Consider the following 115,343-nt stretch of genomic DNA (forward strand, 5'->3'; position numbering starts at 1 on the left):
GCCACCACGCTGTTGGGGATCGCAAACTCAAGCCCTTCGCTTACCGCGCGCGGCACTGAGGTGTGCGACCCGCCGGCCGGCGTGCCGTCAGCGCCAGTCCAGGTGACGCTGATTGCATGGTTTGGCAGCAACGCGGTGTTGTCCGGCACCACGATGGTCAAGGTGTCCCTGACCAGCAGCGGGTTGAGTGCGCTGTCGCCGTTGTTTTCCTTGATCGAAGGGGCGAGCAGTTCCAGCGCGACGCCCACGGTGAACACCAATGGGTTCGAAAGGCTGGTCTCATTTGTGGCATGGCGCCAGAGCTGGTAGCGGACGGTGATCTTGCTGCCGCGGTTGGGTTCGATGTGTTGGGCGACGAAGGCGGCGTCCAGGTTGATGACCCAGTCTTGCTGGGCGGTTACGGCATTGAATGTGCGGGACCCGGGCTCCTCGCCGGAGATGTCGCCCACCCACTTCCAGGTGGCCTCGTCGTTGGCTACCCATGGCTTCACCACAGGCCTGGGGATGGTCAGTTTACTGGTACCGCCGGGCAGTGTGGCCGGGTCGAGGAAGCCGTTCGCCACCCCGAGGACAATGGGGGCGTCCAGCTCGAATTTCGGTTCACCCACATTGAGCAATTTCGTGTGCAGCGACTCCCGTCTGAGGATCTCGTCGCCTTCGGCTATCAGCAGGTCGTACCACCCCTTCAGGGTTCCGCCGTCAAGGAGCTTGAGGTTGTAGTCATTGACGGTGATGACGAAACCTTCGGGATTCTCGACTTCATACTCCTCCGGAATGTGCCACTCCAACTCAGGCAGGAAGGTGCTGCCGTCCGGACTTTTACCCAACAGGAACAGCTCAATGCCCATGCCGTACTCGATGGCCGGATCGAACGGAATGCGGACGTTGATGGGGGTCTTCGTGGGATCGATGAAGTCACCCTCGGCTTCTTCGATGATCGGTGCGGCCAGGCGGTGGGCTGCGCCGGTGACTTGTACAAACTGCCCTTTTGAGCGTAACGGGTCACTGCTGCCGCTGCGTTCCAGCCGATAGAAGAAACTGACCTGGGTATTGACCAGTTTGCGCACGGCCGCAATGGACAGCTTGAACTCGTAGTTATGCGGAATATTGTCGACGGTCTGGGGCAGGGCGGTGACTTCGACTTTTTCGCCCTCCAGGGTGGTGCCGAGCATGGTCAAGTGAATGATGTCACCCATCTCGAAGTCTGGCTGGGTGGCCGTGACATGCACCGTAATGTCGTTATCGCCCTGTTTATCGGCGTCGAGTTCATTATTGACAGCCTCCTGAACAATCGGTGCGGCCAGCAGGTCGATGCCGGTGGTGACGACGATGCGGGTTGCCTTGCACCAGTCTTCCGATTCATTGCCAACGATGTCGCGCACTTTGAAGGTGACCGCCAGACCGAAGAGGTCGGTGTTACCAGCCCGTTCAATGGTGGCTTTGGAGACCGTGATTAATATCGGGTTTGCCGCTGGATCGTTGATCTGCTCCAGGGTCACCGGTGTGGAATACTCAAAAAAGCCCCCCCAACTGAGATGAATGACGTCGCCCTCCGCAATGTCGGGGTAAGGCAAGCCGCTGCCGGCCGCGGACCTGATGACAATCGGCACTCCCGCTTCGGCAACGTCTTTGTCCACACCGCCGTTGACGATTTCCGGGGGAATGTACATGTACAGGTTGGAGTGACCAGGGCCCGGGTCGATGTCCTGGCCAGCGGGGAGTTCCAGTTTGACGAAGAGGTTGAGGGGCTTGTCCGGACGCTCTTCTTTTTGATTGGGCTGTTTGATTTCGTAGGTGAGTTCGTAAGGACCTGTCTGCAGATGACGAGGAGCCACCCACAAGAGGGTCGGTTGCTTGAGCTCGGCCGCGTCAATGATGGGACGCCCGTCGACCTCACGGTCATTGAGCAGCAGCTTGACGGTATCTCCAACGGCCTTGCTGGCCCAGGCGGGGATCACGACTTGCAGACCGTCATCGGGAAAGTTGAGCAGCGCCGCCGCCCGGTTGATCCCCCACTGGCCGGAAGGCAGGAGGCGCCCGGGGACTAACGGGTCCAGCAGTGAATGGGGAGCAGAGATTTTCTTCTTGGGCTGAACGAGCATGGACGGAACTCCGTGCGAACTGTCGGAAGACAAAGGGCGTGGAGTTATTCAGCGCTGAAGATGACGGCTGTGGCTACTGTCAGAAATTACAGGTGAGGAGGTATTTGCGATGAACGGTCGTGAGCCATAGCCACTTGCTCGCCGCATATCAATGTGGGAGCGGGCTCGCTCGCGAATACGCCGGCACATTCAACATCACAGGTGACTGAACCGACGCTTTCGCGAGCAAGCTCGCTCCCACAGGGGATGGGTGCTTCAGATGAAGACAATTTCGTAGGGCAGGCGCATGCGTTCCAGGATCACCGGCGGTAGCATCGGCGCGATGCCGATCGCCGGTTCGCCCTTGAGCTGGCTGGCATAGGCGTGGGTGGCGTGGCTTTTGCGCGCCACGGTCCAGGTGTCGAGGCGCAGTTTGCGTGCACGATCCCAGGGGATCAGGCTCTGTTCGCGCTCCGGCCAGTGCCAGGCCCAGACCGCCACGTCGTGATAGGTGGCTCCGGCTTGCGCCGCCGCTTTGGCACTCGCACGTCCGACCGCTTCGTGGTCGTCGTTGCCGTCGTTGCGCCAGGTGCTGAACACCACGTCGCCGGGGCGCAGATAACGCGCGATGAAACTGCTGATTTCGGTCTCGCGTTCGAGCAGCGCGTTGTCGGTAAATCCGCCGCGCACCCATTTCAGACTGTGCATCGGCAGGCCGAGCCGACGCAGGGCTTCGACGCTCTCTTGCGGACGGAACACGCTCAGGCGTTTTTCCGACCACTGTCGCGAGCCGGGATGGCTGGCGCTGCCGTCAGTGATCGACAGCAGTTGCAGCGGATGGCCGAGGCTGGAGAGCAATTGCAGGAGGCCGCCACAGGTCACCACTTCATCACCCGGATGCGGGGCGACGACGACGGCGCGAGCACCGCGGGGAACGAGGCTATGGGTGTTGATGACGGGAATGTTGTCCAGCTGCGGGGCACTGTTCCAGATCTGTACCGGCGGCGGGTTTTCGTTGAGGAATAACGGTTTCATGGGTGCTACGTCCTTGTCGAGTCAGGCCCTCAGCCGAATCTGCACCGTGCAAAAGCAGGTGCGCTCGACCCGTGAAGGCGAATGGATTGCTGTGCGACGCTCCCAACCCTGGATTGCCGCGCAGCAGAGTATTGCTCATGAAAACCGGTTCGTCGCGTTACAGATCAATCTGATCCGCTTTTTTTATGTCTAACTGTACCAATTTTCGCAGGTAGTCCCCGAAACCGCCCCGGGCACGGCTGTCCAGACGGGCGCTGGTGTGCACTTGCGGACGATGGCTCCAGGCGATGTCGGCACCGAGCAATTCCAGTTGCCGCACCAGTTGCACGTCCTCATCGCAGGTCAAGGGCGCGAATCCCCCGGCCCAGCGATAAGCATCGGCACTGACCCCAAGATTGGCGCCGTGGATATGGCGATGCCCGTCCCGCGCCTGATAGTGACTGTGATAACGGATTTGCGCGCTTTCGTCGAATGTCGGATCCCAATGTTCGACGGTCACCGTGCCGCACACCGCGTCCGCACCCAGCCCCAACTGCGCCACCAGCCAGTCATCGGCCACACGGCTGTCAGCGTCGGTGCAGGAGATCCAGCGCGCGCCACGCTCCAGCAACACCTGCGCGCCGGCGGCACGGGCCTGGCCGACGTTGCGGGCGTCGATGTGCAGGCTCAGTACCGGAAAGCCGCTGACGATCTGCGCCGAGCGATCGGTGCAGCTGTCGAGCACCACCAGCACTTCGACCGGTTCGCCGGCCAGCAGCCCGTGTTTGCTGGCGCGCACGGCGGCAGTCAGGCACTGTTCGAGCAGGTCTTGCTCGTTGTGCGCGGGAATCAGAATGCCGATCATCGCAGGCCCTCCAGTGCGGCCACCGAGCGTGGCTCGCGGCTCCAGACCTCAAGGATGAAGTCCGCTTCCTGATGCAAGGCCAGACGCGGCAGCGGTAATTGCTCGTGGATCAGGTCGTGCACCTGACGGGCATTGAGCGGGCAGCCGTCGATGGGCGGGCGCCAGTGGCAGGCCAGCAACTGGCCGTCCGCGGTCAGGGATTGACTGATGCGCCGGATCACTTCTGTCAGATCCTGGGCATCGAGGTAGTAGCCGATTTCGCTAAATACAATCAGGTCGAATTTTTCCTCCGGCCAGTCGCCGGGCAAGCGACTCTGACGCACTTCGGCGTGGTCAAACAGGCTCAATCGGGTACGCGCCAGGCTCACCGCGGCACTGGCGGTGTCGCAACACAGCAGGCGGTCGCAGCGCTCGGCGAGTTCCGCGCTGAGTTCGCCATTGGCGCAGCCGGGCTCGAAGATCGCCCGATAATGCGCACGGGGCAGGGCGGCGAGGGTGATCGCGCGTTTGCGCTGTTCGTACCAGCGCTCGCGGAAGGCCCAGGGATCATCATTGGCGCTGAACAATCCGTCGAAGTAACGATCATCGACGCTCATAGGAACACCACTTCGAACGGTTGCAGCAGACGATCCAGCACATACGGCGCCAGTACCGGTTGCAGGCCGGCTTGCGGGTCGCCCTCCAACTGACTGGCGAAGGCATGGATCGCGTGGCGTTTGCGCGCCACTTGCTCGGGTGACAACAGAATCTTGCGCGCGCGCTGCCATGGCACCGAGGCGTCTTCGGGTGAGGCCCAGTGCCAGGTCCATACCGGCAATTCGTGGCAGGTGGCGCCGACCCGCCGCGCGGCTTCGATACTCGCGCGGCCGGCGGCTTCGTGGTCGCAGTGGCCGTCCTCGCACCAGGTGCTGAACACCACGTCGCCGGGGCGCAGGTGGCGTTCGATGAAGGCGACCAGCGACGGCTCATCCGCAGCGACCTGGCTATCGCTGAAACCGCCGCGCAGCCATTTCATCCGGTGCAGCGGCACGCCGAGGCGGCGCAGGGCTTCGGCTGATTCCTGCGGCCGCACCACGCTCAGACGTTCGACCGGCCAGCGCTCGGAGCCGGGATGACTGGCGCTGCCATCGGTGACCGAGATCAACTGCAACTGGCGCCCGGCGGCGGCCAGCAACTGCAACATCCCGCCGCAGCCGAGCACTTCGTCGTCCGGGTGCGGGGCGACAATCACCGCCCGCGCGCCCGGTGGCACCAGACTGAGGACATCGACGCTGTCCAGCGCCGCGAGGTGCCGGGAATGTTGCCATTGCAGCAGCGAAGTGCCTTGGTGGCCGATGATCGGATCGGGTTTGTTCACGGCATTCATAGCGTCCAGGCCTCCTCGGGGTGTTCAGCCAGCGCTTGGCCAAGGGCCGCCAGATCACGCTCGGCATGGCTCTGGCGCAAAAACACCGGCAGATCGGCGCTCAACCAGGCGAAGTGTCGATCCTTGCAGAACGGAGCGGCACCCAGCGCCCGACCGGTCTCGCGCATCACTTGCTCAGCCGATTGCTCGACCACGGCGCGGGCACGCCGGGCCAACAGTTCGGCATCGGCTTCGGGATGCGCATCAATGTGCAACGCACTGAAACGCAGCACATTGGCCGCTGCGTACAGCGCCGCATCGACCGCACCGAGGTGGGCGAGGGCATGCGGCTCCTGGCGTTGCGCGCAGTGTTGACGCAACGCCTCGGCGATCTGCCGCGCCGCGCCGTACCAGCACGCGGCAATGCCGATCCCGCCTTGCCAGAAACCCGGACGATTCAGGTAATCCCCGGGTTCGCCAATCGCCTGAGCCTCGGCGCCGTCGAACAGCACTTCGACGCTGCCGGTGGCGCCCATGCCGACCGCTTGCCAGCCCTGATCGGTAATGTTCACACCCGGTTGATCAAGCGCCACCGCGACCAGTTGCTGACGATCCTCGGCGTCCCACGCGGTGAGCAGCGCATGGCTGAGCACCGCCGCCCCGGAGCACCAGGCCTTGCGCCCGTCGAGGCGCACCATGTGCCCGGCCGGGCGCACCTGCACCCGCGCCTGCGGTGGTTCCGCCGCCCACATGCCCCAGGTGCTGCCCGGCGTGGGCGAACCACCGAGCTGTTCGATGATCGCCAATGCGTCGGTGTGGCCTTCGTAGAGTTTGCACAAGCCCAGATCATGTCCGCCGACTTCAGCCAGACGCTGAAAACGCTCCAGCGTGCGGCCGCTGCCCGGTAACGGCAACTGATCCAGACCGGCCTCGACCAGCGCCCGCAGGCAATGGCCGAGTGCGGCGGTATCGTGATAGTCCGGCGGGCGGCGCGCCAGATAACTGTGCAGGTCCATATCAGTCTTCTTCTTCGCGTTGCAGTTCGAACAGCAGCAGCGAACGCCCGGTGACCGAATACTCATGGCCGAACTCGAAGCGTTCCTGACCGCGAATCGACGGCTGATTGGTGTCGATCATGCAGGTCCAGAAACTGCCTTCCGGCACTTCCGGCAGGCTGAAATTGACGATGTCGTGATGGGCGTTGACCACCAGCAGCAGCGTCGCATCGGCACCTTTGCGGCGGATCCCGGTTTCCTGCGCGCGACCGTCGAGCAGCATGCCCAGGCAACGGTTGTGCGCGTCATGCCAGTGCTCGGTGGTCATCTCGGTGCCGTCCGGCGCCAGCCAGGTGACGTCCTTGACGCCGATGTCCTCGTTGTACTCGCCGACCAGGAAGCGCCCGCGACGCAGGATCGGATAAGCCATACGCAGCTTGATCAGGCGTTTGACGAATTTGAGCAGCGCCTTGCCGTCCTCGCTCAGGTCCCAGTTGACCCAGCCGATCTCGCTGTCCTGGCAATAGGCGTTGTTGTTGCCGTCCTGGGTGCGGGCGAATTCGTCACCGGCGACGATCATCGGCGTGCCCTGCGACAGCAGCAGCGTGGCGAAGAAGTTGCGCATCTGCCGATGGCGCAGTGCATTGATCTCCGGGTCGTCGGTCGGGCCTTCGACGCCGTGGTTCCACGACAGGTTGTTGTTGCTGCCGTCCTGGTTGTTCTCGTCGTTGGCCTCGTTGTGCTTGTCGTTGTACGACACCAGATCGTTGAGGGTGAAGCCGTCATGTGCGGTGATGAAGTTCACCGACGAGTACGGCCGCCGTCCACGCTGATTGAACATCTCGCCGGACGCGGTCATGCGACTGGCGAAGTCGGCGACCTGGCCGTCGTCGCCTTTCCAGAACGCACGCACGGTGTCGCGGAATTTGTCGTTCCACTCGACCCAGCCCGGCGGGAAGTGGCCGACCTGATAGCCACCGGGGCCGCAGTCCCAAGGCTCGGCGATCATTTTCACCTGACGCAGCACCGGGTCCTGCCGGCAGGCGACGAGGAAGCTGTGACGCTCGTCGAAACCGTCGTGATAGCGCCCGAGAATCGTTGCCAAGTCGAAGCGGAAGCCGTCGACATGCATCTCGCTGGCCCAATAGCGCAGCGAGTCGGTGACCATTTGCAGCACGCACGGGTGACTGAGATCGAGGGTGTTGCCGGTGCCGGAGTCGTTGATGTAATAGCGCTTGTCGTCCGGCATCAGGCGGTAGTAAGAGGCGTTGTCGATGCCGCGCATCGACAGGGTCGGACCTTGTTCGTTGCCCTCGGCGGTGTGGTTGTAGACCACGTCGAGGATCACTTCCAGATTGGCCTCGTGCAGGTGCGCGACCATCTCCTTGAACTCGGCGATTTTGCCGCTGGCCAGATAACGCGGATCCGGGGCGAAGAAGGCGATGCTGTTGTAGCCCCAGTAGTTGGTCATGCCCTTTTGCAGCAGGTGCTGGTCGTTGACGAAAGCATGGATCGGCAGCAGTTCCACACTCGACACGCCGAGTTTGCGGATGTGCTCAAGCACGTCGTCGACCATCAGACCGGCAAACGTACCGCGCACGTTCTCCGGCACCGAAGGGTGACGCATGCTGATGCCGCGTACGTGGGTTTCATAAATGATGGTTTTGTCCCACGGCACGCTGACGCGGTGGTCGTTGCCCCAGGTGTGCGCCGGGTCGATGACCTTGCACTTGGGCACGAACGGCGCGCTGTCGCGTTCATCGAAACTGAGGTCGGCGTCGGGGTGGCCGATGGTGTAGCCGAACAGCGCCTCCGACCATTTCAACTCGCCGACCAGTTGTTTGGCGTACGGATCGATCAGCAGTTTGTTGTGGTTGAAGCGATGGCCGTTGGCCGGGTCATACGGGCCATACACGCGGTAGCCGTAGATCAGCCCCGGGTGGGCGTCGGGCAGATAGCCGTGGTAGATCTCGTCGGTGTACTCCGGCAGTTCGATGCGTTCGAGCTCGACTTCGCCGGCATCGTCGAAAATGCACAGTTCAACCTTGGTGGCATTGGCGGAAAACAGTGCAAAGTTAACCCCCAGACCATCCCAGGTCGCACCGAGCGGGAAGGGCAGGCCTTCACGGATTCTCGAAGGTTCAGCGTGCGCTGCGGGCTCGGTATTCTTTGGACGGGTCATGATTGCTCCTGCAAAACGGGGAAATTCTCGGCTGATACAAAACCTTGTAGGAGTGAGCCTGCTCGCGATAGCGGTCTGCCATTCGATCTCGATTTCGCCTGATACATCGCTATCGCGAGCAGGCTCACTCCTACAGGGAGGTTGTATGTTTCTTGAGGACGAGTTAGTCCTCGGTGGCGAGCGAACCCGCCACACGGTCATTCAGTTCAATAATCCGGTTGTGTCAGTTGGCCGGGGGCTTGCGTGGGGCGCGGGGCTTTTTCTCGGCGGCTTTTTCACCCGGCGGTACGACTTTGGCGGCGCCGGCCGGCTTGGCCTTCGCGGCCGCTGGCGCCTTGGGCTTGGCCGCCGGGGCCTTGCTGTCGGTGCCTTTGCCGGCGGTCTTGCTGCCCGCCGCTTTCGGTGATTTCTTCGGCGCCAAAGCTTCGGCTTCAGCCAGTTTGCGCGCCATCTCCCAATGACGGGCTTCGTGACCTTCCGGCTTACCTTCCGATTCCCAGATCTGATAGGCGAACTCGCGGATGCGTTTATCGTCGGTACTCATCGCAATGCTCCTGAACTGAACTCGTCGTTACGTAAAGAGTTGGATAAAGAGATTGACCGGGATATCCCCCAGCGCGGCGCTGACGTTCAGCTCCCTGTTTTTTGTGACTGCGCTGCTGTGAAAAAGTCCCTTCAGGTTTGTGTCGGAGGCGGCGAACGGTAAAACCACCCGCGTGTCGCCCCAGTGCAGCGCATCGACCTGAGGGATGGCACTGTTTTCCAGCAACGTCGCACAGCGGACCGGCACGATCACGATGGCGTAACGGCCCTCGTGCTCACGGGCGAATGCGAGCACGTTGTGCGCCTGCTCGCCCAGCACCTCCAGGGCCTGATACGTGCCCCGGCGAAACAGCTCGGCGTGTTCGGCGCGCAGGTTCAGCACTTGAGCGATCAGCGATTGCTTGATGCGCCCGTCACGCCAGTTCGCCAGCAGCTCCGGGAGCGGTGCGTGTCCGTCCAGAGCCTGCGCGCGCGCGGCGTAATCCACCGGCCGGCGGTTGTCCGGATCGACCAGGCTGAAGTCCCAGAACTCGTTGCCCTGATACAGATCCGGCACCCCCGGCACGGTCATGCGCAGCAAGGTTTGCGCCAGACTGTTAAGGGCGCCGGCTGCCGCGATGCTGTTGACGGTCTTGCTCAGCGCGGCGCGCAGCAGCTCACCTTCATCACCGGTGAGCAGGCGTTGGGTGAAGGTTTGCGCAGCATTTTCATAGGCTTCATTCGGCGCACTCCAACTGCTTTGCAGCTTGGCTTCGCGCAGGGCTTTCTGTTGCCACTGCCAGATGCGTTCGGCGTAGTCGCTGAAACCTGACTGATCGTCATCGCTCAGTTGCAGCGGCCAACTGCCGAGCAACGCCTGATACAGGATCAGTTCATCACCGGACGACGGCACTTGGTCATCGTCGCGCAACGGCCGGGCGAGGGCGCGCCACAACTCCACCTGTTCGGCGTACCAGTGGCTGCGTTCACTGAGCACCGCCAGTCGTGCGCGGGTGTCTTCGCCACGTTTGTGGTCGTGGGTGGCGGTGGCCAGCAAGTTGTCGGGGAACGCCGCCAGCCGTTGCTGATTGACCGCGTGGAAATCACTGACCGGTGCGCTGAACTGCTCGGTGTTGTAGCCGACGTCATTGCGCGACAGCAGCACCGCCGAGCGATACAGCGCGGTGTCTTCGACGGCTTTGGCCGCTGCCGGCGAAGTCAGTTGCTGGAAGCGTACGCAGGCGTGCTTGAGAATTTTGCGCGAGCGTCCACGCGGCTTGTGCCGCCAAGGTGTGCCACCGAGCCAGGCCGCCACACAATCGAGCACCGGCCAGTCGCCTTCGCCCAAGGTCTGGCGGGCACCGTCCATGGCCTGCTGGAAAAACTGTTCATCCTGCGCCGAGCGCCCGAGCGCGCTGATGTAAGTGCGATACACCGGGAAATGCACGATCAGCGCCTGCAACACCCGGCGGATTGCGCCGAGGGTCAGGTCGCGGGTCATCAGGTCATCCCGGGCCACTTGCAGCAGCGCCTGGGCGACGCTTTCGAAGTCACTGGCCAGCGAGCCGTTGAGGATCTGCTGACGCGCCAGTTGCGCTTCTTCGATGAACGCCGCCGGACGCTCGGTGCGGCGTTGCCAGAGGTCGCCGAGGACGTGTTCGCCATCCGGGTCGTGTTGCAGCAACGACAGCTGATTCATGAACTCGTAACCGGTGCTGCCATCCACCGCCCAATCGGTGCGCAGGGTTTCGCCTTCGCCGAGAATCTTCTCGACGTAGATCGGCAAGTGCCGACCCGGCGCAAGCAAATCGAGGCGCCGGCGTAACTTGCGGCAGTAACCGCGCGGATCAGCGAGGCCATCGATATGGTCGATGCGCAAACCGTCGACCAGGCCTTCGGCGATCAACTGAAAGATCTTGCCGTGAGTCGCTTCGAAAACGGCGGGGCGTTCGACGCGCAGGCCCCCGAGCTCGTTGATGTCGAAAAAGCGCCGCCAGTTGATGTCGTCCGCAGCGGTACGCCAACTGGCCAGACGGTAGCTCTGGCGTTCGAGTAACTGGTGCAGCTTGTCGAAGCCTTCTGCAGTCGTGGAGTCGTAATGCGCAAGACTTTCCTCGATCGCGGCGAGAATCTGCGGATCGCTTGCCAGCTCTTTCAGTTCAGCCTTGAGCGGCATCGCCAGCGCATGCGCGTCGGTCTGGTAGCTCAGGGTGCTGAAACGATCGGCCAGGGATTTCAGCGCTTCGACCGGTTTGAGCAACTCGCCGTAGTCATTCGGGCAGATCGGAAAGTGATGCTCGTAATGCTCGACGTGGAAGCGACCTTGCTGCGCATCGAAATGCAGTTTCAGCGTGCCTTCCTGCAGCGCCACACCGTAATCGCTACCGAGAAACGGCAACAGCAACTGGCCTTCCATCAACGGATCGGGCGAGTGCCACTGGATGTCGAAGAACTCGCCGTACGGACTCAGGCGGCCCCATTCGAGCAGATCGAGCCACCACGGGTTGTCACCACCGCCAACCGCCATGTGATTGGAGACGATGTCGAGGATCAGGCCCATGTTGTGATCGCGCAGGGTGCTGACCAGACGCCGCAGCGCCGGTTCGCCGCCGAGTTCCGGATTGACCTGGGTCGGGTCGACCACGTCGTAGCCGTGCATCGAACCGGCGCGGGCCGCGAGCAGCGGTGAGGCATAAATGTGGCTGATGCCGAGGCGGGCAAAGTACGGCACCAGCGGCACCGCCTGTTCCAGAGTGAAACCCTTGTGAAATTGCAGGCGCAGGGTGGCGCGCAGGGGTTGGATGAGGGTCTGGTTCATTGGTCACGCTCGGCAGCTTGCAGGCGGGCACAGGCCAGCAGTTCCAGACGGCGCGCGGCATCGGCGCCATCAAGCAAGGCTTCGCTGTTGCCGGGCAGGCGTCGCGACCAGTTCGGGTGGCTGTCGATGGTGCCCGGCAGGTTGGCCTGCTCGTCGATGCCCAGCGCATCTTCCAGCGGCAGCAACACCAGCGGTGCGCGGGTATGACCGAGGAAACGCACGCTGGCATCGACCACTTGATCGACTTCATGGGACTCTTCGCGGAAGTTTTGCGGGTCTTGGCTCAAGGCCCCGCGCAGGCCTTCGCGCTCGCGCTGGCGATGGCGACGCCATTCGATTTCACCGTTGGGGTCGACAAATTCCAGACGCGCGTTCCAGTCGATATCGCGGCCATGCCACCAACCATTGAGCGTCGGCAGGTCGTGGGTGCTGGTGGTCGCCAGCGCGTTGTCCGGCCAGTCGAGGATCGGTTTGAAATACGTGTTGTCCTGTTCGAACAGCAGCACGCGCATGCCGAGGATCGCCCGCGCACTGAGTTTTTCCCGCAGACCGTCGGGCACGGTACCGAGGTCTTCGCCGAGGACGATCGCCTGATGCCGATGGGACTCAAGGGTCAACAGGCGCAGCAGATCGTCAAACGGGTAATACAAATAAGCGCCATCGGCCGGGGCCGCGCCATTGGGGATCACCCACAGGCGTTGCAGGCCCATCACATGGTCGATGCGCAGCCCGCCAGCGTGGGCGAAGTTGGCGCGCAGCATGTCGATGAACGCACGGAAGCCGTTGCGGATCAGGCCTTCGGGGGAAAACGCGGAAATCCCCCAGCCCTGCCCGGAGCGATTGAGAATGTCTGGGGGGGCGCCAACGGTGAGCGAGGCGAGCAGTTCGTCCTGAAAGCTCCAGGCCTGACTGCCGGCGCCGTCGGCACCGACCGCGAGATCGGCGATCAGGCCGATGCCCATGCCGGCACTGCGCGCAGCCGTTTGCGCACGTTCCAGGCAGCGGTGGATCAGCCATTGGCAAAAGGCGAAGTAACTGATGCGTTCGGCGTATTCCTCGGCAAAGGCTTCGAGGGCGGCGCCGCGCGGGTCATGCCAGTGTTCCGGCCATTCGCGCCAGTCGAGGCTTTCGCCACGGGCGGCGCGCATTTCCTGAATGGCTTCGAAACGGCAGTGGTTTTCCAAGGCTTCGCCACCGGCATGGCGGAAACTGGCGAAGTCCGGATGCAACGGGTGCTCGCCCGCGACGAAGCCGTCGTACAAGGCTTGCAGCAATTTCTGTTTGGCGTCGGCGGCGGCGGGCCAGTCGATCAGCTTCAAGTCTTCCAGTTGCCGGAATTGCTCGGCCAGACCGCTGGCGTCGATCGCATCACGCAGCGCGCGTTCGCCAAGGATGGCGCCCGGTGCGGCGTACAAGGCATTGAGAAACAGGCGGCTGGACGGCGAATAAGGACTGTAGCGCCCGGTGTCGGCGCTGAACATCGCATGCAGCGGACTGATTGCCAGCGCATCGGCACCGCGCTCGCCAGCCACCCGCGCCAGTTCTTCCAGCGCCTGGGTGTCGCCGAAGCCGCAGTCGCCGGGGCGGCGCAGACTGTACAACTGCGCGCTCAACCCCCAGACGCGAGGGATCGGGTTGTCTACCGCATCGCCGACGCTGAAGCAGCGCTCGGGGGCCACGGCCAGGGTGAAATATTGATCGGCGATGTGCACCTGCTGATAACCGACCGGGATCAAACCGGGCAGTTTCGCTTCGGCGTCGAGTTTGAGGTTAAGCCGTGAGCCGTCTTCGAGGTGGATTTCGCAAGGGGTTTCAGGCTCGAAATAGCGGGCCAGGTCAACGCTGACCCCGACATCTGCGGTCAACAGTGGCGGCAGGTGGCGATCCTGCTGCACTTGCTGCAGTTGCAGCAGACTGGCGTCGATTTCCTGTGTGGTATTGGCCGGATGACCCAGGCCGGTGAGAACATTGCGCAGCACCGCCGGGGCGACTTTCTGCGGGCGGCCGTTGGCGTCGATCCAGTCGACGGCGAGGCCGGCGCGGCTTGCGAGTATTTCCAGTTGCGCATCGCTCATAGGCGCTCTCCATCCAGAGGTTGCAAGGGGGTTGCGGCCGTGAGGCTGACAAGCGCGCAATACGCGGGCAGTACGCCCGGTTCCGACAGGGCAACGGCAGGCGGCTGCTGAAACAGCCACACGGCGTCGGTCTGTGCAGGGTTGACCACTGGCGTATCGCTGAGGTTCAGGTCAATTCGCAGCTCGCTGCCATCACCCAGACGCCAGCGCGCACTGACCGCGCCATGGCCGAGCATGTGCGCCCCAAGCGCCTGGGTGCCGGACAGATGGGGAATGATGTAGCGGTGGCGCAATTGCAACAGTTGCCGGTACAGCGCGAGGGTCTCCCGCTGTTTCGCGCTGCCGCTGCCTGTCAGGCGCGGCTGCGAGGCGTGGAAGGTCTGCTCGGCATTCGGATCGGGAATCTGCTCGCGCTTGTGCGGATCGGTGAAGGCGCTGAACCCGGCGAATTCATTGCGCCGACCTTCGCGCACCAGATCCGCCAGTTCACCGTGGTGGCTGGTGAAGAACAGGAACGGTTGCTCGGCGGCGAATTCGTCGCCCATGAACATCAGCGGAATCATCGGTGACAGCAGCAACAGCACGGTGGCGGCCTGCACCGCGCGTGGATCGGCCAGGTGATGCAGGCGTTCGCCGAAGGCCCGGTTGCCGATCTGGTCGTGGTTCTGCAGGAACAGGATGAAAGCGGTGGAGGGCAGGTGTTCGCTGGGCTCGCCGCGCGGTTCGCCGTGGCGGGTGATGTGGCCTTGAAACACGAAGCCCTGGCTCAAACACCGCGCCAGTTGCTCGGTGGGTTGCAGCGCATAGTCAGCGTAATAGGCGTCGGTTTCGCCGGTCAGCAGCACGTGCAGGGCGTTGTGGCCGTCGTCGTTCCACTGCGCGTCGTAATCCTCTTCGAGCAGGCTCGACTGATTGAGCTCGTTTTCCACGGTGAGCCAGACGTGGCGGCTCGGATCGATCTGCTGACGAATACGCTGCGCCAGTTCGGGCAGGAAATCCGGGCTTTCGATCGCGTGCACCGCGTCCAGGCGCAGCCCGTCGAAGCGGTATTCGAGCACCCACATCAGCGCGTTTTCAATGAAGAAGTCCCGCACTTCACGGCGGCGGAAGTCGATCGCCGCGCCCCATGGCGTGTGCTTGTCTTCGCGGAAAAAACCTTTGGCGTAGCGCCCGAGGTAATTGCCGTCGGGGCCGAAGTGGTTGTAGACCACGTCGAGAATCACCGCCAGACCATGGCCGTGGGCGCTGTCGATCAGATGTTTGAGTTGTTCCGGGGTGCCATAGGAGGCTTGCGGTGCGAAAGGCAGCACGCCGTCATAACCCCAGTTGCGTGTGCCGGGAAACTGCGCCAGGGGCATCAGTTCGATGGCGGTAATGCCCAGCTCGACCAGACGCGCCAGATGCTGCTCGACTTCGGCAAAGCCGCCGAGCGCGCCGACATGCAGCTCGTAGATCACCGCTTCGCTCCACGGCCGGCCGTGCCAGGTGGTATGTCGCCAGTCGTAGGCCAGCGGATCGACCACCACGCTGTGGCGGTCAAGGTCGCCGTCCTGGGCGCGGGAGGCCGGGTCGGGCACCTCCAGTTCACCATCGATGTTGAAGCGGTAGCGGGTGCCCGCCGGGCACCGGGTCTTGATCACGAACCAGCCATCGGCCTGCGGCAACATCGGCAGGGACTGGCCGGTTTCAAGTTCGACACTGACGTAAAACGCATCCGGTGCCCACAGCGCAAACTGAGTGTGTTCGGCGTCCTGCATGATCGCGCCGTGGGGCCAGTTTTCTTGGGTCCGTAACGGCATTGTGAAAAGCTCCCTGAGTTATTTGTGGCCGGCTTTACCCAGCGCCTTGGCGACCAGTTGTTCGTAGAGTTCGGCGTAGGGTTCGACCGCTTTGCACCAGTTGAACGGCGCAGCCATCGCCCGGCAGCGCATGGCATTGAGCAGTTCGGGGAAGGCAAAGACCTTGAACGCGCGGCTCAGGGCTTCGCGGTAGCTCTCGACAGTGGATTCGTCGAAGAGGAAACCGGTGACGCCGTTTTCGATGGTGTCGGCCAGGCCGCCGGTATTGCGCGCCACCGGCAACGAGCCGAAGCGCTGGGCGTACATCTGGCTCAGGCCGCAGGGTTCATAACGCGACGGCATCAGCAGGAAATCGCTGCCGGCGAACATGCGCCGGGCGTCGGTTTCATTGAAGCCGATGCGCACGCCGATCTGCCCGGGGAAGCGCAGCGCCAGTTCACGCATGGCTTGTTCTTCTTCCGGCTCGCCACGGCCGATGATTGCGATCTGGCCGCCGTTCTGCACAATGTATTCGGACACCGCTTCAGTCAGGTCCAGGCCTTTCTGATAAACCAGACGCGAAACCACGGCGAACAGCGGGCCGCTGGAATCTTTCAAGCCAAACAGTTCACGTACATGGGCGGCATTGATCGCTTTGCCTTCCCAGTCGCCGATGGCGAACGGCGCGAACAGGTGCGGATCAGTCGCGGCGTCCCAGCTCTCGTCGATGCCATTGGGAATGCCGCTGAGCAAGCCTTGCTGGGTCTTGGCGGCGAGAAAACCGTCGAGACCGCAGCCGAAATCCGGGGTGGTGATTTCCTGCGCATAGGTCGCGCTGACGGTGGTGATGTGGCTCGAATAGGCCATGCCGGCCTTGAGGAACGACATCTTGCCGTAGAACTCCATGCCTTCCTGTTGCAGGGCGTGGGTCGGAATACCCAGCTCCGGGCACGAGCCGAGGCTGGTCACGCCTTGATAGGCGAGGTTGTGAATGGTGAACAGGGTCGGCGTGCGCTGCCCGCGCCAGTGCATATAGGCAGGGGCCAGACCGGCCGGCCAGTCGTGGGCGTGCACCAGATCCGGGCACCAGTGAATTTGTGCGAGGTTGGCGGCGATGTCGGCAGCGGCCAGACCCAGGCGGGCGAAACGGATATGGTTGTCCGGCCAGTCGCGACCGTTGTTCGCGCCGTAAGGCGAGCCTTCACGCTCATACAGTTCAGGGCAGATCAGGACGTAAATCACCAAGCCGTCCGGCATGTCCATGCGGCCGATCTTGCACGGAGGCAACGCGGCATGGCCGCCGAGTTCGCCGATGATGTGGATCGGGTTCTCGCTGTGCATCACCTGCGGGTAACCGGGGATCAACACGCGCACATCGTGCAGGTGCGCCATGGCGCGGGGCAGGGCGGCGGAGACGTCCCCCAGACCACCGGTCTTCACCAGATCGGCGATTTCCGAGGTCACGAACAACACTTTCTTCTTGTTGGGATTCTGGCTGGCGACCGGCGTCAGCGTTTTGGTGCCCGGGACGTTGATCGACCGGCTGCCGGGAAGACTCACCGTGCTCGATTCACCAACCGCCTGCTGAGCACGCTCTCCCTGAATATCCAATGCCGCACTGATCATATGAATCTCCCGTGTCGTTGATCTGATTCTTGTATCGAACAAGCTGTGGCCAAATCCTGTGGCCGGGCGCAAACGCGCCACGCATCGGTGAGCAAACGCTACCCAACACGTGCAAGCAGAATGGGTGAAGGGGCCGTTGCAAGGATTGCACCACTCGCGTTGACCCTGCCTTTCAGATGACCCGCCGCCATCTGCAAAAGTTTCGACAATTTTTCGGGTTTGTGACTGACCGGTTTTAACCCGCGAAAATCAGTCTAGGCCAGATCCTAGAGCGGGCGGCAGCAAACGGGTAAATTGTTCGACAATCGGTTGGCAGGCAGCGAAATCCGTGGTGTTCAAGCAGGAACGCACCGACGAAGGGCAGTTTTTTTTGAGGGAGGGGGCTAAAACGGTGACTGATCGGTCACGATTTTGTGCTAGCGGAAAGGCAGGGCGCACTGTTCTGGTGCGGGCAATTTGTTGATGTGTTGTCTATTAAGGCCCCTTCGCGAGCAAGCTCGCTCCCACAGTTGATTTGTGTACGACACTTTTCCAATGTGGGAGCGGGCTTGCTCGCGAAGGCGTCAGTCAATTCACCGCAGTCGAATAGTTGTGATCAATTCAACAGGCGCAGCGGGCTCCCGGCGGCCCACCCCTGAATATCCTCGATCATCTGCGCAAAGAACTGCGCATAGTTCTGCCGGCTGACATACCCCACATGCGGTGTCGCCAGCACATTATCCAGTGTGCGGAACGGGTGCAGTGCAGGCAGCGGCTCCTGATCGAATACATCCAGCGCCGCCCCGGCGATCTTCTGTTTCTGCAGCGCCTTGATCAGCGCTGCCTCATCGACGATCGGCCCGCGGGCGGTGTTGACCAGCAGCGCAGTGGGTTTCATCCAGTCCAGCGCCTGCGCATCAACCAGCCCGCGACTGCGCTCGCTGAGCACCAGATGCACCGACAGCACGTCAGCCTGTTCGAACAATTGCTGCTTGCTGACCCAGGTCACGCCGGCCTGCTGTGCGCGTTCAGCGGTGAGATTCTCGCTCCAGGCAATCACGCGCATGCCGAACACCTGGCCGAATTGCGCGACCTTCTGACCGATGCTGCCCAGACCGAGGATGCCCAATGTCTTGCCGTGCAGGTCACCGCCCAGCCCTTGCTGCCAGCCACCGGCGCGCAGGGAGCTGGCTTCGTTCAGCAGATTGCGCGTGGCCGCCATGATCAAGGCCCAGGTCAGTTCCGGCGCCGCGTGTTTGTAGCTGTCGGTGCCGCAGACCTTGATCCCGAGGCTGGCGGCCGCCGGCATGTCCAGCGCTGCGTTACGCATGCCGCCGGTGACCAGCAGCTTGAGGTTGGGCAGGCGCTGCAGCAGGTCCTGATCGAAACGCGTGCGCTCGCGCATCACGCAGATCACCTGGTACTGGCCCAGACGTGCGGCCAAGGTGGCGTTGTCCGCCGGGTAGTCATGCACAAACGTCACTTCGCCGATGCTGTCGAGCTGCGACCAGTCGACCACCTCCCGCGCCACGTCTTGCCAGTCATCGATCACTGCAATCTGCACCGCCATCAGCCTTACCTCATCAACGAACGGGATCGGGGTTGTTCAGCCAGCCGAGCAAGGCCTGGTGAAACTTCGCCGGTTCTTCCATCTGCGGCGCGTGGCCCATGCCGGGGAATTCCACCAGTGTCGATTGTGGAATCAGCTTGGCGACCTGCTTGCCGAGCACCTCATAGTGGCCGATTTTCGCCTTGACCTCGGGGGACGCGAGGTCCTTGCCGATGGCCGTGGTGTCCGAGGTGCCAATCAACAACAGGGTCGGCATCTTCAGGTCCTTGAACTCGTAGTACACCGGCTGGGTGAAGATCATGTCGTAGATCAGCGCCGAGTTCCAGGCCACCTGGGTCTTGCCCGGGCCGTTGCTCAGGCCGGCAAGCATGTCGACCCAGCGGTCGAATTCGGGTTTCCAGCGGCCGTCGTAATAGGTGTTGCGCTCGTAGTCGCGAATGCCTTGGGCAGTGACTTTCAGCTCGCGCTGATACCACTGGTCAACGGTGCGATACGGCACGCCGAGGGCTTTCCAGTCCTCCAGACCGATCGGGTTGACCAGCGCCAGTTGTTCGACCTGATCCGGGAACAGCAGCGCGTAGCGAGTGGCGAGCATGCCGCCGGTGGAGTGGCCGAGCAGGGTGGCTTTCTGGATGCCCAAGGCCTTGAGCAGTTGTTGGGTGTTGGTCGCCAATTGCTGGAAGCTGTACTGATAGTGATCGGGTTTGCTGGAGGTGCAGAAGCCGATCTGATCCGGCGCGACGACCCGGTAACCGGCCTCGCTCAAGGCCTTGATCGAACTGTCCCAGGTGGCGGCGCAAAAGTTCTTGCCATGCATCAGCACCACGGTGCGCCCGTTGGCCTTGCCGTGGGCGGCGACGTCCATGTAGCCCATCTGCAGGGATTTACCCTGGGACTGAAAGGCAAAGTGCTTGAGCGTGTAGGGGTATTGGAAACCTTGCAGCTCCGGGCCATAAGTCGGGGCATTGTTCGGGACTGCAGCGGGCGCTGCTTCAGCGGGTGCGGCGGCGTGGGAAAACAGCGGCAGCGCGGCGCTGAGGAACAGGCCGGGCAGCCAGCGAGACAGGGTGACGGACATAAGGGCAAACTCCATGGAAATCGGCCGATGCTGGAACGCCCGGATTAGGGCGACGTTAACCACAGGCAACGCGATGGCCGGAATGTTCAACCGAGCCAGCCCAGGGTCAGCATCGCCACCACGGCGTAACGCGCGCCTTTGGCCAATGTGACGATCAACAGAAAGCGCCCGATTGGCTCGCGCATGACGCCAGCGATCAGGGTCAGTGGATCGCCGATCACCGGCAGCCAACTGAGCAGCAGTGACCAGTGACCGTAACGCTCGTAATGTTTGCGCGCGGTGGCCATGTGTTTCGGACTGACGGGAAACCAGCGTCGATCCTGAAAGCGTTCGAGGCCGCGCCCCAGCCACCAATTGACCAGCGAACCGAGGACATTGCCCAGCGTCGCCACGCCCAGCAGGCCCCAGAGCCAGTAACGGTCGCTGGCGATCAGGCCGACCAGCAGCGCTTCGGATTGCAGCGGCAACAGCGTCGCAGCGCCGAACGCGGCGGCGAACAGCCCGACGTAAGCGGCAGGCATCAGTGAGCCGGGTAGTCCGCCACCACTACATCTGTGCCGTCCTTTTTCAGGCCGATCACTTGATAGGCATCACTCATGCCGTCCATTTCCATGCCCGGCGAACCCATGGGCATGCCTGGTGCGGCGATACCCAGCAGATCGTCGCGCTTGCTCAGGGCCAGCACTTGTTCAGCCGGCACATGACCTTCGACGAACTTGCCGTTGATCAGTGCGGTATGGCACGAGCCCAGGCGCGGTGGCACGCCGTGTTGCTGCTTGAAGCTGCTCATGTCGCTTTCGACGTGGTCTTCGACTTTGAAACCGTTGGCTTCGAGGTGGCTGATCCATTTTTTGCAGCAGCCGCAATTGGCGTCGCGATGCACTTCGATCGGGATCAGATCGGCGGCCTGGGCCAGGGATGACAGGAGCAGGGCGCTCAGGGCGGCCAGTCGCAGGGAGGTTCGCATGGTGGGCTCTCGACAAGGATGACGGTCAAAAAGGAAAGTATTTTGACCGGATTATCCTGCCGGGCATCAACGGAGTGTTTCAAGTTGATACAAGGCAGACTGGCAGGATGATCATGGATCAAGCCTGACAGCCTGCTGAGCGAGAGATTACAAATCTGTCAGATAAAACACGACCCCTGTAGGAGCTGCGGCACGCTGCGATCTTTTGATCTTGGTTCATAAAATCAAAGTCAAAAGATCGCAGCGTGCCGCAGCTCCTACAGGAGAATGGTGGGTCACCGGACTTTGAACCGCCCCATGATCGCGCTCACCCGGTTGTTGGCCTCCAGCAACTGGCGGGTGTTGCGCTCGCTGACCTCGCCGCTGTGCACCAGTTCTTCGACCATGTGGCGGATCTGCACCATGCTGCGGTTGATCTCTTCGGTCACCGCACTTTGCTGTTCGGCAGCGGTGGCGATCTGCGTGCTGAGGCTGTTGATGTGGCTGACCGAACCGGCCATTTCATCCAGACCCGAGTTGACCCGCGCCGTGGCGTCGGCGGCGGACTGGCAGCTGGCCTGGGTGTTTTCCATGGCGCTGACTGAGGAGCTCACGCCTTGGGTCAGGCGGCTCAACATCTCGTTGATTTCCGAGGTGCTGGCCTGAGTGCGGGCGGCGAGGGCGCGGACTTCGTCGGCGACCACGGCAAAACCGCGACCCTGTTCACCGGCCCGGGCGGCTTCGATGGCGGCGTTGAGGGCCAGCAAGTTGGTCTGGCCGGCGATTGCGCCGATCACTCCGAGAATCTCGGTGATGCGCTGCGCGTCTTGCTGCATGTTCTCGACTTTCTGGGTGGCGCTGGCCACTTCGTCGATCAAGGCCACTACGCTGTTGGTCGCTTCACCGACCACCACCCGTGAGCGGTCGGCGTTCTCGTTGGCGCGCTGGGTGAACGCTGCGGTTTCTGCGGCGTTCTGCGCGACGCTCTCGGCCGTCGAACTCATTTCGGTGATGGCGGTAACGGTCTGATCGGTTTCCGAAGCATGGCGCAGCAGAATCTGGCTGGTGTTGGCCGACGTACGCTGCAGGTCGTCCAGGCTCGAAGCCATGGCGCCGGTGGCCTGGGTCACTTCACCGATCATGTTCTGCAGGTAGGCAATAAAGGTGTTGACCGAGTGGCCGATGGCGCCCAGTTCGTCTTCGGCACGGATGGTGATGCGCCGGGTAAGGTCGGCATCGCCGCTGGACAGCAAGTCGATGTTGGCCTTCAGCGCTTTCATGCGCGAAACCAGTTGGCGAATCGCATACACCTGCAACAACACCAGCAGGATCACCAGCGGAATCTGCAACAGGCTCAGGCTGCTGAGCACGTCGTCACGCTGGGCGGTGAGCATTTTCGTTGGCAGGGCGGTGGCCAGGAACCACGGCGTGCCTTCGATCGGGCGCATGAAGAAAGTGCTGGCTTCGCCGTTGTTGTCGAACTCGACGCGTTGCGCCTGATCACGGTTCTGCAGGCCGGCCTTGACCTGACTGGCGAAGGTCGAACCGGCGGCCAGTTCGCTGATGTTCTTCAGCACGATCGGGCCGCTGATGCGCGAGCTGTTGCTGATGATCTTGCCGTCGGCCTCGACGATCAGCATTTCGGCGTTGAGGTCTTTTTCCTTGCGCGCCACCAGATCATTGAAGAAGCCCAGCGTCACGTCGATGGTCGACACGCCCCACGCTGCACCGTTTTTCTGGATCGCCATGGCGCAGTTGGTACGCGGCTCGGCACTCGCATCATCTTTATAGGCCGCAGCCCAGGCGCACTGGCCGCGCGGGGTCTGCATGCCGCCCTTGTACCAGCTCTGATCGTAGTAGTTGGGCGCCGCGTCGCTGTTCCAGAAGGTGTTCACCGCCAGTTTGCCCGAGGCATCGCGGTGCCAGAACGTGCTGAACTTGTTGCGCCCGGCCTCACGCTGACCCGGCAGTGGCCAGATCCCGCCGCCGAAGACTTTCAGCTCGCCGTACTGATCCACCAGGCCCGGCAACACCGTGTCAATGGCCGCGCTGTCGAGCAGGGGAATGGTCTGGGTGATGCTGCGCTGCTGCGCCTGGACTTTGTTCAGTTCGCCCTGGATCTGTTCGGCGACTTCGGCAATCCGGTTGAGCACCACCTGTTCTTCGGTATGCCGCAGCTTGGGTGCGACCAGTTGGCTGATACCGACCACGGTCAGCACCGACAGCAGCAGGATGAACAGAACCAGAAATAACGTGTAGCGAGCCTGAATGGTGCGGAATGCGGGCATGGATACCGGTCCTTGAACTGCGATTTTTATTGTGGGGTCGGGGGAAAACGGCGGGGTCACACCAGCGTATCGTCGGCGAAGCGGGAAGCTTTAAGTACTTTGGTGCAAGAAAGTGTCGGGCTGACGGAAGGGGTGTGTCGACTCCGATACAAATGAATCGAGCCTCTCGTCAGCTGGCGCAAAAAAGCATCGGATGCAATCGTCAAACTGCCATGAAACCGCGACACAGTGAGCTTCTGGCAATTTGTATCGAGAATGTACAAAAATTGTAAGCGACTGCACTAAAAGGGTTGGTGCCACCAGTTCGCCGGTAGATACTTCCCGGCATTCAAGTAGTCCAGCAAGGACATTTCATGGTTATTTCACAGGGAGTCTTCTCATGACGATCGGCATTGTCGGCGGCTGGGAGAGCAAAGCAGGGGTGCTGGTTCGCAATACAGGCGCGAAGAAGGAGGTCAAGCAAAGCCTCAAGGTGCAGCAGATGCTCGCCAAGGTCGGCACCAATCCGACCGCGCTGAACACTGCCGAAATGGACAAGCAGGGCCTGCGCAAAAATATCAAGGGGTTCGATCCGGCGAATGTCTCGGTCAAGCAACTGAGCAATCTGAGTGTTTTCCTGCGTGAACGCGGACTGATTTCCGACATCACCTCCTTTACATTGCTCAATGCCGGCGACAAGTTCGACCGTTTCGGCGTGACCAAAGACCCTGATGCAAAATTCAATGCGCTGGAGTATTTCGCCACCCAGCTCGACGCCATTCAGAACAATGGCCTCAATGGCAATGCCTACGGCAAAAACCTGATCCCCGAGTACAAGAAGGCGATCTACGTGCTGCAGAATCTGAAAACCTACGGTGAAGGCAACGCGGCGAAACCTGTGGATCAAGGCGTCAAGTCCAAGGCCTGAGCCGGTCACCCACGGCCCACCCATTGATTGGGTGGGCCGTTTTCGTTTTTAGTCCTGATACCTTTCGCCGGCCTGCTGGGCCTGATCCTGCAGGTGCTGCATGTGTGGACAGTGCAGGCTCAGCGTTGAGGCCTGGTAGCCACGATGAAACAGTGCCAGCCAGCCGTCGCTGTAGTCATCGGGGACAATCCCGGTGAAAGCGAATCCGGCATCGGCCAGTTTGTGCAGCGCGCTGGAAAACCCTTGGGCGAGTCTGAGTCTGATCGAAATCAGCCAGTGCGCCGGCAGTTGTGCCAATTGCTCGAGCAGGTTGTCATCGAGGGCCTTTAGCAGCAAATCATAGCGCCCTGATACGTGATCGAAGCGGATCTTCGGGCCTTTCCACTGCACGGCATTGTCGGTGGTACCAAACACCGCCTCCAGACGCGACATCAGCTCGCGGCAATCCTGCGGCCAGGCGAGTGCCGGCAGCGGGCGCTGATAACCGTCGATGCTGCAGTGACCCACAACAATCGTCTCCCGCCCGGTTCCACCGAACGGCGAGGGCGCGTAATCGGGCAACAGACCACAGCTGTGAAACCCCAGGCCGGCGGCCATGCGCTGCGTATACGGGTGGTGCGTGACCTGCTTGATCGTCACGCCTCGGCAATCCAGCGCCTGGGCATGAATCAGCAGCTGCTGGCCCAATTGCGTGGCGATGTTTTGCCCGCGAGTGTCCGGGTGCACCACGGTCAGGGCCAGCTCCGCCAGTGCGCTTCGGCCAGATTGGCGAAACAACGTGGCGTGCCCGCAGATATGCTCGTTGACCACCGCTACCAGCGAGTGCCAGCGACCGTCACTGTGGTTCTGGCTGATCATCCAGGGCAGATACACGTGGGGTTGAGGATAATGAACGCCGTAGATTTCTTCGAACAGGCGGCTGACTGCCGGCGCATCGGCGACGCGATAGCGGCGGATGATCGTCGTGTCCATCACGCTTGCCCCTGTTGCGGATGGTCGTAAACCCGTCGATCCACGACCCGCTGATGTTTGCCGGAGCGTGGATGACAGGTCAGTTCATCGTTCGCACAGGCGATCACGTTCAGCTCCAGCAATTGATCGGACTGCAGCTTCTCGATCAGCGGGTATTGGTCGATCAGCGCACGGCGCAGGGTTGAGCTTGCCTGGCTGATGTCAGCCGTTCGCGTGCAGGGTACCCACTTGAGGCTCAGCAGATCCTGGCTGGCTCGCTGTTCGATGAGCAGTTGCCAGTCATCGCTGGCGGCGATCTTGCGCACCAGCTCGCCGATGTCACCGGTATCCAGACTCAACACGCTCACCCGCACGCGCTGGCTGTTCATGCTGCGGCCCATCAGGGCGAACTTGCGCATCGGCGTCCCTGCCGGTTCACGCCAGCAGGCGAGGTCGCCGACCGGATAGCGGATCACCGGCATCAAGCGCCGGGTGAGGTTGGTCAGGACCAGCCTGCCGTTACGGTTGCATTCTTCGATGACGTCACCGCTCACCTCGTCGATGATCTCCAGCACGCTATGCCGCTCCAGCATCCGGTGTTCGCCCAGGCTGCAATCGCGAGCGCTGACGCCGATCAGTCCGGCATCGACGCTGGCGTAGCCGATAGAGGCAATGCGTGCGTTCGGGAACACCCGCTGGAGCGTTTGCAGTTGGGCGGCGAACAGGCTTTCGCCGCCGTAGAGCAGGGTTTCGACGCCCTCCAGGATCCGTGACTGGCGCTCAAGCCAGGCGGCGAATTTGAGCATTTGCGCTGGCAGACCGGCCAGCACATTGATCCGGTACGCAACGATCGACTCGGCCAGTACGGCGCTGTCGACGGCCCCGGTGAAGGGAAATTCGCTGACGGGGGTCTGGACATGGGCCAGCGCGTCGTGGAGAAAAATGAAGCTGGCATACAGGTCGCCGACGAAGAACAGATTGGCAACCCGGTCGCCGGGGTTCAGTTGCGCCGTGAGGTGGCTGCCGAAATCGCGCACCAGGGTTTGCCATTCTGCGCGGGTAAACAGCGAGAGTTTTCCCGAGCCGGTGGTGCCCCCGGTCTTGAAGACCATCGCGTCTTCCAGCGGGCCTGACAACACTGGCCACCGGTGCGGATGCTGACTGTCACGCCAGTATTGTTCCGGGTCGATCAGGGGCAGTTCGGTCAAGGCGCTGATGGGGGCCGCGACATCTCTGAAGTGTTCGCGGCAATAGGCCGAATGTTGCCGGGTAAAACCGAGCAAGTTGTTCAATTCAATGAGCGTGTTCATGATTTCTTCTTGTATGAAGTGGCGATGGGCCGCGTGCAGGTTTCTGCTGTCAGCGGCGTGTATCAATCAGTAAAGGTGTCTTGCCGCTGTGCCGGTTTCGGGCGAACTGCTCGACGGCACATTGCTCGACGTCCAGCGTGAGCAAACCGGTCTGCACCAGCGTGGTAAGCGTCGAATAATTCTGCAGCTGTCGATGGGCCTCGGCCGGTTCCAGAGGGCAGCGCAGGCGCATGCGTTCCAGGCCGTCAGGGCCATGATCGAGAACCAGCTGAAACGGCGCCTGAAGATGCTGCTCCAGGATCACCAGCGAAATGAAATCGGTGCCGATGCGCAGCAGGTTGCCGTGGCGTTGCAGCAGTTCGAAGCGCGGTGAAGTCAGACCGCAGGCACACGGGCCGGGTAGCCAGCGTCCGCTGTCGCCAATGTCATAGCGCTGCACGGACTGGCCCTGACGCCCACGGGAGGTCACCAGCAGACGACCGGATTCGCCGTCACTGACCGGCGCGTCGTGTTCAAAATCGACAATTTCCAGGTGCTGGATGTCGCTCATCAGATGGAACACGCCATCCGCCGTGGCCCGGCAGGCATGCCCCAAGGGGCCGGCATCGACGCTGCCGTAAATCGCCGAGCGGATCAGGCTGACGCCGCAACTTTGCAAGAGCTCGCGGGTTTGCTCACTCAGGTGTTCGCCACCGAGAAAGACTTTGTCGACGCCACCATAGCGCCGGAGTATTTGTTGTTCGTTGATAAACAACCGATGCAGGGTGCCGGGCATGCCGATCAGCACGGTAATCCGTTGAGCCTCGATCATCTGCGCGATCTCACGGTAATCGTCGTCCGCCGGGGCGCCCATCGGCCAGTGTCGGGCCTGCAGTTGTTCCAGCACTTTGGCAAAACTGGAAAAGCCGCCGTACAGCCCGCCGCTGAAAAACAGGTTCATGACCCTGTCCTGCGCCGGGTCCAGTCCGGCCGCGAGCAAGCCATCGGCGGCCGCCTGCATCTGGCGCTGGAAGTCGTGGTAACTGAAGCCGGAAAGCACAGGTGCGCCACTGCTGCCGCCGGAGCGAAAGAACAGCTGCGCCGCTGAAGTCGGCGGCTGGCCGACGAATTGTCCTTTGTCCATGATCGCCAGACCGGTCAGTGGTGGTGGGGCAGGCAGCTGATCAAGCGTGGAGTGGCTGGTCAGCACGTTCGCCGGCAGACTGACCGACACGCGCCGACTCAGGCGCTGCAGCGCATAAACACCGTCGTGAGGTTCGCCGTCGTAGCCATCGTGAATAGTCTCGATCGGGGTAATGCGCGTCACACCGGCGGCAATCAGCGTTTGCGCCAGTTCGGCGATCTGCGCCTCGGGGCACAGCAAGGCGCAGCTCTGCAGTACGTTGCGCCAGGGCAGCAACGTGGCGCTGAGCCGCTCGCGGGGCAGGGGTTTGAGCAACAAGCTGCGAAACAGCGCAGAAGGTTCGAGCTGGCGATCATGACTCCAGATCACCCGCCAGCCCGGCGCACTCCAGACCCGGCCGGTCTGCCCGGCAAAACTCTGGGCCAGCCGGGCCATCGCCGTGCAGGTGGTGATTTGCGAAGCCTCCTCAAGCGTCGGTGCAAGGGCCGGCCATTGTCCGGCACGGCGTTCGAATGCGGCGGCCAGTTGCTCCCCGATATCGTTCAGTACGCTCGCGTCGTCGCTGTCCACCAGCAACCACTGCGGGCTGGAGCAGGCTTGCTGATCGAGGCGGCAGACTTCATCGACAATCGCATCGAGCACGGCGGGCGATGCCGCGTCCGGGGTCAGATAGGCGAAGCTGATGCGGTGCCCCCAGTCGATCCAGCGACAGCCTGGCGGGATCTGCTGGCGGATGGCGTGCAGCGCGGTTTCGCCGCCCCACGCCGCGACACCGTTGGCGTGCCTGCACAGCTGGCCGATCTGTTCGGTGCGGGTCGGCAGCACCGCCACGTAACCATTGAGTTGTCCGCTTGCATCGCAGGCAACCAACGCCTGAAGCAGGCGCGCGGTGAAGCCAGCGTCACTGCTGCTGGGGCGCAGCCAGTTGACGTTGCCGCTCAGCAGACTCTCGATCACCGCACAGAACGCCAGCAGCGGCGCGTTGGCCGGAGTGATATGCACCACCAGGCCCAGCGGACTCCAGCGCTCGAAGCGTGACTGTCGATAGTCGATACGGCGCAGCGATTCGGGGCGCAAGCCCAGTTCACGATCCAGCTTGGCTTGCAGGGCGGCAGGCTGGCAGAAATCGATCAGTGCCTCGCGCTGACCGGGAGCCAGTGGCAGTTCCGTTTCTTCTTGTTGCAGACGTTCGGCGAAGGCCTTGGCAGTGGCAAGCAGAGTGCTGGTTTGCAGTGGAATCTGCAGCCTTCGTGGCAACTCCAGCTGAAGTTGGTGCAAGGCGCTGTCGAGACTGCACTCGGTGTGCAACTGACCGTTGATCAAGTACATATCAGTGCCTCCCCAGCAGTTCGGACGCGGCCATGGCACAGCTCCTCGCGGCCGTGGTGCCGGCGCGGCCATGCAACTGGAACCAGTCGCTGGCCAGGCCGCAGGCACAACTGGTGCCCGGATGCAGCGTGGCCAGATCGCTCATGACCACGGCATGGGCCGGGCTTGAGGAAATGTAGGGTGAGACCAGATTCAGCAGGCCTCGCTGGCCATAGGGCAAGACTGAAAAATCCACCGGGCTGCGTACGTATACTTTTGCGTAGACCGGTACGTGAAAGTGATGGTGGGCACATTCGACGTAAGGCACCGCGTGTTCGACGGCGCCATAACCGTCGCGACAGTCTTGGGTCGCGATGCCCAGTTGTTGCTGGATCCGCGCATACAAGGCTTGTCTGGGGACTTCTTCGGCGGCACGGGTTTTCCAGCCGCCGCCGAAAAATGCCAGCGATCCGGCCGCCAGTTGCAGGTCCGCCACGCCGGTCGCGCGCATGCGTTGCAGGGTTTCCCAGAGAAAGGCGGGAAAGCCGAAGATGCGCACCGGCAGACCTTCTTCGGCAAAGGCCTGCAAGGCGCTGATCACGCCGAACAGATCAAACTGGTGGCCGTCACCATTGCGACGCAGGGCGTAAACCACCCGATTGGCGGGAGCAAAACTGCACAGGAACTGATCGGTGAAGGACGTGCCCAGGGAGTTTTTCTGCTCGGGCTCATAGCCGAGCAACAGGTAGTTGCACGGGGCATGCGGGGTAATCCAGCCATATTGGGCGAAAATCCGTTCGACCATGTACTGCGCGGCGCCGAGGCTGCGCGCGTCGTAGCGCATGCGGCTCTTCTGCCCGCTGGTGCCCGAAGAGGTCAGCTCCAGAGCGTCCTCGCCCGTGGGACTGAGCAGCATTTGCTGCTTGAAGAAACTGGCGAAAATCGGTGGCAATTGCGACCAGTCGTCGAGCGTGTCCAGGTCATCGACAGCGATTGAATGGGCGCCAAGCCAGTGCTCGTAACCGGGCGTATGGCGAGCGTGGAACCGGGTGATTTCGCTCATGGCCTGATTGAACAGCCCCTTGGGCACGGCATCCGCGCAATAGGGCTGCGGCAATGCGCAAAGCGCATCGCTGTGGGGAAACTGAGTCATCGAATATCCTTATTGATGTGTGGTGGGTGCGGCGAGTGCCGCAGAAGGCGGTAGAGCAGGGGCAAGCACAGCAGGCCACCGAGGCCTGCCAGCAGGGAGAAGGATTGCAGGCTCGAACCACCGCCGATGACGGCGATGAGCGAGCCGCCGCAGCCCATCACGGCAATCGACAGCATGCCGATCATGGCCGAGACCAGCCCCTTGCCCGCATCGCTGGAAAACAGCGCCAGGCGGTACAGCGCGGCGTTACTCATGCCAAGCCCCAGTGCATACACGCCCAGTGCGCAAACGGCCAATGGCAGCGCAGCCGAACTCAGGGCAGCAGCGATCAGCCCCAGCAGTCCGAGGCAAAACGGCCACTGGGCCAGACCGATCACCTGGGCGAGCGTGTGCCCGACGAGCAATCGATCCAGTAGTAAATTGCCGAGAATCACCGCCGCGAACACCGGGATCTGCCACAGGCCATATTCCAGCGCAGACAGCTCCAGGCGTTGCATGAGCAGCACCGGTGCCAGTCCGATCCAGGCAATCAGCGGCAGGCTCATCAGGCCCAGTGTCAGACTGGCGCCGATGAATCGGCGGTTGCGCAGCAGTGCGAGGTAACCGAGGCCGATTTGCCTGAGCGAAAACGCCGCGGGAGCCTGTCGCTGGCCGTCACGGCGCATCACGCCGATCGTTTCCGGCATCCAGGCAAACAGACCGAGCCAGATAACCACACTCGTTGCCGCCAGCCCCAGAAACATCTGTCGCCAGCTCAGCCATTCCAGCAGCAGGCTGCCGAGCAACGGGCCGAGCAGCGGCGACAGCAGCGCCACGTTGCCCAGTAATGCCATGAGACGCACCGCATCCGCCTCGCAGAACACTTCCTGCAGGGTCGGGTAGCTGACGGCGACCACAAAGCCCAGGCCCATGCCCTGGATCAGGCGCAACGCATTAAAGGCTTCAATGCGCTGCGTTACGACTGCGGCGCTGCACGCCAGGCCGAACAGCGCACAACCGAGCAACAGCAAGCGACGCCGGCCGTAACGGTCGGAAAGGGGGCCGATCAGCCATTGCAGGCATACGCCGCCAATCAGGTACAGGTTGAAGGCGTTGGCTACATGCCGGGTATCGGCGTTGAACTCGCCGGTCACCGTCAACATGGCCGGCATGATCATGTCGCTGGCCATATAGGTGAGCAGCTCAAAAGCGGTAATGGCCAGGCAGAAGCCGATAATCTGCACGGGCGCCATTACGATCAAGGTTCTCTGCATAAACATCCCTGTTTCAGTAAGCGAGAAAAGTTCGCAGAGACTAGAGGCAGAGTTGGCGCGGCAGCCAATGCTTTGCTGCGACATGAAATTTCAAATACTTACAGCGTATTTACTTTCCCCCGCAGGCCGATCGACAAGGCGTTTGCGAGCACAGGCGCGCCAACAAAAATGCCCGCTGGCGGGCGGGCATGGTTGGCATTGAAAAGGCTGGTGAGGTATCCCGACCGGTATTTCAGGCGTACCGGCGGGCGAACGGTCCTGTTCTATCGATGGTAATAACCGGAGCCTTCCTGATAACGATGGTGGCCGTCATGCCAGCCGCCGTGGGGGAAAATGATGCAGCCGCTCAAGGTCAGTACGGCAAGGAGGGGAATCAGCCAGGTGATTCGACGGAACATTTCAGAAATCCTCATGGTTACGCCGTCATGAAGCCAAAACTCTTCATCGGCTGTAACATGAGACCGCGTTCGGCCAGGCCCATCCCCGCAATACGGTATGTGCATGGCATGCAACCGGATACAGACCGGATACATTTGAAAGTTTCAGGAACCCGCAATGACTCAGAAGCAACGTTTGAAATACTCGATACTGATCGCCCTGTCGGTGCTGGCGATCATGCTCGGCCTGTCCTGGCTGCAAAATGCCGGGATGATCAGTGAGAAAATGTTCCAGTACATCGCCATCGGTGTGGCGGTGGTCGTGGTGGTGATCAACGGGGTGATGCGCCGCAAGGTCAAACCCTGACGGCGATCGCGGGACGCTTCAATCGTGATTGAGCACTGCAGCAGCCTGTGGATGCAGGCTGTAACTCTTGTCCGGGTTGAAGGTGACCACCCCTTCGGCGCATAGACGCTTCAACACTTCGCGCACGCTGAGAAAGGACAACGGAATATCCAGGTCCAGCAGTTGACTGTGCACGCCGCGCACGCCCAGGCGTCGATCGCTTTGTGCGGCGACCAGCAGGGCATCGATGACTTTCAGACGAATCAGGCTGGTGCGCAGGCCGAAGCTTTTCAGCAACAGACGAATCCGCTCATTGCCCTGGCGCTCGGGGCTGGGGGCGAAGCTGCTCGCGCGGGAACTCATGGAAGCTCCTTGTGACGCCTGGCTACCGTCCATTGGTAGTTGCGAGTTGTACATGGGATTACTCCTTTTCAGAGCCCGATCAGGAAACGTTTTGACTGCTCTCAGTAAACAAGACGTTTCAGCACGACAAATCATGAAAGGAAATATGTAGAAATTTTGTCGGTTATTCGTTGTTTTCCCGTAATCAGTGGATTGCACCCCCGTCAATCGGGCTAAATTTTTTTTCTCGCATTCGTTTCCTGAACAGCCGTCTTGCGCCCAGGCGCATGAATCAATTTCAGAGCGGATCCGGCGCAAGCGCCGATCCTTGTCTTGTCGTTCAGGAGCGAGTGTGATTATTTCCCGACAGTTAACCGGACTGGCCCTCGCCGGTGCGTTTCTCGGACTCAGTCTGTCCGCCCATGCCTTCAGTCCCGCTGCACAAGCCAGTGCCGATATCCGCCGCACCTCCTTTGGTGTGCCGCACATCCGCGCGGAAAATGAACGCGGACTGGGTTTCGGCATCGGTTACGCCTACGCGCAGGACAACCTGTGCCTGCTGGCCAACGAGATCGTCACGGTCAACGGCCAGCGCTCGCGTTATTTCGGGCCGGAGCAGTTCACCGTCGAACAACGCGAGAATCGCGTCAGCGACCTGTTCTTCACCTGGCTCAATACGCCTGCAGCGGTGAAGGCGTTCTGGGACGCGCAACCGGCGCAGGTGCACGACCTGGTGGAAGGTTATGCCGCGGGCTATAACCGCTATCTCGCCGAGCGCCGCCAGCTGGGCCTGCCGCAACAGTGCCAGGGTGAGTGGGTGCGTGATATCAGCGCCGAAGATCTGGTGAGACTCACTCGGCGCCTGCTGGTTGAGGGCGGTGTCGGGCAGTTCGCCGAGGCGCTGGCTGGCGCGACACCGCCGCAGGCCACGGCCCAGCTCGGCAGCAATGCCCAAGCCTATCAATTGGCCGACGCGCGCCTGCAGCGCTTCGCTCTGGATCGCGGCAGCAACGCCGTGGCGGTGGGCAGCGAGCGCTCGTTCAACGGGCGCGGCATGCTGCTGGCCAACCCGCATTTCCCGTGGGTGGGCGGCATGCGCTTTTACCAGATGCACCTGACCATTCCGGGCAAACTCGACGTCATGGGCGCTGCCTTGCCGGGGTTGCCGATGATCAACATCGGTTTCAATCAGCATCTGGCGTGGACCCACACCGTGGATTCATCCAAACACTTCACCCTGTATCGTCTGCAACTCGACCCGAAAGACCCGACCCGCTACATGCTCGACGGCAAGTCGCTGCCGCTGAACAAGCAGACGGTCACCGTGCAGGTCAAACAGGCGGACGGCCAGGTGGTGCCGGTTTCGCGCGATGTCTACAGCTCGCAGTTCGGCCCGATCGTGCAGTGGCCGGGCAAGCTCGACTGGGATCATCAGTACGCCTACAGCCTGCGCGACGCCAACCTGGACAATGATCGTGTTCTGACGCAGTGGTACGCGATGAACCAGGCGTCGAGCCTCAAGGATCTGCAGGATTCGGTGCACAAGATTCAGGGCATCCCCTGGGTCAACACCCTGGCCGTGGATGACCAGGGGCAGACGCTGTACATGAACCTGTCGGTGGTGCCGAACGTCAGCGCCGACAAACTGGCCAAATGCAGCGACCCGCGCATCGGCTTGCAGATGATCGTGCTCGACGGCTCCAACAGCGCTTGCGCCTGGGATATCGATCCGCAAGCTGCGCAGAAGGGTATCTATGCCGCCAGCCAGCTGCCGCAACTGTTGCGCAAGGACTTCGTCCAGCACTCCAACGATTCCGCGTGGCTGGCGAACCCGGCACAACCGCTGACCGGGTTCTCGCCGCTGATCAGTCAGGACGGCCAGCCGCTGGGCCTGCGTGCGCGGTTTGCGCTGGAGCGCCTGAGTGCTCTGGGCAAAAAAGGTCCGTTGGCGGTGAAGGATCTGCAACAGATGGTGATGGACGACAACGTCTATCTGGCGACTCAGGTGCTGCCCGATCTGCTGAAGTTTTGCGCCGCGGATCTGGGGGCGGACGCGGCCGCGTTGAAGCCGGTTTGCGCCAGTCTCAAGGGTTGGGATGGCCGGGCGAATCTGGATTCGGGCATTGGTCTGGTGCATTTCCAGAACATCATGCAGGCGCTGCAAGCGTCGCCGGATGTCTGGCGCGTGCCGTTCGATCCAAAAGACCCGCAACACACGCCACGCGGTCTGGCGATCGAGCAACCGGCGGTGAGCAAGGCACTGCGTGAAGCGCTGCTGGCGTCGGCCGCCACCGCGCAGAAAATGGGCCTGAAACCCGACACCCGCTGGGGCGATATTCAGGTGGTGAGCAGCGGCGCTCGACAAACCGCGATTCACGGCGGGCCGGGAACGCTGGGGATCTACAACGCGATCCAGAGCGTGCCGCGTGAAGATGGCAAACTCGAAGTGGTCAGCGGCACCAGCTATCTGCAAGTGGTGACCTTCGACGACAAGGGCCCGCACGCTCAAGGGCTGCTGGCGTTCTCGCTGTCGAGTGACCCTGAGTCGAAATACTCCCGGGATCAGACCGAGGCGTTTTCGAAAAAACAGTGGAGCGTGTTGCCGTTCACTGAGCAGCAGATCGCTGCCGATCCGCAGTATCAGGTACAAACGGTTCGCGAGGTGGCGGGCAAGACTGCCGGAGTGGCTGCGCAGTAAGTTGTCCTGAACGAAAAAGCCGCTGCTCCTTGACAGGAACAGCGGCTTTTTTATTACCCTGAATTTACCTTGGCAGGTGGTGCCCGGTTTCAGGTTTTTGGCGGCTGCCGCGGCATCGAGTTGATCACCGGATCACCGTCGGTGTTACGCGTCAGGTAAACCGGCAATACCTTGGGCAGGGTGTTGACGAGGCCGCCGAGTTCTTTGATGTTGTAGACGCCGCCGACGCGGATTGCGCCGGTACTGGCGTCGGCCAGTTTCAGCGGTTTGCTCAGGTAGCGATTGATCAGCGGCAAGGCTTCGTTCAGTGCCAGGTTGTCGAGCACCAGTTTGCCGCTGCGCCAGGCCAGGGCGTTATTGTTGGCGTAGGTCTGGCTGATCTGTGGCGTGTAGTCGCCATGCCGGTACTGCGCCTGCATGGCCGGCCCCAGGCGCAGACCGTCGCCGGGCAGGGCGGCGTTACTGGTCACCAGCACCGAGCCTTCGATCAGATTGACCCGCACCTGATCTTCGTAGAGCCAGACATTGAAGCGGGTGCCGGTCACGCGGATCTTGCCTTCGCCGGCCCTGACCACGAACGGGTGGGAGAGGTCATGGCTGACTTCGAAAAAGGCTTCACCCTTTTTCAGGGTGACCCGCCGCTCGTCCTTGTAATTGCTGAAGGTCAGCTCGGTGTTGAGGTTGAGCTCGACCTGACTGCCGTCCTTCAAGGTGACCTGACGGACATTGTCGGTGGCTTCGAAGTGCTGATAGCTGTTGGGCAACCAGCCCAAGTTCCAGCCACTGTACGCCGCCAGTGGCAAGGCCAGGGCGCAGACACTCGCGGCAATTGCATAGCGCCGCCAGGCGGGCACCGCATCGGTCAGCGGCACATTGAGCGTTGGTGGCAGCGGCGGACGCGGCAGATGTTCGGCAACGTCCCAGATCTCCAGCATGGCTTCATATTCGAACGCATGCAGCGGATGAGCATCGCGCCATTGCTCGAAAGCCAGACGCTCCTCGACGGAGCAGTCTACGGCGTGCAGACGCATGCACCAGTGCGCGGCGGCATCGGTGATCGCATCGTATTCGGCTTCCGAGAGGGATTCTTGGGTCATTGACTCGTCCTGATTTGCTGCATTCTAACCTTGAGAGCCGGGTGCCGAGAACATCCGTCATGGCAATTGCCCATCAAAGTGGAACTTATTTTTCCGTGTGACGCCAAAATTCAGGACGTCTGACGTACATCATCCACAAATGGAGTGAAAAAATGATCAAAAAAACCTTAGCCGCTGCAATCGCCACTGCCGCCTTGTTCAGCGCCGGTGCCGCCATGGCTGATCGTCCCGGTGCGGGCTGGGTCACCATCGAAAAGGCTATCGAGATCGTGAAAACCAAGGCCGGTTACGTCGAAGTCTATGAAATCGAGGCCGACAATGACGGCTACTGGAAAGGCGAGGGCCGCAAAGCCGACGGTTCGGTGTATGAATTCCGCATCGACGGCGCCTCGGGCAATGTATTGCGTGACCAGAAAGACTGAGTTCACCCAGCGATAAACAATGCGCAGGCCAACCGCCTGCGCATTTTTTTTGCCTCAGTTGAGCCCTCCGTGAGGTTGGGTTACCGGGTCGAGCTGACGGCCCATTTCGCAGATCAGGAAGGCGATCGAATCGGCGTTGCGCAATATCGTGTCGATGCGTGGATGCGGGTTGGTCGGGCTGAGAAACGCCGTTCGCGCGTCCTCAAGATTCCTCGTCCCCGTGGTCTTGAGAACTTCCCTGCGCACATGTTCCATGCCCTCAAACTCGTCGATATCGAGCCACTCCTGAAGGTTGTCGCTCCAGCGCGAAAACAGCTCTTCACGGCGCGTGGACAGTGACAGTGCTTCGCGCTGAAATCGGGTCTGTACCTGTTTGCGGGCAGCTCCGTAACCGGTCGCCGTAGCAATCAGATCAGCAAACGGGCGCCGCGCTTCCAGGGAGGCAATGTCGACGGTCTTGCTGAATTGATGGGAAAACTCGTGGATCAGCGTCGCTGCCCGTGCATGCCCGTCAACATTGAACGGTTCGGTCAGGCCCGTGTTGTACCAATCCAGCCCTTGATTGAAGAACTTTTCGGTGAAATGGACTTTCTTGAGTAAATCGCCACCCAGTACAAAGGCGATTACACCCGAGCTGCTGTGTCTGTTCGAGCCGACCACAAAGCGACTGGTGTTCAACAGGTCTTCTGTTGGATCGACCAGTGCATCACAGATCGGCATGATCGCCTGCTTCAACTTGTCGAGAATGTCGGCATCAATCCGTTGCACACCAAAAAAAGACTTGAGAAAAGTATCGAGGCGGGTACCCGGTACATAGTTTCTCAGTTGGGCAAGATTGTGCAGGCTGTTGAACGCGTAATGCCGGGCCAGATCAATCGCCTCGATCAACATGCGGGCTTTTTCCGGATGGCGGGCGCGGATTTCCTCCATGCCTTGCGCTTCGATATTCAGCATGTACCGCGCCTGGCGATCGGTGGCGTAATGGTTGAACATCGTCGACATGGCCTTGCCGAAATGCACGGTATGGCGATCCGGGTCCAGCACCAGTTGCCGGGAAGCGGTGTGTTGCAGCACCGGGCCTGGCTGCTCGTCGCATTTGATCTGCCAGACGGCTCCCGGCCGCTCCACGGGATAGACTTTGCCGGCGATAGGGGCGTAAGTCGCTTTGGTTTTCAGATTCTGATAAGTGCCCTCGGCAGCATTGCGGGTCAGATCCTTCAGGGCGACTGTTGGAGTCTCGAATGATTGCAGCGAGGTGCGCAGCGGATCGGTCGGCTTTGTCTGCGCAAGGACGGGAGCGCTCAATGTGGTTGGCTGCGGTGGTTGCGGCGCTGCCACGGCTTGAGATTCCAGACGCGATTCCAGTGCCAACCGCCCGAGACTGATCATCTCCGCTGCGCCGGCGATAAAGGTTTCCAGCGCACGTTTCCAGTGGTGATCCTGCAACGCTTCGGCCGAACCCATGAAGTCCTTGAAGCTTTGCCAAAGAAACTGCACATAGGCGAGTTTGCCCGGCAGCAGGCCCCGGATCTGCTGGATGCCGGAACTGAACAGGTGCTTCGCGGCGTCCCAATCCGCCTGCGCCGATGGCAGCGAATGGCTGCTCAGCAAGTGTGGCAACAAGGCCAGATTGTCGTCGAACAACTGCAGCAGCAAGTTGCCGTCGATCGGGGTGGTGGCCAGGGTCATCTCGCTCGTCTGGCCGCTGCTCGCCTTGAACAACGCGCTGAAGATCGAACGTTGACTTTCCGGCAAGCGGCGCAGCAGCAAGTCCTGCAGTGAGCCCGGCGTATTCAGCGCGGCGATCACTGCCGCCTCGTCCTCGAACTCACTGAATGCGTGCTCTCCATGGTAGGGCGCATAAAGCACCTGAGGGCCGGTTTTTTCCGCAGGGCCGATCAAGTACAGCCCCAGCGCTTTGATCGCTGAGGCTCCGGCGGTCTTGATCAGCGCCAACGGCCGGACAATTGCATCTGCCCCTTGCACGGTCGCGCGAGCGACGGCATCGGGCATGTCGAGCACCTGTGAAATCAAGCCGAAGGCCTTCGGCGACAAGCGTTGTTGCAGTTGTAGCTGATGGGCATGCTGCAGCAGTTGCCAGGGTAGTTGCTGGACGAAACGCAGCTTGCGTTGCTCGGCATCCACGTCATTCGCGGACAACGCCGTAGTGATTTTATCGGCAAATGTTGTCGCAACGTTCAAGGACAAAAAAAGGCTTCTGACCGCTTGCTGGTCGAGTCCGGTCGGCAGCGCCCGGTCGTTGCTCGAGCTCAGGGCGAATGCAGTGTCCTGGGCAATATGCGCATGGTTCAAGGCGAAATCGGTCAGGCTCATCGCAGACCCAATCAGGCTCAGCGCCGGGGTGACGGTAATTTGTTCGGGGTCGAGATCCTGCCTGTGCAAGCGGGTGCTCAGCAGCGTCTTGAGGGTCTGCCGGATGTAATCACGCAAGGTTGGCAGCGCGTGGAGATAATCCTCGTCGTCGATGACGCTGTGCCGCCACTGTTCCAGCAGTTCCAGGTGCAACTGCTGATCGTCAAGCCTGGCCATTCCCAGCCAGGCAGGCAGTGAATGCTGTTTAGCGAGGGCCTGCGCCAGAGCGGTGGCGCGTTGCAGGTTGGTTTCCACGACTTGCCCACTCAACATCTTGAGGATCTGATGTTCCCGTGGCTTTGGCCATTGGCGGCCCCGCACCTGTTCACAGCGCTGGAGGAAGTGTTCGATTGCTGATTCGGTGCGATCCTGCAGGACATTGCCGCTGATCAGTTGTAACCGTCCCAGCGCGTAGTTTTGATGGAACCTCTGGTGCAGGGGTGAAAGGTTTTCCAGCAGCACCAGGCGTTTTTGCGGGTCCAGCAGCCGCTGGCTCAAAACCTGTCTGGCTTGCTCGATCGAGCGGAAGACTTCCAGGCCCAGAGCCGGGGTCCACAAAATCGCACGTCCGGAGTGCTGCGTATCGAGGCCACCGCGTTCCGTGAGCAGGACGCAGTTGGCCAGCGGCAGCATTTCGCTCTCACCGGCGACCTGTAACGTCAATGACCAGGCGTCCGGCCGAAACCCGTTGAGTGCCTTGCGGCGGCTGCGATCCGGGTTATCCGGATTGAACACGGTGTCGACCAGGGCTTGCTCATGCCGGCTCAACGTTGCGTTCAGGACTCTCAACCGTGCTTCGCCATTGATGCCGACAGACAGGGCGTGCGCCAGCTTCGCTGCGATACCTTGCAGGTAGGTACGCTGCAGCGCTGTGACGGTCAACGGCTGGGCGGAGAAGTCTGCGACGATGGTTGGCATGATGCTGCCGAATTTGCGCACTTCGGCTGCGGCGGTGTCCGCCAGCACCCTTGAAGGTAGTTGGTTGCCGGTGAGCATCGGCCGGGTGCTCCAGCGCCCGCGGGTATCCAGGGTTACAAGGCGCTCGTGGAGCATCGAACGGATGTCCAGGGCCTTGTCGAACAGTGCGCGGATATCCACCACGCCGTCGCTGTGCCGGTACAACTGCAAGGCATAGTCGATGTTCTGTCGTTGCTTGGTGATGATCAACTCAAGCAGGACGCTGAACACGTCTCCGGCGATCGATTTGCCGGAAACCTGCGGCCGGTCGAAACCGAGGAAGCGCTGGCGCTCGTCGAGACTCAACAGACCATAGAGTTCGTCTTCGTGCCCGGGGCTGGCGAACTTGCCGAGCAGCATGGATTTGAGATCTTCGTAGTCCCTGAGTACCTGCAAGCCGTGCGTCGGGGTATACAGGAAACTGTCGGAATGGCTGATCATCAGCGCGCCGGCCAGCTCCACGAAGTTTGCCTGGTGCTCCCATAACCGCACGGTTTCCACGGCCGCGCGGCGTGCCGGACTTTCACTGAACCCCAGCGAGGTCAGCAGGCTGTCGAATTGGCGCTGATCGATGATGCCGGCCTCGCGCTTGAGCAAAAAGTCCGCCAGCGCCTGTTGCCGAATGATCTGCGCAAATACGTCGCGCCGCGAGGCCCCGTCAGCGCTGGGGCCATTCCAGTAGCGCTCCATTTGCTGGTACAGCAACACCAGCAGTTTGCCTGAAGCCGTGGTGATGGCTGTCTCCCAGTGTTGCTGGTCACTGGCCTGGAAAGTCCGGTCGGGGTGCGAAACCTCATGAGTCTGGCCAACCGCCCATCCGGAGTGGCGATAGTGCAACAGCAACGCATCGCCAAGTGACAGCGCTTCAACCCCGCGCCGTGAAGCAAGGTCGGTCGATGCCGGGCCAGTGGCAGTCGTGGTCGCGTACAGGTTCACGCGCGTGCGTGTCTGGTCGACGCCGCGCATCGTTGGCGTCAGTAGTGCGTCGACGATGGTCTGGAGCAGGCTGCCAAGTTCGGGAAGTTGCATCAATTCATCAAGCATCGCCTGCGCGTTGAGCTGCTGGCAGTCCTCGATGGCGACGCGTTGATCCTCGAAGATATCGCCCTCGACAAGCTGGTAGGTCACGCTGATACCGTGCTGTTCTGCCAGTCGTTTGCGTTGGGAAAGGGCGAGGAACGCCAGCAGCCGGTCGTCCTCGCTGGCGCTGTTCAGATGCTGTTCCAGGTGCGCGGTCAGGGCGGTGAGGCTGGCATGTTTTTTCAGCCCGGCGAAAGGTGTGTACAACAGGATGCCGTGATCATCCGGGGTGGCACTGAGTATGAAGCTGCCGGCCAGAGGCACCGCTGGCGCACCAGCGGTATTGAGCAGGATGCGCTGGGCAAGCATGGGCGGGGTCTGCTGACTGCGTAGTGCGTGGGTCGCCAGTTGCACGTGACTCAGCCATTGGAAGTCAGCAGTCGACAAGTGATGGAGATTGCCGAGTTCGCGCCACGATCCGGGGGAGTTGAGGATGGGCTGGAACAGCAGGGGAGGAATGGGAGCAGGCATCATCGGGTCTCGTTCAGGGCACCGTCCGGTGCACCGGTAAATTGAGACACGAGACTAAAGACCGGATCGATAGCAGAGGTGGTACATAGTTACCGCACCAGCGGCAACGCAATGTGCTTGCTGCGACAGGCAGACACCGCAACGGTTGACAGCACCCATGTCTGACGTGGTTAATCGCTGGGCAAGGTATTCGTACGCTGTTGTTCCCTCCAATAATTAGTCTGGAGCTTCAGATGTCTGCGCCACACGATTGCGTGTCTTCCCCCGTTGCGTCCACACTCTCGCTCGAAGCGCTGACGCAACTGCTTGAAAAGGTTTTCCTGCGTCACGGTACGTCGGCGTCCGTCGCCCGAACCCTGGCTGCCAACTGCGCCGGCGCTGAACGTGACGGTGCGCACAGTCATGGTGTGTTCCGTATCCCCGGTTATGTCTCGACACTCAATAGCGGTTGGGTCAATGGACAGGCTGTGCCGCAAGTCGAGGACGTAGCCTCCGGTTTCGTACGAGTCGATGCCGGCAACGGTTTCGCCCAGCCCGCGCTGGCCGCTGCTCGGCCGCTGCTGGTGGAAAAGGCGCGCAACGCCGGGATCGCCGTATTGGCGATTCGCAACTCCCATCACTTTGCGGCGCTATGGCCGGACGTCGAGCCGTTCGCCGAGGAAGGGCTGGTGGCGCTCAGCGTGGTCAACAGCATGACCTGCGTGGTGCCGCATGGTGCCGACAGGCCGCTGTTCGGTACTAATCCGATTGCCTTTGCCGCGCCCCGGACGGGTGGCGCGCCGATTGTCTTTGATCTGGCGACCAGCGCCATCGCTCACGGTGATGTGCAGATTGCGGCGCGCAAGGGTGAACGTCTGCCTGCCGGAATGGGCGTGGACGGTCTTGGGCAGGCGACTCAGGATCCGAAAGCCATTCTTGAGGGCGGCGCACTGTTGCCATTCGGCGGCCACAAAGGTTCGGCGTTGTCGATGATGGTCGAGCTGCTGGCGGCGGCGTTGACGGGGGGCAATTTTTCCTTCGAGTTCGACTGGTCGAACCATCCCGGGGCCAAGACCCCGTGGACCGGACAACTGCTGATTGTCATCGACCCGAGCAAGTCCGCCGGGCAGAGCTTTGCCGAACGCAGCGAAGAGCTGGTGCGGCAGATGCATGGGGTGGGGCTGAAGCGCTTGCCGGGTGATCGTCGGCATTTGCAGCGGGCCAGATCGCTGGCCGAGGGGGTCGTGCTGGATGAGCAGACGCTGGCGCAGTTGCGCGAATTGGCCGGGGAATAATTGGCAGATAGCCAATGTGGCGAGGGAGCTTGCTCCCGCCGGGTTGCAAAGCGGTTCCCCCCTTTGTCTACTTGAGAAACAGGGGGGACTGCTGCGCAGTCCAGCGGGAGCAAGCTCCCTCGCCACAGGTTTTTTTGTCAGACGTTGATCAACGACGACCGAGCAGCAGGCCCACTACAAGACCGAAACCGGCGGAAATCGCCACGGTCTGCCACGGGTGGCCGCCAATGTAGCTCTCGGTGGCCTCGACCGCAGGTTTGGTGCGCTCACGCACGCTCGACACCGAATCCAGCGCCTGTTGCAGCTTCAGGGCGATTTGTCCGCGCAGGGTCTCGGCTTCTTCGCCCACCAGTGAGGCGCTGCTCTTGAGCAGTTTGTCGGACTCTTCGATCAAAGCCTGAAGTTCGCTGAAGGCTTGATCCTTGATTTGGTCTTCGACGGCTTGCACGCGGGATTTGCGGGCCATTGGGTGACTCCTTGCAGATGGATGAACAGTGATCAATGGAGTGTGGCGCTGACTGAAAAGTTGCACTGATTTTAGGTGCGAAAGAAAAACCTGCGCGGGAGATTTCCGCCGAGCGTGTAAGATGTCGCCATTTTACGCAGCAGGTATTTCCCCATGAGTTTCAATCTGGCCGACAAATCCCTCGCCGAGCGCGCTGCGCTGGAAGACGAGAAATCCCGTCTGTTCGAACTCTGGCAGAACAATCTGGGCAAAGCCAAAGGCGAAGCCGCGCGGTTGTTCGGCGAACGCTCCAAGCGCAAGGGCAAATGGGCCGAGTGGGTGCGCGCCGAGCTTGATGGCATGTCCCCGCCGGAATTCGCCAACATGGTGCGCAGTGAAGTCAATCGACTGATGGCCGCCAACAAGTAACACGCGCCTCAGTCCGCGTTGAAACACCCGACAATTGCCTCACGCACCTTGATCTCCACCGGATCGATCTGCGTGCTGGTGCGCCAGCCCAGTTCGATCGGGTAACGCGGCAACGCCAGCGGGCAGGGCAGCAGCACCAGTCCGCTGAGCTCGGCAATGGCCTGAGCGGCATGGGTCGGGATGGTTGCTACCGCGCCGCTGCCCTTGAGCAGATGCGGCAGGGCGGCAAAGTGCGTGGTCGAGGCGCAGACCCGCCGGCTCAGGCCCAGCGCCGCGAGGCCTTCATCGGTGATGCCGATAAAACCGCCCGAGGACACCAGAATGTGCTCGCGGGCGACGAACTCCGGCAAATCGATGCGCTGTTGGCCGGGCGCCAGACTGCCCGGATCGACCAGACACGCATAATCCCCTTCACCCAACACCTGACGGCTGAGCAGACGCTCGGCGAATCCACCGGCGGTGATCGCCAGGTCGATGCTGCGCTCCATCAGGGCGCGGGCGACAATCTGGCTGTGGGTCTGGCGGAAGATCAGCCGCAGTTTGGGCGCGCTGCGAGCGATGGCATCGATCAGGCGTCGGCCATAGGCAATTTCAAAATCATCCGACAGGCCTATGGTGACTGAGCGGCCGTCATAGTGATGTGCCTCGGGGTCGACCATCGCCAGGCTCTGCCGACATTTATTCAGCGCTTCACTGACCACCGGTTTCAGTTGATTGGCCTTAAGTGTTGGCGCCAATCCGCGACCGGTGCGTACGAACAATTGATCGCCATACATCTCACGCAATCGACGCAATGCTGCGCTGACCGCCGATTGCGTCACGCCCAGACGCAGCGCCGCACGGCTGGCGCTGGACTCCTCATGCAGGGCTTCGAAGACTTTCAGCAGGTTGAGGTCGACGGTTGCGATATTCATTTGGCTCATATCATTCAGCAGTGAGTCGGTCTTTATTCATGATCCCGCGCCGCCGCAGAATCGGCAACAATTGAACCCGATGGAGTGACCGCAATGCCCAAATCAATCGTCGCCGCCCTGCAGATCGGCGCCTTGCCCGGTGGCAAGGGTGAAACCCTGGAACAGATCCTCAGTTGGGAAGACATGATCAGCGAGTCCGGCGCGGCTTTGGTGGTGATGCCTGAAGCGTTGCTTGGCGGTTATCCGAAAGGCGAGGGCTTCGGCACGCAGTTGGGCTATCGCTTGCCCGAGGGGCGTGAGGCCTACGCCCGCTACTTCGCCAACGCCATTGACGTGCCGGGAGCAGAAACCGAAGCACTGGCCGGTTTGTCGGCGCGCACCGGGGCCAATCTGGTGATCGGTGTGATCGAGCGCGCCGGCAGCACGTTGTATTGCACGGCGCTGTATTTCGATCCGCAGGCAGGGCTGGTGGCCAAGCATCGCAAACTGATGCCGACCGGCACCGAACGGCTGATCTGGGGCAAGGGCGATGGCTCGACGCTGCCGGTGCTCGACACACAGGTCGGCAAACTCGGTGCGGTGGTGTGCTGGGAAAACATGATGCCGCTGCTGCGCACGGCGATGTACGCCAAAGGCATTGAAGTCTGGTGCGCGCCGACCGTGGACGAGCGCGAGATGTGGCAGGTCAGCATGCGCCACATTGCCCATGAGGGCCGCTGCTTTGTGGTCAGTGCCTGTCAGGTGCAGGCCTCGCCGAACGAGTTGGGTGTGGAAATTGCCAACTGGCCGGCGGATCGTCCGCTGATTGCCGGCGGCAGTGTGATTGTCGGGCCGATGGGCGATGTGCTGGCGGGGCCTTTGCGTGGCGAGGCCGGGTTGCTGACGGCTGAGATCGATACTGATGAGCTGGTGCGGGCGCGGTACGACTATGACGTGGTTGGCCACTATGCGCGGCCGGATGTGTTTGAGCTGAGTGTCGATGAGCGGGCCAAACCCGGCGTGCGTTTCACCGCATAACTCGCGCACCGACCTGTAGGAGTGAGCCTGCTCGCGATAGCGCCAGATCAGCCAATACCTTTATTGACTGACACGATGCTATCGCGAGCAGGCTCACTCCTACAGTTAAGTGGGTTACCAGGTCGCGGAAGTGGCCTTTGGCAAACTCAGCTTGCCGCTGTCGACAAAACGCATGGTGCCGAACACCCCGCCCGCGAGTTTGCCGCGCAGCACGTAAGGCAGGTTGTCGAGGGTTTGTGTCTGGCTCAGGCCAAGGGTCTGGCGTAACACCGAGAACGCGGACACGCTGACCGGCACGCTGACCACGGTTTCCGAAAAGCGCGGGATCGAGCCGACCTGATCGCTGACGCCCGAGGCCAGTGGACGGCCATTGACCTCCAGATCCAGAGCGATGCCGTTGTAATCGATGGCCGTTTCATTGGGGTTCTGCACCCGCAACTTGATCGCGAAACGCACTTCCAGATCCTGGCTCGGCAACGGTTCGAGGCCGACCACGTTGATGTTCACCGGATCTCGGTTAGGAAACAGCGCGCAGGCGCTCAGGGACAACAGCAGCAGGGACAGGATGACGGCGTGGGCGCGGCGCATAAACAGTCTCTCAACGAAAAAGGGCTGAACCGTTGCCGGCTCAGCCCTTTTTTCATGGCGCAGCGTCAGCGGTTCAACTGTGCGACCGCCGCTGCCGTTGCAGGTTCAGCTTTGGCCGGCAGATCGGGGTTTTCCATGACCTGCAGAATCGACGCTTCCGGATCGAAATCGTCTTCTTCCAGCTCAATGAATTCTTCCGGCAGGAAGATATTCAGCACGATAGCGCACAACGCACCGACGGTGATCGGCGATTCGAAGATGTTACGCAGCGCTTGCGGCAACTCGCGCAGCACTTCCGGCACGGCGGCGATGCCCAGGCCCATGCCCACGGAGATCGCCACGATCAACATGTTGCGCCGATGCAGGCCAGCCTCGGCGAGGATCTTGATCCCGGCCACGGCCACGGTGCCGAACATCACCAGTTCAGCGCCACCGAGCACCGGTTTGGGCATCAGTTGCAGCACCGCGCCGATCATCGGGAACAGCCCCAGCAGCACCAGCAGGCCGGCGATGAAGAACGCCACGTAGCGGCTGGCCACGCCAGTCAACTGGATCACACCGTTGTTCTGCGCGAACGTGACCATCGGCATGCTGTTGAACACCGCTGCCATCGCCGAGTTGAGGCCATCGGCGAGCAGACCGGATTTGATTCGGCGGATGTACAGCGGGCCCTTGACCGGTTGCCGCGAGATCATCGAGTTGGCGGTCAGGTCACCGGCCGCTTCCAGCGGCGAAACCAGGAAGATCACCGCCACCGGAACGAACGCCACCCAGTCGAAATTGAAGCCGTACTTGAACGGCACCGGCACGCTGACCAGCGGCACTTCGGGCATCGAGGCGAAATCCACCGTGCCCATCAGCCAGGCGACCACATAGCCGAGGGTCAGGCCGATGACGATAGCGCCCAGGCGCAGGAACGGCACGTCGACGCGGTTCAGCACAACGATAGTGCCGATCACCAGCGCGGCCAGAAACACATGGCTGGCGGCGCCCAGATCGGGTGCGCCGAAACCGCCGGCAATGTCGGTCATCGCCACTTTGATCAGCGACAGGCCCATCAGGGTGATGATGGTGCCGGTGACCACCGGGGTGATCAGCATCCGCAGTTTGCCGATGAACTGACTGAGCACCACTTCGATGAACGCGGCGAAAAAGCACACGCCGAAAATTGTCGAGAGAATTTCATCGGTACCGCCACCCCGGGCCTTGACCATGAACCCGGCGCTGAGAATCACGCTGATAAAGGAAAAACTGGTGCCTTGCAGGCAAAGCAGACCGGAACCGACCGGGCCGAAACGCTTGGCTTGAACGAACGTACCCAAGCCCGAGACGAACAGCGCCATGCTGATCAGGTACGGAATTTCGCTTTGCAGGCCGAGGGCGCCGCCCATGATCAGGGTCGGGGTGATGATGCCGACGAAGCTCGCCAGCACGTGTTGCAGCGCGGCGAAGACGGTGGCGGTGAGGTGTGGACGGTCGTTGAGGCCGTAGAGCAGATCGTTGTTGCGCGGGACTTTTTCAGAGGCGGTCATGGTGTTTTGCGCGCCGCGAGGCGGGGCCGGGTCAGAAAATGGAGGCGCAGGATGCCGGAAGAGGACGGCGAGGGCAACGAGCAAAAATTGCCTGAAAGGTCAGGTTTTATTGGTGTTGGCGGTAATCCGCGCACCCTGCCACACATTGTTGTGGCGAGGGAGCTTGCTCCCGTTCGGCTGCGTAGCAGTCGTAAAACACTATTGACTGGATAATGCAGAGGGCTGCTTCGCACCCCAGCGGGAGCAAGCTCCCTCGCCACAAAAGCTTAGAAGTCATGTAAACGCGCTGAGCAAATCCTCTTCAAACGCCTTCTGCGCATCCCCCGGCACCTGCGCGCGATGCCGGGCCAGATGAAACGCCACTTCGAAACTCAACTCCCCAGGCCGCAACGCGCGTAGCAAGCCCTTGTCCTCCCAGACCCGCGCGTAGTGATCGGGCAGATAATCCACATGCTTGCCGGAAAGAATGAAAGCGAGGGTGCCTTCGACCTGCTCCGAACGCGCGGAAAAGCGCTTGTCCGGAAACGGCTCGCCCGTGCGCATGAACCGATACGGATGATCCACCCGGTCGCAGGCCTGCAACGCCGCGTCATCCGGCGCATCGACGCTGAACAGCGGATGCCCCTGCGCGCAATACAAATGCTGGGTTTCCCGGAACAGCTCGCGGTAATCGAAAGCGCTCTGCACCTGGGAGAAATAACCAATGGCCAGGTCCAGCCGCTGTTGCAGCAACAGGCGCTCCATTTCACCGGGCATCGCGCTGATCAACTCGATGCGCACCGACTCATCGCGCTCGCGGAAGCGCCTGATCGCATCCGCCACACGCAGTAGCACCGACTGATCAACCGCCTCGGACAAGCCCAGCCGCACTTCACCGATCAACCGTCCGGCAACGCCGTTGGATTGATGCCGGAACGTCTCGATGGACTGGAACAGTGCGCGAATCGCGATCAGCAGTTGCTCACCCTTGGGCGTCACACTGAAACCGCCCTTGCCCCGACTGCACAGGCGATAGCCGAGACGGGTTTCCAGTTTGGCCATTTGCTGGCTGATACTCGACTGGCTCAGGCCCAGTTCACCTTGCGCCGCGCTGAAGCCGCCACATTCCACGACCCGCACAAACAGGCGCAGCAACTGCAAATCGAGGTCGTGAAGCTGACCGAGCATTACATTACTCCGGGATAAAGTCAGGTTAACAAGCTTGATATTTCTGCAATGTATCCGACGGCGCATCCTGCCACCACTTCCTCCGGTCAGGTGTTCGTCATGGCTCCCGTGTCCAAACTGTGTTTTCCCGCGCTGTTGCTGTCCGTGGCCCTCAATGCCCAGGCCGAGGACAAATCCCTCAATCTCTACAGTTGGGCCGATTACGTGCCGGCGCAAACCCTGCAGCGTTTCGAGCAGGAGACCGGTATTCATGTGCGCTACGACACCTTCGATACCTCCGAGGTGCTGGAAACCAAACTGCTGACCGGCGGCAGCGGTTATGACGTGGTGGTGCCGTCGTCCAGCGTACTGGCCCGGGGTTTGGCAGCGGGCGCGTTGAAGGAAATCCCGCATCAAGGCCTCAAGGGCTACGCCAACCTTGATCCCGATCTGCTGGAAAAACTCGCCGCCGTCGATCCCGGCAATCGCTACGCCGTGCCTTATACCTGGGGCACGCTCGGGTTGGGGCTGAACGTCGAGGCGGTGAAAAAGCGCTTGCCGGACGTGCCGCTGAACAGCCTCGATCTGCTGTTCAAGCCCGAGTACGCGAGCAAACTCAAGGACTGCGGGATTGCCGTGCTCGATTCGCCGCAGGAAGTCATTGGTCTGGCGCTGCACTACCTCGGTAAAGATCCCTACAGCACCGACAAGAGTGATCTGGCCGCCGCCGAAACCTTGTTGCAGAAACTCCAGCCGTCGGTGTTGTACGTCGCCACCGGCCGGCAGATCAACGATCTGGCCAATGGCAGCGTGTGCCTGGCGCTGACCTACAACGGCGACGTGAGCATGGCTGCCGATCAGGCGCACAAGGCCAACAAAGCCTACGAAGTCGCCTACCGGATTCCGCGCGAGGGCACGCTGATCTGGCAGGACAATCTGGCCATTCCCAAGGACGCGCCGAACCCGCAAGCGGCGCGCACGTTCATCGAATTCATGCTGCGTCCCGAGTCCGTCGCCGATCTGACCAACACGCTGTTTTTCGCCACCGCCAATCAGGCCGCGACGCCGCTGGTGGACGAAGCCGTGCGCAATGATCCGGACATTTACCCGCCCGCCGAAATGCGCGAGCGCTTGTACGCCGACCGCAGCATGAGCCTCAAGGACATGCGTCAGCGCACGCGTCTGTGGACCACTTTCCGTAGCCATCAATAACAAAGGGAGCACACCGATGGACGTGCCGATGCTCAACGACCAAGCCCTGACCCGCGACAGCCTGTACGGCACCAGTGCCGAAAGCACCTACGCCGGGATCACCAGTTTCATGCGTCGCCGCTACAGCCGTGATCTGCGCGGCGTCGACGTGGCGGTCAGCGGGGTTCCGTTCGACACCGCCACCAGCAACCGCCCGGGCGCACGCTTCGGGCCACGGGGGATCCGCGCCGCGTCCACCGGGATCGCCTGGGAGCGCCACTGGCCGTGGGCGTTCGACCCGTTCGATCATCTGGCGGTGATCGACTACGGCGATTGCGACTTCGATTACGGCTCGCCGCACACCATCCCGGAAAGCATCGAGGCCCACGCCGAGCGCATTCTTGATGCCGGCAGCGCGATGCTGACGTTTGGCGGCGACCACTTCATCACCTATCCGCTGCTCAAGGCCCATGCGCGCAAACACGGCGCGCTGTCGCTGATCCACTTCGATGCGCACAGCGACACCTGGCCGGACGAGGGCGGCAAACGTGTCGATCACGGCACCATGTTCTGGCACGCGGCCAGGGAAGGGCTGGTAGATCCGGCGCGCTCGGTGCAGATCGGTTTGCGCACCACCAATGACGATCATCAGGGCTTTGCCGTGCTCGACGCCCGCCAGGTGCATCGGCGTGGCTGCGAGGCGATTGTCGAGGCGATTCGCGCGCGGGTCGGTGATCACCCGGTGTACCTGACGTTTGATATCGATTGCCTGGATCCGGCCTTTGCCCCGGGCACTGGCACTCCGGTGTGTGGCGGGTTGAGCACGCTGCAGGCGCTGGAAATCCTCGGCGGTTTGCGCGGAATCAATCTGGTGGGCATGGATGTGGTGGAAGTGGCGCCGGCTTATGACCATGCGGACGTGACGTCACTGGCAGCGGCAACCCTGGCGATGGAAATGCTCTGCCTCTATGCCGCCCGACACAAAGTTGACCTTTAAAACACCACAAAGCCAATGTGGGAGTGGACTTGCTCACGAAAGCGGTGTGTCATTCAACGATGATGTTGGCTGACTTGACGCCTTCGCGAGCAAGCCCGCTCCCACAGGAGGTTGTATTCCAGGCAGTTGCTGCACGCTGTTTTGAGGTCGCGAGATATACAGTCGATCTTTGCCCCCCACAAAACCCATGTGGGAGTGGGCTTGCTCACGAAAGCGGTGTGTCATTCGACGGTGATGTTGGCTGACTTGACGCCTTCGCGAGCAAGCCCGCTCCCACAGGAGGTTGTATTCCAGGCAGTTGCTGCACGCTGTTTTGAGGTCGCGAGATATACAGTCGATTTTTGCCCCCACAAAACCCATGTGGGAGTGGGCTTGCTCACGAAAGCGGTGTGTCATTCAACGATGATTTTGGCTGACTTGACGCCTTCGCGAGCAAGCCCGCTCCCACAGGAGGTTGTATTCCAGGCAGTTGCTGCACGCTGTTTTGAGGTCGCGAGATATACAGTCGATCTTTGCCCCCCACAAAACCCATGTGGGAGTGGGCTTGCTCACGAAAGCGGTGTGTCATTCAACGATGATGTTGGCTGACTTGACGCCTTCGCGAGCAAGCCCGCTCCCACAGGAGGTTGTATTCCAGGCAGTTGCTGCACGCTGTTTTGAGGTCGCGAGATATACAATCGATCTTTGCCCCCCCACAGAACCCATGTGGGAGTGGGCTTGCTCACGAAAGCGGTGTGTCATTCGACGGTGATGTTGGCTGACTTGACGCCTTCGCGAGCAAGCCCGCTCCCACGGAGGTTGTATTCCAGGCAGTTGCTGCACGCTGTTTTGAGGTCGCGAGATATACAGTCGATCTTTGCCCCTCACAAAGCCCATGTGGGAGTGGGCTTGCTCACGAAAGCGGTTTGTCATTCAACGATGATGTTGGCTGACTTGACGCCTTCGCGAGCAAGCCCGCTCCCACAGGAGGTTGTATTCCAGGCAGTTGCTGCACGCTGTTTTGAGGTCGCGAGATATACAGTCGATCTTTGCCCCCCACAAAACCCATGTGGGAGTGGGCTTGCTCACGAAAGCGGTGTGTCATTCAACGATGATGTTGGCTGACTTGACGCCTTCGCGAGCAAGCCCGCTCCCACGGGGATCTGTGTTTCAGGCAGTTCCTGGCAGGGCAGTATTTCCCTGCTTCGTGGCATACTGCCGCGCATGACTTTCGACTCCCCTTTAAGCGCCTGGCAGCACGCGATCGAGCACAAGGGTTTCATCCAGGATGAAGCCCAGGAGCATGCGGTCTGGGCCTTGCAAAAATGCCATGAAGCCTTGCACGCCGGCGCCCGTTCGGTCACCGGCGTGTACTTGTGGGGCCCGGTCGGGCGCGGCAAGACCTGGTTGATGGATCAGTTCTATCAGAGCCTGCGGGTACCGGCCCGACGGCAGCACTTTCATCATTTCATGGGCTGGGTGCACCAGCGCTCGTTCCAGTTGACCGGGATCGCCGATCCGCTGCGGGCGCTGGCCAAGGAGCTTGCGGCGGAAGTGCGGGTGCTGTGTTTCGATGAGTTGTTCGTCAATGACATCGGCGACGCGATCATCCTCGGTCGGCTGTTTCAGGTGATGTTCGACGAAGGCGTGGTGGTGGTCTGCACCTCCAACCTGCCGCCGGATGAACTGTATGCCGATGGCTTCAACCGCGACCGGTTTGTCCCGGCGATTGCCGCGATCAAGGCGCATATGCAAGTGGTGGCGGTGAACGGCGCCGAGGATCATCGCCTGCATCCGGGCGCGGGTCTGCAGCGGTATTTTGTCGCGACGCCGGGGCAGGACAGTGCGCTGCAGCAAGTGTTCCAGTCGCTCAACGCCGGGCAGCCCGCCAGCGCGGAGCCGGTACCCGTCGGCCATCGCATATTGAACGTGGTGCAAGCAAGCGAATCGGTGCTCTGGTGCCGCTACGCCGATCTCTGCGAGCAACCGTTTGCCGCGATGGATTTCATCGCACTGTGCGACAGCTATCGGTCTATTCTGTTGAGCGACGTGCCGAACCTCAGCGCGCAGAAACGCGAAGGGCGCATCGCTCGCGGCACGGAGGACGGCTCGGCGCAGGTGGTGGCCGGTGACCGTGAGTTGCCGCAACTGTCGGTGCACGACGACGGCGTGCGTCGTTTTATTGCCTTGGTCGACGAGTGCTACGACCGTAAAGTCCCGCTGTACATTGAGGCGCAGGTGCCGATGGACGCGCTGTACACCGAGGGTTATCTGGAGTTCCCGTTCCGGCGTACCCTCAGCCGGTTGCAGGAGATGCAGTTGCAGCGTTTTGCCGAATCCTGAGCGAAGAGGGCGCGAGTATGAGCCAACCGCTGTCGCATCATTTACTGACCATGGCCTACCAGAACGCGTGGGCCAATCATCGCCTCGGCAAAGCCTGGAATCAGCTCGACGCCACTGAGCTGGCGGCGCCACGAGTGAGCTTTTTTCCGAGTATCCGCCTCACCCTCAATCACATCCTGACGTGCGACTGGTTTTACGTTGACGCACTGGAACGCGAGTTGCGCGGTGACGAGCCGCATCCCGACTGCTATGTGTTTTTCAACCATGACGAACCGTTCAGCGAGGCCGCAGCGCTGCGTGAAGAGCAGGCGCAGGTTGACCGCCGGTTGATCGCTTATTGCGAACAACTGCGCGATGCCGATCTGGGGCGGATCGTCACCATCGCCCGGGAAACGCCGCAGCATGACAGTCGCCTGCGTATGCTGTCGCACCTGTTCGAGCATCAGATCCATCACCGGGGGCAGGTGCATGCGATGCTCAGCGCGACCTCGGTAAAACCGCCGCAACTGGATGAGTTTTTCTGCGTCGGTGAGAGCGGGTTGCGTGCTCAGGATTTTGCCGAGCTGGGGTGGACGGAAGAGTTGATCTGGGGACATTGATGTTTGAAAGTCAAAAGATCGCAGCCTGCGGCAGCTCCTACAAGTATTGTGGCGTCGCCTGAAAACAGTGATCCGACGATCTTTTGAATTCTCGGGTTGTGGCCCGCAACATCCTCGCGGTAAGGTCGAGCAGCCTTTCAGGTGCGCACCTTGCACGCCGGGGCCATGATCGGGGATGGAAATGGATTCCGCAGAAATTCTTGTGCTGCAAGCCAGTTACAGCAATCCAGTGCATGCCGAGGCCATCGGCATCGTGCTCAATCACTACGCAGAAGATCCCATGGGCGGCGGCCATTCGCTTGACCCCGAGCTGCTGCGCCGCCTGCCTGAAGAACTGGCCCGCAGGCCTCACGCGTTCAGCGTGCTGGCGTTCGTCGGTGGTGAGCCGGCGGGGCTGGTGAACTGCTTTGAAGGCTTCTCGACGTTTGCCTGCAAGCCGCTGGTCAACGTCCATGACGTGGCGGTGATTTCGAAATTTCGCGGCCTCGGCCTGAGCCAGAAAATGCTGCGCAAGGTCGAGGAGATTTCCCGCCAGCGCGGCTGCTGCAAGATCACCCTGGAAGTGCTCGAAGGCAACGAGGTGGCACAGAACTCCTACCGCAAGTTCGGCTTCGCCCCCGGCATGTTCGACCCGGAACATGGCCGCATGCTGTTCTGGATCAAGGATCTGCAGGCATAAAAAAAGGCGCCCCGGACAGGGCGCCCAACTGTCGTCTCCGAGGCCAGAGCGGAGCCATCGGAGGTCCATCGGTTGCTCGGTGAATCAGTTGCGATAAGTCTCGGTGACTTGCGCGGTCTGATCGTCCGGAACCTTCAGTTCCGTGGCTTTGCTGTCGGTCGGCTGTTCGCTTGGCGCGTGGTGGACCGGGAAGTTGTCGTAGTAATGCCGCATGCGTTCGGCGCCGCCCTCGGCAAAGGCGCTGGCGGAACCGAGGGCGAGGAGCCCGGCGAGAATGACGGTAGTGGTTTTCATGGTGCCTCCTACTGAAAAACGTGGGAGCCGTTCGTCCATGAAGCAGATCTCGGGGCACAGTTTCCCGTCGGGGAATTAACTCGGGGTTAACAGCAGTAGTGAGGGGATTTGGTGACGCATTGCGCGTCACCTTGCGAGTGGGCCGCTTCGCGACCCATCGGGGATGAATCCCCTCACTACAGGGGTTTTGTTGGACCGGTGCGCTCAGAGTTTCCAGTCCAGGCTCAGCGTCACTGTGCGCGGGTCGCCCCAGTACACGCCGTTGTAGAAGCCGACGTTGTCGTAATACTTCTTGTCGAACAGGTTATCGACGTTGATCGACGCCGATAGATGCCTGTCGAATTCATAGCGCGACATCAGCCTGACCACGGTGTAGGCCTCCTGATTGATCCGCGACCGCTCGGTGATGATCCGGCCATTGGCGCCGCGCCCGACCGGGCGGTTGGCCGCGCCATAGACGTCACTCTGCCAGTTCACCGCGCCACCGACGGTCAATGCGTGCCAGTTGCCCGGCAGGCGATAGGCCGTGGACAGCCGCAGCATGTTCAGTGGTTGAGCGGTGTTGCTGCGCTGTTTTTCGCCGTCGACTGAGTGGGTGTAGGTGTAGCCGGCGGTCATGTTCCAGCCGCTGAGAATTTCCCCGGACACTTCGGCCTCGAAGCCATTGACCTTGTTACCCTTGCCGCCGGACTTGAAAAACTCCTCGCCGCTCACCGGGTCTGGCGGTACCGAGTTGTCGCGCTCGGCGACGTTGTCCTGCTTGCTCCAGAACACTGCCGTCGCCAGGTTCAGGCGTTCGTCGAGTAGGCTGCCCTTGAGCCCGACTTCGTAGTTGCTGCCAACCACCGGATCGAGGTAATTGCGGTTGCTGTCGCGGCTACTCTGCGGTTTGAAAATGTCGGTGTAGCTGGCGTAAACCGTGTACTCCGGCGTCAGGTCGTAAAGCAGGCCGGCGTAGGGTGTCCAGATATCATTCTGGCGTTGATGGGTGGCATCGGTGCTGGTCAGTTTTTGCTGCGCGTCATAGTAGTAATCGGTGCTGGATTCATCCCAACTGCCATAGCGGCTGCCGAGTACCGCATGCAGCTCATCGGTCAGGCTCAAACGGGTGGCGAGATAACCGGCTTTCTGCCGGGTGATGCCACGCGAACCCGGCAGGCTGGTAACGGTGTCGGCGAATTTGCCGATATCGCCCATGTATTTCCAGTCGCGGATCTTGCTGTAGTCGGCGGCTTGGGGACTGTTGAAGGCGTAGGGTGAGGTGGAGCGGTTTTCCGCCTCGCCATAGCCGAACATCATCTCGTGTTCGCGGCCGAACAACTGGTACGGCCCTGACAGGTTGAAGTCGTAGACGGCCATTTTCTGCGTGCCGAGCATGTGTCCCATGTAGGCCGTCATGCCGCTGCGGTCGGCTTCGGGATAACCGGCGCCGCCGTAATAGACCTTGCCGTCGGTATCGCTTTCGCGGTGGGTGTAGGCGGCCTTCAGCTTCCAGCCGTAACCCAGTTGCTGGTCAAGGGTGACGAACGCGGTCTTGTCCTTCAGCGGCCAGGAACTCCAGGACGTCGCCATGTTCGTCGACCGCCCGAGGCCGGCCTTGCTGCCGTCGGCGTTCCAGTACGGCACGGTGCCCCAGGAGGTGCCCTGAACCTGCTTGTCCTGATAGTCGTAGCCGACGGCAAGCACGGTGGAGTCGGTCAGGTCAGCTTCGAGAATGCCGTAGCCGACCTCGCGTTGCAGCGCGTATTTGTCGCGGAACGACTGGCTGTCGCGATAGGCCAGCACCGTGCGCCCGCGCAGCCGACCATCGAAGGCCAGCGGCCCGCCGACATCGACATAGCTGTAGTAATTGTCGTAACTGCCACCGCTGACCCCGGCCAAGGCCTGCCATTGGGCAGTCGGGCGTTTGCGCACCATGTTGATCGTCGCTGAAGGATCGCCGGCACCTGTGGTCAGGCCGGTGGCGCCGCGTACGACTTCGATGCGATCGTAGATGATGGTGTCCGAATCCGACTTCATGCGCCCGAAGGTATTGAGCATCCCGTCGATCTGGAAATTGTTGATCGGGTAGCCACGCGCCGAATAGCTGACCCGATCCGAATCGTTGTGCTGCACGACGATTCCGGTGGTCTGGCGCATGGCTTCGGATAATGTACCGAGCTTGAAATCATCCATTTGCTGGCGCGTGACCACCGACACCGATTGCGGGGTTTCCTTGATCGACAGGTTCAGCCGCGTCGCGGTGCTCATCGCGCCAGTGGTATAGGAATCAGTGTTTTCGGTGTTGAGGCCGAGGCCTTCGGCGCTGACACTGGTGGCGTCCAGTTCCAGCGCCTGGGCGGCGGATTGTGGCGCTGTTTCAGGATCGGTTTCAGCCAGCAGATCGGGACTCAACGCCATGCTGAACAAGCCGACAGTCAGGGTCATGGAACGGGTAATGGGCGCGAACATCGCAGCCGACTCCTTGTCTTCGAGGGAAAAAATCCGTTGGTTCAAAGACGAGGTGCAGGCCGGCGATTTAGTCACAAACAAGAAATATTGTTATTTGGAGATGTTTCCCGAGATCGCCGATCCGCGCGAAAAGCTGTGCACAGCGCTTGCCCAATGGACGGCGGCGGGTATGCTGTTGGCCTGCCGAGGAGATAGCAATGGCCTACGATTTTGACCTTTATGTGATTGGTGCCGGTTCCGGCGGTGTACGTGCGGCGCGCTTCGCTGCCGGTTTCGGCGCGAAAGTGGCAGTAGCCGAGAGCCGTTACCTGGGCGGCACCTGCGTCAACGTCGGCTGCGTGCCGAAGAAACTGCTGGTGTACGGCGCGCATTTCGCCGAGGACTTCGAACAGTCGTCCGGTTTCGGCTGGAGTCTGGGCGAAGCGAATTTCGACTGGGCGACCCTGATTGCCAACAAGGATCGCGAGATCAATCGCCTCAACGGCATTTATCGCAACCTGCTGGTCAACAGTGGCGTGACCCTGCACGAGGCCCACGCGAAGATCGTCGGCCCGCACGAGGTCGAGGTCAACGGTGAGCGTTTCACCGCGAAAAACATTCTGATCGCCACCGGTGGCTGGCCGCAGATTCCGGAAATTCTGGGGCACGAACACGCGATCAGCTCCAATCAGGCGTTCTTCCTCAAAGAGCTGCCGAAACGGGTGCTGGTGGTCGGTGGTGGTTACATCGCGGTCGAGTTCGCCGGGATTTTCCATGGCCTGGGCGCGAACACCACGCTGCTGTATCGCGGTGATCTGTTCCTGCGTGGTTTCGATGGCTCGGTGCGCAAGCATCTGCAGGAAGAGCTGAGCAAGCGCGGCATGGATCTGCAGTTCAACGCCGACATCGCGCGCATCGACAAACAGCCAGACGGCAGCCTCAAGGCAACCCTCAAGGATGGCCGCGTGCTGGAAGCCGACTGCGTGTTCTACGCCACAGGCCGGCGTCCGATGCTGGACAACCTGGGGCTGGAAAACACCGATGTGCAGCTCACCGACAAGGGCTTCATCAAGGTCGACGAGCAATACCAGACCAGCGAACCGTCGATTCTGGCGCTGGGTGATGTGATCGGTCGGGTGCAACTGACGCCAGTGGCACTGGCCGAAGGCATGGCGGTGGCGCGGCGCTTGTTCAAGCCTGAGCAATACCGTCCGGTGGATTACAAGATGATCCCGACGGCAGTGTTCAGTCTGCCGAACATCGGCACTGTCGGCTTGACCGAAGAAGAGGCGCGGGAAGCGGGGCATGAGGTGGTGATTTACGAGAGCCGCTTTCGCCCGATGAAGCTGACGCTGACCGAATGCCAGGAGAAAACCCTGATGAAGCTGGTGGTCGACGGCAAGACCGACAAAGTCCTCGGTTGCCACATGGTCGGCCCGGACGCGGGAGAGATCGTTCAGGGGCTGGCGATCGCGCTGAAGGCTGGCGCGACCAAGCGTGACTTCGACGACACGATCGGGGTGCACCCGACGGCCGCCGAAGAGTTCGTCACCATGCGTACGCCGGTCGGCGCTTAAGCGTCCTTCGCTTTGGCTGTGTCTGGCGCTGCCGCAACGGTAGCCGCCAGACGCATGCTTTCCTCGAGGCTGGCCTGAGTTTTGGTCAGTTCCTTTTCCAGTGACTGATTGAGCTGCCGCTGTTCGTCGGCATCCTGTTTCAGCGTCTGACTTTCCAGCAGGGCCACGCGCAGGCGTTCCTGGAGGAGGGTGCGCTCGCTGTCAACGCGAGTGGCTTGTTCCAGCAACTGATCCTGACGCTGGTTGCTGTGCTTGAGCTGATCCTGCATAAGGCTCAGCTCGCGCTGAGTGCCACGGTTTTCCGTGAGCAGGCGTTCGTTGTCGCGATGCAACTGAGTGATCTCGTCCTGACGCACCAGTGCACTTTGTTGCGCCTGGCGCAATTCCATCTGCAACTGCTGCAGCTGTCCTTCGTGACGGGCCTGCTCCTGCTCGCGCTGCTCTTTGGTGGCGTTGCGGTAGTGCTCCAGAGCATCACGGGCGTGCAGGTGTTTCTCTTCCAGCGAGCGGATCTGCTCGTCCTTGTCCTGCAGGCGCAACTCGAAATCGGCCAGCGCCTGATTGAGTCCGGCGTTGCGGGTTTGCTCGGTCTGCAGCATCGAGCGGGTTTCTTTTAGCGCTTCGGATTCCTTGGCCAGCGCCGCGCCTTGAATGTCGTGCTGTTGTTCCAGTTGCTCAAGTGCCTGGCGCACCTGCTTGAGTTCCGCTTCCAGGGTTTCGCGCTGCTCTTCGAACTGCTCGCGCGCTTGTTCGATCGGCTCTTGCGCCTGTTCTTTCAGGCGCTGGGCGAGACGCGAGACCAGTGCGGTCAGTTCGTCATTGATCGGTTCCGCGGACGCTTCGACCGGTTGGCTGCCGTCATCCAGCTCTTTCAGATAGCGATGGATCGTGGTTTTCGAACCGGTGTTGCCCAGTTCGATGCGTACTGCATCGATGCTGGGGTGTTCGCCTCGGGCCAGAATCGCTGCGCGCGCGATCTGCACCACTGCTTTGTTTACGCCACCACGGGCCATGTGAACTCCTACCATTACGTACTGTGGTACATGCCACTAAAGTACGCAGTGTACCACGCTGAAAATAAAGTTAAATGCTTGATTTTTCACAGGCGGGATATACTGGTATTACCCAATGTCAGACCCCTGAATCGGTTTTTTCATCCAGCAATCAGTACGCCTGCGAGAACACTGCCCATGAGCGAGATCGATCGCTATCTGCAAGCCGCCACCCGTGACAACACCCGCCGCAGCTATCGTTCTGCGATCGAGCATTTCGAAGTGAAATGGGGCGGTTTCCTGCCGGCAACCGCTGACAGCGTGGCGCGGTATCTGGTCGAGCATGCCGGCGTGCTGTCGATCAATACCCTGAAGCTGCGCTTGTCGGCGCTGGCGCAGTGGCACAACAGTCAGGGTTTTGCCGATCCGACTAAGGCGCCGGTGGTGCGCAAAGTGTTCAAAGGCATTCGCGCACTGCATCCGGCGCAGGAAAAACAGGCCGAACCGTTGCAGCTGCACGATCTGCAACAAGTGGTCGACTGGCTGGAGCAGGAAGCCAGCAACGCCAGAAAAAATCAGGATCGCCCGCAACTGCTCAAGGCCTATCGCGATCGGGCGCTGATCTTGCTGGGCTTCTGGCGTGGCTTTCGCAGCGATGAGCTTTGTCGTCTGCAGATCGAGCATGTGCAGGCGCACGCCGGCAGCGGCATCACCCTGTATTTGCCACGCAGCAAGGGCGATCGCGACAACCTCGGGCAGACGTATCAGGCGCCGGCGTTGCTCAAGCTGTGCCCGGTGCAGGCTTATATCGACTGGATCACCGAGGCAGCGCTGGTGCGCGGCCCGGTGTTTCGCGGCGTTGACCGCTGGGGCCATCTGAGCGAGGAGGGCTTGCACGCCAACAGCATCATTCCGCTGCTGCGTCAGGCGCTGGAGCGCGCCGGCATCCCGGCCGAGCGCTACACCAGCCATTCCCTGCGTCGCGGCTTCGCTACCTGGGCGCACCAAAGCGGTTGGGATTTGAAATCGCTGATGAGTTACGTCGGCTGGAAGGATATGAAGTCAGCCATGCGCTATGTTGAAGCCAGCCCCTTTCACGGGATGGCTCGGATTACGGATAAGCCGGCTTCGTCGTAGATATGGTTTTCTTCTATTAATACTGTCTGCTAATAGCGAAAACAAATCAGCAGCATCAGGTTTGCCAATGAGCCATCCGTCGAGTGAGTGGGTAGGATTCACCCATCGAATTCACAACCCTGACGGAGAGTCATCAATGCCTATCATCAACAGCCAAGTAAAACCGTTCAAAGCTACCGCGTTCAAAAACGGCGACTTCGTACAAGTCTCGGACGCTGACCTGAAAGGCAAATGGTCCGTAGTGTTCTTCTACCCAGCCGACTTCACTTTCGTGTGCCCAACCGAGCTGGAAGACCTGGCCGACAACTACGCTGCGTTCCAGAAACTGGGCGTGGAAATCTACAGCGTTTCGACCGACACCCACTTTGCCCACGCTGCCTGGCACAACACTTCGCCAGCCATCGGCAAAATCGAATACACCATGATCGGCGACCCGACCCACGTCATCTCCCGCAACTTCGACGTGCTGATCGAAGAAGCTGGCCTGGCTGACCGTGGCACCTTCGTGATCAACCCTGAAGGCCAGATCAAAATCGTTGAACTGAACGATGGCGGCGTTGGCCGTGACGCTTCCGAGCTGCTGCGCAAGATCAAGGCTGCTCAGTACGTTGCTGCTCACCCAGGCGAAGTTTGCCCAGCCAAATGGAAAGAAGGCGAGGCCACTCTGGCTCCGTCCCTGGACCTGGTCGGCAAGATCTGAGTCTGTGAGACACGCAACACAGGGCGGGACTCCGCACCTACTTCAGTAAGCTGCACCGCCCATTGAAAAAGCCCGGGCGAGATTCGCTCGGGCTTTTTTTCGCCTCAAATAAAGACACAGGAGATCGCCCGTATGTTGGACGCCAATCTTAAAGCCCAGTTGAAATCGTACCTGGAACGGGTCACCCAGCCGATCGAGATCGTTGCTTCCCTCGACGACGGTGCGAAATCCCGGGAAATGCTTGACCTGCTCAAAGACGTTGCCGGTCTTTCGAGCCAGATTACTTTGATCGATAGCGGCACCGATGCCCGCAAGCCGTCGTTCTCGATCAATCGCCCAGGTGCCGACATCAGCCTGCGTTTCGCCGGCATCCCGATGGGCCATGAATTCACATCGTTGGTGCTGGCCCTGTTGCAAGTCGGCGGCCACCCATCGAAAGCCAGTGCCGACGTGATCGAACAGATCCGCTCGCTCAAAGGTGAGTTCAGCTTCGAAACCTACTTCTCGCTGTCGTGCCAGAACTGCCCGGATGTGGTTCAGGCGTTGAACCTGATGGCGGTGCTCAATCCGAATATCCGTCACGTCGCCATTGACGGCGCGTTGTTCCAGGACGAAGTCAACGATCGCAAGATCATGGCCGTGCCGAGCATCTACCTCAACGGTGAAAACTTCGGCCAGGGCCGTATGGGCCTGGAAGAAATCCTCGCCAAACTCGACACCGGCGCCATCGAGCGTCAGGCCGAGAAAATCAGCGCGAAAGAAGCTTTTGACGTGCTGGTGGTCGGCGGTGGCCCGGCCGGTGCTTCGGCTGCGATTTATGCGGCACGTAAGGGCATCCGCACCGGTGTTGCGGCTGAGCGCTTCGGCGGTCAGGTGCTGGACACCATGGCCATCGAAAACTTCATTTCCGTGCAGGAAACCGAAGGCCCGAAACTGGCCACGGCGCTGGAAGAACACGTCAAGCAGTACGACGTCGACATCATGAACCTGCAACGCGCCGACAAGCTGATTCCTGGCAAAAACGGCGAGCTGCACGAAGTCCACTTCGCCAGCGGTGCGACCCTGAAAGCCAAGAGCGTGATCCTGGCGACTGGCGCACGCTGGCGTGAAATGAACGTGCCGGGCGAACAGGAATACCGTAACAAGGGCGTGGCGTACTGCCCGCACTGCGACGGTCCGCTGTTCAAAGGCAAGCGTGTGGCGGTGATCGGTGGCGGTAACTCCGGCGTGGAAGCGGCCATCGACCTGGCCGGTATCGTTTCCCACGTGACGCTGCTGGAGTTCGACGTGCAACTGCGTGCCGACGCGGTACTGCAACGCAAACTGCACAGCCTGCCGAACGTCACCGTGATCACCAGTGCGCAAACCACTGAAGTCACTGGCAATGGCGAGAAGGTCAACGGCCTGCGCTACAAGGATCGCAATACTGACGAACTGCGTAGCGTCGAACTGGAAGGGATTTTCGTGCAGATCGGTCTGCTGCCAAACACCGACTGGCTCAAGGGCACCATCGAGCTGTCGCCGCGCGGTGAAATCATCGTCGACAACCGTGGCGAGACGTCGATCCCGGGGATCTTCGCGGCCGGCGACGTGACGACTGTGCCGTACAAGCAGATCGTGATTGCGGTGGGCGAGGGCGCCAAGGCTTCCCTCAGCGCGTTCGATCACTTGATCCGCACTTCGGCGCCGGCGTAAACGTTAGCCGCTGAAATGAAAAAAACCCATGATCGCTCATGGGTTTTTTATGCCTGACACAATCCAATTGTAGGAGTGAGCCTGCTCGCGATGGCGGCTGCACATTCAAAACATCATGGCCTGACACACCGCTATCGCGAGCAGGCTCATTCCTACAGGAGAAATTTGTGGTCAGTTACAGCGGCGCAGGCTGAATGATTTCAACCCAGTAGCCATCCGGGTCCTTGATGAACGCCAGGCTTTTCATGCGGCCATCGGTCAGGCGCTTCTGGAAATCACAGCCCAGCTCTTCAAAACGTGCGCACGCGGCAACGATGTCCGGCACCGAGATGCAGATATGACCGAACCCGCGTGGGTCGGTATTGCCGTTGTGGTAGGCGAAGTCGGCGTCGTTTTCGGTGCCGTGGTTGTGGGTCAGTTCCAGAATGCCGGGAATCGACTTCATCCACTCGGTGCGAGCAGCGGCGTCGGCCGGGATCTGTGCCTTGTCGACCAGCGCGAGGAAGTACAGGCTGAATTCGGCTTCCGGGAAATCACGCTTCTCGACCAGCGAGAAACCCAGGACGCGAGTGTAGAAGTCCAGCGACTTGGTGATGTCCTTCACACGCAGCATGGTGTGGTTGAAGACGAAGTTGCGGGTTGCGCTGTCTGGAGTGGCGGTGACGCCGGGGAAAGTGTTCAGTTCGTGCAGGCTCATAGGCCCTCCGTAACAATGGGGCGAGTGAATGGGCGCAATGATACGCATGCGGGGCGACATCGCCAAACCGAATGCGCGGCTTGCTCTGTGGGCTGCCGGGCCTCAGACTTTGCTGCTCAATCTGCGAGTGCCTCTGGTAATGATCCGACCGTTCAAAGCGCTGTTCGTTTGCCTTTTCTCATCGCTGCTTGCCGTTCCGGCGCTGGCGGATCAGCCCGGTATCACCTGGCCTGCAGGCTGGGAAGTGGAGGCGCTGCCTGATCAAGCCCCTCAGGTTTCGCGCCAGCGCGCGGTGAAAAACGATGCTGACGGCAATCAGGTGATGGTGATGGAGTTGACCATGAGCCAGGTTGAGGCAGGCCATCAGGTCAATGTGCAGGGTGTCCTGCTGGAAATGCGCAAGTCTATTCAGAAAGACTTCTTCCAGGGCGGCTACCAAAGTGTTTGCAACAAGGTGCACCCGGCGACGCTCGGCTCTTTGGCTGCGCTGGAAACCACCTGCACGATCACTGAAAACGGCCGACATGTGTTGTCGCAAACATTGGTCGCTGCGGCCTCGGCGGGTAAGGCTTATGTACTTTCCTGCGCGGGTCGGGCGGAGGTTTATAAGGCCAGCACTGAAGAAATAGAAGCGGTGAGAAACAGCTTGAAACTTTAAGTGGCTGTTCGCTCTCTGGCAGGATTAGATACCCGAAGGAATTAAGCACAAAGTTTAGCAGCGGTTACAGCTGCAACATCCCGGCGCAAATTGTTTGGCCTCACGTCTTGTGGGTGTTAAAGCGAATTGATAACTAGCGCGGGGGAAATCGTTGCTTTTGTTAGATATTGTCGAAAAAAAAGCCCTGCATACAGCAGGGCTTGTTTATTGACGCAAGATTAACCGCGCAACCAGGAATCGACGGTGGCAGCACCGTACTGTTCCTTCCAGGCTTTCAGGCCGCGGTGGTTGCCGCCCTTGGTTTCGATCAGTTCACCGGTGTGCGGGTTGTGATAGACCTTGACCACGCGAGCGCGGCGGGTTTTCGGTGCGGCAGATACTTGCAGGCCGGACTTGGATGGGTTCGGATCGAGGATGGCGATGATATCTTTCAGGCCTTTGCCATAGGTTTTCATCAGCCCCTGGAGCTTTTCTTCGAATTCGATTTCTTTCTTGAGCCCGGCATCGTTCTTCAGCGATTCCAACTGCTTGAGCTGTTCCTGAAGGGCCTTTTCAGCTGCACGAAATTCAGCGAGTCTGGACAATATCTTTACTCCAATAGTGTGTTTGGCTGATACCAACCGCAAACAAAGCTATAAGCCAAGAGCCTTGAAGCGACTCGGTGATAATGGCTCGCCTGCCAATCTTGCACAGGCTGAAAAAATTGTAGTAGTTAATGCGCCAAGAGTAAATCCTGATCTTGTCGTCATGTAACAACAGTGGTGTTTTGTATCAATTTGGTGCGTCCGGTCGCAGCACCGGGCTTAATTTATTTTTAGTTAATGGTGACTTAATGCATCGATGAAGTCAGCGCCGGGCATGGGTTTTCCGAACAGATAGCCCTGCAGGAAGTTGACGTGGTGTGCGGTCAGATAGTCAGCCTGTGCCGGAGTTTCTACACCTTCGGCAACAATACCCAGATCGAGCTTGGCCGAGAGTTCGATAATCGTGTCCAGAATATGCCGCGATAGCGCATCAATGCCGATCATCGCGACGAAACTCTGGTCGATCTTGAGAAAATCGACATTGAATGTCCGCAGGTAGCCCAGGCTTGAATGGCCGGTACCGAAGTCGTCGATGGCGATCATCACCCCCAGCGTGTGCAACTGCTCGAACAACTGGTGCGTGATATCGGTTGGCTCAATCAGCTCGCGCTCGGTCAGCTCCAGCACCAGATTGATACTGCCGGGGGCAAATACGGCGAGAAACTTGCGACAGTCTTCAACCAGTTGCAGATCCTGGCAGTGGCTGGCGGTGATGTTGATGCCGATGTGGAACGGTTTGTCGAAGTCCGCCGACAATGGACCGAGCAGGGCGGCAGTCTGCTGCATCAGCGAGCGGGTCATGGGCACGATCAGGCCTGAATGTTCGGCAAACGGAATGAACAGGTCCGGACGCACGAGACCTTCCTTGGGGTGATTCCAGCGCATCAGCACTTCAGCACCGGACCATTTCCGGCTGTCGCCATGCACCACCGGCTGGAAGTAGGGAATGAATTCGCCCGCCTCCAGCGCGCGCAGCATTTCATGGCTGGGCGAGGTGGCGCGCCGTTGCAGGACGTGGGCGATAGCGCCCGCAATCACCCCGAAAAACATCAGCAGGCTGAACAGCGGCGGGTATTCGCCGGCCATGTAGCGCCACGTTTGTCCCTGCGGGAAGCCGGCACTGACACTGAAGGCATAGCGCGAAGACGCGAGCATGCTTTGCGCCACCGGCAACGGCGGCAGGGCGCCTTGATGCACCTTGCCATCGACGGACAGCCAGTTATCGCCGACTTGCAGCAACAGCAGCGTCTGCCGGCCGATCAGTCGCAGGATGTTGCTCAGGTGATAACCATCGAGGGTGGTCAGCGCGCCACCGCGACCTTCGCTGAGCCGATACACCAGCAGCGCGGTGTTGGGCGTGACGGGGTTGCCATTCATCAACCACAGTTTGCCCTGCGCATAGTCGCCCGGGTTCACGGCCTCCTTGAACTCCCCGAACAGCGAGCTGCAATAGAGATTGTTGTCCCACACCAGATTGGTCGAGCGCACGAAGGGGCGACGCGTCACCTGTTCACGCAAGGCCAGTTTTACGCTGTCGCAGGGCTGGCCAGCCAATGGCAACAATTCACTGGCGGCCTGGGCGGTGTTGTCGAGCATCAGTTCAAACTGGCGCAACGCCTCCTCGGCAGTATTTTGTGTGCTCTGTTGCAAGGCGCGTCCGGCTTGCAGATACAGAATCCCGCCGCCTAGCAGGACGGGCAAAACACCACAAAGCAGGCTCACAAAAATGCGTACGCTGCGTTTGCGGCGGGGTCTGACGGTCAAGGGCATTGGCGCATCCTGTCGCGATGGGGTGGAACTCTCGAATGCAGGCCTGGCAACGGCGCACCGGTGAAAAACAGCGAAGTCAGAAGGGATGATAGATGGCCGTTGGCGCTTGTGCCGCTCACGGCTGGTTGATCTGCGTGGCGAGTTCGATAAATGCCCGCGTGGCGGGCGAAGCCTGACGCTGATCGAGAACAGCGAGGCCGATCAGGCGTTGTACCGCCGGCAACAGCGGTTTCCTCAGGTAACGCGGCGCTGGATCGTCCGGCAATGAGCCTTCGGCGACGACGGTGATGGCATCGCCCCGGCTGACGACGTCCAGCGTACTGAGCAATTGCGAGCAGCGGTAGCGAATGTTCGGTTGCAGGCGCGCGGCAGTGAACAGACGTGAAACCAGTTCCGATGACCCGGCCTCGGTCAGCACAAAGGGGTCGGCACTCAAATCCTGGAGGCTCAGCGCCGCACGTGCGGCCAATGGGTGATCGAGCGGGAGCAGGGCAACCATCTGGTCTTCGACCAGAGCAAAAGTGTCGAAGCGCTCCTCGGGCAACACCACAAAACCGATGTCGATTCGCCGCTCCTCCAGCCACTGCAGCACCTGCCGGTCCGGTCCCTCATCAATGTGCACTTCAATGCCCGGATGCACTTCGCGATAGCGCTGCAGAATCTTCGGCAGCAACTTGATCGATGACGTCGGGCCGAATGAGCCGATACGCAACGTGCCGGTTTTCATGCCTCGCGCATCGGCCGCTTCCTGGCGCAGGGTGTTGGCCAGACCGAGCATGGCCCTTGCGCGCTGCAGCAGTTGCTCGCCGATATCGGTGAGCTCCACCTGCGACTGGTGCCGCCGCAACAACTCCACGCCCAACTCCTGCTCCAGCGACTTCATCGCGTGGGATATCGCCGACTGCGAAATCCCCAGACGATGGGCAGCGAGGGTAAATCCGCGCAGTTCGGCGACCAGCGAGAAGATCTCCAGTTGTGTGAGGGTCATGAGTGTTTGCTCATTTTACGATGAGAGGGCATGAGGGGAATGATACGCCATCCTTCAACTTCTTTCGTTTGGAACGTCATGCGCAACCTTGAGCAAATCCACATAACGGCCTCCGACCGGTCGGTTTACCTGACGCTGGCAGCGGTGACCATGATTTGGGGCGGGACCTTTGTCGCCGGGCGTTTTCTGGCGGGCAGCCTCAGCCCGTTACTCGCCGCCAGCCTGCGCTTCCTGCTCGCCAGCGTGGCGCTGCTCGGATTTCTGTGGATAGCGCGTATCCCGCTGGCGCGACCGACGCCCCGGCAATGGCTGCAACTGACTTTGCTGGGGCTCTTCGGCATTTTCTTCTACAACCTGTGCTTCTTTTATGGCTTGCAGTACATCAACGCTTCACGGGCTTCGTTGATTGTCGCGTTGAACCCGGCCGTGATCGGTCTGGCCTCGTGGGCGTTGTTCAAGGAGCGCCTGGGGCGGGCGAAAGTCGCCGGTATCGCGCTCTGCATCGCGGGCGCCGGCCTGGTGATTGTCAGCCGTAACCCGCAATTACTTGCCGTGACACCCGATGCGTGGATCGGTGATCTATTGATTTTTGGCTGCGTGTTGAGCTGGGGTGTTTACTCGCTGTTTTCCCGGGGGCTGAACCAATCCATCGGCCCGCTGCAGACCGTGACCTTTTCCGTGTTGATCGGCAGCGCGATGCTGTGGGCGCTGGCAATGTTGCGTGGCGAGGTCAGCGGAGCAGCCTTGATCAGCCTCGGAACGCCACAATGGCTGAGCCTGATTTACCTCGGCGTGTTCGGCTCGGCGCTGGCTTACATCGGCTACTACGATGGCATCCGCAAAATCGGCGCGACCCGATCCGGCGTGTTCATTGCCCTGAATCCGCTGACCGCGGTGGTGCTCGGCGCGCTGCTGCTCGGCGAGCAACTGACGTTGAGCATGTGCCTGGGCGGCGGGTTGGTGCTGGTGGGGATTTACCTGTGCAACAAACCCCTTGCACCGATGCGAAAAAGGCGGATTTTATAGAGAGGGCAGACAACCCTATTTACGCTGTGTAGAATCCGGTTACGCATACAATAATAAACGTCTTCTGGCAGCAGAAGCCTCGCCCGCAAGAGCCTTGGGTCGACAATGAAGATATTCGGGTTTCAACTGATCTACGGTGACTTCCTCGCCCGCAGTGTGCGAGGCATCTCCTGCGCACCTCCCGCCGGTCTCAGCATTACTGACAAATAACTCTGGTTAATTGATAAGAATGATGAGGCGTCACCATGACCGATTTATACGAAAACCCAATGGGCCTGATGGGCTTTGAGTTCATCGAGTTCGCATCGCCGACTCCTGGCACCCTGGAGCCGATCTTCGAGATCATGGGCTTCACCAAAGTCGCGACCCACCGTTCCAAGAACGTGCACCTGTATCGCCAGGGCGCGATCAATCTGATCCTCAACAACGAACCAAACAGCGTCGCCTCGTACTTCGCCGCCGAGCATGGCCCGTCGGTGTGCGGCATGGCGTTCCGCGTCAAGGATTCGCAGAAAGCCTACAACCGTGCCCTGGAACTCGGCGCCCAGCCGATCCACATCGAAACCGGCCCGATGGAGCTGAACCTGCCGGCGATCAAAGGCATTGGCGGCGCGCCGCTGTACCTGATCGACCGTTTCGGCGAAGGCAGTTCGATCTACGACATCGACTTCGTTTTTATCGAAGGCGTTGACCGCAACCCGGTCGGTGCCGGCCTGAAGATCATCGACCACCTGACCCATAACGTGTACCGCGGCCGCATGGCCTACTGGGCCAACTTCTACGAGAAGCTGTTCAACTTCCGCGAGATCCGCTACTTCGACATCAAGGGCGAATACACCGGCCTGACCTCGAAAGCGATGACCGCACCGGACGGCATGATCCGCATCCCGCTGAACGAAGAGTCGTCCAAGGGCGCCGGGCAGATCGAAGAGTTTCTGATGCAGTTCAACGGCGAGGGCATCCAGCACGTGGCGTTCCTCACCGACGACCTGGTCAAGACCTGGGATCAGTTGAAGAAGATCGGCATGCGCTTCATGACCGCGCCGCCGGACACCTACTACGAGATGCTCGAAGGCCGTCTGCCGAACCACGGCGAGCCGGTTGATCAACTGCAATCGCGAGGCATTCTGCTCGACGGCTCGTCGAACCCGGACGACAAGCGCCTGCTGCTGCAGATCTTCTCGGAAACCCTGATGGGCCCGGTGTTCTTCGAATTCATCCAGCGTAAAGGTGATGATGGTTTCGGCGAGGGCAACTTCAAGGCCCTGTTCGAATCGATCGAGCGTGATCAGGTGCGTCGTGGTGTGCTCGCGACTGAGTAATCCGCCACCAGAATGAAAAAATCCCGGCTTGCAGTCATGCACAGCCGGGATTTTTTTGCGTCAGCAAAATTGTGGGAGCGGGCTTGCTCGCGAATTCGGTCTTTGGTTCAAGGTCTTTGTTGACTGAACTGACGCTTTCGCGAGCAAGCCCGCTCCCACAGTTGTTTTGTGGTGCGATTAAGGGCGGCGCTGCCGCATCAGGTGCTTGAAGCCTTCGAAGACCAACACCACCACCGCCAGCCAGATCGGAATGTACGTCAGCCACTCGCCGGCCTTGATACTTTCACCGAGCAACAACGCCACGCCGAGCAGCAATACCGGCTCGACATAGCTGAGCAAACCAAACAGGCTGAACGGCAGCAAGCGGCTGGCAATGATGTACACCACCAGCGCTGAAGCACTGATCAGACCGAGCAGCGGAATCAGCCAAAGCAAGCCCGGGTACTGATCGAACACGCCAAAGCCTTGCTCACCGCCGCGCACGAACCAGTAGGCCACCGGCAGCATCAAGGTCATGTCGACCCACAGACCGCCCAGGTTGTCGGTCTTCAGGCGTTTGCGCAGCACGAAATACAGCGGATACCCGACCACGACCACCAGGGTCGCCCAGGAAAACCCGCCGACCCGATACAGCTCGTTGGCCACGCCGAGAATGGCAAAGAACACCGCGATTTTCTGCAGGTACGACAGGCTGTCGCCGTACACGATGCGTCCGGTCAGCACCATCGCCAGCGGCAGCAGGAAATAACCCAGCGACACGTCGAGGCTGTAGCCGTTGAGCGGGGCCCACATGAACAGCCACAACTGCACGCCGAGCAACGCCGCCGAAACGATCAGGCCGCCGATCAGCTTTGGAGTGCCGGCCACGCGGCGCAGCAACTCCAGCACTCGCCGCCATTCCCCCGACACCAGCATGAACACGGTCATGCACGGTACGGTCAGCAGCATCCGCCAGCCAAAGATTTCCACGCCGCTCAATGGGGTGAGCAGCGAGGTGTAGTAATACATGACGGCAAACAGCACCGAGGCTGAAACCGATAGAGCGATACCTTTAGACAAACTGTCCTCGCGGGTGGGTGATCAAACAGGGCGCGCAGGATACGTGGTTTTTGTGCTGAATATTGGCCGAGTGATCAATATTTCCCACATCTTGAAGATAAGCACAAAACCTGTGGGCGTGATTGAGTTCGCGAAGAAGGGGCAGACTCGAAATCTTTAGTGACGGAGCCAACGCTTTCGCGAGCAAGCCCGCTCCCACAGTGTATTGGTGTCGAATACAAGGTTTGCATCCGGCGCCAATCCCCTGTGGGAGCGGCCTTGCTCGCGAAGCTTTCAGGCCGAGCGCGGTTTACGGCCCGACACAAAATGGCTTACATCGTTGAATCCCGGTGTCGAAGCATGCCCCGGCGTCACCAGCGAGTCGATGAACGCTTCATCCTCCGCCGTGATCTGCACCGCCTGCGCCTTGGTATAAGCATCCCACTGTTGTTCGGTGCGCGGCCCGACAATCGCCGAGGTCACCGCGCTGTTGTTCAGCACCCAGGCAATCGCGAACTCGACAATCCCGACCCCACGGCCCTGGGTGTACTGCTGAATCTGTTGGGCGATGCGCAGCGATTCCACCCGCCATTCGGTTTCCAGAATGCGCTTGTCCTGACGCCCGGCGCGGCTGTTGGCGTCCGGCGCCGCATCCGGCGCGTACTTGCCGCTGAGCACGCCGCGAGCCAGCGGGCTGTAAGGCACTACGCCGAGGCCATAGGATTGCGCGGCGCTGATCTGCTCGGTTTCGGCCTGACGGTTGACGATGTTGTACAGCGGCTGGCTGATCACCGGACGGTCGACTCCGAGCTTGTCAGCGATACGAATCACCTCGGCAATCCGCCAGCCGCGATAGTTCGACAGGCCCCAGTAGCGAATCTTGCCCTGGCGAATCAGATCGCCAATCGCCGACACCGTGACTTCCAGAGGGGTGTTGTGGTCTTCGCGGTGCAGGTAATAGATGTCGAGATAGTCGGTGCCAATACGGCTCAGGCTGGCCTCCAGACCATTGAAGATGTGCTTGCGGCTTAAACCACTGCGATTCGGCACGCCATCCACCGGGCCGAAACCGACCTTGGTCGCCAGCACCCACTTATGCCGATTGCGGGCTATCGCCTCGCCGACGATTTCTTCCGAGCGGCCGTTGGTGTAGACGTCGGCGGTGTCGATGAAATTGATGCCCTGATCCCAGGCCTTGTCGATGATGCGCAGCGAGTCTTCAGCGCTGGTCTGTTCGCCAAACATCATCGTGCCGAGGGTGAGGGTGGACACCTGCAACCCCGAGTTCCCCAGTGTGCGGTAGCTCATGCCGAAATCCTTTGATCGGGTGGGAAAACTCCAATCAAATACCAGAAGCGTCCGACGCCGCAAAGTGAATTATCGGCTCAGCAACCCGCCTGCAATACCTGAGCTTGCTCGGGCATCGTAAAAAGATCGCAGCCTGCGGCAGCTCCTACGCGCAAATACGCGTTTCCCTGTAGGAGCTGCCGCAGGCTGCGATCTTTTGATCTTGAAGCGTGATTAAGCCCGCAGCGTCCGCGTCATGCGCAACGCCAGCAAGCTGCCGCCGACAATCACACCCGCCAGCAGATACAACGCCGCATCGGTCGAACCGGTGCTGTCCTTGACCCAACCCACCAGGTACGGGCTGAGGAAGCCGGCCATCTGCCCCATCGAGTTGATCAACGCCAGACCACCGGCCGCGGCGCCCGCGCTCAACAGGGCAGTCGGCACTGGCCAGAACATCGGCAGACCGGTCAGTGCGCCCATGGTGGCGATGGTCAGGCCGAGGATGGCGATGGCCGGGTTGGCGGCGAAGTTCACCGCAATCAGCAGACCGAGCGCGCCCATCAGCATTGGCACAACTAAATGCCAGCGACGTTCTTTGCGCAAGTCCGCCGAACGCCCGACCAGCAGCATGAATACCGCCGCCAGCAGATACGGAATCGCGCTCAGCCAGCCGATCACCAGGTTGTCGCTGAAGCCGAGGTTCTTGATGATCGACGGCAGCCAGAAGTTAATCGCGTACACGCCGCTCTGGATGCAGAAGTAGATCAGGCCGAACGCCCAGATCGCCGGGTTCTTGAACACCGCGAGCAGCGAGTCCGAGGTGGTTTTCGGTTTGTTCGCCAGGTCTTCGGCTTGATCCGCCTCAAGCACCGCGCGTTCATGCGCAGTCAGCCATTTGGCGTTGGCGAAACTGTCGCTGAGCAGGAAGTAGGCGAGCACACCGAGGATTACGGTCGGGATGCCTTGCAGCAGGAACATCCATTGCCAGCCTGCCAGTCCACCTTGCCCGGCGGCGAAGTGATTGAGGATCCAGCCGGAGAACGGGCTGCCAAGCAGGCCCGAGACCGGGATGGCCGACATGAACAGCGCCATGATCCGTCCACGGCGAAACGTCGGGAACCACTGCGAGAGGTACAGCACCACACCCGGGAAGAACCCGGCTTCGGCCGCACCAGTGAACAGGCGCAGGGTGTAGAACTGGGTCGGGGTGGTGACGAACAACAGGCAGGTCGATAGCGTGCCCCAGGTGATCATCATCAGCGCGATCCAGCGGCGCGGGCCGAATCTGGTCAGGGCCAGATTGCTCGGCACGCCGCACAGCACGTAGCCGATGAAGAAGATCCCGGCACCGAGGCCGTACACGGTTTCACTGAACTTCAATGCGTCGAGCATCTGCAGTTTGGCGAAGCCAACGTTGACCCGGTCGAGGTAGTTGAACAGGTAGCAGATGAAGATGAAGGGGATCAAACGCAGGGTGATGCGTTTGTAGACGGCGTCTTTACCGTCATCGATGGTCTGGGTAGCTGCGGCGCTCTGCGACATAGCGGCTCTCTCTTTATTATGATTTTTTGCGATGCACAGGTTAACGTTGATCGCTGTGAGAGTCTCGGCCACCTGTGGCCGGATTGTCTTTGTGCCTGAGCACAGGGTTTGCCGCCAGACCCTGTGCGGGTGAACAACCGTCCGCCGCCGTTGCTTAAGGATTTTGCCGATCATGTTCGAACTCGATCACGACCTCGCTCAGGATATCGTCGACCGGGCCATGGCCATTTTGCCCTACAACGTAAACGTCATGGACAGCCAGGGCCTGATCCTCGGCAGTGGCGAGCCGGAGCGCATCAACACCCGTCACGAAGGCGCGCAACTGGTGCTGGCCAACGGGCGGGTGGTGGAGATCGACGCGCAAACCGCGGTGCATTTGAAGGGCGTGCAGCCGGGGATCAACCTGCCGCTGCTGCTCGATCAACGCCTGATCGGCGTGCTTGGCATTACCGGCGAACCGGAGCAACTGCGCACCTACGCCGAACTGGTGCGCATGACCGCGGAAATGCTCGTCGGCCAGCGCAATCAACAGGCCGAGCAGCAATGGCGGCGCCAGCGTTGCGACGACCTGCTGGCGTTGCTGTTGAGCGAAGCCGGGGATTCGCCGCGACTGGTTGATGAGGCGCAGCAATTGGGTCTCAAACCACAATTGACCCGGGTGCCGTATCTGTTCGAACTCGGTCTGGAACATGGGCCGGGGCAAACCGTCGAGGCCTTGAGCGCCTGGTTGACTTCGCGCTACCCGGACAGCTGGTGCGTCAGTTCGGCCAAGTCATCGCTGCTGTGGTGCCGGCCCGCAAGTCAGACGGTTGAGCATGATCGTTTGCTGGAAAAGCTTGATGGCCTGGGCTGGAACATTCTGCGCATCGCCGTCGGCGGGCAGGCGGATGGCCTGGCCGGTTTACGCCGCTGTTATCGGCGCGTCGGCGATCTGCTCGCCTATGGCCGGGATGTGCTGCCGCAGTCGCGACTGCTGACGCTCAATCGTTATCGCCTGCCGGTGATGCTCTGGCGCCATCGCAACGATGATGCGCTGGATGAACTGCTCAAGCCGTTGCGCAAAGTCATCGCCAAGGACGGCAATGGCCAGTTGCTCGCGACCCTGCGCAGTTGGTGTGAACACGATGGGCAGAGCCAGGCGTGCGCCGATGCGCTGGGCATTCATCGCAACAGCTTGCGTTATCGGATGGAGCGGATTGCCGAGATCAGCGGGGTGGATCCGCTGCGGCTGGACGGGATGTTGGCGTTGTACCTTGGGGTGCAGTTGTTGCCGCAGACTGACCCGAGTTGATCGGGTGTTTTCAGAGACGCCATCGCGAGCAGGCTCACTCCTACATTTGAAATGCATTCCCCTGTGGGAGTGAGCCTGCTCGCGATAGGGCCAGAACATTCAGCATCAATCCCAAGGCTTTTGTATAAATGAACAACAATCGCCAATCCCGCTTGTGCAGCGGACAGGCGTCAATGCGCAGGCCGACTGGCAGCATGAACGGCATTGGAACTGGAGAATTCGCATGAAGATCGTCATCGCCCCCGATTCGTTCAAGGACAGCCTGAGTGCCCAAGGCGTTGCCGAAGCCATTGCCCTCGGGCTGGCGCAAGTCTGGCCGCACGCGACGCTGGTCAAATGCCCGATGGCCGACGGCGGCGAGGGCACGGTGGAGTCGATTCTTGCCGCTTGCGAGGGCGAACTGCGCCGCACCCGAGTGCGCGGGCCGCTGGGTGCGCCGGTCGACGCCGCGTGGGGCTGGCTGCCGCACAACCACACCGCGATCATCGAAATGGCTGAGGCCAGTGGTTTGCAATTGGTGCCTACGGGGCAGCGCGATGCCTGCATCACCAGCACCTTCGGCACTGGCGAGCTGATTCGCGCCGCGCTGGATGCCGGCGCGCAACGGGTGATTCTGGCGATTGGCGGCAGCGCCACCAACGATGGCGGTGCCGGTGCGATGCAGGCGCTCGGGGTGAAATTGCTCGATGCGCAGGGGCAGGCGCTGGTGCCGGGTGGTCTTGCCTTGGCGCAATTGGCCCGTCTTGATCTGAGTGATCTGGATTCGCGTCTGTCGCAGGTACGCTTCGACATTGCCGCCGACGTCAACAATCCGCTATGTGGCCCGCATGGCGCCTCGGCGATTTTCGGCCCGCAAAAGGGCGCGTCAGCGGCACAGGTGCAGCAACTGGATCAGGCGTTGGGGCACTTCGCCGGGCTCTGCGCGCAAGCGTTGGGCAAGGACGTTCGCGATGAGCCGGGCAGTGGTGCGGCGGGGGGCCTGGGTTTTGCGGCCAAGGCGTTTCTTGGCGCGCAATTTCAGGCTGGCGTCGAAGTGGTTGCCGAGCTGGTGGGCCTGGCCGAAGCCGTCAACGGCGCCGATCTGGTGATCACCGGCGAAGGGCGTTTCGACGCGCAGACCTTGCGCGGCAAGACTCCGCTCGGCGTGGCGCGGATCGCCAGGCAGCACGGTGTGCCGGTAATCGTCATCGCCGGCACCTTGGGCGAGGGCTATCAGGAGCTTTACGGCCACGGCATCGACGCCGCATTCGCCGTCACCAGCGGCCCGATGACCCTGGAGCAGGCGTGTGCCGAAGCGCCGCGCTTGTTGCGCGAACGGGCGACGGACATCGCCCGGGTCTGGCAGATGGCTAAACTCAATAGCTGACGCCCTGAAGATGTTGTGGCGAGGGAGCTTGCTCCCGCTCGGCTGCGTAGCAGTCGTCAATCCGGCTGATGCGGTGAGACTTATGATACGTGGTGGCAGGATATAGGGCCGCTTCGCAGCCCAGCGGGAGCAAGCTCCCTCGCCACAGAAGTAGGCCAAGCTACATGGTGTTTCAGTGGTGAAACACCTTGAAAAATACTTGAGATTTGTACGAAACCTTCCTGAAGAGCCGCCGATACAGAGATCAGGCGCACACAGATTCCCTCGAACAGTGACGCCGTACTGGCCCCGCCCCCCAAGGGCCAGTGATGACGGCAAGGACGCTCGCAGCTACCTCTATCCGAGAGTCCAACCATGTCCTTGCGTAACCTGAATATCGCGCCCCGTGCCTTCCTCGGTTTTGCCTTTATCGCCTTGTTGGTGATTGTCCTTGGTGTGTTCGCCGTCAACCGCATGTCGACCATCCGCCAGGCCTCCCTCGACATGGATACCAACCAACTGCCCAGCGTCACTTACCTTGGTGTGGTGACGGAAAACGTTCTGCGCCTGCGGATTCTGTCGTTCCGGATTCTGGTCAACCGCGACCCGGCAGGTCTGCAAGAAGCGCAAACGCGCATCGGCGTGCTGGTGGACAAGGTGCGCAGTGCTCAGGCCAGTTACGCCGCGTTGCCGGCAGAGAGCGAAGAGCGTGCGTTGTATCAGATGTTCGCGACCACGCTCGACAACTACCTGCAAGCGCAAAACCAGATGATGGAGCTGTCGCGTCAGGACAAGGTCGACGAGATGCGTACGTTGATCAACACGCGGATCAAGGACGGCACCGACCAGATGGGCGAACAGCTCAACAAGCTCATCGCAATCAACGCGGCGGGGGCGAAAGTCGCCTCCACTCAGGCCGGCGAGTATTACGACAGCGCCATCACCGGTATCGTGATCGTCGCCGTGGTGGCGGCACTCGCCACCGTACTGCTGGCCCTGTTGCTGACTCGCAGCATCGTCACCCCGTTGAACCGTGCGGTTCTGGCAGCGCAAACCATCGCCGGCGGCAACTTGACCCAGTCCATCGAAGTCGACGGCAAGGACGAAGCCACACAGCTGTTGCAAGCGCTGGCGACGATGCAGACCAACCTGCGTCAAACCATCGAACAGATCGCCGGTTCCGCCACTCAGCTGGGCGCGGCTGCCGAAGAGCTGAGCGCGGTCACCGAAGAAGCCTCCCGTGGCCTGCAACAGCAGAACAACGAGATCGAACAAGCTGCCACCGCCGTCAACGAAATGACCGCCGCCGTGGAAGAAGTCGCACGCAACGCGGTGTCGACGTCCGAAGCCTCGAATCAGTCGACCCAGGCCGCCCGCGAAGGTCGCGATCAAGTGGTGAAAACCGTCGACGCGATCCAGACCATGACCCATGACGTGCAGAGCACCGCGCAAATGATCGAAGGCCTCGCTGCACAGGGTCGTGACATCGGCAAGGTGCTCGATGTGATCCGCGCTATCGCCGAACAGACCAACCTGCTGGCCCTCAACGCGGCGATCGAAGCGGCGCGTGCCGGTGAGGCCGGACGCGGATTTGCGGTGGTGGCGGACGAAGTGCGTGCCTTGGCACATCGCACCGCGCAATCGACTCAGGAAATCGAAAAAATGGTCGCCGGTATTCAGAACGGCACCGGCGAAGCGGTTTCGTCGATGCAGCAAAGCAACCAGCGTACCCAAACCACCCTGGAAATGGCCCGCGCTGCCGGCGTGGCGCTGGAGCAGATCACCCAATCGATCCATCAGATCAACGAACGCAACCTGGTGATCGCCAGTGCCTCGGAAGAACAGGCGCAGGTCTCGCGTGAGGTCGACCGCAACCTGGTCAACATCCGTGATCTGGCCACGCAGTCCGCCGCCGGGGCCAACCAGACCAGCGCTGCGACCCATGAACTGTCGCGTCTGGCGGTGGATTTGAATGCAATGGTGGCGCGGTTTGTGATTTGAGAAATACGCAGTTGCCTGAAGTGGGACGAACCAGATGAGTGTTCGGCCCACCTCGAAGAGTCAGCGCTTCAAGACAGGTCCACTTTGACTTGCTTAAACGAAGATTGTTGCCCAAGGTTTCCTGCACGATCGCGCAGCCTGTAAAACGCGAACATCGTGCCGGAGCCTATCTCACGGATAATCGCGCCACTCAGTTTGATAACGGTAGGTGAAGTTGCGTCATGCACCGTTTTAATGATGACTGGCTCCGCCGCAAGTGAGCCAAAGTGAAATTCGATGCTGTCGCAGGCTCGCTGCTGCATATAGGTGGCAATGGTTACCAGAACTTCATCATTGTTGGCGGCGAGATACTGCTGGGTGATCCCCTCAATGTCGATTTCTGGTGGAAATTGCGGAGGTTCTCCCGGATTGCCGAAGTTGGGAGCCGTTAGATCGACCGTAATCGGCGTGCTCGCGGCCATGGCTTCATTCCCGCCAATATTGACGATATATGAAACCTCGTGCTCGCCTTCCTGTGCCAGGTAGGTCTCAGGAATATGGGCCGCAAATGGGAAAAGCGCCGGGTCGATGGGTGTCGTAAAAGGATAGTCCGCCACCGGTTTCTCATTTAACAACAGCGTCAACAGTACTTGCACTGGCACTGGTTCAGGAGGTGAACACTGCCAGTCTGGAATCAACACCTTTAGTGGCGATACCAATGCACTCAATGGCAACAGGTTAACCTGACTGCCAGGGAAATCGGGTAGCGCATCGGGGATTTCCGGTGCGTCCAATAAGAGGATTTTTTCATTCAGATTCGTCATCGTTTCAACACTCCGTCGTTTCGATTAGAGGGGGGCGCAGTTGTTTCCTCATGTTGATTAAGCGAGCGTTTGTGAAGTGAGTCTACTGTCAGCTCTGACAGGTAGTCAGCCGACTGCTAATCGACCACAGTACGAAGTTCTTCTTTAAATTCATCCAAAGGACAAAGCGGCTGGCGCGGTTTGTGATTTGACCTAGGGTGAAGGCTGGAGACCGCGCAATCAGGAGACGTGCATGCGCTATTCAGCCTTGACCCAACGCATCGCCGGGGAGGGCGCCGCCGCCTGGCAGATTCATGACCGAGCGCTGGAGCTGCGCGCCGAGGGGGTCGATATCCTGCTGCTGAGCGTGGGCGATCCGGATTTCGACACGCCGTTGCCGATCATCCACGGCGCCATCGACAGTCTGCTGGCCGGCGATACGCATTATTCCGACGTGCGCGGCCGTCTGGCGCTGCGCAAGCTTATCGCCGCCCGCCATCAGCGGCGCAGCGGTCAGGTGGTGGATGCCGAGCACGTGATCGTGCTGCCCGGCGCGCAATGTGCGGTGTATTCGGTCGCGCAATGCCTGCTGGATCCGGGTGACGAAGTGATCGTCGCCGAGCCGATGTACGTGACCTATGAAGGTGTGTTCGGTGCCTGTGGTGCCACGGTGGTGCCGGTGCCTGTGAAGCCGGAGAACGGTTTTCGCGTTGATCCCGCCGATGTTGCCGCGCGGATCACGCCGAAGACCCGCGCGATGTTGCTCAACAGTCCCAATAATCCTTCCGGCGCGAGTCTGTCCCTGCTGATCTGGCAAGAGCTGGCGGCGCTGTGCGTGCGTCACGATCTGTGGCTGATCAGTGACGAGGTTTACAGCGATTTGCTCTACGATGGCGAACACATCAGCCCGGCGAGTCTGCCGGGCATGGCCGAACGCACGGCAACCATCAACAGCCTGTCGAAATCCCATGCCATGACCGGCTGGCGCATTGGCTGGTCGATCGGGCCGAAAGCCTTGGCTGAGCATCTGGTGAATCTGTCGTTGAGCATGTTGTTCGGCCTTCCGGACTTCGTGCAGAAAGCCGCGCAAGTGGCGCTGGAAAGTGATCTGCCGCAGGTGACGCAGATGCGCGAGGAATACCGTTTGCGCCGCGATCTGGTCTGCGAGCGCTTGCGCGGCTGCCCGGGGCTGCAACCGATTCGCCCGGATGGCGGGATGTTCGTGATGGTCGATGTGCGCCAGACCGGGTTAGGCGCGCAGGCGTTTGCCGAGCGCCTGCTGGAAGGTTACGGGGTTTCGGTGCTGGCCGGTGAAGCTTTCGGGCCCAGTGCGGCGGGGCATATTCGCATCGGGCTGGTGCTGGATCGGGTGCAATTGGCGGATGCCTGTGCGCGGATTGCGTTGTGTGCGGTGCAGCTGTTGCAGGCGCGCAGTGCCTGAGAGATGGGTGTTGTTTGAGCCGGCTTTTTCGCGAGCAAGCCCGCTCCCACAGGGGATTGGGTTTTCAGGCGGGCGGGGCGAGGTTGTCGAGGGCGCGGTTGCCGGTCAGTTCGCCGAGCATCACGACTTGCTGAGTGCCCAGCAGGGTCTCGCTGTCGGCGGCTTCGTGGAGTTTTTTTGAGTCGATGGATTCGCAGGGCGACGTCGGGTCTGAGTCCGGGTTTAATTACCGGCCATCAGAACCCCAGCGGGTACTGAATCACCACATAAATCCGGTCGATATCATCCCCGGCCTGCGCCTCGTTGGCCCGGTGCGAGACGTGCGACAACTGCACCGACAGATCCTTCGCCGCACCCGACTGCACGATGTATTTCAGATCAATATCCCGTTCCCAATGTTTGCCGCCTGCGCCCTGCTGCGGCTGATAGTCACCAGTTTCGGCATCGAACGGGTTGTACGCGCCGCCCTTGGGCGCGTGAGTGCCGTCGATGTGGCTGCCGGAGACGTAGCGGGTCATGAAGGTCAGGCCGGGGATGCCGAAGGCGCCGAGGTCAAGGTCGTAGCGTGCTTGCCAGGAGCGTTCGCCGGCGCCGTTGAAGTCGGCGTATTTGATCGAGTTAGCGAGATAGATCGAGTCGCCACCCACAAAGTCGAACGGTGTGTCGCCGTTGATGCGTTGCCAGCCGAGCATGAGCGCGTGCGGGCCGAAACTGTACTTGCCGGACAGGCTGAACGCGGTGTTATCGATCGCCCCGGCCAGCGCGCGACCGGTATCGCGGGTGTGATAGAGGTTGGCGTCGAGCAACAGGCCGGACTGTTTGAAATGCAGATTGGCGTAGTACTGATGCCAGGTGTCAGTCAGGTCTGAGGCGTAAAGCGATCCACCGACCGGACTGTCGCCGAACAGATCGGCGCCGAAAAAACTGATTCCGCCGGCCTCGGTGTTGGCGCCGTAACCATAAAAGTCGCCGCGGCCTGAGGAGCTGTCCTGATTCTTGAATGCGCTGAAGCGGCCGGCCGTGAAGTTAACGTTGTCGATTTCTTGGCTGTTGAGCAGCAGGCCCGTGGCGTATTCCGGTTGCAGGCGCTTGTCCGAGGTGTCGAACACCGGCGTTTCCACCGTCATTTCGCCAAACGCTAGGGTGGTGCGCGAAGCTTTCAGTTTGAACGCGCCGCCAGCGCTGGAGTAGTTCGGTTCACTGCGACCATTGCTGTCGACCGGCAACAGCCCCGTGCCGGAATGTCCTTTGCCGCCATCGAGTTTCAGGCCGAGAAAGGCGTGGGCATCGATGCCGAGTCCGACAGTGCCCGGTGTGTAGCCAGAGGTGAACGTGCCGATAAAACCCTGGGCCCATTCCTGTTTATAGTTTTTGCCGGAGGGAGAGGGCGAGCGGTAGTCGTTGCTCAGGAAGAAGTTGCGGCTGAGCACTTCGGTTTTGGCATCGTTGAAGAAGTCATTGGCGAAAACAGTATCGGTCGCTGCGCACAGCAGGGCCAACAGCGCAAATTGGGGTGTTGAGGAAGCCATCGTGAGAGACCGACAATCAGGGAAAGTCTCCGATGATGGGCACTATCAACCGGGCTGGATTGAGCTGATGTGCTGAGTTCAAGGCATACCTGATTCCGTTGTAGGCCTTCGCCTGCTCGCGATAGCGGTCGATCAGTTTAGATCGATGTTAATGACACACCGCTATCGCGAGCAGGCGAAGGCCTACAAGGGGTATGCGTTACAGCACGCCATACTCGCGGGCGGTGCGATCCACGGCGATCCGTGTTTTGTCGACCAGTTCATCCAGCTCCGCCCGCGTCGCGATCAGCGCCGGGGCCATGATCATCCGGCCCAGCGTCGAACGAATGATCAAGCCTTCTTCAAAGCCAATGGTGCGGCAGCGCCAGGCGATGTCGTTCTCGTTGGCGAAACGCTTGCGGGTGGTTTTGTCTTCGGCGAACTGCAACGCCGCCACCAGTCCGACGCCTTGGATCTCACCCACCAGCGGATGGTTGCCGAACACTTCGCGCAGGCAGTTCTGCAGGTACGGGCCGGTGTCATTTTTTACCTGAGTGACCACGCCTTCATCGCGCAACGCCTTGAGGTTGGCAATCGCCACCGCAGCCGCCACCGGGTGCCCGGAGTAGGTCAGGCCGTGGGCAAACACGCCGCCTTTTTCCACCAGCGCCTCGGCCATGCGTCGCGAAAGGATCAGCCCGCCCATGGGGATGTAGCCGGAGGTCAGACCTTTGGCGATCGACAGCGTGTCCGGTTCAAAACCGAAGGCCTGGTGCGCGAACCATTCGCCGGTGCGACCGAAACCGCCGATGACTTCGTCGGCGCACAGCAACACGTCATATTGGCGACAGATACGCTGAATTTCCGTCCAGTAAGTGGCGGGCGGAATGATCATGCCGCCGGCACCCTGAAACGGTTCGGCGACGAACGCGGCGACCTTGTCGGCGCCCAGTTCGAGGATCTTGTCTTCCAGTTGCCGAGCCGCCTGCAGGCCGAATTCTTCCGGGCTGAGGTTACCTTCGTGGGCGAACCAGTACGGTTCGTCGATGTGCGCGACGTCGGGGATGGTGCCGCCCATTTCGTGCATGAACTTCATGCCTCCCAGCGCCGTCGCGGCGAGGGTTGAGCCGTGGTAGCCGTTCCAGCGGCCGATCATGATTTTCTTCTCGGGCTGGCCCATCACCTGCCAGAACTTGCGCACGGTGCGAATCAACACCTCGTTGGCTTCGGAGCCGGAGTTGGTGTAGATCGCGTGGCTGTAGTGCTTGGGTAGCAGGCTGAACAGCAGCTCGGAGAGCTCGATCACCTGCGGGTGAGTGGTGTGGAAGAACATGTTGTAGTAGGGCAGTTGTTGCAGCTGCGCAGAGGCAGCGGCGGCCAGATCCTTGCGTCCGTAACCGAGGTTGGTGCACCACAGGCCGGACATCCCGTCCAGGTAGCGATTGCCGTCGTTGTCCCACAGCGCCAGGCGATCACCGCTGACCATCACCCGCGGGCCTTCCTCGTTGAGGGCTTTCTGATCGACGAACGCGTGAATGTGGTGGGCGGCGTCGGCGGCCTGGTAATCGCGGGTGCTGCGGGTCGGATCGAATTCGGCGGACATGGCGGTTCTCCAGAGAAACGGGGCAAGTGGGTGCGCGTTCATTCCAGCGGTGCACGGCCAATATTTGTCACTTAAAAATATTTTTGTAAAGAAAATATTTGTCGATGAAAAAAGAAATCCGTAGGCTTCGGAACATCAGCGCCACAGGACATCAGCACCATGAGCGGGCTCAGAGAACGGCAAAAGGAACAGCGCAGAGAAGTCATCGCGCAGGCAGCGCTTGAGCTGTTCATCAGCAACGGTTTCGGCGCGACCACGCTGGAGCAGATCGCCAATCAGGCCGGGGTGTCCGCGCCGACGGTGGTCAATTATTTCGGTGGCAAGCAGGAGATTCTGCTGGCCTTGCTCAAACAGCCGGACGAGCAGGCCATGCGCGATGCCCGCGCCAATCTCGACGACGACAGTGATCCGCTGGAGGCATTGTGTGAGTTCGAAGGCTTGATGACCGACTATCAACTGCAAGCGATGCCGGCCTCGCTGTGGCGTGAACTGGCGCCGTTTCTGCTCACGGGTGAACTGGCTCAGGCCTTGAGCCCGTGGAATGCGGCGGTGATCGAAGAGACCAAGGCGCTGCTCGGGCATTTTCAGGTGCAGGGCAAGGTGCGGGCGACGGTCGATCTCGATGTGGCGGCGACGTTGTTCAACCAGTACGCGAATATGGCGTTTATTCGTCTGGCCACCCAGGAAGTGCCGGACCGGTCTGCGCATGCCTCGCACATGCGCGGGGTGTTGCAGCTGTTGTGTCACGGCATGCTGGAGGGGTGAGCCGGGGGCACTGGCCTTGAGGCCTCATGACTTGCTTTGTCCAGGCACCGGCTCTTTATTGGCCTGGTCAATTAACCGTCCGCCGCTGCTTGCGCTGCGTCACCTGCGAATCGCCGCGTACGACTTGCCCAGATCACTGGCCCAACCATCCAGCACGCCTTTGACGTCATCGGCGGTCAGCACCTGTTGGTCGTTTTCCAGCGGCAGCCCGATGCCCTTGCGCACGACTTCGGCGACCACTTCGCCGGTTGAGCCGTCTTCGAACGAGACTTCGGTGGTGATTTCACTGTCCTGGTCACGGATGCCTGTGGCGGTGCTAACGCCGGCGGCAACCAGGGTCACCGGTAGCCATTCATAAAAGCGCAGGCCCTGGGTGCTGGCGGCGACGCGGGTGATCGCCGGTCTGACGGTCAGGGTGTTCGGGCCGGGTTGCGACACCAGGTGCATGACCTTGCCCAGTTCCAGCCTGAGGGCGGCGTCGTAGTAGTCGGTGACGCCGGACAGCGTGCTCAGCGGGATCCGCTCGGTCGGTGCAGCGCTGGGGTAGAACTGGCTGGGCGCCAGATAGGCCTGAGTGTAACGCCCCCGCGCCAGCGCCGGGCTGACCCAACCCAGTACCGTCTGCCCCGATGGCGACTGGCGCTCGCTGAGCACACTGTAATCGTGCAGAAATCCGGTGTACTTCTGCGGTTCGACGGTTTTGCTGCTGCAGGCCGACAGGCTGAGGGACGCCGTACACAGCACCGACATCAAGCAATGGCTTCTGATCATGCGAATCCTCGTTTTGCGCTTTTGCTCCGCGTCGTTCAAGCGCGGGCAGTGATTGGGGAGGAGAGCGGCGGGGTGTTGTCCGAGCATTCGATGTGCAACTGGCCGTGGCTCATGATCCATTGGATCAGGTCGGCGGTCGGAATCGAATGCACGTACTCCACCCATTGCGAATCGCTGGGGCCGTACTGCTCGAAATAGCGGCGCAGGACGATACGGCTTTGATCATCTGACAGGCCCAGGCAGAACTCCTGGAACAACAGCGGCGTATCCTGCTCAGGCGCGCTGGTGCGCTGGCTGAGAATCAACGGATAGCGGGCGTCGTGGCCCTCGGCGGTATAACGGTTGTGCAATGCGCTCATTGAAAGCCCCCCGGTTGTCGATGGCGTGCAGGGTGCCTGAGGGGTTTTGCCGCAGAATGTCCGCTTGATGTCCGGGACGACGGAATGTTGCTCGATTGAAATATATGACCCGCCCGCCAGAATAGTTTTAGATGCGTTCTTTTTTGGCCTGAGGATCCTGTGCCCGTGAGCAGACTGCTGATCGTCGACGATGACGTGGAAATTCTCGCCCTGCTGAAGAAGTTCTTCGTCCAGCACGCCTACGAGGTCGATGTCGCCGCCGATGGCGCAGCAATGTGGGCGGCGATTGCCCAGCAACGCCCGGACACGATCATTCTCGACCTGATGCTGCCCGGCGAGGGTGGCCTGAGCCTGTGCCAGAAAGTCCGGGCGCAAATGGGCATTCCGATCATCATGCTGACCGCCATGGGCGAGTTGAGCGACCGGATTGTCGGCCTCGAACTGGGCGCCGATGACTACGTCACCAAACCGTTCGCCCCGCGTGAATTGCTGGCTCGCCTGCGCGCCGTGCAGCGCCGCGCCGGTGAGCAGGTCAGCCCCGCGAGCGAGCCGTCACGGCCGGTGATCGCCTTCGCCGGTTGGCATCTGGATATCACTTGTCGCGAGCTGCGTTCTCCGGAAAACGTGATGATTCCGCTGTCCGGTGGCGAGTTCGACCTGCTGGTGGTGTTTCTCGAACACCCGCAGCGCATTCTTACCCGCGAACAATTGATCGACCTGTCTCGCGGTCAGGGCCACGACGCCTTTGATCGCAGCATCGACGTGCAGGTCAGCCGCTTGCGCCGCAAGATCGAGCCGGACAGTAAGCGCCCGGACCTGATCCGCACCGTGCGCAACGGCGGTTACATGTTCACCGCCAAGGTCACTCGTTCATGATCCGTCGCTTCCTGCGCCGTGATCCGCTGAGTCGGCGGATCGCGCTGACCATCGTCGCGGCCATGCTCGCTTCGCTGGCGCTCAATTTTTTGTTCGTGGAGGTTGCCGGGACCTGGGCGCGACCACCGATTGAACGCACCGGGTTGCTGGAGCAGATCGCGGCCACCGTCAAGGTGATCGAGGCTGCACCGGCGCCTTTACGCCCGAAACTGGCGCACGCGGCAACCGGCCCGACGCAGGAGGTGACCTGGAGTGCGCAACGCGACGAACTCGGATTGCCAGCGGGAGGTACGCAGCTCGTCGCCAACAAGACGTCGGGGTTGCATCAGTTGTTGGGCGATGAGCGAGACATTCGGGTGTTCAATCCCGCTGACTGGCCAAGCGACAGCCCGTTGGGCCGCTACGCGGCGCTGATTCAACTGCCGGATGCCAGTTGGTTGCTGTTCTCTTCGCCCGAACGTTCCTGGGGCCTGGACATAGGCACACGCATCGCGATCATCATCGCCCTCGGCCTGATCGCCACCGTACTGGTGGCCTGGCTGGCCACGCAGCAACTGGCCAAACCGCTGCAACGCTTTGCCAGCGCCGCCCGCCGTTTTGGCGGTGATCTGCGTGCGCCACCTATCAAGGTCGAAGGCCCGGACGAGATCCGCCAGGCAATCATCGCCTTCAACACCATGCAGGCGCAGATTCAGCACTACATCAGCGAACGCACTCACATGCTCGCGTCGATTTCCCACGACTTGCGCGCACCGCTGACCCGCATGCGCCTGCGCAGCGAGTTCATGGAGGACTTTGATCATCAGGGCAAACTGATCCGCGACATCGAGGAAATGCAGTCGATGATCAACGCGGCACTGGCGTTCTTCCGGGAAGACACTCAGCCGGAGCAAAGCACCGCGTTCGACCTGTCGGAATTGCTGCAGACGATCATCGACGACTATCGCGACCAGAACATCGCCATCGACTTCCACGGCCCGGCGCATCTGGTCTACGAGGGCCGGCCGCTGGGGATCAAGCGCGTGATCGTCAACCTGCTGGAAAACGCCGAGAAGTACGCGCAGCAGCCGGCCATTGCGCTGAGCAGCGACGGTTACAGCGTCTGCATCGACGTCAGCGACAACGGGCCGGGGATTCCCGAAGCGTCGTTGCAGCGGGTGTTCGATCCGTTTTTTCGCCTGGAAACCTCGCGCAACCGGGAAACCGGTGGTGTCGGGCTCGGGCTGTCGGCGGCGCGGGCGATTGTGCGCGAGCAGGGCGGCGAACTGACATTGAGCAATCGCAGCGGTGGTGGTTTGCTGGCTCGGGTTGAGCTGCCGCTGTAGCACCTCAATCCTGAGGTGCGAAACATCCAGCTGTTACGCCGACCGTGATAACGGGTGAAAACGCTTTGCTGCTTGTCGCTATGAAAATTGTTCTGTAGATTTTCATGAAATTATAAGAAATAAATTTCATGAGGCGCCGAATGTTTCAGCAATCCCAGCAGCATGTCGCCAGCTATTACGCCCACAGTTGCGCCGATATCCTCAGCACACGGCCGGCGCTGGAAGGTGCGCACGACGCTGAAGTGGTGATCATCGGCGCCGGTTTCAGTGGGCTGCACACCGCGTTGCGTCTGGCCCTGGCCGGCAAGCGCGTCACCGTGCTCGAAGCCAGTCGCGTGGCGTGGGCGGCGTCGGGGCGTAATGGCGGGCAAGCGATTCTGGGTTGGTCGTGCGACATGCCGCCGCTGGAAGCCGCGCTCGGACATGAGCGCGCCCGGCGTCTATGGGACGGCATGCGTTGGGCCGCACAGGAGCTGCGTGAATTGCCCGGGCGGCATGGTTTCGATTGCGACTATCGCCCCGGCCATTTGTGGACGTCGGTGATGCCGCGTCGAGTCAGCCTGCTGACTGAGTGGCAACACGAAGCCAGCCACAAATGGGGCCACGACGGTCTGCAGTTCATCCCCCGTGAAGACCTGCCGCAATGGGTCGCCAGCGAACGCTATCAGGCCGGCCTCTACGACGCCGAAGGCGCGCACCTCAATCCGCTGAAACTCGCGCTCGGGCTGGCCGCCGCCATCGAACGTGCCGGCGGGCGTATTCATGAGCAAAGCACAGCGTTGAGTTATCAGCAGGAGGGCAACGGTTTCCGGGTCAATACCGAGCGCGGTTCGGTGAAGGCCGACGTGCTGGTGCTGGCCTGCAACGCTTATCTCGATGAGCTCTACCCGCACCTCTCCAGCTGCATCCTGCCGGTCGGCACCTATCAAGTCGCCACCGCACCGCTGACACCGGAGCAGGCCACTGCGCTGCTGCCGAGCAACGTCTGCGTGACAGACAACCAGTTCGTCCTCGATTACTTCCGTCGCACGCCGGACAACCGCTTGTTGTTCGGGGGTGGTTGCACTTATCTGGGCGGTATGCCCAAAGACATCGCTGCGGCAACAAGACCATTTCTCGAGCGTGTGTTTCCGCAGCTAAAAGGCGTCGAGGTGGAATTCGCTTGGGGCGGGCATATCGATCTGACCATGAACCGTACGCCGGATGTCGGCGGCGAGGGCAATCGTTATTGGCTGCAGGGCTATTCGGGCCACGGCGTGCTGCCGACATTGGCCGCCGCGCGAGCGGTGTCCGAGGCTATTCTCGGCGAGGCTGATGAATTGGCGTTGTATCAGGGCCTGAGCAATGGTCGTTTCCCCGGCGGCAAGCACTTCGCAGCGCCGCTGGAGGCCATCGGAAAGGCCTGGTATCGGCTGCGCGACAGCATTTGATGAGATTTTGACCATGAACAAGCAAGAAGAAATCGCCGCGCTGGCGATCCTGATCCACGACCTGCGCAAGCACAAGAAGTACACCCTCAAAGAGCTGGCCGACAAAATCGGCCGTTCGGTGGGTTTTCTCTCGCAGGTCGAACGTGGCTTGTCGCGCCCGACCGTGGCCGATCTCACCGCGATCAGCGAAACCCTCGGCGTGCCGACCACCTATTTCTACAGTCTGCCCAAGCCCAAGGAGTTACCGTGGGTCACCCGTCCTGACGAACGCCGCACGCTGTATTACGCCAACGGCATCACCGACATTCTGGTGTCGCCGCAGATGCGCGCCTCGTTCTCGATGCTCGAAAGTCATCTGGAACCGGGCGCGAGCAGTGGTGACCGGCACATGAGCGACAGCTCGGATCAGGGCGGCTACGTGCTCGAAGGCGAACTGACTTTGTGGCTGGGCAACGACGACGAGCCGGTGACCTTAAAGGCCGGCGACAGCTTTCAATTCGACAGTCATACCCATTGCCGTTACGGCAACCTCACCGGGCAGCTCACCCGCGTGCTTTGGGTCTACACCTGATAACAACAAAGGATGAACACGATGGACGCTGTCTGCTCTGACCTGCTCGCCGAAGTGCGCGCGTTTCGCCAACGCTACCCCGAGGTGCGTTATGTCGACCTGATTTCCCTGGACATTCCGGGGCATTTTTACGGCAAGCGCTATCCGGTGGACATGCTCGAAAAAGTCGCGGCGGGCAGCGCACTGAAGCTGCCTCAGAACTGTGTGTTGCTGGGCGTGCAGGGCGGTCTGTTCAAGATTGGCGATTACTGCTTCAACGACGGCGACCCGGACGCCGTGCGCCGCTTGGTGCCCGGCACTTTGAAGCCCGTGACATGGGAAGCGCAGCCGCTGGGGCAGATGCTGATTACCTCCGACGGCACCGCCAAACCGATCGAATTCGAACCCCGCGAGGTGCTGGCAAAGGTACTCGACCGACTGGCGGGCAAAGGTATTCATCCGGTGGTGGCCTTCGAACTGGAGTTCTATCTGTTCGACAAAAAACTTCGCGACGGGCTGCCGCAATTCCCTCGGGACGAGCTGACCGACGACGCCGATGATCAGCCGAACATGCACATCGAACGCTTGTCGCGTTTCGCCCCGGTGCTCGACGAAATGGTTGAAGCAACGCGAGCTCAGGGCATCGACGCCACGGTGATCACCGCCGAGCTGGGCCCGGGCCAATTCGAAATCAACTTTGGCCATCTGGACGACGGCTTGCGCGCTGCGGACTGGGCGGCGCTGTTCTGTCGCAGCACCCGTGGGGTCGCGCTCAAGCATGGCTACCGCGCCAGCTTCATGGCCAAGCCGTACGTGGAGCATCCGGGCAGCGGCATGCATGTGCATGTCAGCCTGTACGACGCGGCCGGCAACAACCTGCTGGCGGCCAATCACCAACAGCCGCTGCGCCATGCGGTGGCCGGCTGCCTGGATCTACTGCCGCACAGCATGCCGATCTTCGCTCCAAACCAGAACGCCATGCGCCGCCTGAGCGGCACGGTAAACACCGCGACCAAGGCGAGCTGGGGTTACGAAGATCGCGACGCCTGCCTGCGCATCCCCGAATCAGACACGAAAAACCTGCGCATCGAATACCGTCTGGCCGGCGCCGACGCCAACCCGTATCTGGTGCTGGCGGCAATTCTGGTGGGCCTGGAACATGGTCTGGAGTCAGGCAAGGAACCGATCCCGCCACTCAACGACGATCGCAACAGCGGCATCGATTTCCCGACGGAAATCCTCGACGCGGTGCGCGCCTTGCAGCATCAGCCACAACTGCGCGCAGGACTGGGCGCCGAGTTCGTCGACGTGTATTGCGAGAACAAGCGTCAGGATCACCTGGCATTCATGCAGGAGATCAGTGCGCGGGAGTATCGCTGGTATTTGTGATTGCTGGTTCAGCAACCCCACTTGAGTCAGGTGCGGGGGCCGCGATGACCGGATGGAATTCAGTACCGGTGAATTCCATCCGGTTATCAAAATTGATGATCGAGCCACGAGGGATTTTGAAAACCGGACGTGAAGATGGCGAAAGAACGGCTTGAATGACGTCTGGAGAAAATCCAACGCCATCCCTTGAAATGTCTGCGCTGAGTTGGAAATAGTTAACTTTGGCTGGCAGCTATCGGCCAGAAGCAGTCATTCCCCAAGAGCTGCTTTCGGCCCCAAAATGGCGAATCTATATATGCGTAGCTACCGCTGCACGAAACCCAACCTCCGTTAGGGCTTAGTTCACGCTCAGCTTGTATTTAAATCGACGCCCGAAACGATATCTGCATTATTGAATGCGCTGTTTCCAGCTCCCTGCTTGCGCAGTGACGCCATCTTCAGTCGGCACGAGCGTCCAGATTTTGGCCTCAATTCCATCGTTTTGCAGCTTGCGCAGGAAGTAACGAGCCTGCAGAGCATCATGGGTAGCGATAACGACCTGGAAACCATGATCAACGATGTAGTCTCGCAGCAAATCGAAAACTGCAGAGGCATGTACTAGGTCGTGATGCTGAGTCGGGTCATCCAATAACAGTGCTTTCCAAGGAGACCACTGATGACTCATAGCCATTGAGAGCAGGAAGGTCAGTTGAAGGTCCGTCAACTGTGCCTCACTCGCGATATCAGGTACCGGTACCGCTTTATTGCCAAGCGGTACCGAAACGCCGGCACGATCCTTGTTATACGAGTTGAAGAATTTCAGGCTTGCCTCGTGGAACCTGGACTCTCGTACGACACGCTTGAGCAGCGACTGCCAGCGGGGTACCACCTTGCCAACATGCTTCTGAACGTTCTCAATTTCTTTTTTGAGTGAGCCGTCCAGCAAATCCATCGCGTCCGAGATCAAGGACAACCGCAAGAAGCTGGAGCGTGCCGCTTTGATGCTCTCATTGAGGAACGCTTCGAAGGCCTCTTCTGATCGGTCAAGACGCTGAGCATCAATCAACCGCTGAGCCAGTTGTGATTCGCTCAGCTTGGCCCAAGCAGATATCTCCACCCCAATGCCTTCGAGTGCTGAAACATAGCCCTCCAGGAGGGTCAACGTAGCGCGCAGCGTCGCTTCGCGGGCTTGCGCAGCTTCTGCAAGTGGGTCGCCGGTCAACTCTTGCTCTTGCCAGCTCGCCCGGAACTGAAGAAGGAGCTTTTGAACCCTTCTGATGTCTTCCTCTATCCCTTGGACTGCGGTTGATGACACAACCAACTGATGCTGCTGGGTGTCTAGGGCGGATTGCACAGTCTCAACCTTCCCGTTCAGATCGCTGATCTGCTGTTCCAGCTGCGCTTTTTCTGCAGTGAGTTGCCCAAGTGTATGAGCCAGCGGTTCTCCAGAGGTGAGCGCGGCCAGTGCGGCAACTGCTTGATCCAGTCGTGTAGCCGCTTCGCTTTGTTGAACTCGGGCCAAGTCGAGCATGTGCTGTGCAGAGCTAAAGGCCCCCTCGGTTTGTTCAAAGACTTCTGGGGTAGGGAGAGCGTCCAAAGCCGCTCGCTGATCAGTCAAACGCTTTTTGGCAGGAGCAATACTATCGAGTTGCTGCCTGAGCGACTCCCTTGCTAACGGGAGCGAGTCACTAGCCAAAATCGGATCGATACGAAACTGCGTAACGTGTCGTCCTAGATCCTGGCGGCTGGACTCCAAAGCCCTCAATTCGTCTCGGCTGAGATCTAGTGTTTGCTGCGCTTTCTCAACCGCAACCTCACTGGCTGTCAACGCTTCCACCGCAGCTCGCAATTGCTGCTCAGCTGCGGTCAACCTCGGATTGATCGCCTCAAGGGCTTGAGCCACACGGGACTGAAGCTTGGCTGCACCATGCGGTTCCAGGCAAAGCGGGCATTGATCTTGGTCAGCCGGAAGATGTTGCGCTATGGATGCAACGGCCTGACGGATTGCGTCGACGGAAGAACTGAGCATCTCATAATGTGATCGGGCAGCGGCCTCAGCAGCTTTACACGCCTCATACGAGGAACGTGCGGCATCCCGATCGATGCTCTGTTTATCGATGAGCAATTCGAGAGCGGTGATTTGCTGGGCAACCTCGCTGATCCGTTTCTCAGTGGCTTGCCAGTCGGCAAGCATTACTCGACCCTCGTCCAAGCGTTGCTCGGTCTGGTTGATGCCCTGAAGCTGGATGTCAATCTGAGCATGCTGGTTGCGAACGCGTTGATTGCGCTCATGCTGCTCGCGAAGTACACGAGAATCTTCTTCAGCCTCGCTTAGGGCTGCAATCGCTGATGTCAACGCGTCATTCCGGTGAGCGATCTCCTGTTTGGCTGTGGTTTCTCCAACTAGGCGCTCAAGTTGCTGCCCAATACTGGTAAGTTGTTGCTGCGCAGAGTGGATACTGGCCTGATGCTCCCGCAATGCAGCATTGCCGTCAGCCCTCGTGTTTGCGTGTTTATCGAGCGTCTGACTCGCTGCCGTGAGGTCTTCGTTAAGCTTTTCGAGCTGCTCCTGCGCCGCAACAAAGCTTTCAACAAGATCGTTTACTAAGGCAAGACTTGAAATATGCGCCCGAGTCCGCTCGACTTTCCCTTGCAAAATCTCGGACAGTGCAGAGTGTGCAATCGTCAGCTCCTCCTGGCTGACAGTCCCGGTCAACAAGCCTGGCGGAATTTGACTCAGGCTTTGCGTCTGGTTTGCAACGTCAGAGAGAATGTCCGCAATTCGATCGCGCGGACGCAATGCACCTATTGCACCCGCAGCAGCGAAGTCGCGCTCTTCAAGCAGGCGAATCCACTCGTTCAAATCAGCCTCATGCCCAATGAGCACTTCTTCTGCTCGGGCTTTTTGCTCCGTCAGCGACCGTCGTGCGGCAGCTAGGTTAGCGCGTGCTTTAGAGCCGTCGCGGCCAATCGGCAGCTTCGCCAACTGGGATCCGGCTTCCTTTTCTTCCGCATTGACAATCCACCCATTCTCCCTCTGATCTAAAAGGTGAGTTAGACGCAGCAAGAATGGGATGTCATTTACGGACACATTAGGGAAGACGCTGCTCAAGTCTCCGTCCCGGCTGACCTTGCCCGCGGCAGTCACGCGTGATGTCGCAGTTAGCTCAGAAAAGTTCAGACTGACTGTCGCTGCCGTCTGATCATCACGAATGATGTGAGCAAGGTCGTCACGGAGACGCGCAATTTTTCCGGTTAGACCAAACTCGATCGCCTCGAAAACCGTAGTTTTGCCAGTACCATTGGGTGCGAGCAAAATAGTCGCTCCAGGACTCAGCTCGATGGTGACGTCAGACCCGAATTTGCGCAGGTTCGACAGGGTGATGGAATTCAACTTACTCACGACTGCACCTCGCTTTCACCCAGCGAATCACTAAAAAAACGCACCACATCCGCTCCGTTTTGGTTGCTCAGAAGTTCCGCTTTCCAAGCCGCGATATGTGGAGCAGACCAAGGGTGCGCATTGGACAGCGTGTTCAGCGCCGACACTAATGGATCGCTCAGCGTCTCGACATCGTCAGCAGGATCCAAGGCTGCCAAGAATGTCCGATTAAGAAAATCACCAGCTGCCTCAGATTCGCGCACGACAACCTTGCGGCAAAATCTGTCATCAGTCTCAATCCGCGCAGCGTCATCCTTGGCGATACCGCTGATCATCAGAAACATATAGAGGTCTGCAGTCTCAGGTTCGGGCAGCACATCCCGGACATCGGCAGCCCATTGGTTGGCAGCTTGCAGGGCCGTCAGTGGAAGCTCGATGAGCAGAACCGTCCGCCAGCCTGCCCGTTCGATGTGGGAGCGCTTGAGTCGAAGAACATGCGAGTCGTAGTCGACCTCAGGCAGCATGAGCTCCCTTACTTCCCGGGGACACACGTCGTACCGACCCTCTACACGCTGAATGATTGCGCTAGCCACTTCCTGTAGTGTCAGCATGATCAGTGTCCTTCCCCATGAGCTTCGATTGCTGCTTCGCGCGCGTTGCGCCAAGCATCCCAATGACGTTTGAAATGCAGTTGTAGCTGGGCGAGTGTCCCGGTACGCAGGTGCTTGAGCACCCCAAATCGTGTCACCAGCAATCTGGGCTGGCGCTCTGCAGCCATGCTGTTACTGGTCTCAAAATCATCAGCCATACCGGACTCGAGCAGGCTCGTGGGAGACCCTTCGACACCCGCTAGAATGACTACCGACGCCGGTGAAGGCCCCAAAATGGCCATCAGGTCATCGGCAACGGGCCTAGCGCCGCCATGATCGCCTGAAGCGCCTGACCAGTTCTGCAACGCAATGCTGAGAACATCCCCAACGTCAGGGATTCCGCGCCAATTGCCATCGTCGTTACCGATTGCGACGCAAACCAGAAGCAGCATCAGAATGGCAGTTTCCAGCAGGTCTGCAGTGCGAGGCCCGACGCGCAACGCGTGTTTCCCATCTAAGCCTTCTGTTTTGGGGTACATGAATTGTTCTAACAGTGACTCACGCGCAGCGGCGTCCGCTGTTAGCTCAGCGGCCCAAGAGCGCCACTTCGGTTCCAATGCTGCCAGTAATGACATGTCGGATACCGAGTTCAACCTGGTCGTGATGCGAGCTTGTAGCTGTTCCCACACAAGATCGTTCATTGCCCGATGAAGTGCTGAAGATTCCTCTCGCGTCTCCAGGATCGACGAGATTTCGCGACCCGACGCGCAGGACAGCACCTCTGAATTGTCTATCCAAGGAAGCTCATCAAGGTCACTCTCGCTGATCCCAAGCGTTCTACCCAACTCACTACCAGCGCCTTGGCGCCAAAGCGGTTCATCCAGAAGCAGGCAATGGCTCCCGCTTTTCAAGTGCAAGGCCAGGCGAAGGATGGCCGAGGGGAGGGCCACGGTATTTGGCGTAGGTGGGCAATAGGTAGCGTGCAACCGCAGCCTTCTGTTGTTACCGCCCGCTGTCCAGTGGTGACCGACAACTTCCGTGGCAGCATGGGCCGCTGGCAAGCTCGTCGTACCATTCAAGTTGTGGGTGCCGGCGACCATCCAACTGGATCCAGCCTGCGGTTTCATGAGGTATTGCGTCCAAGTCACAGCATCTGACCGGCGTGCGTCTTTGAGATGGTTGGCCATCGCATGACAGCTGATGGCGTTAACATCCGTGGTACTTGTAGAAATGTACCCCACCAGCTTCTCAAGGGTTGCCCGCGAATTATTAAAGTGCCTTCCTAACGACTCGCACGCACGCTCTTCAAGGTTCTCTTCGCTCCCTACGGCATGGATCGTGAGTGTCCGCATGGTTTGTCGAACATGTTCCCAGTCGGTAAAGCCACACCAAGTCGTCAACCATTTATAGACGTTTTGTGTTGGGGTATCGGGGCGGCTAGATAGGGCAGCCAGATCAAGACCGTCCTGCTTGCAGAGTCGACAAAACTCATGCAGGTGATTGGCGGTGATGAAGTCACTTGGCTTGCCCTTGATGACAACTTCCAAGCCGAGCAGGATGAGTGAAAAAGCGCGGGCTGGCGGCTGCTTAGACTGGGGTGTGATAGTCCAGGCAGACAAGCTCTTCATGGCCTTATCAAGCTCAGAATCGATGGCGCTATCGGGCGGGACAACTGGCGTTGCACTTGCTGCTGTCTTGCTGCTGGCCTTGGGTTTATAGGACTTGATGTAATCGGCTTTATCGATGTGCTTATCGCTGAAGGGGGTCGTCTGCCGCTTGATCTGGAAGTGATCGTAATGCTCATCCGCATGGTAGATGACCACGTCATCCCATTCACCAATACCACCTTGTTCGGCACCGATCTGCAGCGGTGCAGGGCGCCCATCCAGGTAATTGTCCACCATGTCCGACAAACGTTGAGCTATTACCAGCTTCTCGTAGCGGCCTTTTTGCTCAAGCCGGAACCTTCTTATCATTCTGAATCCCTTCAAGCATTTCGGCACCCAAGGCACCAGTGGCAGGTGGCCACATAATAGCGAGAGGATTCGGCCGAAGAAACAGGGCTACCGTCGTCTCCCCGTATTCAATAGTAGCTGGCTTTAGACTCTAGCCAGCGAGCAGTCAACTCAGCGCTGTGAGAAAGCTGCTAGGTTGTTACAACAGGCTGCTTTTGGCCGAAAGCGGTAGCCTGGTACGGCAGGTTTCGGCTAGAAGCGCACTCGACAGCTAGCCGCTGATGTCTCTACGCTGATCGATCTGGTGAAAGCACACCACTAAAAGGAGCAGTCATGTTGGTAGTTGCCATTGATCGAGATAGCGTTCATGCGGGAGATGATCTGGAAAGTCATGCAATATCGATCACACTCGATCAATCAGCAACACTGCGCACCTTGATCGAAGTGATACAAGATATGGACTACCTACCTCGTATCAGTGGAGGCAAGGCCACTTGGGTTGTTTATTCATCTGGCAAACCATTAGGTGTTTTAGCCCAGCAATGGCCAGAACCTAAATTGGTCGTGCGCCCCGAGAGCATCGTGGATCAATATTTCGGAAATATCGAGCCTCGCCTACTTTTCAGATATTGGTGTCAGGCAGATCCAGATGAGGTCTTTTCGGATGCCCAGGCCGGAAATGAACTGCCATCACGATTTTAGAATGGGCAGGAGGCATTGCTTTAGATCAATGCGGTTCAGATTACTGCTGTGGGTCGATAGCTGTCTCCCGTGAACGACTGCTTTTGGCCGATAGCTACCGGTCTCGAATGGGAGATTTCGGCCCAGCTTTTCAAGATAAAACGGAAGCAAGTATCCAACTTACTGCCTGCGAGGTTCGACCCGCATCAGTCGGCCGCTGAGGCGCAGGCCGTCACGCATATTCAGCCCCATTAATGCGATATTGGTGGCCCCTGCGATCAGTTCGATTAACTGTACGAAGTAAAAACGCGTATCGAAGCTCCCCGCCGACGCCCATTGGTTGAGCACAATGGCGCACGGCATCAGAACCAACAGGCCATTGGCGGCAATGAATGGCATGCGTTTCTTCTTCAAAGCGATCAGTCGACCTTGTCGTTTCCGACTCATTAACACTCCACTTGCACCGGTCGCAATGATTGCCGGTACCAGTATCCAAAGCCCGGGACTCACGATCAGCTGCTTAAGTGAGGCTATCGAGTGACGGGATCCGATAACCTCAACACAAATGGTCGACAGAAAGAAGGTGGCGATGCACAGCAGTGCCAGTGTGCTGAAGATCAAATGTAATCGTTTGAGCATTTATCTAATACCGTGGGACAGTTGGTTAATAATCAGGCCGTGCAGATATTCGACACAGCTACCTTGGTAAACAAATGCGGCATGGCCAAGGCGCTTGAGGGATACCGACTCAGGGCGTTGGCGAACTCCGGATGATTGAAAGCATCGCGAAACCGCTCTACCGATTCCCATACGGCGTAATTCAAGAACATGTTGCTGCCACCGATGGCCTGATGGAGCTGCGTGGAGATGAAACCGGCACGTTGCTTCATCCAGTTGGCATCCAGTTCCCACGCGCAAAGCAGGTCAGGTATATCGTCTGCGTCGACAGTGAAGAGGTTGATCAATACCACAGGAGCTTCGCTGCACTGCAGCTGTTGAGTGATGGGAACGATCGGATCAAGGGGGCGAATAGAAAGCATGGCGGCCTCTACATTGTAATCATGATGACAGTTTGGGTTTCACGCTCCAAACCTACTGCGTTTGACAACATGGTGTCAACGTGGAAGGATTCACGCCATGCAAAAGACAAACTACACACCCGCAGGGCGCGCCACGAGCGATCTGGTTCTTGAAATCTTTAGAGCAAGCGCGCGCCTGCTTACTGCAGGCGATCGACTCGTCGCAGAGCTAGGTCTGACAAGCGCCCGCTGGCAACTCTTGGGTACGATTGTGTACGCCGAACGAGCACAACCGGTTTCATGGATTGCTCGCGACATGGGGGCAAATCGGCAAAATGTTCAGCGGATCGTCAACGATCTGGTGAAGGAAGGGCTGCTCGAGTTTCAACCCAACCCACATCACCGCAGGGCGCAGCTGGTTGTCCTGACTGAAGCTGGGAGAAAGGCATTCGATCTGGCGATGCAGCTACAAACGCCTTGGATTAATGAGCTGGCGGAGGGATTGGACATGGAGTCTATCCAGACTGCCCATCAGGTTCTAAAGCACCTGCGCAATAGGCTTGAGGAGGACCCGGCCGAATGACCTGGCCAGCGTCAGCATCATCCAGCTACTCAAAAGTTCAGGCAACAAAAGACTGGGCCAGGTTGTAAACGGTGGTTCGTGGACGTCCGCTTCTAGCCGATTGCTGCCTGGTGTGAGGGGTTGCACCGGTCCGAAGCTGACGGACGGTCTGGCTCAGTTTCAGATTGGGCAAGCCGGTCTCTCCCCCAACCGCTCTACCAACCTTACGAGATAACCGTCGGGATCATGGACGATGAATTCGCGCTGGCCTATTTCTACATTGTCAGCCCGATACCAGGTGTCTTTGCATTCTCGATAGAGTGGACATCCAGCCAGATCCAGTTTTTGGATGATGGGTGCGACAGCCTCAACATCAATCTGTAAGTTGATGCCTCTTCCAAACGGCTTGGCCAACGGCGCAGTCAGCCATTGACCCGTGTCCGAATCAATCTGCTCAAGCATTACTTGCGCACCATTCAAATCAAGATATGCAAATCCATCTTCCGGGCGTTGATAAGCTACTTTGAACCCCAGAAGAGAAACCCAAAATGCCAGGCTTCTATCCAGGTTGGTAACCATTAACTCCGGAACCAGTTTGTTACGTTCGAACATGAGATGACTTCCGTTTCAAAAGGCTCGTTTTTGCGGACGGCCAGGTTCTGCACTGATGGCTTCGATACCACGACGGGATCGTGGGGAGCGCGATGATGCACGCTCGGGTGAGAGTTAACGAGTCGCGTTGACCGGAAGCTGCCCTACGCGAATGGCGGATCAAGAGGAACGTCTGTCGCTCTCGCTTAGCCCAACCTCACGCCAGCGCGTCATCCTGATGTGACAGCGGCTGCACCGCCAGGTGTGGCGTTTCACCGAAGAACTCGATCAGCAGTTCAGTGAGCACACGAATTTTGCGCGCAGGATGCGGACCCGGCGGGCGGATGATGTAGGCACCGGCCGGAGGGGGAGGATGGTTTGTCATGATCGGCACCAGTGCGCCGGATGCCAGGTGTTCATGGGTGAGGCAGTCGGGCAGGTAGGCGACACCGAGGCCTGCGGTCGCGGCGGCGACCAAGGCGATGCCGTTGTCGGCCTTGAAGCGGCCTTGCGGACGGACCGTGATGACTTTGTCGCCATCCATGAATTGCCAGGCTTCGGTGCCCTGCATGAGGGCCTGATGGGCAATCAGTTCATACGGCGTCTGGGGTTCGCCGTGCGCGTTGATGTAGGCGGGGCTCGCGACGAGCTTGGTGTAGACCGGGCCAATCCGTCTGGCAATCAGATTGGAGTCCTGCATATAGCCCACCCGGATGGCGCAATCGTACCCCTCGGCAATGAGGTCAACGAAGCGATCGCTGTAACAGGTCTGGATGTGCAGCTGCGGATGCCGACGCGCCATTTCTGCCAGCATCGGGGCGAAGTGACTCTGGCCGAAGGACAGCGGCACGGCCACGCGCAAGCGGCCGCGGAGGGCGCCGGCGGGCAGGATCGTTTCCTTGGCGATGTCGATCTCGGTGCAAACCCTGGCGGCGTAGTCCCGGAACGTCGCACCGGCCTCGGTAAGCGCCGCCCCGCGAGTAGAGCGTGCCAGCAGTTGCACACCCAGTTCGGTTTCAAGCCGAGCCAGGCGGCGGCTGACGATCGATTTTGACACGCCAAGCCGCAGGGCAGCCTGAGAAATGCCCCCGGCATCAGCCACTTCCACGAAGGTCTGCAGTTCTTCGATGTCCACTCTGGCGTTCCTCTTTTAGCGACACAGCACGTCGCGCAATGCTACTACTGCGTCGAACATGGGAACAGCACAATGGATTTTCCGGGCATGGCGTCATTCGCACGTGTCTCGGAACCCATCACCCGCACAGGCTCCGGCCTGATTCACAAACGTGCGTCACCCATGAAAAGGATTTACCAATGGCAAGCGAGACTCTCCGCAACCCCCATACCGATCAGCTACTGACCCCGGAAAACTCGGCGTTGATCATCATCGATTATCAGCCGGTTCAGGTTTCTTCGATCCGCTCGATGCCGCGTGATGAACTCGTCTTCAACATAACCAGCGTCGCGAAGGCGGCGGTCAACTACAACCTTCCGATCATCCACTCGACAGTCAATGTCGCGACCGGCCGCAACAAGCCGCCGATTCAGGAGTTGCAAAAGGTGATCGGCCATCTGCCGACCTATGACCGCACATCGATCAACAGTTGGGAGGACACGCAATTCAAGCAGGCAGTCAAGGCGCTCGGGCGCAAGAAACTCATCATGACTGCACTCTGGACCGAAGCATGCCTGACATTCCCGGTGCTCGACGCGATCCAGGAAGGTTATGACGTTTATGTGCCGGTCGATGCGGTCGGCGGCACATCGCTCGCCGCGCACGACGCGGCGTTGCGCAGAATGGAACAGGCGGGCGCGAAGCTCATCAGCCGGGTGCAAATGTACTGCGAACTACAGCGCGACTGGGCGCGAGAAGTGACCGTGCCGGGCTTTCTGGGCGTATTCGAGAACTTCGACGGGTTCAACGCTGAAAAAGCGCTGGAAGAGGCGGACAAGAAGGCCTGATTAGCGGGCAGGGGATGAAGGTGTCGCTCGCGAAAGCGGGCGCCACCTGCCTTACGCGGCGGTTGGCGGCCAACGTTCCCCCAGTGCCAGTTGCTATCAGACAGCCCGGTCAGGGATGCCCAACCGGCTAAATGACGCGACCTTTCTTCGGTGATGGGTGAGTGGCAGGCACGGCCCTGGCGCTTTTCAACAACTGCGCAAACGCCGTCTTGTCGATCGGTCGACTCATGAAATAACCCTGCACCTCATTGCATTGATCCTTGCCGAGAATCTCCAGTTGCTCCTCGGTTTCCACGCCTTCGGCGGTCACGGTCAGGCCCATGGCTTTGCCCAGGCCGATGATCGCCTGAACCACCGCCCGATCGTTGGCGCCGTTGCTGATCGAGGCGATGAAGCGTTTGTCGATCTTGATCCCGTCGAACGGGTAGGCGCGCAGGTAGCCGAGGGACGAATAGCCGGTGCCGAAGTCGTCCATGTTCAGGCGCACGCCAAGTTCCTTGAGCGCATTCATCGTGGTCAGCGCGCCGTCGGTGTCGACGAGCATCACGTTTTCGGTGATTTCCAGTTCCAGGCGACTGGCCGGGAAACGGGTCTGGATCAGCGCTTCGCGCACGTCTTCGACGACATCGCTGAGGGCAAACTGCGCCGGCGACAGATTGACCGAGAGCAGAATGTCCGACGGCCAGCTCAGTGCGGTTTCACAGGCTTCGCGCAATACCCAGCGCCCCAGCGCCACGATCAGGTCGGTCTGTTCCGCCAGGCCGATGAACAGATCTGGCCCCAGCAGGCCTTTGGTCGGGTGCTGCCAGCGTACCAGCGCCTCGACCGAAACGATGTGCTTGCCGTCGACGGTGTAGCGCGGCTGGTAATGCAGGATGAATTCGTCGTTCTTCAGCGCACCGCGCAGATCGCTTTCCATTTGCCTGCGGGTCTGAATCTGGTCGTTCATGTGCGCTTCGAAATAGCACCAGGTGTTCTTGCCCTCGGACTTGGCCTGATACAGCGCGATGTCGGCGCAACGGATCAACTCGCTGGGCACGAAGCCCTGACGGCGGCTCAGGGCGATACCGATGCTTGCGCCGACGTGCAACGGGTGATGCTCGAAGACCATCGGTTGATGCAGGCTCTCGACTAGCCGGGTACAAAAGCGGTCGACCTCTTGCCGAGTGTCCATGCCATTGAGCACCACGACGAATTCGTCACCACCCAAGCGAGCGACGATATCGTGCTCACGGGTGCATTCGCGCAGGCGACTGGCGACTTCCTGCAACACCGCATCACCGGCCGGATGGCCGAGGGAATCATTGATCGGCTTGAAGTTGTCCAGGTCAATCACCAGCAGCGACAACGGTGCGGCGTGTTCCTTGAGCAACAGCGCCTCATCCAGATAACGCGCCAACTGGTTGCGATTGGGCAGGCCGGTCAGGGCGTCGTGCATCGACAGGTGCTGGATCTGCGCATGGGCGGCGACTTCGTCGGTGATGTCGCTGGCGGTGCCGCGATAGCCGACCACGGTTTGCTTTTCGATAATCGGCCGCGCTGATAGCCGACAGTGGCGTTGCTGCCCGGCGTGATCGCGGTAGGTGCAGCGCAGGTCGCTGGCATTGCTGTCTTCGGTGAGTTTTTTAAGCCACAGCTCCAGCGGCGTGGTATCGCAGGACACCAGTTGCCCGATGCCTTGCCCCAGCCACTCGGTTTGCGGGTAGCCGGTCACCTCGCTGAAGCGCGCCGAGAGATAGGTCAGGCGCAACTGGTTGTCGACTTCCCAGATCCAGTCCGATGCCGCTTCGGCCACCGCGCGAAACCGCTCTTCACTGGCTTCAAGTGCATGGTTGGCCGCCTCCAGCGCCTGATTCGAGGTCTTCAACGTGCTGAAACTGTGGTCGACGTAGGTCGAAGATCGCACGGCGTGACGCAGGAAATACGCGGTCAGCAGCATCAGCACCGCCAGCACGCTGCCGAGGGTGGGCAGCAATGACCACAACAATTGCAGCCCGGGGCGTTTCAGATCTGCCGTCAAGCTGAAACCGGTACTGTCCAGCGGCACGCGTGGTTGCTCCCCGCTGAGCTGGTCATCCGGCATCAGGGTCAGGTTGTTCAAGCCGTAGGCTACGCCGATCGCCTGCAGTTTGGCGGGCGTCAGCTTGTCAACGAATACCAGCACCGACGTCTGTTGCGGATCGCCCACCGGACGCTCATCGTTGGGCAGAATGGCCGCCGCCGTGACCAGCGCCGGCCAGCCGTCGAACAGCGAGTACGTGCTGACAGGCACGGTCAACTCGGGCTGGTCTTGCACCTGCTCAATCAGCGACGCGGCAGGCACCGCGAGCCAGCGCGAGATGTCCGCGTCTTCCTGCTGTCCCTGCACCACGGCGTATTTTGTGCCCTGCCGATCCAGCACGAACACGCCGTCATAACCGTCAGTGGTGAACAAAGTTTTGCCAATGTTCTGTTGGGTGTACGCCCAGTCGGTATCGACCTGGGTATGCAGGTGCTCATAGGCGGTGGTCCAGTCGGCGTAACTGGTGATGTAGCTCTTTGAGGTGCTGATGCGGTTTTCCAGGGCGCGGGCCGTGTAGAAACGGTTTTGCTCGACATCCTCGCGATCCAGGCGAGCGGCAATGCTGAGCAGGGTGCCGATAGCGGCAATCACCCCGACGAGAAACAGCGTGCCGACCGCAAACGCCAGGCGGCGGGTGATTGCACTTTGCTGAGGCGGAACCGGCGTAGCAGGAGCGAAACTGTCCATATGCTCGTCCTTGGTAGCTTGGGTTTGCTCATCTGGAACAGTGGCCTGGGCGCAATGTTCAATCTGCTGTTGGCGATTGCGCTGCGGCGGATTTCTCTAGCGTAGTGAATGTGTGGGGATTTTGCCTTGAGACTGCGGCGGGCGTGCGATGGCCGGGAGCGCCTGGAGTAGACGACGCTGCTTAACCAGCCGACAAGATCAAACGTCGCTGAGGGGATCTTTGCATAAACAGGATGATGTCGAAGATTCGACCTGGCTCTGTGCTGAGTTCAGGGTAGTTGCTCTGGAGAATTGCCTCGGTCAGCAGCGCTTTATTGTCGCGCCAGCATTGGCCCAAGGAGAATGGTAGATGGCAAATGCGCTGACCAGCGGCTCTGTAGGCGTTTTTTGGTAGAAGGTACTGTGTGCCGCTGAACCCGGATATTCCTGCACGTTGCAAACCCTTTCTGACCTGGCTGTCAAACGCGGGCATGAATCCAGTGATCAGTAGTAAAGCCTTCATTGGATAAGTGACGTTGGTATTGTTGATGAAGAGCGCATGCGCCAACGCCTCGAGGATACTTAGCAATTCAGTATCAAATTGGTTGAGCGAGCTGAAGGGTGTCTCTCGGGTGAAGTTTCGACCGCCCGCAGGGTCTAGATTCAAAGCATCCAGTCCGATGCGGTCGAGGCACACAAACCTGGAGTGCAGCGCCTTGCAGCTCAGCGCTGTCGCGATTTGCCGAGTTGTACGGAGTATCGGAGCCTTGCGTGTACACGCTCCCCAGTTGGCCAATGCGGCGTATAAGGCCTCAGCGAGCTCGCCAGCACGTTCTGTTGAAACATCAGCGGCAAGGTACCGACTGGAAATTTTGCGTACATGAGCATAATCAGCGTGGTAAGAGGCGTTGAACGCATTGATTGCTGATTTGATATCGGTAGTCTGGCCAATCAACTGAAGCATTGTCTTTATCCGAATTGATGTGAGCTGCGGAGCGAACAGAGCATATCGATGCCGCTGATGAGGACAAGTGCCCGCACAGCCTGATCGCCACTTCAGGAGGTGCTCAGGTTGTAAACAGATCCAATTGTTCGTTTTCAGGTAGAACCTTTACTGACGAGCACACACTTTTTCACAAAGACCTCCCGGGATCCAATCAGTGGCAGAATCTCCCTGACTTGAAAGTTCAGGAGAACATCATGCTTCGTGTGTTTGAACGAAGACTCGACCCTTTCCCGCCTGATGAGGTGCCACCGCCACCCAACGGTCTGGCTAAATTTCTCTGGGCCTGCACTCGCGGTGCTCGCGGCTACATCCTCGCACTGGCGTTGCTCAGCGCCGCCGTATCAGTTTATGAAGCGTGGCTGTTTTCCTTCCTCGGCCAGGTCGTCGATCTGCTCTCCACGTGGCAGGCCGGCGGCGAAGCGGCGGTGCAGGAGAGCCGTGTGTTGTGGGGCATGGGCATTGTCATGGTGCTTAGTGTCGGGCTGGTGGCGTTGCGCACCATGGTTCAGCACCAGATTCTGGCGATTAACCTGCCGCTGCGCCTGCGCTGGGATTTCCATCGGCTGATGCTGCGGCAAAGCCTTTCGTTTTTCTCCGACGAGTTCTCCGGCCGGGTCACGACCAAGGTCATGCAGACGGCGCTGGCGGTGCGCGACGTGCTGTTCACCATGATCGAGATCCTGCCGGGGATTGGCGTGTACTTCATCGCGATCATTGCCTTGGCCGGCGGTTTTGCGCTGAAGCTGATGCTGCCGTTTCTCGCCTGGGTCGTGCTGTTCGGTCTGGCCATGTGGTACTTCGTGCCGCGTCTGGGCAAGGTCGGTCAGGAGCAGGCCAATGCGCGCTCGATGATGACCGGGCGCATCGCCGATGCGTACACCAACATCACCACGGTGAAACTGTTCTCCCACTCCAACCGCGAAGCACATTTTGCGCGGGCGGCGATGGAAGATTTCAAGCAGACCGGCTTTCGCCAGATGCGTCTGGTCAGCCTGTTCGAGATCGTCAATCAGGCCTTGGTGGTGGGGTTGATCATGTCTGCCGGGGGCTACGCCCTGTGGCTGTGGCACCAGGGCGACGTCGGCGCCGGTGCGGTGGCGGCGATTACCGCCATGGCCTTGCGGATCAATGGCATGTCGAACTGGATCATGTGGCAGATGACCTCGCTGTTCGAAAGCATCGGCACCGTCCAGGACGGCATGGCAACGCTGACCCAGGGCACCAAGGTGCAAGACGCACCGGATGCCGGCGTGCTGGTCACTTCCGGCGGCGCGGTGACGTTCGACAAGGTGAAGTTCAACTACGGTGGCGAGCGTCAGGTGCTCGATGGCCTGAGTCTGAGTATTCGTCCCGGTGAAAAGATCGGTCTGGTAGGGCGTTCCGGTGCGGGCAAATCGACGCTGATCAACTTGCTGCTGCGCTTCTATGACGTCGACAGCGGCGAGATTCGTATCGACGGCCAGAACATTGCGCACGTGACTCAGGACAGCCTGCGCAGCGCGATCGGTATGGTCACTCAGGACACCTCGCTGCTGCACCGCTCGATTCGCGACAACATCGCCTACGGCCGGCCCGATGCCACCGACGCGCAGATCCGCCGCGCCGCTGCCAATGCGCAGGCTGATGAGTTCATCAGCCAACTCAGCGACCGTCAGGGCCATACCGGCTACGACACCCTGGTGGGTGAACGCGGGATCAAGCTCTCCGGCGGCCAGCGTCAACGGGTGGCGATCGCCCGGGTGATGCTGAAGAACGCGCCAATCCTGCTGCTGGACGAAGCCACCAGCGCGCTGGACTCGGAAGTCGAAGTGGCGATTCAGGAAAGCCTCGATGAGATGATGCAGGGCAAAACCGTGATCGCGATCGCGCATCGACTGTCGACGATTGCGGCGATGGATCGGCTGATTGTCATGGATGACGGGCGCATCATCGAGCAGGGCACCCATTCGGAGTTGCTTGAGAAGAACGGCGTGTATGCGCGGCTGTGGGCGCATCAGAGTGGCGGGTTTCTAGGGGAAGACAAAGGCGTGGTGGAGGCTTTGGATCAGGCGTAAACGGGCAGGGCACATGGCCGGGGAATCTTGTGCGTCCCCGGCCATGTGCCCTGGTTTATTCAAGCCAGATCGGCACTCGCCATCATTCGAACACTGGCAAACGTCGATTCGTTTCTCGCCTGATCCAGCGTTGTCAGCGTGTTGATCGATGACGGCGGCGTTGCCCGTTTACGACTCATTGCAGAACCTGAGCGCTCGTCGCTCGGCGGCACGCCAAAGTGCTCGCGATAGCATTTTGAGAAATGCGGTGTGGAGGCAAATCCGCAGACATACGCCAGTTCCACGATCGACAGGGAGGTTTGCTTGAGCAGTTGTCGCGCGCGAATCAGCCGCAACCTCAAGTAGTAGCGTGACGGCGTGCATTGCAGGTATTTCTGAAACAACCGCTCCAGCTGTCGGCGTGACAGATCGACGTATTCGGCAAGGTTATCCAGCTCGATCGGCTCTTCAAGATTGGCTTCCATCAACGCAACGACTTCTTGCAGCTTGGGTTGATGCGTACCGACCACGTGCTTGAGTGGCACGCGTTGATGGTCCTGCTCGTTGCGGATGCGCTCGTATACAAACATCTCCGAGATGGCGGCGGATAACTCACGACCATGATCGCGGGCGATCAGGTGCAGCATCATGTCCAGCGGCGCTGTTCCTCCGGAACTGGTAAAGCGGTTGCGGTCGAGGGTGAAGAGGCTGGTGCTGACGTTGACGCGTGGGAAAGCTTCCTGCATGGCTGCCAGAAACTCCCAATGCACGCTGCACTCATAACCATCGAGCAATCCGGCTTTGGCGAGTGCCCAGCTACCGGTGCACACACCGCCCAAGCGTCTGGATTGGCGCGCCAGGGCTTGCAGCCAGGATGTGTGCTCGCGGGTGATCACGCTCTGGATGCCGACCCCGCCGCAGACAATCACCGTGTCCGCCACGCCGGGGTTGCTCCACGAGCCATCCGGCGTGATCGGGACCCCGTCGCTGGCCCAAACAGCCGCACCATTGGCGCTGAAGGTATGCCAGCGATACAGCGTTCGCCCCGACAATTGATTGGCCATGCGCAGTGGTTCGACGGCGGATGCCAGCGACATGAGGGTGAATTTATCCAACAGCAAAAACCCGACGGATTGGGTCGTACCGTCGGCCACGGAGGGGGTCGATGACATCATGGCCTCACAGGAATCGGTCTGAGTTGCAGGCGTCGGTCATTCCCCCGGTCTTTGCCAAGGGAACATCAGCTTCGGCGTGAACGCCTAGCCCACCGAGGTTGCGCGTGCCGCCGGGGCAGGGTGACGCGACGTCATCAGGCCGATAAAGGAGATTGCCAGCGCCAAGCCAATGGTGGTGGTGACTTCGGTGCGGTGCTGCGGAGTAATCATCATGACCGCCAGCGCCGCGCAGATGAAGCCGATCACCAGCCACGTCAGCCATGGAAACAGCCACATGCGGAATGTCAGCTCGACCTTGCGCTGTTGCAATATCCGCCGCATGCGCAGTTGCGACACTGCAATCGCCAGGTACACCAGCAGGGCAATCGCCCCGGAGCTGGCCAGCAGGAACTCGAACAGTCCGGCGGGCATGAAGTAGCTCCACACGGTGATCGATGCACCCAGCACGGTGCTGGCGATCACGGCGGCCCGTGGCACACCGGCCGCGGAAGTCGCCTTCAGTGCTTTCGGTGCATCGCCGCGACGGCCCAGCGAGTACAACATGCGTGAGGCAATGTAAATCGAGGAGTTCATGCAACTGGCCACGGCGATCAGGACGACGACGTCGACCATGAACTTGGCGTTTGGAATGTTCATGATTTCCAGGGCGCGCTGATACGAGCCCACCGACGCCAGCAACGGATCATTCCAGGGCACCACGGAGATGACCACGAAGATCGACAGCAGGTAGAACACGCCGATGCGCCAGATCACCGAGCGGGTGGCCTTGGCAATGTTCTGCGCCGGATTATTCGATTCGGCGGCCGCGATGGTCACCGCTTCAGTGCCGATGAAGCTGAACATGATCGTGATGAAAGCGCCGACCACCGCCGACAAGCCGTTGGGCGCAAATCCGCCGTGCTCGGCCATCAGGCCGCTCAACCCGCTGACTTCGCGGTCGGGCACCCAGCCCATCAACACGGCAAAACCGACCCCGATGAAGCCGATGATCGCCACGACCTTGGCCATGGCGAACCAGAACTCGAACTCACCATACTTGGATACGCTGAACAGGTTGGTCACCACCAGCGCGATGATCGATCCCAACGCGAACAGCCAGGCATCGACCTGCGGAAACCATTGGTGCAGCACATGCCCGGCCGCCAATGCCTCGATGGGAATTACCAACACCCAGAACCACCAGTACAGCCAACCGATGGTAAAACCGGCCCAGCGGCCGATGGCCTGGTCGGCGTAGGTGGAGAACGAACCGGTGTCCGGATTGGCCACCGCCATCTCGCCGAGCATGCGCATGACCAGCACGACAAGCAGACCTGAAAACAGATAGGCGAGAAGTACCGCCGGCCCTGCTGCGGCAATGGCGTGTCCTGAGCCGACGAACAAACCGGCGCCGATAATCCCGGCGATGGACAGCATTGTGACGTGACGAGGCTTGAAGCCCTGCGCCAATTGGCTACTCGAATCCATGGAGTTCGGGCTGATCATCGGTATTTTTATTCTCTGCTGATCGACATTTAAGCAATTGAACGGGCACACGATCGGTCACCATCGTTGCCTGCTGAAACTCCCGAAAGAAGCCCGTCCAACCGCCGCAGTTCTTATCAACCCCATGATCTGACCGGGATTGTTTTGATAGGAAGACACGGCACCTTAGCCGGCCTTGCTGTCGATTCAGTAGCCTGATTGCGCCATGGTCGTGTCTGATATCGACATATGAATACCGTGAGGTCGTATTTGAGACCTGTCGGTCACGCAAGGCTCTGGCAATCAAAATCCAGATTGACCAAGTCATGTTCGTTTTTGAGAGGGGGTGCCTGAATTCGACGGTGAAGCCAAACTGGGCCCCACAAGCCAGGCTCTCTATACTGGCCCTCCAGGATGGTAAATAGAGCACAACCTATGCCCGTCGCACCCAATCAAAATTTCCCAGTCATTTTGGTCCCGGCTCAACCAAGCGACTTGGACAATCTTGTAGCCATTCGAATTGAGGCCATGCGCGAAAGTCTGGAGCGTGTCGGGCGATTTGATCCGGTGCGTGCGCGTGAGCGGTTTGTTGGCGGTTTTGAAGCTCGCAATACGCGCTATATCGAGGTATCTGGAGAGAGGGTTGGTTTTGTAGTGGTCAAGCATCACCACAATGAAATCTTGCTCGACCACTTGTATGTGAGACCGAGCGCGCAAGGATCAGGTGTAGGGGCTGCTGTTCTCACTCAGATTTTCAAAGAGGCGGATTCGGCTGCGCTCCCTGTTAAAGTTGGCGCTCTCAAAGAAAGTGCTTCGAATCGCTTTTATACCCGCCATGGCTTCCAATTCACGGAAAGCAGTGAATTCGACAATTATTATGTGCGTCAGAGTGTTCCGGCGAATGGCCCGGCTTGCTAGCTGGGATATGGGAACCGCTTTCGGTTACCTTCTCCACAGCAACCCTTCAACGTCATCAAATTTGCCGGCGACCTTCAAATAAGTCTCAGCCCATCCACTGCTCATGGCCAGCTCCTGTAACGGTCCGGTGGGCGCAAACAACACGGCGACGTCCAGCCGCTCAGGCAAGGTGCCGGTTTTTAATGAGTGGATCAGGGCTTGTAATTCAGTTTTCGCCTCAAGCTCATCAGCCCAATACGACCAGCAGAAATCATTTTCGGGAATCGACACCAGTTCAACAGCGGCCTCAAGTACGAGGACGAGAGACTCGACAGCGGAATTACACTCCGCTGTTCCCTGGAGCAAGAGACGAAGGTGGCGGTTTTCCATGGGGAATTCCAGGGCAGTTTGGACGATAAAAAGTGGGCAAAACAGGATCAAATCACAGTAGGCCGCAACTCCTGCGCCAGTTCGATCAATGCGCGCAACCGCGCGGGCACGAAGCGATGGCCCGAGTAATAGAGCCTCAGTCCGCCAAATGACGGGCACCATGGCATCAACACCGGCACCAGGGTGCCGCTCGCCAGCTCTTCCTGGATGAACCACTCGGAAATGAAACCAATGCCAAGGCCTGACAACACCGCCTGTTTGATTGCCAGCATTTCGTTGGAGGCGAAGCACACCGGCAGATCCATCTGCAGCTTTTGCCCATCGCGCTCCAATTCCCACTGGTAGAGGCCACCATGGGCCATGCGCATGCCGATGCTCCGGTGGGTGAGCAGATCTCGCGGATGTTCGGGTACGCCGTGGCGTTCGAAGTACTCGGGCGTTGCGACCACAAGCATCCGAATGTCACCTGACAGTGCCACGGCAATCATGTCTTGCGGCACGGACTCCGCCAGGCGAATCCCGGCGTCGAAGCCACCGGCGATGATGTCGACCATGCTTGATTCGCTGACGATGTCGATACGTACGTCGGGATAGCGCTGAGCGTACTGCTTCAATAGCGGATCCAGCAGCAGGTAAGCCGCGCCATGCGGTGCATTGATGCGCAATGTGCCGCTGGGCTCGTCGGGGCCGACGCTGGCTTCTTCGCCGGCACTTTTGATCTGTGCCAACGCAGGTGCGATGCGTGCCACATAGCGTTGGCCGATGTCGGTGAGAGCAACGCTGCGCGTGGAGCGATTGAACAGGCGCACTTTCAGGCGTGCTTCCAGACCGGCCACCGCGCTGCTCACAGCAGTTGTGGACATGCCCAGCTCCTGTGCGGCGCCGCGAAAACTGCTGCGCCGCGCCACGGCCAGTACCACTTCCAGCTCGGTCATTCCTGTTCTGTGCATGATCGTCCTGAATATAAGGATGCTTCATCAGCCAAAGGATGGCTTATCGGAATAATGAACCCTTCTTAGACTTCATCACAGAGGCTCGATTCAGACGAGTCGTTTTGAGCGAGGAGTCGCCATGCAACGCATTGAACATATCTATATCAACGGCGAGTTCGTTCTTCCACACGGTCAGGAATGGTTCGACCTTCATAACCCGAGCACCGAGGAAGTCATCGGTCAGGTTCGACTGGGCGATGCACTGGACGCCCAGCGTGCGATCGCAGCCGCCAAGGTTGCATTCCCTGCGTGGGCCCGTACTAGCCGGGAGGAGCGCATTGCGGCACTGCACCGCATGCACCGGGCCGTGGCGGCAAAGGAGGAAGAGCTGCTGGAAGCCATCGTCACGGAATACGGTGCACCTGCGGCTCGCGCGCGCTCGATGGCGAGTTATCCGGCCGACGTGATTGCGCAGGCAATCGATACTCTGGAGGCGTTCGATTTCGAGGAGCAGGTCGGCACGGCCAGGGTCATTCTGACGCCCGTGGGTGTGACCGGTCTGATCACGCCATGGAACAGCAATGCGGGCTTCATCTGCAACAAGCTGGCCACCGCGCTGGCGACAGGCTGCACCGCCGTCATCAAGCCTAGCGAGATGAGCGCGTTGCAGACGCAGGTCGTGGTCAGTGCGTTGCATGAAGCGGGGTTGCCACCGGGTGTATTCAATGTCATCAACGGACGGGGTGATGTGGTTGGCGAGGAGATCGCCGGTCATCCCGACGTTGCCAAAATCTCGTTTACGGGCTCGTCCGCTGTCGGTAAGCATCTGCTCAGAACCGGTGCCGACACCATGAAGCGTGTGACGCTGGAGCTCGGCGGCAAGTCGCCCACCGTGGTGCTTGATGATACTGATCTGCAGGCGGTCATGCCGATGGTGCTGCAAGCCGGATTTCTCAACAGCGGTCAGGCGTGCATCGCGGGCACTCGTATCCTCGTGCCGCGCGGCCGGCTGGCAGAGTTTGAACGGATTGCAAAGGAGGGCGTCTCACAGATCCGATCGGGCGATCCGCGTAACACCGACACCGATATCGGTCCGATGGTGAGCCAGAAACAATGGGAACGGGTGCAGCGCTACATCCGTATCGGCCAGGAAGAAGACGCGAGGTTGCTGGCGGGTGGCGAAGGGCGCCCGGAAGGCTTGCATGCCGGATGGTTCGTGAAGCCCACGATCTTCACTGATGCCAACAACCGGATGCGCATTGCACGTGAGGAAATCTTCGGGCCGGTGTTGACGATCATCCCCTACGAGGATGATGCCGAAGCGATCACCATTGCCAACGATACGGACTATGGGCTGAGCGCCCTGGTACTGGGAAAAAGCGCTGAACGTTGTATGAACGTTGCCCGCCAGATCAATGCGGGACGCGTGCTCATCAACACCCTGACCCACGAACCGCGTGCCCCCTTCGGTGGATTCAAACATTCAGGCCTTGGGCGCGAAATGGGCAAGTGGGGGATGAGCGCGTATTTGGAACCGAAGACGTTGATCGCCATGACACGTTGAAATGACTGGGTCAGATTCCTGTTGCCAACAGGTTCGAGCAACTTGCCGCCTCACGACGGCAAGTTGCTTCAGGCCTTACAGAGTAAATGACAACGCAGAGAAGACCATCCCGCCACTGCCTGCCCAGCCCATGCAAAACTGGCCGTTTTCGGCTTCGCCCCGACTCATCGCATCGAAGATGCCGTAGGGGATGGACGCGGTAATGATGTTGCCGGTCTTATGCCCGACGTGGTGCAGTTTGTGATCAATACCGATCAGTTGCCCAATGTGCTCCCACATCTTTGGCGAACCGGTATGGATAAACACTTTATGAACATCCGCAGCAGAGACGTTTTGCAGATTGAAGACTTTGATCGCTTCATTGCGACCATCTTCATGCAAGGCTGCCGCGTAGGAGTTGAATTGATACTGCCCGCCGGTCGGTGAAATACGGGGAATATCCTCCTCATTGCAGAACAGTTTCCAGTCCGGCAGGGAGATGGTCGACAAGTCACTCAAGTCCGGCCGGTTGATGTACGAGAACTTGAAGTTGCCGGGTGCCTCATGACTGAGGATGGTGACCGTGACGGCTTCGCCAATGGTAAAACTCGGGAACTTGTAAGCCAGTTCCGCCGACGACTGCAAAGAGAAGTTCTTGGGCATCACCGGCCCGCCAGCAGACATGCCAAACTCCATATTGACGATTGCCGCATAGCGAATCTCGCCGGCCTGCATTTTGCTGTTGATGACATCCATGGCGGTCACCCAGCCATTGCAGGCGTCCACCACATCAAAGTTTCTGCAGCTCAGGCCCA

At 60.1% G+C, this 115,343-nt stretch carries 96 protein-coding genes (2 of these 96 cut by a window edge); 36 read left to right on the top strand and 60 right to left on the bottom strand.

The annotated features are described in order from the left end of the window. The 17 genes from ACS4NR_RS07155 to ACS4NR_RS07235 form a co-directional block, all read right to left on the bottom strand. Nucleotides 1-2,102: the 5' portion of a hypothetical protein gene (locus tag ACS4NR_RS07155; protein ID WP_456019527.1), read on the bottom strand. 844 nt of this gene lie to the left of the window's left edge; only the first 2,102 of its 2,946 coding nucleotides appear in the window; its start codon is at nt 2,100-2,102; its stop codon lies off the left edge, out of view. Between the two features lie 255 nt (nt 2,103-2,357). Beyond that, a complete protein-coding gene (locus tag ACS4NR_RS07160; RefSeq protein WP_115984511.1) occupies nt 2,358-3,116 on the bottom strand; it encodes a PIG-L deacetylase family protein in 759 nt (252 codons plus the stop codon). 157 nt (nt 3,117-3,273) lie between these two features. After that, entirely contained in the window at nt 3,274-3,960 is a 687-nt protein-coding gene (locus ACS4NR_RS07165; RefSeq protein ID WP_456019528.1) for a glycosyltransferase, read from the bottom strand. After that, nucleotides 3,957-4,556 carry an SAM-dependent methyltransferase gene (locus ACS4NR_RS07170; RefSeq protein WP_456019529.1) on the bottom strand — a complete coding sequence of 200 codons (600 nt, stop codon included), beginning with the start codon at nt 4,554-4,556 and terminating at the stop codon, nt 3,957-3,959. The genes ACS4NR_RS07165 and ACS4NR_RS07170 overlap by 4 nt, the downstream gene beginning before the upstream one ends. Next, a complete protein-coding gene (locus tag ACS4NR_RS07175) occupies nt 4,553-5,326 on the bottom strand; it encodes a PIG-L deacetylase family protein (protein WP_095135593.1) in 774 nt (257 codons plus the stop codon). The genes ACS4NR_RS07170 and ACS4NR_RS07175 overlap by 4 nt, the downstream gene beginning before the upstream one ends. Further along, complete coding sequence (locus ACS4NR_RS07180; protein WP_456019530.1) at nt 5,323-6,321, bottom strand: acyl-CoA dehydrogenase; 999 nt, start codon at nt 6,319-6,321, stop codon at nt 5,323-5,325. Before ACS4NR_RS07180 ends, ACS4NR_RS07175 begins: the two co-directional genes overlap by 4 nt. A 1-nt stretch (nt 6,322) precedes the next feature. Beyond that, on the bottom strand, nt 6,323-8,482 hold the full coding sequence (gene glgX / locus ACS4NR_RS07185; RefSeq protein WP_095135597.1) for a glycogen debranching protein GlgX: 2,160 nt from the start codon (nt 8,480-8,482) through the stop codon (nt 6,323-6,325). Nucleotides 8,483-8,705: 223 nt separating this feature from the next. After that, nucleotides 8,706-9,026, bottom strand: a complete 321-nt coding sequence (locus ACS4NR_RS07190) for a DUF2934 domain-containing protein (protein WP_095135599.1) — start codon at nt 9,024-9,026, stop codon at nt 8,706-8,708. Between the two features lie 27 nt (nt 9,027-9,053). After that, nucleotides 9,054-11,822: a malto-oligosyltrehalose synthase gene (locus tag ACS4NR_RS07195; RefSeq protein WP_456019531.1), complete on the bottom strand. Its 2,769-nt coding sequence runs from the start codon at nt 11,820-11,822 to the stop codon at nt 9,054-9,056. Next, the gene (gene malQ, locus ACS4NR_RS07200; RefSeq protein WP_456019532.1) at nt 11,819-13,897 is read right to left on the bottom strand and encodes a 4-alpha-glucanotransferase; all 2,079 of its coding nucleotides are present in this window, start codon (nt 13,895-13,897) and stop codon (nt 11,819-11,821) included. The genes ACS4NR_RS07195 and malQ overlap by 4 nt, the downstream gene beginning before the upstream one ends. Next, complete coding sequence (treZ, locus tag ACS4NR_RS07205; RefSeq protein ID WP_456019533.1) at nt 13,894-15,696, bottom strand: malto-oligosyltrehalose trehalohydrolase; 1,803 nt, start codon at nt 15,694-15,696, stop codon at nt 13,894-13,896. Before treZ ends, malQ begins: the two co-directional genes overlap by 4 nt. 18 nt (nt 15,697-15,714) lie before the next feature. Next, the gene (gene glgA, locus ACS4NR_RS07210) at nt 15,715-17,301 is read right to left on the bottom strand and encodes a glycogen synthase GlgA (RefSeq protein WP_095135607.1); all 1,587 of its coding nucleotides are present in this window, start codon (nt 17,299-17,301) and stop codon (nt 15,715-15,717) included. 595 nt (nt 17,302-17,896) lie between these two features. Further along, a complete protein-coding gene (locus ACS4NR_RS07215; protein WP_456019534.1) occupies nt 17,897-18,850 on the bottom strand; it encodes a D-2-hydroxyacid dehydrogenase family protein in 954 nt (317 codons plus the stop codon). A 13-nt stretch (nt 18,851-18,863) separates the two neighbouring features. Continuing rightward, nucleotides 18,864-19,928 carry an alpha/beta fold hydrolase gene (locus tag ACS4NR_RS07220; RefSeq protein WP_456019535.1) on the bottom strand — a complete coding sequence of 355 codons (1,065 nt, stop codon included), beginning with the start codon at nt 19,926-19,928 and terminating at the stop codon, nt 18,864-18,866. A gap of 86 nt (nt 19,929-20,014) precedes the next feature. Next, nucleotides 20,015-20,449, bottom strand: coding sequence for a YqaA family protein (locus tag ACS4NR_RS07225; protein ID WP_253151333.1), 435 nt, complete (start codon nt 20,447-20,449; stop codon nt 20,015-20,017). Continuing rightward, nucleotides 20,449-20,895 (bottom strand): DUF411 domain-containing protein, encoded by a 447-nt coding sequence (locus ACS4NR_RS07230; protein ID WP_095135615.1) that lies wholly within the window; start codon nt 20,893-20,895, stop codon nt 20,449-20,451. Before ACS4NR_RS07230 ends, ACS4NR_RS07225 begins: the two co-directional genes overlap by 1 nt. Before the next feature lie 275 nt (nt 20,896-21,170). Beyond that, nucleotides 21,171-23,162, bottom strand: coding sequence for a methyl-accepting chemotaxis protein (locus ACS4NR_RS07235; protein ID WP_095135617.1), 1,992 nt, complete (start codon nt 23,160-23,162; stop codon nt 21,171-21,173). A gap of 379 nt (nt 23,163-23,541) precedes the next feature. Between ACS4NR_RS07235 and ACS4NR_RS07240 the strand changes: the two genes are divergently transcribed. Continuing rightward, a complete protein-coding gene (locus tag ACS4NR_RS07240; RefSeq protein WP_027612032.1) occupies nt 23,542-24,069 on the top strand; it encodes a hypothetical protein in 528 nt (175 codons plus the stop codon). A 48-nt stretch (nt 24,070-24,117) separates the two neighbouring features. On the opposite strand, the gene ACS4NR_RS07245 is transcribed toward ACS4NR_RS07240, so the two are convergent. The 6 genes from ACS4NR_RS07245 to ACS4NR_RS07270 all read right to left on the bottom strand — a co-directional run bounded on the left by ACS4NR_RS07245 (nt 24,118) and on the right by ACS4NR_RS07270 (nt 31,565). Further along, nucleotides 24,118-25,041, bottom strand: coding sequence for a GNAT family N-acetyltransferase (locus ACS4NR_RS07245; RefSeq protein ID WP_456019536.1), 924 nt, complete (start codon nt 25,039-25,041; stop codon nt 24,118-24,120). Continuing rightward, nucleotides 25,041-26,330, bottom strand: coding sequence for a phenylacetate--CoA ligase family protein (locus ACS4NR_RS07250; protein WP_456019537.1), 1,290 nt, complete (start codon nt 26,328-26,330; stop codon nt 25,041-25,043). Before ACS4NR_RS07250 ends, ACS4NR_RS07245 begins: the two co-directional genes overlap by 1 nt. 49 nt (nt 26,331-26,379) lie before the next feature. Continuing rightward, nucleotides 26,380-28,782 carry an aldehyde dehydrogenase family protein gene (locus ACS4NR_RS07255; protein WP_456019538.1) on the bottom strand — a complete coding sequence of 801 codons (2,403 nt, stop codon included), beginning with the start codon at nt 28,780-28,782 and terminating at the stop codon, nt 26,380-26,382. Nucleotide 28,783: 1 nt separating this feature from the next. After that, nucleotides 28,784-29,914, bottom strand: a complete 1,131-nt coding sequence (locus ACS4NR_RS07260; protein WP_456019539.1) for a LuxE/PaaK family acyltransferase — start codon at nt 29,912-29,914, stop codon at nt 28,784-28,786. Next, nucleotides 29,911-31,167 carry an MFS transporter gene (locus ACS4NR_RS07265; RefSeq protein WP_456019540.1) on the bottom strand — a complete coding sequence of 419 codons (1,257 nt, stop codon included), beginning with the start codon at nt 31,165-31,167 and terminating at the stop codon, nt 29,911-29,913. Before ACS4NR_RS07265 ends, ACS4NR_RS07260 begins: the two co-directional genes overlap by 4 nt. Before the next feature lie 263 nt (nt 31,168-31,430). Then, a complete protein-coding gene (locus tag ACS4NR_RS07270; RefSeq protein WP_456019541.1) occupies nt 31,431-31,565 on the bottom strand; it encodes a hypothetical protein in 135 nt (44 codons plus the stop codon). Between the two features lie 157 nt (nt 31,566-31,722). Here ACS4NR_RS07270 and ACS4NR_RS07275 point away from each other — a divergent pair, with 157 nt between their 5' ends. Beyond that, entirely contained in the window at nt 31,723-31,911 is a 189-nt protein-coding gene (locus ACS4NR_RS07275; RefSeq protein ID WP_025109975.1) for a hypothetical protein, read from the top strand. Nucleotides 31,912-31,929: 18 nt separating this feature from the next. Here ACS4NR_RS07275 and ACS4NR_RS07280 read toward each other — a convergent pair whose 3' ends face one another. Further along, the gene (locus ACS4NR_RS07280; protein WP_027612026.1) at nt 31,930-32,307 is read right to left on the bottom strand and encodes a fe2+ zn2+ uptake regulation protein; all 378 of its coding nucleotides are present in this window, start codon (nt 32,305-32,307) and stop codon (nt 31,930-31,932) included. Nucleotides 32,308-32,584: 277 nt separating this feature from the next. Here ACS4NR_RS07280 and pvdQ point away from each other — a divergent pair, with 277 nt between their 5' ends. Further along, nucleotides 32,585-34,930, top strand: coding sequence for a bifunctional acylase PvdQ (pvdQ, locus tag ACS4NR_RS07285; protein WP_456019542.1), 2,346 nt, complete (start codon nt 32,585-32,587; stop codon nt 34,928-34,930). A gap of 89 nt (nt 34,931-35,019) precedes the next feature. On the opposite strand, the gene ACS4NR_RS07290 is transcribed toward pvdQ, so the two are convergent. Beyond that, nucleotides 35,020-36,027, bottom strand: a complete 1,008-nt coding sequence (locus ACS4NR_RS07290; RefSeq protein WP_095135630.1) for a FecR family protein — start codon at nt 36,025-36,027, stop codon at nt 35,020-35,022. A gap of 152 nt (nt 36,028-36,179) precedes the next feature. On the opposite strand from ACS4NR_RS07290, the gene ACS4NR_RS07295 reads away from it, so the two are divergent. Next, a complete protein-coding gene (locus ACS4NR_RS07295; protein WP_007961867.1) occupies nt 36,180-36,449 on the top strand; it encodes a PepSY domain-containing protein in 270 nt (89 codons plus the stop codon). A gap of 54 nt (nt 36,450-36,503) precedes the next feature. Here ACS4NR_RS07295 and ACS4NR_RS07300 read toward each other — a convergent pair whose 3' ends face one another. Beyond that, nucleotides 36,504-41,330, bottom strand: coding sequence for a hypothetical protein (locus ACS4NR_RS07300; protein WP_456020370.1), 4,827 nt, complete (start codon nt 41,328-41,330; stop codon nt 36,504-36,506). Between the two features lie 233 nt (nt 41,331-41,563). On the opposite strand from ACS4NR_RS07300, the gene ACS4NR_RS07305 reads away from it, so the two are divergent. Then, nucleotides 41,564-42,604, top strand: a complete 1,041-nt coding sequence (locus tag ACS4NR_RS07305; RefSeq protein ID WP_456019543.1) for an Ldh family oxidoreductase — start codon at nt 41,564-41,566, stop codon at nt 42,602-42,604. Between the two features lie 148 nt (nt 42,605-42,752). Here the strand turns inward: ACS4NR_RS07305 and ACS4NR_RS07310 are convergent, their stop codons facing one another. Then, entirely contained in the window at nt 42,753-43,070 is a 318-nt protein-coding gene (locus tag ACS4NR_RS07310; protein WP_007961870.1) for a DUF883 family protein, read from the bottom strand. A gap of 153 nt (nt 43,071-43,223) precedes the next feature. On the opposite strand from ACS4NR_RS07310, the gene ACS4NR_RS07315 reads away from it, so the two are divergent. Continuing rightward, nucleotides 43,224-43,478: a hypothetical protein gene (locus ACS4NR_RS07315; protein ID WP_003224595.1), complete on the top strand. Its 255-nt coding sequence runs from the start codon at nt 43,224-43,226 to the stop codon at nt 43,476-43,478. Between the two features lie 8 nt (nt 43,479-43,486). Here the strand turns inward: ACS4NR_RS07315 and ACS4NR_RS07320 are convergent, their stop codons facing one another. Continuing rightward, nucleotides 43,487-44,401, bottom strand: a complete 915-nt coding sequence (locus ACS4NR_RS07320) for a LysR family transcriptional regulator (protein ID WP_456019544.1) — start codon at nt 44,399-44,401, stop codon at nt 43,487-43,489. A gap of 84 nt (nt 44,402-44,485) precedes the next feature. Here ACS4NR_RS07320 and ACS4NR_RS07325 point away from each other — a divergent pair, with 84 nt between their 5' ends. Continuing rightward, nucleotides 44,486-45,409 carry a carbon-nitrogen hydrolase family protein gene (locus ACS4NR_RS07325; RefSeq protein WP_166495677.1) on the top strand — a complete coding sequence of 308 codons (924 nt, stop codon included), beginning with the start codon at nt 44,486-44,488 and terminating at the stop codon, nt 45,407-45,409. Between the two features lie 114 nt (nt 45,410-45,523). Here ACS4NR_RS07325 and ACS4NR_RS07330 read toward each other — a convergent pair whose 3' ends face one another. The 3 genes from ACS4NR_RS07330 to ACS4NR_RS07340 all read right to left on the bottom strand — a co-directional run bounded on the left by ACS4NR_RS07330 (nt 45,524) and on the right by ACS4NR_RS07340 (nt 48,696). Further along, a complete protein-coding gene (locus tag ACS4NR_RS07330; RefSeq protein WP_095135640.1) occupies nt 45,524-45,997 on the bottom strand; it encodes an LEA type 2 family protein in 474 nt (157 codons plus the stop codon). 65 nt (nt 45,998-46,062) lie between these two features. Continuing rightward, nucleotides 46,063-47,529: a nucleobase:cation symporter-2 family protein gene (locus ACS4NR_RS07335; protein WP_095135642.1), complete on the bottom strand. Its 1,467-nt coding sequence runs from the start codon at nt 47,527-47,529 to the stop codon at nt 46,063-46,065. 273 nt (nt 47,530-47,802) lie between these two features. Further along, nucleotides 47,803-48,696: a LysR family transcriptional regulator gene (locus tag ACS4NR_RS07340; RefSeq protein WP_456019545.1), complete on the bottom strand. Its 894-nt coding sequence runs from the start codon at nt 48,694-48,696 to the stop codon at nt 47,803-47,805. Nucleotides 48,697-48,795: 99 nt separating this feature from the next. Here ACS4NR_RS07340 and ACS4NR_RS07345 point away from each other — a divergent pair, with 99 nt between their 5' ends. The 5 genes from ACS4NR_RS07345 (at nt 48,796) to ACS4NR_RS07365 (ending at nt 54,463) form a co-directional block, all read left to right on the top strand. Further along, nucleotides 48,796-49,887 carry a polyamine ABC transporter substrate-binding protein gene (locus tag ACS4NR_RS07345; RefSeq protein WP_456019546.1) on the top strand — a complete coding sequence of 364 codons (1,092 nt, stop codon included), beginning with the start codon at nt 48,796-48,798 and terminating at the stop codon, nt 49,885-49,887. A gap of 16 nt (nt 49,888-49,903) precedes the next feature. Beyond that, the gene (gene speB / locus ACS4NR_RS07350; protein WP_456019547.1) at nt 49,904-50,863 is read left to right on the top strand and encodes an agmatinase; all 960 of its coding nucleotides are present in this window, start codon (nt 49,904-49,906) and stop codon (nt 50,861-50,863) included. Nucleotides 50,864-52,066: 1,203 nt separating this feature from the next. Next, nucleotides 52,067-53,185 carry a cell division protein ZapE gene (gene zapE / locus ACS4NR_RS07355; RefSeq protein WP_456019548.1) on the top strand — a complete coding sequence of 373 codons (1,119 nt, stop codon included), beginning with the start codon at nt 52,067-52,069 and terminating at the stop codon, nt 53,183-53,185. 17 nt (nt 53,186-53,202) lie between these two features. Next, on the top strand, nt 53,203-53,784 hold the full coding sequence (locus ACS4NR_RS07360; RefSeq protein WP_456019549.1) for a DinB family protein: 582 nt from the start codon (nt 53,203-53,205) through the stop codon (nt 53,782-53,784). Nucleotides 53,785-53,965: 181 nt separating this feature from the next. After that, on the top strand, nt 53,966-54,463 hold the full coding sequence (locus ACS4NR_RS07365) for a GNAT family N-acetyltransferase (protein ID WP_095136747.1): 498 nt from the start codon (nt 53,966-53,968) through the stop codon (nt 54,461-54,463). A gap of 84 nt (nt 54,464-54,547) precedes the next feature. On the opposite strand, the gene ACS4NR_RS07370 is transcribed toward ACS4NR_RS07365, so the two are convergent. Both ACS4NR_RS07370 and ACS4NR_RS07375 read right to left on the bottom strand, forming a co-directional pair. Further along, nucleotides 54,548-54,757: a hypothetical protein gene (locus tag ACS4NR_RS07370; RefSeq protein ID WP_253151405.1), complete on the bottom strand. Its 210-nt coding sequence runs from the start codon at nt 54,755-54,757 to the stop codon at nt 54,548-54,550. Nucleotides 54,758-54,961: 204 nt separating this feature from the next. Beyond that, nucleotides 54,962-57,208: a TonB-dependent siderophore receptor gene (locus tag ACS4NR_RS07375; RefSeq protein ID WP_456019550.1), complete on the bottom strand. Its 2,247-nt coding sequence runs from the start codon at nt 57,206-57,208 to the stop codon at nt 54,962-54,964. On the opposite strand from ACS4NR_RS07375, the gene ACS4NR_RS07380 reads away from it, so the two are divergent. Together ACS4NR_RS07380 and gorA are read left to right on the top strand one after the other, a co-directional pair. Next, nucleotides 57,195-57,422, top strand: a complete 228-nt coding sequence (locus ACS4NR_RS07380; protein WP_115984554.1) for a hypothetical protein — start codon at nt 57,195-57,197, stop codon at nt 57,420-57,422. The two genes, ACS4NR_RS07375 and ACS4NR_RS07380, sit on opposite strands and share 14 nt — an antisense overlap. Continuing rightward, a complete protein-coding gene (gorA, locus tag ACS4NR_RS07385) occupies nt 57,406-58,764 on the top strand; it encodes a glutathione-disulfide reductase (protein WP_456019551.1) in 1,359 nt (452 codons plus the stop codon). The genes ACS4NR_RS07380 and gorA overlap by 17 nt, the downstream gene beginning before the upstream one ends. On the opposite strand, the gene ACS4NR_RS07390 is transcribed toward gorA, so the two are convergent. After that, nucleotides 58,761-59,777, bottom strand: coding sequence for a DNA-binding protein (locus ACS4NR_RS07390; RefSeq protein ID WP_456019552.1), 1,017 nt, complete (start codon nt 59,775-59,777; stop codon nt 58,761-58,763). The two genes, gorA and ACS4NR_RS07390, sit on opposite strands and share 4 nt — an antisense overlap. Nucleotides 59,778-59,954: 177 nt before the next feature. On the opposite strand from ACS4NR_RS07390, the gene ACS4NR_RS07395 reads away from it, so the two are divergent. The 3 genes from ACS4NR_RS07395 (at nt 59,955) to ahpF (ending at nt 63,288) form a co-directional block, all read left to right on the top strand. Continuing rightward, complete coding sequence (locus tag ACS4NR_RS07395; RefSeq protein WP_456019553.1) at nt 59,955-60,893, top strand: site-specific integrase; 939 nt, start codon at nt 59,955-59,957, stop codon at nt 60,891-60,893. Between the two features lie 136 nt (nt 60,894-61,029). After that, the gene (gene ahpC, locus ACS4NR_RS07400; protein ID WP_003224621.1) at nt 61,030-61,593 is read left to right on the top strand and encodes an alkyl hydroperoxide reductase subunit C; all 564 of its coding nucleotides are present in this window, start codon (nt 61,030-61,032) and stop codon (nt 61,591-61,593) included. Nucleotides 61,594-61,725: 132 nt separating this feature from the next. Continuing rightward, nucleotides 61,726-63,288 carry an alkyl hydroperoxide reductase subunit F gene (ahpF, locus tag ACS4NR_RS07405; protein ID WP_456019554.1) on the top strand — a complete coding sequence of 521 codons (1,563 nt, stop codon included), beginning with the start codon at nt 61,726-61,728 and terminating at the stop codon, nt 63,286-63,288. Between the two features lie 175 nt (nt 63,289-63,463). On the opposite strand, the gene gloA is transcribed toward ahpF, so the two are convergent. Continuing rightward, nucleotides 63,464-63,985 carry a lactoylglutathione lyase gene (gene gloA, locus ACS4NR_RS07410; protein ID WP_007963339.1) on the bottom strand — a complete coding sequence of 174 codons (522 nt, stop codon included), beginning with the start codon at nt 63,983-63,985 and terminating at the stop codon, nt 63,464-63,466. A 139-nt stretch (nt 63,986-64,124) separates the two neighbouring features. Here gloA and ACS4NR_RS07415 point away from each other — a divergent pair, with 139 nt between their 5' ends. After that, nucleotides 64,125-64,643: a DUF4946 domain-containing protein gene (locus ACS4NR_RS07415; RefSeq protein ID WP_456020371.1), complete on the top strand. Its 519-nt coding sequence runs from the start codon at nt 64,125-64,127 to the stop codon at nt 64,641-64,643. Nucleotides 64,644-64,861: 218 nt separating this feature from the next. Here ACS4NR_RS07415 and ACS4NR_RS07420 read toward each other — a convergent pair whose 3' ends face one another. The 3 genes from ACS4NR_RS07420 to ACS4NR_RS07430 form a co-directional block, all read right to left on the bottom strand. Further along, the gene (locus ACS4NR_RS07420) at nt 64,862-65,227 is read right to left on the bottom strand and encodes a histone-like nucleoid-structuring protein, MvaT/MvaU family (protein ID WP_095135678.1); all 366 of its coding nucleotides are present in this window, start codon (nt 65,225-65,227) and stop codon (nt 64,862-64,864) included. Between the two features lie 234 nt (nt 65,228-65,461). Continuing rightward, nucleotides 65,462-66,997 carry an EAL domain-containing protein gene (locus ACS4NR_RS07425; RefSeq protein ID WP_204894711.1) on the bottom strand — a complete coding sequence of 512 codons (1,536 nt, stop codon included), beginning with the start codon at nt 66,995-66,997 and terminating at the stop codon, nt 65,462-65,464. Nucleotides 66,998-67,112: 115 nt separating this feature from the next. Further along, nucleotides 67,113-67,985 (bottom strand): LysR family transcriptional regulator, encoded by an 873-nt coding sequence (locus tag ACS4NR_RS07430; protein ID WP_456019555.1) that lies wholly within the window; start codon nt 67,983-67,985, stop codon nt 67,113-67,115. A 78-nt stretch (nt 67,986-68,063) separates the two neighbouring features. On the opposite strand from ACS4NR_RS07430, the gene ACS4NR_RS07435 reads away from it, so the two are divergent. Then, nucleotides 68,064-69,011: a DMT family transporter gene (locus ACS4NR_RS07435; protein ID WP_456019556.1), complete on the top strand. Its 948-nt coding sequence runs from the start codon at nt 68,064-68,066 to the stop codon at nt 69,009-69,011. A gap of 245 nt (nt 69,012-69,256) precedes the next feature. Next, nucleotides 69,257-70,333, top strand: a complete 1,077-nt coding sequence (gene hppD, locus ACS4NR_RS07440; protein ID WP_095135686.1) for a 4-hydroxyphenylpyruvate dioxygenase — start codon at nt 69,257-69,259, stop codon at nt 70,331-70,333. Between the two features lie 177 nt (nt 70,334-70,510). Here hppD and rarD read toward each other — a convergent pair whose 3' ends face one another. The 3 genes from rarD to ACS4NR_RS07455 all read right to left on the bottom strand — a co-directional run bounded on the left by rarD (nt 70,511) and on the right by ACS4NR_RS07455 (nt 74,203). Further along, nucleotides 70,511-71,392 carry an EamA family transporter RarD gene (gene rarD, locus ACS4NR_RS07445; protein ID WP_095135688.1) on the bottom strand — a complete coding sequence of 294 codons (882 nt, stop codon included), beginning with the start codon at nt 71,390-71,392 and terminating at the stop codon, nt 70,511-70,513. A gap of 273 nt (nt 71,393-71,665) precedes the next feature. Next, nucleotides 71,666-72,679 carry an aldo/keto reductase gene (locus ACS4NR_RS07450; protein WP_456019557.1) on the bottom strand — a complete coding sequence of 338 codons (1,014 nt, stop codon included), beginning with the start codon at nt 72,677-72,679 and terminating at the stop codon, nt 71,666-71,668. Nucleotides 72,680-72,892: 213 nt separating this feature from the next. Beyond that, nucleotides 72,893-74,203 carry an MFS transporter gene (locus ACS4NR_RS07455; RefSeq protein WP_456019558.1) on the bottom strand — a complete coding sequence of 437 codons (1,311 nt, stop codon included), beginning with the start codon at nt 74,201-74,203 and terminating at the stop codon, nt 72,893-72,895. Between the two features lie 172 nt (nt 74,204-74,375). Between ACS4NR_RS07455 and ACS4NR_RS07460 the strand changes: the two genes are divergently transcribed. The 3 genes from ACS4NR_RS07460 to ACS4NR_RS07470 all read left to right on the top strand — a co-directional run bounded on the left by ACS4NR_RS07460 (nt 74,376) and on the right by ACS4NR_RS07470 (nt 78,840). Then, entirely contained in the window at nt 74,376-75,494 is a 1,119-nt protein-coding gene (locus tag ACS4NR_RS07460; protein WP_456019559.1) for a sugar diacid recognition domain-containing protein, read from the top strand. Between the two features lie 223 nt (nt 75,495-75,717). Beyond that, a complete protein-coding gene (locus ACS4NR_RS07465; RefSeq protein WP_456019560.1) occupies nt 75,718-76,860 on the top strand; it encodes a glycerate kinase in 1,143 nt (380 codons plus the stop codon). A 354-nt stretch (nt 76,861-77,214) separates the two neighbouring features. Further along, entirely contained in the window at nt 77,215-78,840 is a 1,626-nt protein-coding gene (locus tag ACS4NR_RS07470) for a methyl-accepting chemotaxis protein (RefSeq protein WP_456019561.1), read from the top strand. 68 nt (nt 78,841-78,908) lie between these two features. Here the strand turns inward: ACS4NR_RS07470 and ACS4NR_RS07475 are convergent, their stop codons facing one another. After that, on the bottom strand, nt 78,909-79,643 hold the full coding sequence (locus ACS4NR_RS07475; RefSeq protein ID WP_095135701.1) for a hypothetical protein: 735 nt from the start codon (nt 79,641-79,643) through the stop codon (nt 78,909-78,911). A gap of 232 nt (nt 79,644-79,875) precedes the next feature. On the opposite strand from ACS4NR_RS07475, the gene ACS4NR_RS07480 reads away from it, so the two are divergent. Then, nucleotides 79,876-81,063: a pyridoxal phosphate-dependent aminotransferase gene (locus ACS4NR_RS07480; protein ID WP_456019562.1), complete on the top strand. Its 1,188-nt coding sequence runs from the start codon at nt 79,876-79,878 to the stop codon at nt 81,061-81,063. Between the two features lie 236 nt (nt 81,064-81,299). On the opposite strand, the gene ACS4NR_RS07485 is transcribed toward ACS4NR_RS07480, so the two are convergent. Next, a complete protein-coding gene (locus ACS4NR_RS07485; protein ID WP_456019563.1) occupies nt 81,300-82,592 on the bottom strand; it encodes an OprD family porin in 1,293 nt (430 codons plus the stop codon). A gap of 199 nt (nt 82,593-82,791) precedes the next feature. Further along, nucleotides 82,792-84,174 carry an aspartate aminotransferase family protein gene (locus ACS4NR_RS07490; RefSeq protein ID WP_456019564.1) on the bottom strand — a complete coding sequence of 461 codons (1,383 nt, stop codon included), beginning with the start codon at nt 84,172-84,174 and terminating at the stop codon, nt 82,792-82,794. 159 nt (nt 84,175-84,333) lie between these two features. Here ACS4NR_RS07490 and ACS4NR_RS07495 point away from each other — a divergent pair, with 159 nt between their 5' ends. Continuing rightward, on the top strand, nt 84,334-84,939 hold the full coding sequence (locus tag ACS4NR_RS07495; RefSeq protein WP_456019565.1) for a TetR/AcrR family transcriptional regulator: 606 nt from the start codon (nt 84,334-84,336) through the stop codon (nt 84,937-84,939). A gap of 99 nt (nt 84,940-85,038) precedes the next feature. On the opposite strand, the gene ACS4NR_RS07500 is transcribed toward ACS4NR_RS07495, so the two are convergent. Continuing rightward, nucleotides 85,039-85,710, bottom strand: coding sequence for a DUF3313 domain-containing protein (locus ACS4NR_RS07500; RefSeq protein ID WP_456019566.1), 672 nt, complete (start codon nt 85,708-85,710; stop codon nt 85,039-85,041). Between the two features lie 35 nt (nt 85,711-85,745). Then, nucleotides 85,746-86,069 (bottom strand): hypothetical protein, encoded by a 324-nt coding sequence (locus tag ACS4NR_RS07505; protein WP_095135713.1) that lies wholly within the window; start codon nt 86,067-86,069, stop codon nt 85,746-85,748. 165 nt (nt 86,070-86,234) lie between these two features. Between ACS4NR_RS07505 and ACS4NR_RS07510 the strand changes: the two genes are divergently transcribed. The 5 genes from ACS4NR_RS07510 (at nt 86,235) to ACS4NR_RS07530 (ending at nt 91,639) form a co-directional block, all read left to right on the top strand. Beyond that, on the top strand, nt 86,235-86,945 hold the full coding sequence (locus ACS4NR_RS07510; protein ID WP_027614282.1) for a response regulator: 711 nt from the start codon (nt 86,235-86,237) through the stop codon (nt 86,943-86,945). Further along, complete coding sequence (locus ACS4NR_RS07515) at nt 86,942-88,270, top strand: ATP-binding protein (protein ID WP_456019567.1); 1,329 nt, start codon at nt 86,942-86,944, stop codon at nt 88,268-88,270. Before ACS4NR_RS07510 ends, ACS4NR_RS07515 begins: the two co-directional genes overlap by 4 nt. Before the next feature lie 140 nt (nt 88,271-88,410). Beyond that, on the top strand, nt 88,411-89,700 hold the full coding sequence (locus ACS4NR_RS07520) for an NAD(P)/FAD-dependent oxidoreductase (RefSeq protein WP_456019568.1): 1,290 nt from the start codon (nt 88,411-88,413) through the stop codon (nt 89,698-89,700). 13 nt (nt 89,701-89,713) lie between these two features. Continuing rightward, nucleotides 89,714-90,271 carry a helix-turn-helix domain-containing protein gene (locus ACS4NR_RS07525; RefSeq protein ID WP_456019569.1) on the top strand — a complete coding sequence of 186 codons (558 nt, stop codon included), beginning with the start codon at nt 89,714-89,716 and terminating at the stop codon, nt 90,269-90,271. A gap of 21 nt (nt 90,272-90,292) precedes the next feature. Then, nucleotides 90,293-91,639 (top strand): glutamine synthetase family protein, encoded by a 1,347-nt coding sequence (locus ACS4NR_RS07530; protein WP_095135720.1) that lies wholly within the window; start codon nt 90,293-90,295, stop codon nt 91,637-91,639. Between the two features lie 388 nt (nt 91,640-92,027). Here ACS4NR_RS07530 and ACS4NR_RS07535 read toward each other — a convergent pair whose 3' ends face one another. The 3 genes from ACS4NR_RS07535 to ACS4NR_RS07545 are packed head-to-tail and all read right to left on the bottom strand — an operon-like array spanning nt 92,028 to nt 97,566. Beyond that, nucleotides 92,028-95,021: an AAA family ATPase gene (locus tag ACS4NR_RS07535; protein WP_456019570.1), complete on the bottom strand. Its 2,994-nt coding sequence runs from the start codon at nt 95,019-95,021 to the stop codon at nt 92,028-92,030. Further along, nucleotides 95,018-95,611, bottom strand: a complete 594-nt coding sequence (locus ACS4NR_RS07540) for an ABC-three component system middle component 1 (protein WP_456019571.1) — start codon at nt 95,609-95,611, stop codon at nt 95,018-95,020. The genes ACS4NR_RS07535 and ACS4NR_RS07540 overlap by 4 nt, the downstream gene beginning before the upstream one ends. Before the next feature lie 2 nt (nt 95,612-95,613). After that, entirely contained in the window at nt 95,614-97,566 is a 1,953-nt protein-coding gene (locus ACS4NR_RS07545; protein ID WP_456019572.1) for an ABC-three component system protein, read from the bottom strand. A gap of 312 nt (nt 97,567-97,878) precedes the next feature. Here ACS4NR_RS07545 and ACS4NR_RS07550 point away from each other — a divergent pair, with 312 nt between their 5' ends. Continuing rightward, a complete protein-coding gene (locus ACS4NR_RS07550; protein WP_083387108.1) occupies nt 97,879-98,247 on the top strand; it encodes a hypothetical protein in 369 nt (122 codons plus the stop codon). Between the two features lie 159 nt (nt 98,248-98,406). Here ACS4NR_RS07550 and ACS4NR_RS07555 read toward each other — a convergent pair whose 3' ends face one another. Both ACS4NR_RS07555 and ACS4NR_RS07560 read right to left on the bottom strand, forming a co-directional pair. Further along, nucleotides 98,407-98,865, bottom strand: a complete 459-nt coding sequence (locus ACS4NR_RS07555; protein ID WP_456019573.1) for a hypothetical protein — start codon at nt 98,863-98,865, stop codon at nt 98,407-98,409. Between the two features lie 32 nt (nt 98,866-98,897). Beyond that, a complete protein-coding gene (locus tag ACS4NR_RS07560) occupies nt 98,898-99,266 on the bottom strand; it encodes an antibiotic biosynthesis monooxygenase family protein (RefSeq protein ID WP_095135732.1) in 369 nt (122 codons plus the stop codon). A 97-nt stretch (nt 99,267-99,363) separates the two neighbouring features. Between ACS4NR_RS07560 and ACS4NR_RS07565 the strand changes: the two genes are divergently transcribed. Further along, entirely contained in the window at nt 99,364-99,828 is a 465-nt protein-coding gene (locus ACS4NR_RS07565) for a MarR family winged helix-turn-helix transcriptional regulator (RefSeq protein WP_095135735.1), read from the top strand. A 159-nt stretch (nt 99,829-99,987) separates the two neighbouring features. Here ACS4NR_RS07565 and ACS4NR_RS07570 read toward each other — a convergent pair whose 3' ends face one another. Continuing rightward, nucleotides 99,988-100,419: a bleomycin resistance protein gene (locus ACS4NR_RS07570; protein ID WP_456019574.1), complete on the bottom strand. Its 432-nt coding sequence runs from the start codon at nt 100,417-100,419 to the stop codon at nt 99,988-99,990. A 196-nt stretch (nt 100,420-100,615) separates the two neighbouring features. Continuing rightward, a complete protein-coding gene (locus ACS4NR_RS07575) occupies nt 100,616-101,533 on the bottom strand; it encodes a LysR family transcriptional regulator (protein WP_456019575.1) in 918 nt (305 codons plus the stop codon). A gap of 179 nt (nt 101,534-101,712) precedes the next feature. Between ACS4NR_RS07575 and ACS4NR_RS07580 the strand changes: the two genes are divergently transcribed. After that, nucleotides 101,713-102,360: a hydrolase gene (locus ACS4NR_RS07580; RefSeq protein WP_456019576.1), complete on the top strand. Its 648-nt coding sequence runs from the start codon at nt 101,713-101,715 to the stop codon at nt 102,358-102,360. Between the two features lie 127 nt (nt 102,361-102,487). On the opposite strand, the gene ACS4NR_RS07585 is transcribed toward ACS4NR_RS07580, so the two are convergent. Together ACS4NR_RS07585 and ACS4NR_RS07590 are read right to left on the bottom strand one after the other, a co-directional pair. Next, a complete protein-coding gene (locus tag ACS4NR_RS07585; protein WP_456019577.1) occupies nt 102,488-105,109 on the bottom strand; it encodes a bifunctional diguanylate cyclase/phosphodiesterase in 2,622 nt (873 codons plus the stop codon). A gap of 181 nt (nt 105,110-105,290) precedes the next feature. Beyond that, a complete protein-coding gene (locus tag ACS4NR_RS07590; RefSeq protein WP_456019578.1) occupies nt 105,291-106,052 on the bottom strand; it encodes a hypothetical protein in 762 nt (253 codons plus the stop codon). A gap of 236 nt (nt 106,053-106,288) precedes the next feature. Between ACS4NR_RS07590 and ACS4NR_RS07595 the strand changes: the two genes are divergently transcribed. Continuing rightward, the gene (locus ACS4NR_RS07595) at nt 106,289-108,148 is read left to right on the top strand and encodes an ABC transporter ATP-binding protein (RefSeq protein ID WP_456019579.1); all 1,860 of its coding nucleotides are present in this window, start codon (nt 106,289-106,291) and stop codon (nt 108,146-108,148) included. A gap of 59 nt (nt 108,149-108,207) precedes the next feature. Here the strand turns inward: ACS4NR_RS07595 and gbdR are convergent, their stop codons facing one another. Next, a complete protein-coding gene (gene gbdR / locus ACS4NR_RS07600) occupies nt 108,208-109,299 on the bottom strand; it encodes a choline metabolism transcriptional regulator GbdR (protein ID WP_150370636.1) in 1,092 nt (363 codons plus the stop codon). Nucleotides 109,300-109,386: 87 nt separating this feature from the next. Further along, complete coding sequence (gabP, locus tag ACS4NR_RS07605; RefSeq protein WP_047597273.1) at nt 109,387-110,787, bottom strand: GABA permease; 1,401 nt, start codon at nt 110,785-110,787, stop codon at nt 109,387-109,389. A gap of 414 nt (nt 110,788-111,201) precedes the next feature. Between gabP and ACS4NR_RS07610 the strand changes: the two genes are divergently transcribed. Then, nucleotides 111,202-111,684, top strand: coding sequence for a GNAT family N-acetyltransferase (locus tag ACS4NR_RS07610; protein WP_456019580.1), 483 nt, complete (start codon nt 111,202-111,204; stop codon nt 111,682-111,684). Between the two features lie 24 nt (nt 111,685-111,708). Here the strand turns inward: ACS4NR_RS07610 and ACS4NR_RS07615 are convergent, their stop codons facing one another. Together ACS4NR_RS07615 and ACS4NR_RS07620 are read right to left on the bottom strand one after the other, a co-directional pair. After that, nucleotides 111,709-112,053, bottom strand: a complete 345-nt coding sequence (locus ACS4NR_RS07615; RefSeq protein WP_103367077.1) for a hypothetical protein — start codon at nt 112,051-112,053, stop codon at nt 111,709-111,711. Nucleotides 112,054-112,100: 47 nt separating this feature from the next. Beyond that, nucleotides 112,101-113,003 (bottom strand): LysR family transcriptional regulator, encoded by a 903-nt coding sequence (locus ACS4NR_RS07620; RefSeq protein ID WP_456019581.1) that lies wholly within the window; start codon nt 113,001-113,003, stop codon nt 112,101-112,103. A gap of 121 nt (nt 113,004-113,124) precedes the next feature. On the opposite strand from ACS4NR_RS07620, the gene ACS4NR_RS07625 reads away from it, so the two are divergent. Continuing rightward, entirely contained in the window at nt 113,125-114,549 is a 1,425-nt protein-coding gene (locus ACS4NR_RS07625) for an aldehyde dehydrogenase family protein (RefSeq protein WP_456019582.1), read from the top strand. A 75-nt stretch (nt 114,550-114,624) separates the two neighbouring features. Here the strand turns inward: ACS4NR_RS07625 and ACS4NR_RS07630 are convergent, their stop codons facing one another. Then, on the bottom strand, nt 114,625-115,343 hold the 3' portion of the coding sequence (locus ACS4NR_RS07630; protein WP_456019583.1) for a 3-oxoacyl-[acyl-carrier-protein] synthase III C-terminal domain-containing protein. It continues 331 nt past the right edge of the window; the window shows 719 of its 1,050 coding nt (coding positions 332-1,050); its start codon lies off the right edge, out of view; it ends in the stop codon at nt 114,625-114,627.

The organism is Pseudomonas sp. JQ36 (assembly GCF_053851495.1).

Coding starts and splice junctions, on each gene's coding strand:
- ACS4NR_RS07160 (WP_115984511.1), bottom strand. CDS start 3,116: ATGAAACCGTTATTCCTCAACGAAAACCCGCCGCCGGTACAGATCTGG.
- ACS4NR_RS07165 (WP_456019528.1), bottom strand. CDS start 3,960: ATGATCGGCATTCTGATTCCCGCGCACAACGAGCAAGACCTGCTCGAA.
- ACS4NR_RS07170 (WP_456019529.1), bottom strand. CDS start 4,556: ATGAGCGTCGATGATCGTTACTTCGACGGATTGTTCAGCGCCAATGAT.
- ACS4NR_RS07175 (WP_095135593.1), bottom strand. CDS start 5,326: ATGAATGCCGTGAACAAACCCGATCCGATCATCGGCCACCAAGGCACT.
- ACS4NR_RS07180 (WP_456019530.1), bottom strand. CDS start 6,321: ATGGACCTGCACAGTTATCTGGCGCGCCGCCCGCCGGACTATCACGAT.
- glgX (WP_095135597.1), bottom strand. CDS start 8,482: ATGACCCGTCCAAAGAATACCGAGCCCGCAGCGCACGCTGAACCTTCG.
- ACS4NR_RS07190 (WP_095135599.1), bottom strand. CDS start 9,026: ATGAGTACCGACGATAAACGCATCCGCGAGTTCGCCTATCAGATCTGG.
- ACS4NR_RS07195 (WP_456019531.1), bottom strand. CDS start 11,822: ATGAACCAGACCCTCATCCAACCCCTGCGCGCCACCCTGCGCCTGCAA.
- malQ (WP_456019532.1), bottom strand. CDS start 13,897: ATGAGCGATGCGCAACTGGAAATACTCGCAAGCCGCGCCGGCCTCGCC.
- treZ (WP_456019533.1), bottom strand. CDS start 15,696: ATGCCGTTACGGACCCAAGAAAACTGGCCCCACGGCGCGATCATGCAG.
- glgA (WP_095135607.1), bottom strand. CDS start 17,301: ATGATCAGTGCGGCATTGGATATTCAGGGAGAGCGTGCTCAGCAGGCG.
- ACS4NR_RS07215 (WP_456019534.1), bottom strand. CDS start 18,850: ATGGCGGTGCAGATTGCAGTGATCGATGACTGGCAAGACGTGGCGCGG.
- ACS4NR_RS07220 (WP_456019535.1), bottom strand. CDS start 19,928: ATGTCCGTCACCCTGTCTCGCTGGCTGCCCGGCCTGTTCCTCAGCGCC.
- ACS4NR_RS07225 (WP_253151333.1), bottom strand. CDS start 20,449: ATGCCTGCCGCTTACGTCGGGCTGTTCGCCGCCGCGTTCGGCGCTGCG.
- ACS4NR_RS07230 (WP_095135615.1), bottom strand. CDS start 20,895: ATGCGAACCTCCCTGCGACTGGCCGCCCTGAGCGCCCTGCTCCTGTCA.
- ACS4NR_RS07235 (WP_095135617.1), bottom strand. CDS start 23,162: ATGCCCGCATTCCGCACCATTCAGGCTCGCTACACGTTATTTCTGGTT.
- ACS4NR_RS07240 (WP_027612032.1), top strand. CDS start 23,542: ATGACGATCGGCATTGTCGGCGGCTGGGAGAGCAAAGCAGGGGTGCTG.
- ACS4NR_RS07245 (WP_456019536.1), bottom strand. CDS start 25,041: ATGGACACGACGATCATCCGCCGCTATCGCGTCGCCGATGCGCCGGCA.
- ACS4NR_RS07250 (WP_456019537.1), bottom strand. CDS start 26,330: ATGAACACGCTCATTGAATTGAACAACTTGCTCGGTTTTACCCGGCAA.
- ACS4NR_RS07255 (WP_456019538.1), bottom strand. CDS start 28,782: ATGTACTTGATCAACGGTCAGTTGCACACCGAGTGCAGTCTCGACAGC.
- ACS4NR_RS07260 (WP_456019539.1), bottom strand. CDS start 29,914: ATGACTCAGTTTCCCCACAGCGATGCGCTTTGCGCATTGCCGCAGCCC.
- ACS4NR_RS07265 (WP_456019540.1), bottom strand. CDS start 31,167: ATGCAGAGAACCTTGATCGTAATGGCGCCCGTGCAGATTATCGGCTTC.
- ACS4NR_RS07270 (WP_456019541.1), bottom strand. CDS start 31,565: ATGTTCCGTCGAATCACCTGGCTGATTCCCCTCCTTGCCGTACTGACC.
- ACS4NR_RS07275 (WP_025109975.1), top strand. CDS start 31,723: ATGACTCAGAAGCAACGTTTGAAATACTCGATACTGATCGCCCTGTCG.
- ACS4NR_RS07280 (WP_027612026.1), bottom strand. CDS start 32,307: ATGTACAACTCGCAACTACCAATGGACGGTAGCCAGGCGTCACAAGGA.
- ACS4NR_RS07290 (WP_095135630.1), bottom strand. CDS start 36,027: ATGACCCAAGAATCCCTCTCGGAAGCCGAATACGATGCGATCACCGAT.
- ACS4NR_RS07295 (WP_007961867.1), top strand. CDS start 36,180: ATGATCAAAAAAACCTTAGCCGCTGCAATCGCCACTGCCGCCTTGTTC.
- ACS4NR_RS07300 (WP_456020370.1), bottom strand. CDS start 41,330: ATGCCTGCTCCCATTCCTCCCCTGCTGTTCCAGCCCATCCTCAACTCC.
- ACS4NR_RS07305 (WP_456019543.1), top strand. CDS start 41,564: ATGTCTGCGCCACACGATTGCGTGTCTTCCCCCGTTGCGTCCACACTC.
- ACS4NR_RS07310 (WP_007961870.1), bottom strand. CDS start 43,070: ATGGCCCGCAAATCCCGCGTGCAAGCCGTCGAAGACCAAATCAAGGAT.
- ACS4NR_RS07315 (WP_003224595.1), top strand. CDS start 43,224: ATGAGTTTCAATCTGGCCGACAAATCCCTCGCCGAGCGCGCTGCGCTG.
- ACS4NR_RS07320 (WP_456019544.1), bottom strand. CDS start 44,401: ATGAGCCAAATGAATATCGCAACCGTCGACCTCAACCTGCTGAAAGTC.
- ACS4NR_RS07325 (WP_166495677.1), top strand. CDS start 44,486: ATGCCCAAATCAATCGTCGCCGCCCTGCAGATCGGCGCCTTGCCCGGT.
- ACS4NR_RS07330 (WP_095135640.1), bottom strand. CDS start 45,997: ATGCGCCGCGCCCACGCCGTCATCCTGTCCCTGCTGCTGTTGTCCCTG.
- ACS4NR_RS07335 (WP_095135642.1), bottom strand. CDS start 47,529: ATGACCGCCTCTGAAAAAGTCCCGCGCAACAACGATCTGCTCTACGGC.
- ACS4NR_RS07340 (WP_456019545.1), bottom strand. CDS start 48,696: ATGCTCGGTCAGCTTCACGACCTCGATTTGCAGTTGCTGCGCCTGTTT.
- ACS4NR_RS07345 (WP_456019546.1), top strand. CDS start 48,796: ATGGCTCCCGTGTCCAAACTGTGTTTTCCCGCGCTGTTGCTGTCCGTG.
- speB (WP_456019547.1), top strand. CDS start 49,904: ATGGACGTGCCGATGCTCAACGACCAAGCCCTGACCCGCGACAGCCTG.
- zapE (WP_456019548.1), top strand. CDS start 52,067: ATGACTTTCGACTCCCCTTTAAGCGCCTGGCAGCACGCGATCGAGCAC.
- ACS4NR_RS07360 (WP_456019549.1), top strand. CDS start 53,203: ATGAGCCAACCGCTGTCGCATCATTTACTGACCATGGCCTACCAGAAC.
- ACS4NR_RS07365 (WP_095136747.1), top strand. CDS start 53,966: ATGGATTCCGCAGAAATTCTTGTGCTGCAAGCCAGTTACAGCAATCCA.
- ACS4NR_RS07370 (WP_253151405.1), bottom strand. CDS start 54,757: ATGAAAACCACTACCGTCATTCTCGCCGGGCTCCTCGCCCTCGGTTCC.
- ACS4NR_RS07380 (WP_115984554.1), top strand. CDS start 57,195: ATGGGCGCGAACATCGCAGCCGACTCCTTGTCTTCGAGGGAAAAAATC.
- ACS4NR_RS07375 (WP_456019550.1), bottom strand. CDS start 57,208: ATGTTCGCGCCCATTACCCGTTCCATGACCCTGACTGTCGGCTTGTTC.
- gorA (WP_456019551.1), top strand. CDS start 57,406: ATGGCCTACGATTTTGACCTTTATGTGATTGGTGCCGGTTCCGGCGGT.
- ACS4NR_RS07390 (WP_456019552.1), bottom strand. CDS start 59,777: ATGGCCCGTGGTGGCGTAAACAAAGCAGTGGTGCAGATCGCGCGCGCA.
- ACS4NR_RS07395 (WP_456019553.1), top strand. CDS start 59,955: ATGAGCGAGATCGATCGCTATCTGCAAGCCGCCACCCGTGACAACACC.
- ahpC (WP_003224621.1), top strand. CDS start 61,030: ATGCCTATCATCAACAGCCAAGTAAAACCGTTCAAAGCTACCGCGTTC.
- ahpF (WP_456019554.1), top strand. CDS start 61,726: ATGTTGGACGCCAATCTTAAAGCCCAGTTGAAATCGTACCTGGAACGG.
- gloA (WP_007963339.1), bottom strand. CDS start 63,985: ATGAGCCTGCACGAACTGAACACTTTCCCCGGCGTCACCGCCACTCCA.
- ACS4NR_RS07415 (WP_456020371.1), top strand. CDS start 64,125: ATGATCCGACCGTTCAAAGCGCTGTTCGTTTGCCTTTTCTCATCGCTG.
- ACS4NR_RS07425 (WP_204894711.1), bottom strand. CDS start 66,997: ATGCCCTTGACCGTCAGACCCCGCCGCAAACGCAGCGTACGCATTTTT.
- ACS4NR_RS07430 (WP_456019555.1), bottom strand. CDS start 67,985: ATGACCCTCACACAACTGGAGATCTTCTCGCTGGTCGCCGAACTGCGC.
- ACS4NR_RS07435 (WP_456019556.1), top strand. CDS start 68,064: ATGCGCAACCTTGAGCAAATCCACATAACGGCCTCCGACCGGTCGGTT.
- hppD (WP_095135686.1), top strand. CDS start 69,257: ATGACCGATTTATACGAAAACCCAATGGGCCTGATGGGCTTTGAGTTC.
- ACS4NR_RS07450 (WP_456019557.1), bottom strand. CDS start 72,679: ATGAGCTACCGCACACTGGGGAACTCGGGGTTGCAGGTGTCCACCCTC.
- ACS4NR_RS07455 (WP_456019558.1), bottom strand. CDS start 74,203: ATGTCGCAGAGCGCCGCAGCTACCCAGACCATCGATGACGGTAAAGAC.
- ACS4NR_RS07460 (WP_456019559.1), top strand. CDS start 74,376: ATGTTCGAACTCGATCACGACCTCGCTCAGGATATCGTCGACCGGGCC.
- ACS4NR_RS07465 (WP_456019560.1), top strand. CDS start 75,718: ATGAAGATCGTCATCGCCCCCGATTCGTTCAAGGACAGCCTGAGTGCC.
- ACS4NR_RS07470 (WP_456019561.1), top strand. CDS start 77,215: ATGTCCTTGCGTAACCTGAATATCGCGCCCCGTGCCTTCCTCGGTTTT.
- ACS4NR_RS07475 (WP_095135701.1), bottom strand. CDS start 79,643: ATGACGAATCTGAATGAAAAAATCCTCTTATTGGACGCACCGGAAATC.
- ACS4NR_RS07480 (WP_456019562.1), top strand. CDS start 79,876: ATGCGCTATTCAGCCTTGACCCAACGCATCGCCGGGGAGGGCGCCGCC.
- ACS4NR_RS07485 (WP_456019563.1), bottom strand. CDS start 82,592: ATGGCTTCCTCAACACCCCAATTTGCGCTGTTGGCCCTGCTGTGCGCA.
- ACS4NR_RS07490 (WP_456019564.1), bottom strand. CDS start 84,174: ATGTCCGCCGAATTCGATCCGACCCGCAGCACCCGCGATTACCAGGCC.
- ACS4NR_RS07495 (WP_456019565.1), top strand. CDS start 84,334: ATGAGCGGGCTCAGAGAACGGCAAAAGGAACAGCGCAGAGAAGTCATC.
- ACS4NR_RS07500 (WP_456019566.1), bottom strand. CDS start 85,710: ATGATCAGAAGCCATTGCTTGATGTCGGTGCTGTGTACGGCGTCCCTC.
- ACS4NR_RS07505 (WP_095135713.1), bottom strand. CDS start 86,069: ATGAGCGCATTGCACAACCGTTATACCGCCGAGGGCCACGACGCCCGC.
- ACS4NR_RS07515 (WP_456019567.1), top strand. CDS start 86,942: ATGATCCGTCGCTTCCTGCGCCGTGATCCGCTGAGTCGGCGGATCGCG.
- ACS4NR_RS07520 (WP_456019568.1), top strand. CDS start 88,411: ATGTTTCAGCAATCCCAGCAGCATGTCGCCAGCTATTACGCCCACAGT.
- ACS4NR_RS07525 (WP_456019569.1), top strand. CDS start 89,714: ATGAACAAGCAAGAAGAAATCGCCGCGCTGGCGATCCTGATCCACGAC.
- ACS4NR_RS07530 (WP_095135720.1), top strand. CDS start 90,293: ATGGACGCTGTCTGCTCTGACCTGCTCGCCGAAGTGCGCGCGTTTCGC.
- ACS4NR_RS07540 (WP_456019571.1), bottom strand. CDS start 95,611: ATGCTGACACTACAGGAAGTGGCTAGCGCAATCATTCAGCGTGTAGAG.
- ACS4NR_RS07545 (WP_456019572.1), bottom strand. CDS start 97,566: ATGATAAGAAGGTTCCGGCTTGAGCAAAAAGGCCGCTACGAGAAGCTG.
- ACS4NR_RS07550 (WP_083387108.1), top strand. CDS start 97,879: ATGTTGGTAGTTGCCATTGATCGAGATAGCGTTCATGCGGGAGATGAT.
- ACS4NR_RS07555 (WP_456019573.1), bottom strand. CDS start 98,865: ATGCTCAAACGATTACATTTGATCTTCAGCACACTGGCACTGCTGTGC.
- ACS4NR_RS07560 (WP_095135732.1), bottom strand. CDS start 99,266: ATGCTTTCTATTCGCCCCCTTGATCCGATCGTTCCCATCACTCAACAG.
- ACS4NR_RS07565 (WP_095135735.1), top strand. CDS start 99,364: ATGCAAAAGACAAACTACACACCCGCAGGGCGCGCCACGAGCGATCTG.
- ACS4NR_RS07570 (WP_456019574.1), bottom strand. CDS start 100,419: ATGTTCGAACGTAACAAACTGGTTCCGGAGTTAATGGTTACCAACCTG.
- ACS4NR_RS07580 (WP_456019576.1), top strand. CDS start 101,713: ATGGCAAGCGAGACTCTCCGCAACCCCCATACCGATCAGCTACTGACC.
- ACS4NR_RS07585 (WP_456019577.1), bottom strand. CDS start 105,109: ATGGACAGTTTCGCTCCTGCTACGCCGGTTCCGCCTCAGCAAAGTGCA.
- ACS4NR_RS07590 (WP_456019578.1), bottom strand. CDS start 106,052: ATGCTTCAGTTGATTGGCCAGACTACCGATATCAAATCAGCAATCAAT.
- ACS4NR_RS07595 (WP_456019579.1), top strand. CDS start 106,289: ATGCTTCGTGTGTTTGAACGAAGACTCGACCCTTTCCCGCCTGATGAG.
- gbdR (WP_150370636.1), bottom strand. CDS start 109,299: ATGTCATCGACCCCCTCCGTGGCCGACGGTACGACCCAATCCGTCGGG.
- gabP (WP_047597273.1), bottom strand. CDS start 110,787: ATGATCAGCCCGAACTCCATGGATTCGAGTAGCCAATTGGCGCAGGGC.
- ACS4NR_RS07610 (WP_456019580.1), top strand. CDS start 111,202: ATGCCCGTCGCACCCAATCAAAATTTCCCAGTCATTTTGGTCCCGGCT.
- ACS4NR_RS07615 (WP_103367077.1), bottom strand. CDS start 112,053: ATGGAAAACCGCCACCTTCGTCTCTTGCTCCAGGGAACAGCGGAGTGT.
- ACS4NR_RS07620 (WP_456019581.1), bottom strand. CDS start 113,003: ATGCACAGAACAGGAATGACCGAGCTGGAAGTGGTACTGGCCGTGGCG.
- ACS4NR_RS07625 (WP_456019582.1), top strand. CDS start 113,125: ATGCAACGCATTGAACATATCTATATCAACGGCGAGTTCGTTCTTCCA.